Below are 115,343 nucleotides of genomic sequence, written 5' to 3'. Positions count from 1 at the left end.
CCGCCGCACGGAGCGCACCGTGGATGCCGATGCGATGCTGCTCGACCCTACGTTGCCTGAAAAGCAGCGTGCGCGGCGCAGGCTCGTCGGCGCGATCGCACTGGTTGTCGCCGCGGTGGTGGTCCTGCCTATGGTGCTGGATTCGCATCCAAAGCCCGTCACGGACGACATCTCGATCGACATTCCAAGCCGCCCCGCGCCGAAGGTCGCCAAGACCGACGAAGACACGCAGGCCGGCGTAGCACCGGATAACCCAGCGCCTGACGCGGCACTTGCCGCTTCCGGTCTTGCGCCGACAACGGCAGCCACGCAAGGCCAGTCCGGCGCAGCCAAACAGCAGAGCGCGGCTACGGGTGCCGCGCCCGCAGCCAGGCCGGCAGTGAAGCCGCAAGCGCCGGCCGTTGCCGCCAATACGGCGCCTGCAGCGCCAGCCAAACCGGCCAAGCCGACCAACGCGCCCGCCACGCAAAGCGCCGCGAACGTTCCAGCTCCGAGCGAAGACAGCGCGAATACCGCCGCCGCAGGCGCGGACGCCAATTCCGGTACGCCGGCATCGCCGCCGGGCAGCCGTTTTGCCGTCCAGCTAGGCGCGTTTGCGAATGACGCCAACGCACGTAATTGGGCCGCCAAGTTGAAAGCGGCCGGTGTGCCTGCATATACAGAACATCGGAAACAGGCTGACGGCTCGACACTTACCCTACTGCGCGCCGGTCCGTTCGCTGACCGGGCAGCGGCTAGCGCCGCGATTGCGAAGGTTCGTGAGACCGGCTTGACGTCGGGCGCGAACAGCGGCGCTGCACAGTAAGCGAGCGATGTTCACTGCCTTCGACTACGCTGTAATGGCGGTGATCGGTTTGTCGGCCTTGCGCGGCACATGGCGCGGCTTTTTGTCCGAGGTATTCGGGCTGATTGGCTGGATCGCGGCATTTTTCATTGCTTGCCGCTTCGTCGGTTATGTCGTGCCATTTATCCCTGCCACGTGGCCGGGCGGCGCGCTGACCCAGTGGCTTCTGGCGTTCGCGCTGCTGGTGATAGGCGTGGTGCTGGTGGCAAGCGTACTGAACGCGTTGCTGAGCCGCATTGTGCAGGCAACCGGCTTGAGCGGCGTGGACCGCTCGCTCGGTTTGATGTTCGGCCTCGTGCGCGGGGTCATTCTGGTGCTGATTCTGGTCGCCCTTGCAGGCTTGACCGAACTGCCCCAACAGGAATTCTGGCGCAACGCCTTGCTTCGACCCTATGCGGTTGAGGGCGTGCACGTAATGAAACCGCTGCTTCCCGAGACGCTCGCTGCCTACGTCCGCGTGTGACGATCAGGTGAACGGTTAAGGGAGCGCAGCAGGACTCCGGCGCAATCCGGTTGCCTCTATGCACCGTCGCGTACCATCGCGTACCCTCGCGCAGCATCTTTGGCACCGGCCGCCGTTACGAATTTCGTACCTTTGAAGGACATGCCATGTGCGGCATCGTAGGCGTAGTTTCCCATTCTCCGGTCAATCAGGTGATCTATGACAGCCTGCTGCTTCTGCAGCATCGCGGTCAGGACGCCGCCGGCATCGCGACCGCGAACGGCAGCAACTTCCACATGCACAAGGCCAACGGCATGGTGCGCGACGTGTTCCGCACGCGCAACATGCGCAGCCTGCCCGGCACGACCGGTATCGGCCAGGTCCGTTACCCGACCGCTGGTTCTGCATCGAGCGAAGAAGAGGCCCAGCCGTTCTACGTGAATGCGCCGTTCGGCATCATCCTCGCGCATAACGGCAATCTGACCAATTGGCAGCAACTGAAAGATGAGATGTTCCGCATCGATCGCCGCCACATCAATACCAATTCCGACACCGAAGTGATGCTCAACGTGCTCGCGCACGAATTGCAGCTGTCCAGTTCGAGCCTGCAACTCGATCCGGCTGCGCTGTTCAAGGCGGTGTCGGGTGTGCATCGCCGGGTGCGCGGTTCGTACGCGATCGTGTCGCTGATTGCTGGCTACGGTTTGCTCGGCTTTCGCGACCCGTTCGGCATTCGCCCGCTGTGCCTCGGCAAGCAGGAAACGCCGGAAGGCGTCGAGTGGATCCTGGCATCGGAATCCGTCGCGATCGAAGGTATTGGTTTCGAATTTGTGCGTGACATTGCGCCGGGCGAAGCGATTTTCATCGACCTCGAGGGCAATTTGCACTCGCAGCAATGCGCGACGAATCCGAGCCTGAATCCGTGCATTTTCGAACTCGTATATCTCGCGCGTCCGGACTCGGTGCTCGACGGCGTGCCGGTCTACAACGTGCGTCTGCGCATGGGCGATTACCTCGCCGAGAAGATCAGGCGTGAATTACCCGACGTCCCAATCGACGTCGTGATGCCGATTCCCGACTCGTCACGTCCGGCCGCGATGCAGGTCGCGAAGAAGCTGGGCGTTGAGTATCGCGAAGGCTTCTTCAAGAACCGTTACGTAGGCCGCACCTTTATCATGCCGGGCCAGGCGATGCGCAAGAAGTCCGTGCGCCAGAAGCTGAACGCCATGGGCATCGAGTTCAAGGGCAAGAACGTGCTGATCGTCGACGATTCGATCGTGCGCGGCACCACCTCGCACGAAATCGTGCAGATGGCACGCGATGCCGGCGCGAACAAGGTGATCTTCGCTTCGGCGGCGCCGCCGGTGAAGTACCCGAACGTCTACGGTATCGATATGCCCACGCGCGGTGAACTCGTCGCACATGGCCGCACGGACGATGAAGTCGCGCGCATGATCGGCGCGGACTATCTCGTTTATCAGGACGTTGACGCCCTGAAGCAGGCGGTGCGCGATATCAACCCGGCGCTGAAGGAATTCGAAGCTTCGTGCTTCGACGGCAACTACGTGACCGGCGATATCACCACGGAATACCTCGACCGCATCGAAACCGCGCGTCTCGCACCGTCCTCGCAATCGGACCGCGACGCCGCGAGCGACGCGGCCGAGGGCGGCCCGGCACGTTCGCAACTGCATCTGCAATTGTCGGTTGGTTGAAGCAATCCCGCGTGCGGTGTGCCAAGTCATTGGCCCGCTGCACGCCATGCCGCGAGCGTGTTAGCATAATGGCTTGCGTCGATTTGATCTCAGCTTGCGGACGCGGGGCAACCCAAAACAGCTAAAGCGAATGGTGGAAAAGCCGCAGTCATCCGCCTCCGCTCCAGCTTTCCCCCGCACATGAAGCCCGCTTATGCCGACGCAAAAGCGGGCTTTTTTGTTGCTGCCGTTTGGCGTGATGCGCTCCTTTCATGTGAGCCGTAGACGCTGAACCCAGCCATGGAACATTGGAAACCAGAACGAATATGGACGACTCCCTGAACTTCGATACGCTGGCAGTCCGCTCGGGCACAGTGCGCAGCGACTTCAACGAACATTCGGAAGCGATTTTCCTGACGTCGAGCTTCGTCTTCGCGAGTGCCGCGGACGCCGCCGAAAAATTCAAGAATTCCGAAGACAACTACACTTATTCGCGCTTCACGAACCCGACCGTCTCGATGTTCCAGGACCGTCTGGCGGCGCTCGAAGGCGGCGAAGCATGCATGGCCACGGCTTCGGGGATGGCCGCGATCATGTCGGTGGTGATGTCGGTGCTGCAGGCCGGCGACCATCTGGTCAGCTCGCAAGCGCTGTTCGGCTCGACGCTCGGCATGTTCTCGCAGATCTTCAGCAAGTTCGGCATTACGACCGCTTTTGTCGATCCGACCGATCTGGACGCGTGGAAAAACGCCGTGCGCCCGGAGACGAAGATGTTCTTTCTCGAAACGCCTTCGAACCCGCTGACCGAAGTCGCCGATATCGAAGCGATCAGCAAGATCGCGAAGGCGGCCAATGCGATATTCGTGGTCGACAACTGCTTCTGTAGCCCGGCTTTGCAGCAGCCGTTGAAGCTCGGCGCGGACGTGGTGATGCATTCGGCCACCAAGTTCCTCGACGGCCAAGGGCGTGTGCTTGGCGGCGCGCTGGTCGGCTCGAAGAAATTCATCATGGAAAAGGTGTTCCCATTCGTGCGCAGTGCCGGGCCGACCTTGTCCGCGTTCAATGCATGGGTGCTGTTGAAGGGCATGGAAACGCTGTCGCTGCGCGTCGAAAAGCAGTCGGAGAATGCGCTCGAAATCGCGCGCTGGCTTGAAACGCATCCGGCCGTGAACCGCGTGTTCTACCCGGGGCTCGAATCGCATCCGCAGCACGCGTTGGCGATGCGTCAGCAGAAGGCGGGCGGCGCGATCCTGTCGTTCGAGTTGAAGGGCGACACGCCCGAGCAGATGCGCGCGAATGCCTGGCGCGTGATTGACAGCACGAAGATCTGCTCGATCACCGGCAATCTCGGCGATACGCGTACCACCATCACGCATCCGGCTACGACCACACACGGTCGCGTGACGCCTGAGGCGCGAGCGGCGGCAGGTATCAGCGAAGGCCTGATCCGTCTCGCAGTGGGTCTGGAAAACGCCGGCGATATCCGCGGCGATCTGGAGCGCGGGTTGGCGGGTTAATAACGCATGGCAGGTGCAGCTGGAAGAAGGAAACGCGGGCTGCCTTCTCAGGTGGCTCGCGGATTGCACAAACTCAATGGCGCAACGCGCGCCATTGACCGGGCGCTAGCCCGAAACGCCGCGTGAAAGCGTGCGTGTAGGCGCTCTGATCTCCAAAGCCGATTTCCAACGCGATATCGCTGAGCGACAGGCGTGGATCGGACAGCAAGCCAAGCGACGTATCGAGCCGCAGTCGCTGCAAATAGCGATGAGGTGTTTCGCCGAAAGCGTCGATAAAAAGCTGATGAAAGCGCCGCATGCCGAAGCCGCAGTGCGTGGCAAGGTCGGCGATACGCAGTGGCTCCGACAGATGCGCGCGCAGCCAGCAGTCGATGCGTGCGAAGTCGAGGCCGGCGCCATACGCCTGCGCGCCGGCCACTGTGCCGGTATCGGCCACCAACGCCGCGCCTAATCGTGCGGCTGCATCCCATTGAAAACGCCGGGTGTCCAGATCGCCCGCTTGAGCGCCGCCCGTGGCGCGCGCCGCAATTCGATGCACAAGTTGCGTGAGCGAGGGATCCACCGTCACTGCCCGCGCGCGGTCGAATAGACGTTCCGGCACGGCCAGCGAGGCGGCCGGCAGATCCAGCACCAATTGCCGGTTCTCGCCAATGCCCGCGTAGTCGTGCCGCGCCCCGGCCGGGATGAGCCAGGCGGAGCGGGCGTCGATCTGATGCGCGACGCCGTCTACCGCCATCACCATCGCGCCGTCCAGTCCGAGCACGACCTGGTGAAAGTCGTGCACGTCCGACGCTTCGACCGCGCCGTAACGGCGCAGCGAAACGCCAGGTGCGGTGACGGCGGCGTGACCCATTGGCGAAGCCCGATTACAAAACAGCGAAAACTTAGACGTCGAGCAGTTCGACTTCGAACACGAGCGTTGCATTCGGCGGAATCACGCCGCCTGCGCCACGCACGCCGTAGCCGAGTTGCGGCGGAATCGTCAGCTTGCGCGTGCCGCCGACCTTCATGCCTTGCACGCCTTCGTCCCAGCCCTTGATGACCATGCCGCCGCCCAGCACGAACGCGAACGGGTCGTTGCGGTCCTTGCTCGAGTCAAACTTCTGGCCGTCGGTCAGCCAGCCCGTGTAGTGCACGCTGACGGTCTTGCCGGCAACCGCTTCGGCGCCGTTGCCTTCAACGATGTCTTCGTATTTCAGGCCGGATTCGGTAGTCACAGTCGACATGTGTTGCTCCTTAGGTCAAATTGTAAAAACCGACATTGTAGGCGTGTTGGCGTCGTGTCGCCCAGGATTGCCGCGTGGCATGCGGTTTGCGTCCATGTTGGCTGTCCGGCCAGGCTGGTTGCGCCGGGCGGCATGCCTATAATGGGGTTTCTTTTAACATTTCATGCACCGCCTGAGAGGGCTCGATCGTGACAACGTCATCCACCGGGACCACTGGCGCAAAGCCGGTTCTTTCCGGCTTCGCCGTATCCGAACGCACCGCACACCTGCGCGCGGAAACCGCGCTGTTCATGCGCGACCATGTGCTGTCGCTGGTGTCGCACGACCTGCGTGGTCCGCTGAACGCCATCCATAGCTGGGCTTACGTGCTCGAGCGCAAGCTCGATGCGAACGACCCCAATTCGCAGCGGGCCGTCACCGGAATTCGCAACGGCGTGGACCAGCAGGTGAAGTTGCTGGAAACGATCGTCGACGCCGTGCGTGCAGAAACCAAATCGCTGGCGCTCGCCTATGCGCCGTTTCCGCTGCACCCGCTGCTCGATGAAACCGTTGAAGAAGTCCGCTCCGGACTGGCTCGCGCGCGTGGCGTCGAGCTCACGCTCGAGTCGCAACTTGCTACCGAGCAGCTCAACGGCGATCGTGAGCGTCTGGCCGCCGCGCTGTGGGTGATGCTCACGTTTGCCGTCGAAGCGAGCGCGGAGGGCGCCGCAGTCACGCTGGCAACACGCGCGGACGCCACCAGGTGGTACGCCACCGTCACCTTCAATCAGAGCGCCGCTGCATTGGAGGATCCTTTGGTGCCTCATTTGCTCGAAGCCTTTGCCCGCAAACAGGCGCGTGAACCGCGCGAAGCCAAACGGATCGCGTGGGTATTCGCGCTGTGCAAGCGCGTTGCGGAAGCGCACGGCGGCAGTTTCGAGCAAAGCGACGCGGCTGAAAGCGAAACGGCTACGCTCGCGTTGCATGTGCCGCTGAGTGCCACGACAGCAACGTGAGCGGTGGCTGTCGCGCGTTCCTGTACGCGATTAACTTTCACCAGGCTTTCACCCTCTATACTGACAACTTTTGTTGCCGGAGCCCTTCGCTTTGATCCAGGTTGTCGCCCTTATTGGTGCATTGCTTCTCGTTGCCCTCAACGGTTTTTTTGTCGCCGCCGAATTCGGTCTGGTGAAGCTGCGGCAGACGCGCGTGCAGAGCCTCGCGGCCCGGCATGGCATGCGTGGGCGTCTACTGGCTAAGGTGCACGGACGACTCGACGCATATCTGTCGGCCTGTCAGCTCGGTATTACGCTGGCGTCGCTGGGGCTTGGCTGGATCGGCGAGCCGGCGTTCGCGGAACTGCTCACGCCGGTCTTCAGCCTGCTTGGCGTGGAATCGGAAAAGTTGATTCACGGCATCTCGCTGTTCTTCGCGTTCTCGTGTATTTCGTTCCTGCACATCGTGGTGGGCGAGCTGGCGCCAAAGTCGCTGGCGATTCGCGAGGCGGAGAAGGTTTCGCTGTGGGCCGCCACGCCGCTGTATGGCTTCTACTGGGCGATGTATCCGGCGATCTGGGTGCTCAACTCGAGCGCCAACGCGGTATTGAAGCTCGCAGGCCTCGACGCGGACCATGGTCACGATTCGCATTACTCGACCGACGAACTCAAGCTGATCTTGCGTGGCCGCCGCGCCAACGTCGCGACTGAGCTCGGTTCGCCGGACGGCGCATACAGCCAGGACGAATGGAACACGATTGCGCATTCGCTGGATTTTTCGCGCATGACTGTCTCCGATCTGATGCGGCCGTCCTATGAAATGGTTGGCCTGCGGCGCGATTTGCCGTTGCGCGAAAACATGCAGGTCGTGGCGCGTCACCGCTTCAGCCGCTATCCCTTGTTCGAAGACGCGTCGGGTGAGCGCGTGGCCGGCATGATCCACTTGAAGGACTTGTTGCTGGCGCGGCACGCGGGCAGCACGCTCGAGGACCTCTCCAAATATGCGCGGCCCGTGCAGTATGTGAAGCCGGACATGCCCGCGCTCGAACTGTTTCGCCGCTTTCGCAAGGGTGCGCCGCACTTCGCGCTGGTTGGCCACAAGAACTCGAAGCCGATCGGTTTCCTGACGCTGGACAATCTGCTCGGCGCGCTGGTTGGGCAGATTCACGACGAATTCCGCCAGGGCGACGCCGACTGGACGCGTATGGACGACGGCACGTTGATGGGCAAGGGCAGTTTGCCGGTGGTGTCGCTGGAACGCGCGTTGGGAATCGACATCGACGAGGGCAAGGCAGAATCGGTCGGTGGCCTCGTAATCCAGGCCCTCAATGATCTGCCTACCGAAGGGCAGCGTGTTGAATTCGATCGCTTCGACGTGGTGGTCAAGAAGATGAAGGGGCCGCGGATTGTGCTCGTGCGCGTTTATCCGAAGACCTTCGACGATGAAGGCGGTTGAAGGGCTTCTGTGCTGAGCCCGTCCCAAGTCTATTGAAACATTGCTCGAGTAAAATTGTCGTCCATACGACCGGGGGGCGACATGGGATATTTGCTGGTGCTGTGCGTCGGTTTGCTTGCTGGCACGTTGAGCGGCGTGATCGGCACGGGCTCGTCGATGATGCTGATGCCTGTTCTCGTGATGCTGTTTGGTCCGCAGCAGGCGGTGCCGATCATGGCGATCGCCGCGATCATGGGCAACTTCGGAAAGATCATTGCGTGGTGGCGCGAGATCGACTGGCGGGCTTGCGGCGCTTATTGCGTGACTGCGGTTCCGGGCGCCGCGCTGGGCGTGCGAACGCTTCTTGCGTTGCCGCCGCATGCGGTCGAACTCGCGTTGGGGCTGTTTTTTGTCGCGATGGTGCCGACCCGGCGCTGGCTGGCGCGGCGAGCGATCAAGTTTTCTTTGTGGCAGCTTTCGCTGATCGGCGGCGTGGTGGGTTTTCTCACCGGCATCGTCGTTTCTACCGGGCCGATCACAGTGCCCGTGTTTATGTCGTATGGCCTTGTTAAAGGCGCCTTTCTCGCGACCGAAGCGGCTGGCTCACTGGCTGTCTACGGCACCAAAGTCGCGGTTTTCAATCATTTCGGCGCATTGCCATTGCATGTGGTGATCGACGGTTTGATCACGGGCTCGGCACTCATGATCGGCTCCTTTTCCGCGCGGCTGATTGTGGTTCGGATGAGCCCTGCGGTTTTCAAGCTTGTCGTTGACGGGTTGATGTTGTCTTCGGGCGTTTCGTTGCTGTGGGCAGCAGGGCGATAGGGGTTTTTTTGCGAGAGGCATGAAACGTCACTCGACCGACGCCTCAAACACCCGCCCGGCGATCACCCGCAAGAGACGGCCACGCAAAGCGAGCGCCTCTGCCCGTGGCGCGAGCGGCGCGGCCATTTGCACTTCGATCGATGTCAGCTGATTGCGCGGCACGCCCGGTTCGGATACTCGGCCAGTCGATCTGCATCGGCGCTCCAGTCGGGTCTGATTATTTGCGGGTGGATGTTACCCGGCTTTTATCTGGCGTCAGCGCTCCGACCATGCGCTCAACGAGCTTCAACGCTTCGGCTTTCAATGCGGCGGGATCGTCTGCGCCATCGAGCAATTGCGCCGCTTCGCACACCATGCTGCCGATCATGCGCGCGGCGAGGTATGCCTTTGCTTTTTCATTGCCAGTGGCCTGGTTCGTCAGCGCGCCGATAAGCAGACCGTAAACGTGCGCTTCTTCGATCTCGCGGCACCGCGCCGGGCCGAGCACGGCGGGCGCGGTTTCAATGACGAGTTGCCGATAGGCGGGTTCGGTGCAGACCTCCAGAAATTCGCGAATGCCCGCGCTCATCCGCCTGGCTTTCGGAGCGGCCTCGGCTGCGGATTGGACTTGGGATGCGGCCCTCGCCTGCAGAGATTCGATCAAGGCATCGAACAGTTCAGCTTTGTCGGCGAAGTGGTGATAGAAGGCGCCACGCGTCACGCGTGCGCTGCGCGCGATGGCTTCTATCCCGACCTGCTGGTAGCCCTGCGAGGTGAATAGCTCGCCCGCAGCGGTGATGAGCGCCTGACGGGTCGCGTCCGCGTATTCCTCGCGACGGGATTTGGGGGTTGGACCTGCTGTCGGCATCGGGTTCGTTTTTTTAGCCCTTGATTTTTCACATTCTGATTGTAGTATACATACACGGTGTATGTGAAAATCATATTGTATGTTTTGATTGCCATGGGCTTCCATACGGATGAGTAGGCAAACAGCACCGTAGGTAAGCAACCCATTCAGGAGCAAACCCACATGACGTCAGCAGAAAAATACCTCCCGCCTACAGCGGAACAGTTAGCCAATGCCAGGACAGCCGTGCAACGCTTCGCCGCAGAGTGGCAAAACCCTGTCGCCGATAACCTGGAGCCTCTTATGCATGAGGACACTCGAAACCTCATCCCGCCCATGACGGAACCGGCCGACAGGAAAGGCGTGATCGAACACTTCCGTCAGGTCCTGACCCAGCTCCCTGACTTGAAAGTAGACGTCCTTCAATGGGCGCCCACTGGCGACGCCGTCATGATCGAATGGCAGGCATCAGCCACAGTGGCCGGACAGGCGCTCAATTGGCAGGGCGTCGACCGCTTCAACCTGCGTGGTGACCGCATGTACAAAGGGCAGGTGTATTGGGACACACGGCGGGTGGCGGAACAGATGGCCGAAGCGGTCAAACGCGCGCAGCAAGGCGGCTCAGCGGGGTGATCCATCGCCTTGGATGAGCCAATAAAAAGGCGGTTAAAGCACGTGTGCTTTAACCGCCTGCGGCCTTCTAATCTAAAAATCGCAGATCAACTGCGTGGCACGCCGTCCTCCACCAACACTGCAATCGGCATCGCGCCCAACGCATCGCGGAGATATAAAAAGCCGCTTTCATCAACCTTAGGCGCCGCCGGACTCAGCCAGTCGAATAGCGCGCGGTCAGTGAGATCGGCAGGCACCGCAATCGCCGTATCGCCCCATCTGGCCGGATCGATCATCGGTAAATCGCCATTCTCACCGAGCAGTCCGGCAGCGAGCCGGCTGGCGACCACGACAGCCCACGCATTCCCATGCCGCCGTGCAAACGCGATCACATTCGACGCATACGCACCGTGCACCTCAAGCGGCAGATACGTACTCTGACTCAGCAACTCCGGTAAATGCGCGCGCAACGCCAGCACACGTTGCACCACCGCGAGCTTCACGCGCCCATCGCGCCAGTTCGGTAAAAACTCCGATGGCGGTGTTTGTGCCAGCCACGACTCACGTTTGGCAAAATCGACGGGCCGGCGATTGTCTGGATCGACCAGACTGAAGTCCCACAATTCCGTGCCCTGGTAAAGATCGGGAATCCCGGGCGACGCCAGCCGCAACACCGTCTGTTGCAAACTATTGAGCGCACCAGCGCGCCCGATCCGTGCCACGAATGCGGACAACTCGTGCAGGAAGCCATCGCGCCGCTGCGGCGCGAGGATATCGAACAGGAAATCGCGGCAGGCGGCTTCATATGCTTCGTCGGGTGCAAGCCAGTTGGTCTGCAGCTTCGCTTCCCGCAGCGCCTTCAACTGCCATTGCGCGACACGCTCGGCCAGTTCCTTGACACCCGCTTTGTCGTCGGGCTTTAAATCCGGAGGCCAGCAGCCTACCAGGGTTTGATACAGCATCGCCTCGGCGGCGGGACCCGGTGCCCAGTCGTAGCTTGTGTCCTTGCTCACGCTGTTGATCGGCGTGCCATCGAGCGCACGCCGGTGCGGCGCGTTCAATGTTGACCACGCGCGCAACCTGGCGCTCCATTCATCCGCGATTTCGCTCAACACCGCAAGCCGCGCGCGCACGTCTTCGCCACGCTTATGGTCATGCGTCGCCGTGGCCAGCATTGCGTGAGGAAAGCGCAGCGACCGTTCCAGATTTGCGGCATGAAACTGCTCGACCGACAAAGCAAACTCGCCCGGATCCGAGCCGACTTCGTTGCGCGACAGCAAACGTCCATAGCGATAGCACGCCGTATCTTCAACCGCCTTCGCGGCGACCGGCGCCGTCAATTGCGAAAACAGCGTCTGCGCGGTGCGCCGCGAGGAACCGGCATGGCTCGGTGGCGCACCATTCGAACCCTGTTGCTGCGGTGGCGCATTGCCCCGTGCATTCGACACCTCTTCGGCGCTGCCGCCTAGCCAGGCGTTCACGCGATCGAGTACCACGTAGTCGGCGCGCGAAAGCGTCTCTTTTGCACCTGCCAACGCCTGCTCGAAATACACGTTATCGGCGGTGCCGCGCAGCCCGTTCTGTGGATAGATCCGATACACCGGAAAATGCACGATCAGTTCGGTCAGCACGCGCCGCAGCGCGGTGAAAGTGAAATCGCGCGTCGTCAGCGAATCGCGGGCAATGCGATGCAACGCACGCGCCGCTCGGTCCAGTTCGGCCGAGAGATTCTCCGCGAGAATTTTGCGTCGCGCGGCTAATGCTTCGTCGGCGAAGCGCGGGCTGCGGCCGGTGAGGTCGGCCCACGTTTGCGCGAGTGGCTCGGCGCCGGCCGGATCGTGCAGCAGCGCACCCACGTCGTTCATGAAATCGTAGCCGGTCGTGCCGTCCACGGGCCAATCGTCGCGCAACGGCTCGTCGCGGCCGAGAATTTTTTCGACGACCACATATGGCGCCGTGTCGCGCAATTCGGTGAGGCGCTGTCGCAGACGCTGACAGTAGTCACGTGGTTCGGCCAGACCGTCCACGTGGTCGATCCGCAAACCGTCCACCACGCCTTCCTGATACAGACGGAAAACCAGTGCATGCACGGCCTCGAACACTTCGGGCCGTTCCACCCGCATGCCGGCCAGCGTCGAGATGTCGAAGAAACGCCGCCAGTTCACTTCGTCCGAAGCGGTGCGCCACCACGCGAGGCGGAAGTGCTGCCGCTCGATCAGCCGATGCAAACGGTCGCGCGTGACCGGGTCTTCGGGCGAATAGGCTTCCAGCACCAACTCTATCGCCGCGGCGCCGTTTTGCGCGACGAACTCGCGCAGTATCTCGCGTCCTTCGGCGGCGCGCGGTTGATCGGCCGGTTGTGTCGTCAGGCCCTGGAAACGTTCGGCCAGTGCGCTGAGATCGGCGCGCTCGGCGCTTTGCAGAATCGATGCGTAGTCGGTCGGACACACCGGAAACATGTGCGGCCCGTAGCCGATGTAAAAGCGCCCACTGCCGGCCGCAAAATGCAGCGCAATCCGGCCTGCCGCCAGTTCGTCGCCATACGGCGCGCCGAGTGTCGGCGCGAGCACCTTGCCGCGCAAGGCCGGGTCCGGCGAGTGCCAGTCGACATCGAAATGGCGTGCATACGTGCTGTGCCGGCCCCATTCGAGGATATCGAGCCACCACGCGTTGCTCGAACCGCCGACACCCATATGGTTCGGCACCACGTCGATGATCAGCCCCATGCTGTGCGCGCGCAGTTTATCGACGAGGCGTTTCAGGCCCGCCTCGCCGCCGCATTCGGCGTTGACGTGGGTGTAGTCGACGGTATCGTAGCCGTGCATCGAGCCCGGCTCGGCGGTGGTGATGGGCGACGCGTACACGTGGCTGATGCCGAGCGCGGCGAAGTATTCGACATGCTTCGCGGCATCGTCGAAGGTAAAGCCTCGATGGAATTGGAGGCGAAGCGTGGAGCGCAGGACGGTCATGGCGTATCAGGCTCCGAAGAAGCGTTAGCCGGAGAAGCAGGAACGGTCGCGCCGCGGCGCGCGCGGTCGACGGCCAGCAGGCGGTCGCTGAAGGTGTCGTCCCTGAACAGTTCGTCGATCGGCAAGGCGACACGGCGGCGCCAGTTCGGATGCTCGTCGATCGAGCCGGGCAGATTCGGCTGCTCGACTAATGCGAGCAGATCTTCAAGCGGGAAGGTGACGAGCGGCCCGGGCGTTGCGGCGACGAAGGCGAGCGCTTCATCCACCGGCGCCTCGTCGGGCGGTGGCGCGGCCACGTCCGGTGCCGCGACGCCGGCTTGCTGGAACGCGTGCCATAACAGAGCGCGATCGGCGGCGCGTTCTTCCTGCGCGACTTCCTCCGCGTCGCGGCCATCGGTGCGCGCCATCGTCTGGCCGATCCTGTTGCGCCATGTGATGTCGCTGCCGCGCCACCAACCCGCCACGGTCGGCAGATCGTGGGTGGTCGTGGTGCCGACAGCATTGCGGTCCCACGCATGCGGTGGCTTGAAGCCCTTGCCGCCTTCCGCCCCTTCAAACCACAGTACGCGAATGCCGGCAATGCCGTGCTCGTCGAGCCGCTCGCGAAAGCCTGGCGGCACGGTGCCGAGATCTTCGCCAATCACGACCGCGCGGTGCCGCCACGATTCGAGCGCGATCAGCCGCAGCAGATCTTCGAGCGGATAGCGCAAATAGGCGCCATTACGCGCGCTCTCACCTTCGGGCACGAGCCACAGGCGCCGTAAGCCGAGAATGTGATCGATGCGGATGCCGCCCGCATGCGCGAACGCCGCGCGCAGCATGTCGATGAATGCGGAGAAGCCCTGCGTGCGCATCGCGCGTGGCGAGAAGGTGGTAAGACCCCAGGCCTGTCCGGCCTGGTTGAACAGATCGGGCGGCGCGCCCACTGAAACGCCTTGCAGCATGTCGTCGCGGTACGACCATGCATGGCTGCCGGCGCTATCGCATCCAACGGCCAGGTCGGCGATCAGGCCGACGGCCATCCCTGCATCGCTCGCTGCATGCTGTGCGTGCGACAAACCTTTGGCGGCGAGCCATTGCAGAAACAGATGAAAATCGACTTCATGCCGATGCGCTTCGGCAAAGGCCTCAACTTCCGGGCTGCGGGGATCGCGCAAAGCCTCGGGCCAGTTGCGGCAGTGGCCGTTGCCGCCCTCTTGCGCCAACTGCACTGCTTGCAATGCTTCGAAACGCGCGTGATCTTCGAGCGCGCGGCCGGCACGTTCGCAGAAGCCATGAAATTCGAGCGCGTGCGGCGTGTCGTGCGCGCGTTCCTGCGTGCAGAAGTTCTCGTAGAGCGCGCGTAGAACTTTCAGCTTCAGCACGACCGCGTTCGGCCAGTCGATGAGTGACAGGTCTTCGAGTTTCGACCACACATTGGTGGCCTGCGTGGCCTCGAGCGCGGCGCGCGCGGCGTCTGTACCAAACACCGCAGCGGGGTCGATATGCGTAACGTTCAGCCACAAGCGCGACGACGGCGAATACGGACTGAAGCGATTCGGCTCGGCGCTGAACATCGCATGTGTCGGACTGACAGCGAGCGCATGCGCGCCGCGCTTCGCGCTTTCAATGGCCATTTGCGCGAGGGCCGTATAGTCGCCGATGCCGCCATCGCCCGTGCGGCGCAAGCCGTATAACTGTGCGGCAATTCCCCACAGCGGCGGGGTTTGCGCTTTGGCGCCGTCGTGCAGCGTGCGCCATGCATCCGCGACGGTATAGCAGTGTGACGGCGCAACGGCCAATGTCACGCGCTGCTCATTGATGACCAGCGTGTGGTAGCCGGGCTCGTCGATCGGCGCGAGCAATGCTTCTTCGCCTTTGGGCGCCGTGAAGCGGCCGTCGATAATCGAACCGCTTTCGAGCTCAATCCGGTAATGACTGCCGGATTTGATCGCTGCGGCAGGCAGCGCGATGCCGCGTTCGATCTCCGCTGTCATCAGCGGCGGCAGTTTGCGGCCGGACAGTTCCGCTTCGAGTGCAGCGGCGCTGTGACGGATTTGCGTGGCATTACCGCATGGCAAACCCATCCGTTCGAGCAGCACGGCGAGCGTGTTCTCCGGCACATGCTGTGTCGTATGGTGCGCATCCCGCCACTCGACTTCAAAGCCGGCGCGAGTGGCAAGGGTAAGGATCGTATCGTTTGAACGGCGGGTAGCACTCACGCGTGGCGCTCCTGTTGGCCCGCGATGCGAGCATCGTGGCCGATGGCATAGTCGCTGACGTCGCCGGTCACCCATGCGGCAAACGCGTACGACGGCAAAATCCTGGCGTCGATCTGCTCGCGCACGCGTGGCGGCGTTTCGAAAATCATCTTGCCGGCAGGCAGATCCGGGAACGCCACGCTCTCCTTCGAGAGATTCAACGCGATCGACAAGGTTTCGCCGTCGCCGAGTTTCCAGCGGGCGATCAGTGCAGCGGCGTCGCCGCCGTTTTCGGCGCTCAGCACGGTCGAGCCGAGCGCTTTGGCATGTTTCAGGCGCGGCGTGATCAGCTTCGCCCGCACGGCGAGCGCGGATTTGTAAAAGTGCATCCAGTCGAGCCGGTCTTTCGCGTTGTCGTCCGTAGCGGAGCCTTGAACAGGCTCAGGCGGTGACGATGCCGCAAAGGTCTTCACGTCGTTCGGATCGGGGATTTGCGCGCGCCGCTTTTCGTCGCTGAACGACGAAAAGCGTGCGAACTCGCGGCGTCGTCCTTCGCGCACGGCGTCGGCGAGATCGCCGCTGTAGGCGGTGAAAAACAGAAACGGCTGCGTCGAGCCGTATTCCTCGTCCATGAACAGCATGGGGATTTGCGGTGACAACAGCAGTACACCAGTGGCGGCGCGCAAGGCATCGTCCGACGTCAGCTTGCGCAGGCGCTCGCCGAATGCGCGATTGCCGATCTGATCGTGATTCTGCAAGAACATCACAAACGAGGTAGGCGACAGATGCCGGCTCGATTCGCCACGCGGCGCGCCGTCGTGAATCGGCGATGGGTCGCCCTGATACGCGAAACCTTCCGACAGCACACGGGCAAGACGACGGATCGGCTGATCTTCGTACGCGTGGTAATAGCCTTCCGTTTCGCCCGTCAGCAGAACGTGCAGGGTGTTGTGCGCGTCGTCGTTCCACTGCGCGTCGAAATGCGTGTCCAGCAGGCTCGCACTGTTGTGCTCGTTTTCCAGCACCAGATGCACATGCCGCCCGTGCTGCACTTTCGCGCGGATATGGTCGGACAATTCACGCAGCCACACATGATTGTCGATGGCGTGCACCGCGTCGAAACGCAGGCCGTCGATACGATACTCGTTGATCCAGTAGACGGCGTTGTCGATAAAAAAGTCGCTCACTTCACTGCGGTTGAAATCGATCGCGGGGCCCCAAGGCGTATGCGTGCCTTCGCGGAAAAACGAGCGGGCGTATTCGTGCAGGTAATTGCCGTCCGGGCCGAAATGATTGTAGACCACGTCGAGAAACACCATCAGCCCGAGACCGTGCGCGGCGTCGATCAGCGCTTTGAGTTCTTCGGGGCGGCCGTACGTGGAATCGGGTGCATACGGCAGCACGCCGTCGTAGCCCCAATTGCGCTTGCCGGGGAAGTCGTTCAGCGGCATCAATTCGATGGCTGTCACGCCGAGCGCGGCAAGCGCGGGCAAACGTTTCTGCACACCCGCATAGCCGCCCATCGTGCCGACGTGCAACTCGTACAGCACCGTCTCTTCCCACGGGCGGCCATGCCAGTTCGTATGTTCCCAGCGGTACGCGCGCGGGTCGATCACTTCGCTCGGGCCGTGCACGTCTTGTGGCTGGAAGCGCGACGCAGGATCGGGCACCGCATGCTCGCCATCGAGCCGGAAGCGGTACAGCGTGCCCGCGCCGCTGTCGACGGTCGTTTCGAACCAGCCGTTGCCGGCGGCAGTCATGTCGTGCACGCCTGGGGCCGGCCCGTTTTCGATTTCCACCTGTACCGTCTTGCACGAAGGCGCCCAGAAACGGAAACGGGTGCGCGGCTTCGCGCCCGTAGCGCCCAGCAACTGCGCGCTGAACGGCAGGCAATGTGCGTGATGATGCGCGTGAGGGTCAATCGGACTTTCGGACATGATTCATCACCATTCGATTTTGCTTCTCGCCTACGTGGTTGGCGACGTATCGCCGCTCGGCGGATGCGCACCCGGATCGGGGGGCAGAGCAGTCAGCAGCCGCGGCCCGTGTTGCGCGCCGGCTTTCCATCCCGCCTGCCAATCCGCTTCGCCCACGGGTTGCGCCGCCAGCATCACAAGGCTATGTGCGGCCACCTCGACCTCTGAAGCCGCCAACCGGTGCGGCGCGCTTTCCGGCTCAGCAGTGTCCAGCAGCACATGCCATTCCAGGTGCGGCGCGGGTGGTGCAAAACGCAGCGTTTCGTCCGCTGCGTTGAGCATCATCAACAATACTTCCGTTTCGCCGTTCAAGCCTGGACCTGCGCGACGCAACGTGAACGCGCGGCCTTCAGGGTCCTGCCAGGCTTCGATGGTGAGGGGGTCGCCATGTTCATCGAACCAGCCGACATCGAACAAGCCCGGCAGCACTTCGCGGTCGCCGAAAAGGAAGCGTGTTTCACGCAGCAGCGGATGCTGTTTGCGCAGCGCGATCACGCGTGCAACGAACGCGGTCATCTGACGGCCGTCGAATGATTCCGCATGCTCCCAGTCGAGCCATGATAATTCGTTATCCTGGCAGTACGCATTGTTGTTGCCGTTCTGGGTGCGCAGCGATTCGTCGCCTGCCAGCACCATGGGCGTGCCGAGCGCCATCAGCAGCGTAGCGATCAGCGAGCGGGCCACGCGTTTGCGGGTTTCGAGAATGACCGGATCGTCGGTCGGGCCCTCTACGCCCCAATTGCGACTGCAGTTTTCATTGTGGCCGTCGTTGTTGTCTTCGCGATTGGCCTCGTTATGCTTGTGCTCGTATGCGGGGACATCGGCGAGTGTAAAACCGTCATGCGACGTAACAAAGTTGACCGATGCCCACGGTTTCCTGAAGCGCCGGTTGAACAGATCGGCGGAGCCGGTCAGCCGCGCGGCAAGATCGGGGCGCAGGCCCGCGTCGCCGCGCCAGAAGCGGCGCACCGTGTCGCGGAAACGGTCGTTCCATTCGGCGAAGCCCGGCGGATGATTGCCGAGCTGGTAACCGCCAGGACCGATATCCCATGGCTCGGAAATCAGCTTGCGTTGCGACAGGATCGGGTCCTGGCGCAATGCGTCGAAGAAACCGGAGCCGGGATCGAAACCATGCTGCTCGCGACCGAGCGTCACGCCAAGATCGAAACGGAAGCCGTCGATATTGAACTTCGTCGACCAGTAGCGCAGTGAATCCATCACCATCTGCAGTACGCGCGGATGCGGCAGATTCAGGGTATTGCCGCAGCCGGTATCGTTGATATGGTGGCGTTCGTCGCCGGGAATCAGGCGGTAGTAGCTTGCGTTGTCGAGGCCGCGCCATGAGACGGTCGGCCCCATCTCGTTGCCTTCGCAGGTGTGGTTGTAGACCACGTCGAGAATCACTTCGATGCCGGCCGCATGTAACTGACGCACGGCGATGCGCATTTCATCGAGCCGGTGCGTGCTCAGATATGACGGCTCCGGCGCAAAAAACGCTGCGGTGTTGTAACCCCAGTAGTTGCGCAGGCCGCGCGCCACCAGAAAGCGGTCGTTCAGAAGCGCATGCACGGGCAGCAATTCGACGGCGGTCACACCGAGCTTCAGTAAGTGCTCGATGAATTCCGGCGAAGCCAGCGCGGCGAACGTGCCACGTTCGTGCTGGCGCAAATCGGGGCGCAACATCGATACGCCGCGCACATGCGCCTCATAGATGATGGTTTCGCCCCAAGGCACATTCGGACGCTTGTCGTGCGACCAGTCGAAGGCTTCGTCGATCACGACGCACTTCGGCATGGCCGGCGCCGAGTCGCGGCGGTCGATGGACAGGTCGGCGCGATTCGAATGCACGCGATAGCCGAACAGCGCGTCGGACCAGCGAAACTGCCCGACCAGTTTGCGGGCATACGGATCGAGCAGCAGCTTGTGCGGATTGAAGCGATGCCCATGCTGCGGCTGATACGGCCCATGTGCGCGAAAGCCGTACGCGGTGCCGGGGTGCGCATTGGGCAAATAGCCGTGCCAGATTTCGTCGGTGCATTCGGGCAGCGTGAAGCGTCTGATTTCTTTGCGACCGGTGGGATCGAACAGGCAAAGTTCGATTTTCTGCGCATTCGCCGAGAACACCGCAAAGTTGACGCCCAGGCCATCCCAACTGGCACCGAGCGGATAGGGCGAGCCGGGCAGAAGCCGGTCGGGCATTGCATGCGACATGATTCCCCTTCCTTGTTCTGTTTTATGAACGCTATCGTGGGACTTCATGCAACGAGCGCGCGGCCTTCTGGCCGCGCGCTCGCCTTACTGCACATCCATCAATCCGCGCGCAAAACGATCGTCGCCAAAGGCGGCAGCGTCAGCGCAGCGGAATGCGGCCAGCCATGGCTCGAGATGTTGTCGGTATGGATAAGGCCGCCGTTACCCATGTTCGAGCCGCCGTACACGCCAGCATCGGTATTCAGCACTTCTACCCAGCGACCGTCGCGCGGCATACCGATCCGGTAGCCGACCCGCGGCACCGGCGTCATATTGCACACGACGACGAGTTCGCGGCCCTCGCCATCGGTGCGGCGCCAGGCGTACACGCTGTTGCCGTTGTCGTCGCCGACCAGCCATTGGAAGCCGCCCGGCTCGCTGTCGAGCCGATACAGCGCAGGTTCCTCGTTGTACAGATCGTTCAGATCGCGCACGAGCTTCTGCACGCCGTGATGGTTGGGATCGTCGAGCAGATGCCAATGCGGCGAGGTGTCGTGATCGAATTCCGCCATCTGGCCGAATTCGCCGCCCATGAACAGCAGCTTCTTGCCCGGATGCGTCCACATGAAGCCGAAGTACGCGCGCAGGTTGGCGAACTTCTGCCATCTGTCGCCGGGCATCTTGCCGAGCAGCGAGCCTTTGCCGTGCACCACTTCGTCGTGCGAGAGCGGCAGCACGAAGCGCTCGGAATACGCGTACACCATGCCGAACGTCATCATGTGATGATGGTATTGGCGGTAGACCGGATCCTCTTCCATGTAGTGCAGCGTGTCGTGCATCCACCCCATATTCCACTTGAACTGGAAGCCGAGGCCGCCGTCTTCGAGGCGTGCGGTCACACCCGGCCACGCGGTCGATTCTTCGGCGATCGTGATCGCGCCCGGCACGCCTGGCACATAGCCGACTTCGTGATTCAGCCGCTTCAGAAACGCGATCGATTCGAGATTTTCGCGCCCGCCGTAGATGTTTGGCACCCACTCGTCGGCAGCCCGCGAATAGTCGCGATACAGCATTGACGCGACTGCATCCACGCGCAGGCCGTCCACGTGATAGCGCTTCAACCACGCGAGGCCGGATGCCACCAGGAACGCGCTCACCTCGTTGCGGCCGAGGTTGTAGATCATCGTGTTCCAGTCCTGGTGATAGCCTTCGCGCGGATCGGCGTGCTCGTAGAGCGGCGTGCCGTCGAAGTCGATCAGGCCATGCGCGTCGTTCGGAAAGTGCGCCGGCACCCAGTCGAGAATCACGCCGAGGCCGGCCGCGTGTGCCTTGTCGACGAACAGGGCGAACTGCTCGGGTTTGCCGAAGCGCGCGGACGGCGCGAACTGTCCGAGCGGCTGATAGCCCCACGAACCGCCGAACGGATGCTCGGCAATCGGCATGAACTCCACGTGCGTAAAGCCCATGCTTTTCACGTAAGGAATCAGCCGCTCGGCAAGTTCTTCCCAGGTGAGGCCGCGCTGACCTTCCTCGGCGACGCGCAGCCACGATTCGGCATGCACTTCGTAGATCGAGATCGGCGAGCGCGGGGTTTGCCTGGCGGCGCGCGACTGAATCCAGTCCTGATCGGTCCACACAAACTGCTCGATCTCATCGACGTGCGCGACCACGGATGCGGTGCCCGGCGGCTTTTCCGTTTGCATGGCGCACGGATCGGCCTTGAGCGGCAGCGGATGGCCGTCACGAGCGAGCAATTCGTACTTGTAGCGCGTGCCTGGACCGACACGTGGTACGAACAATTCCCACACACCCGCCTGATGGCGCAGCCGCATCGGATGACGGCGGCCGTCCCACGAATTGAAGTCGCCGACCACCGAAACGCGCCGCGCATTCGGCGCCCATACGGCAAAGCGCACGCCCGGTACGCCGTCCACTTCCATCGGGCGTGAGCCGAGGCATTCGAGTACCGCGTACGGGTCACCTCCGGCGAGGCGCCCCAACGGTTCGTCGCCGAGAACGGGGCCGAACGAATACGTGTCCTCGATTTCCTGCACGGTGCCGTGCCAGTCGATGCGTAAGCGATAGGGCACCGCCGACGTGACGCGACCGGCAAACAATCCCGGTCTTAGCTGTTCGAGTTCGCCGAGCGTCGAGCCATTCGCGCGGGAAATGACGGTGACATGCGAGGCGTTTGGCAATAGCGCGCGCACAACCGGACCCGCGTCCGTTTGATGCAGACCGAGCTGGGAAAAAGGATCGGGATGACGCGCTTCAACGAGCGCGTCGATATCGAGCGGTTGGAGGCCTGCGGCCGGGTCATGCTCACTCATAGTCGCCCTCGGCCGGATTAGGCGGTGCGGCGGCGCCTGGCGCCTGGGTTGATGAATCGTGGCTGGACGGTGTGCCGGTGTCACCCAGCAAACGGCTGGTGAGCGCGGCGAGGCCGCGCACCGGCAAACTGAGCCACGTTGGACGGTTGGCCGCTTCGTAACGGATTTCGTACGCCGCTTTCTCGATCAGGAACAGATCGAGCAGGGCCTGTTCTGCCTCGGGGGCAACCAGCGGCGTCGGTGAGTCAGTAACCGCAGCGCGGTACTCGGTCAGGAACGTTTCGGTGGCGTGTGCGCGGAAACGGTCGAACAATGCGCGCTTGCGATCGGCGGTTTGCTGCGGTGCGCTTTCCATCGTGGACTGCGCCGCCGCGCTCGCATACGACAACGAGCGCATCAACCCGGCCACGTCGCGCAACGGACTCGACTTCTGACGGCGTTCTTCGAGCGTACGCGCGGGCTCGCCTTCGAAGTCGATCAGATACGCGTCGCCCTGCGCGACCAGTACCTGGCCCAGATGGAAGTCGCCGTGAATGCGCGTACGCAGGGCGGCCGCATCTCCCGACACCAGCTTGCTGACGGCGTCGACCAGCGCGGCGCGGCGGTCGATCAGGCTTTGCGCCAATGCCTTGGTGTCAGGATCGCTCATCTGTTCGATACGCGGCGCAAGCAGATCGAGCGCACTGGCGAGCATGGACTGCGTGCCGTCGACCCACGCCTTCACCTGTTCGGCGCTGGCGGGTTCTGGCGCGAACGCAGGGTCGTCGGAGGGCGACGCGAGCGCCACGTGCAATTCACCCAGCCGCTTGCCGATGATGCCGGCCAACTCACTGTAGCCTTCCACGAGAATCGCTTCGTTGTCGCGATCAGGCGACGGCGCTTCCGAATCGACGGCGATGGCGAGTTCGTCCACCGAGCGGCGCAGATAGTCGAGGGACCAGTTCCAGGCGTCACCCTGATTGTCGATATAGCCTTGCAAGATAGCGAGTGTATGTGGCACGCCTTCGGGATCGACGCGTACCACTTCACCATACAGCGGAGCGGTGTTCGCGTAGCCGAGCTGGGTCAAATAGCGGCTGATTTCCGCTTCCGGATGAATGCCGCTCACCAGACGCCGCACCAGCTTCAGCACCGCGGCATCGGCGATGATCAGCGAGCTGTTGCTTTGCTCGGCCGCCAGCCAGCGGATCTCGGGCCGCTCGCCGAGATCATCGAGTTCGGCGAAACGTTCGGTTGGAATGAACTTGATCTCGCTCTTCTGCACGGTGGGCACGACAGCGCGCTCGCGCAGTTTGCGCAGCACGCCATGGGCGAAGATCGGCAGTGCGAACGCGTCCGTCAGATGACCGACGTTGCGGCCGCGGCGCACGCGCGCGAGTGCCAGTTGCATGAACAGCGGCGTGGTGGTTTCGCCGCCCCACGTGATCGCGATCGGCACGACGTAGCGTTCGGTATGGTCGCCCACGTCGGCTTCGATTTCAGTGAACGCGAAGCCGCCATTGGGGATCGTGGTCAACGCGGCGAGGCGCACCGCATGCATTTTCTGATCCTTCGAGGCAAACCAGCGGCGCCGGCTCAGCCATGACGGCAGCACTTCGGATTCGAGCAGGCGCACGTTCTCCGGTGTCGGGCCGACCTGGCCTTCGCGGATCACGATCGTGACGAATTCCGGCAGCGGCTCCGAATGAGCCTGTGCCCATGTCGGACGCTGGCCACCGGAGCAGAGCATGAACCATAGGAAACCGTACGGCGGGAAGGTCAGCAGATAGGTCAACTGCCCGATCGCCGGGAACACAGAATCCGCGGTCATTTCGATTGGCACCGAGCCGTTGAATTCCGACAGATCGAGTTCGACCGCTTGCGGTGCGCGCGACAGATTCGCCACGCACAGGATCGGCGGTTCATCCGGCATTTCACGCAGATACGCGAGAATCTTGCGGTTTTCCGGCTTCAGGAAACGGATGGTGCCGCGTCCGAAGGTTTGTTTCGCGCGACGCGTGGAGAGCATGCGCCGGGTCCAGTTCAGCAGCGAATGGGGATCGCGGCTTTGCGCTTCGACGTTGACGGCGTCGAACCCGTACAACGAACCCATCACCGGCGGCAGCACCAGTTGTTCAGGATCGGCACGCGAGAATCCGCCGTTGCGATCCGACGACCACTGCATTGGCGTGCGAACGCCGTCGCGGTCGCCGAGGTGGATGTTGTCGCCCATGCCGAGCTCGTCGCCGTAGTAGATCACGGGCGTGCCGGGCATCGACAGCAGCAGCGAATTGATCAGTTCTATGCGGCGGCGGTCACGCTCCATCAGCGGCGCGAGGCGGCGGCGAATGCCGAGATTCAGCCGCGCGCGGCGATCGCTTGCGTAGGTGTTCCACAGGTAATCGCGCTCGGAATCCGTGACCATTTCGAGCGTTAGCTCATCGTGATTGCGCAGGAAAATCGCCCACTGGTTCGTTTCGGCGAGGTCCGGCGTTTGCCGCATGATGTCGGTGATCGGGAAGCGATCTTCGCTCGCAATCGACATATAGATGCGCGGCATCAGCGGGAAGTGGAACGCCATGTGGCATTCGTCTTCGTCGCCGAAATATTCCTTTACGTCTTCCGGCCACTGGTTTGCTTCGGCGAGCAGCATGCGGTTCGGATACTCGGCGTCGATCGTTGCGCGGATCTTCTTCAGCACCGCGTGTGTTTCCGGCAAGTTCTCGTTGTTGGTGCCTTCGCGTTCGACCAGATACGGCACCGCGTCGAGACGCAGCCCGTCGATACCCATATCGAGCCAGAATCGCATCACCTGCAGCACTTCCTTCAACACGGCCGGATTGTCGAAGTTCAGATCGGGCTGGTGCGAATAGAAACGGTGCCAGTAGTAAGCGCCCGCAACCGGATCATGCGTCCAGTTCGACGGCTCCGAATCGATAAAGATGATCCGCGTTTCCGTGTACTTCTGATCGGTGTCGGACCAAACATAGTAGTTGCGATGGTTCGACCCCGGCTTTGCGCGGCGAGCGCGCTGAAACCACGGATGCTGATCCGATGTGTGATTGATCACCAGTTCGGTAATCACGCGGATGCCGCGTGCGTGCGCTTCCTGAATGAAGCGCCTCACGTCGGAAAGCTGGCCGTAGTCGGGGTGCACGTTGCGGTAATCGGCGATGTCGTAGCCGTCGTCGCGACGCGGCGACGGATAGAACGGCAGCAGCCAGATCGCATTCACACCGAGCTCGGCGATGTAATCGAGCTTCGCGATCAAGCCGGGGAAATCACCCACGCCGTCGTTATTCGCGTCGAAGAACGACTTGATATGCACCTGATAAATGATCGCGTCTTTGTACCAGAGCGGATCGTCGCTCAAGGCTGCGGGCTTGCCGCGGCGATGCGAGCGCGCTTTGACAGCGCTGCCGGTGGCCGCGCTCGTATTGGCCTGCGACGTGCTTTGGGCTGGATCGTCACGCTTCATGTCGCACCTTCCGTAGGGGTTGGGTTGCCAGCGTCGTCTGCGTGATAGTCGCTGTCAGCATCATCCGGGTGGTCAGCGGGTAAACCGCCGAGCGGCGCAATGCGCCAGATCGAAAACGGCTGTCCCGAACTGAGCCGGATGTGCTGCCAGCGGCCGTGCCATTCGAAACGCGCACCGGTCATCTGATCGGTCACTTCCAGCGCGCCATGGTCATGCAAGTTCCATTGCTTGAAAGTGTCCCACGACAATTCGATATCCGCGCCCTGTTCGTTGAACGGGTCGAGATTGATCGCCACCAGGATGACGTTGTCGCGCGCTGCGGTGGCTTTTTCGAAGAACAGGATGTTGTCGTTGTGCGCGGTGAGGAACGTGAGGCCGAGATGCGTTTGCAGGGCCGGGTTCGCGCGGCGAATCCGGTTCAACGCACTGATCTCGCCGACGATGTTGCCGGGCCGGTTCCAGTCCCACGCGCGCAGTTGATACTTTTCTGAGTCGAGATATTCCTCGCTATTCGGCAGCGCAGCGGCCTCGCACAATTCGAAACCGCTATACACGCCCCATAAACCGGCCAGCGTGGAGGCCAACGCGGCCCGAATCAGAAAGCCCGAACGCCCCGACGACTGTAAATGCCGCGGGTTGATGTCCGGCGTATTGACAAAGAAATTCGGCCGGTAGAAATCACGTGCGCTGGTTTGCGTGAGTTCGGTCATGTATTCGATGAAATCGCGCTTCGACTCGCGCCACGTGAAATACGTGTACGACTGCGAGAAGCCGATCTTGCCGAGGCGGTTCATCATGCGTGGCCGGGTGAAGGCTTCGGCGAGGAAGATCGTGTCGGGATAGCGCGAGCGCACATCGTCGATCACCCATTCCCAGAACGGCAGCGGCTTGGTGTGCGGATTGTCCACACGGAAAATGTGCACGCCGGCTTCGATCCAGAACAGGAATACGTCGCGCAGCGCCAGCCACAAATCAGGCTTGGCGTCGTGCGCATAGAAGTCGGGATTGACGATGTCCTGATACTTCTTCGGTGGATTTTCCGCGTAACGCAGCGTGCCGTCCGGGCGCCAGGCGAACCATGTCGGATGTTCCTTCAGCCACGGGTGATCCGGCGAGCACTGGATCGCGAAGTCGAGCGCGATTTCGAGGCCGTGCGCGTGGGCGGCGGCCAGCATCTGCTTGAAGTCGTCGAGCGTGCCGAGTTCGGGATGTACGGCGGTGTGGCCGCCTTCGGCGCCGCCGATCGCGTACGGGCTGCCGACATCCCCCGGTTGCGCATTCAGTGTGTTATTGCGGCCTTTACGGTTCGCGATGCCGATCGGGTGGATCGGCGGGAAGTACAGCACGTCGAAACCCATGTCGCGGATGCGCGGCAGTTTCGTGACGACGTCAGCGAAGGTGCCGTGACGCGATTCGTCGTCGCTCATCGAACGCGGGAAGATTTCGTACCAGCTTGCAAAGCCTGCTGCGGTGCGTTCGGCGTCGATCTTGTAGATGATCGGATCGCGGCTCAGGAACGGGCGGTGGCGTGCGGCGGTCATCGCCTTCGCGGTGGCCGGCGCCAGCAGCAGCGCGAGCTTGGCCTCCGGATCCGCCTTGGTAAAGACCTTGACGATATGTTCGAGCGGCTCGGTTATCACACGCTCCGCGTCTTCTACGGTTTCCACTTCGGCGAGTACCAGGGCGAACAGATGCGCGGCTTCGTCGAGTTCGAGTTCGACGGTTTGACCCGCCTTCAGCTTCTTCTGGATATGCTCGACCAGTGACGCGAAATCGTCGCGCCATGCGATTACTGTGAATTCGTGGCGGCCGAGGCGCTCCAGCGGAATGCGCGCTTTCCAGATATCGAGGCCGGCCGGCTGTGCCGGGTTCATCGGCACCTCGTGCCAGGCGGTTTCGTCAGCGGCGCGCCAGACCACGGCGGCGGCGATCTTGTCGTGACCTTCCGCGAAGATCGCGGCGGTGATTTCGGCACGCTCGCCTACCGTGCGCCTGGCGGGAAAGCGGCCGTTATCGACTGAGGGCGTCACGCTCTCGATCGCCATGCGCGGCGCGCTGATCGCGTCGAACACGGTCTTGCGGCCGCTGCGCTTGCTGTTCGCCTTGTCGATCGGCGGCGCGAGACGGATCGGTTTATCGGCGACCCCACGGAACAAACGGACTGCGCCGGGTGCGAGCGTGAACGGCGTCAAGCCGGCGGGCGTGGCATGCCCGGGCGCGTCGAGCGGGACGAAGCGCGTGAAGTTGCCGGGTACGCCCGTGAGGAAGCGGGCGGGATCGACGCGCACAGGCGCGCCGAGCTCAGGATTGATGGCGATCAGGATGGCTTCGCCGGCGTCGCGCAGATCGGGTGTGTCGGCGCGCAGCAACACGGCTGCGGGTGCGCCGGGCCCGCTTAGCGGGCGCAATTCGCCGTTGGCGTGCAGCGTCTTCGTATTGCGCACCACCTCGTTCGCATGGCGGATCCGTTCCGAGAGATCGAATGACTTCGACTGGCAGGCTAGGGCGAACTGCGTAGCGTCGCCGCGTGTCTGCGACATCGGCTCGGTGATGCCGTATTCGAAGCCCATCGGCATCATCCAGCCAGTGCCGGTCGAGGCCGACGCGAACAGCGCGCGCCGGTAGGCCCGCTCGACGATGGCGGCGTCGTGCGCGTCGCCGAGATCGGCGGCGAGGCGGGTGCCGTAAGGCGCTTCGGGAAAGGCGATGGGTGCGGCGATACGAGCGAGCGCGGCATGCTCTTCGACCATCCAGCTGGCGCGGAAGTCCCACCAGCGCACCGACGAGAACACGCTGTCGAAGCCCGCGCCGCCGAGACCGAGCAGATCGCCCCGGGCGAGCCCTGGCGTCGCGGCGAGGAATCGCACCTCAGGATGCTTCGCGCGAACCGCGTCACCGAGTTGCCGCCAAACGGCGGCCGGCACACGATGCGGTGAATCGAACCGGAAGCCGCCGACCCCCGCGTCGGCCAGCGCCAGCAGTTGTTGCGTCCACCAGTCGACTAGCGCGGCGCTGCTGTTGGCGTCGTTGAAGTTCGCATACGCGACGTTGTCCTCGCGATGCACATGGCGCGGATCGAGCCTGGCTTCGTCAGACTCGAATGCGTGGAACCAGCGGGTATGTTCGGCGTACAGCGCGCCATCGGCGGCCATCCTGTCGATCACCAGATCGACCAGCAAGGTCAGGCCGTTCTGGCGGGCGGCGTGCGCGAGCGTGCGGATCGCCTCCGTGGCCGGTTGCGGAGTCTCGAACACCGGATGCAGTCGGCCGTGGTTGCCGACTAGCTGTCCATGACCCGACCGGCCCGGCTCGAAGATGCCGCCGATCAGCGCGTGATCGAAGCCCAGTCCGGCTGCATGAGCGAACTGCGCAGGCCATGCATCGAGCGGCCCGACGAGAAGTGAATGAAAAAAGTAGATCCGTGGCGCGTACCCGTTTGGAGATTCCATCGGTCCTTTCCAGATTCGTCCTGCTGCGGTGTGGATGCAATTGACATGCGATCACAGCGCTCATTGGGCTTCCAGAGCCGGATACCGCGCGATGCGTGAAGCGAGGGCGCGTACTGGTCAATGTAGTGCAAAGATCGTCACGCCGCTGGCCAGTAGCGGGTGCTTTGACGCCAGGTGTCGATTGCACGGGGTCGGCCAGAACTATTCGCAAGACGCAGCAAACGTTGTGCCAGTGCGTTTTGGATCGAAACGAAGGGGTGGGGAAGCGCGCCCCAGGGGTGGTGCGACGGATGGCCAGAGGGGGCGAGGGGCGTGGTGGTAGACGGCCAGCGTGTAAAACGTGCGGTGGTCGCCCGGGTTTTACACGGCGTGTTGCGAGGCGCGTGCCGGGGCCGCAAAAAGGCGAAGCGGCGGCCGGCGGGGCAAGTGTTGTGAGGGAAAAGAACTTTTATTGAAGGACGGCGGGTCAGGAGCCGACCAGGCCCGCTGCGATGTTTACGCACAAGCCGAGCACGGCGACGTTGAAGTAGAACGACAGAATCGATTGCGCGAGCGCCGCCCGGCGAATCGTGCGGGAGCGCAGCACCACGTCCGAGGTTTGCGAGGCCACGGCAATCGTGAACGAGAAATACATGAAGTCCCAGTAGTTCGGATCGAGCTTGCGGTCGGGAAACAGCAGCGCGGTCTCCGTCGTATCGGGATCGTAGTAAAGCCGTGCGTAGTGCATGGTGAAAATGGTCGGAATCAGGAACCATGCGCCGAACATCGTCAAGCCGGTCAACAGGTAGTGCCAGGCAGTCGAACTGCCGGCCGTGCCCTTCGCCGAGGCCAGTTCAAGCACGATCGCGGCAATGCTGGCGATCGTCGCGACGCAGATCACCAGCAGGACGATGCCCGCATTTTCATCGTCGCGCCGCGCGAATTCCCGGACGCGGTTTTCGTCGGCAGCGGCCATATGCACCCAGATCAGCACGAGGTAGCTCCATACGGCTGCGTCCCAACCGGCCAGCACGCGCACCATTGGACGCGTGTGCTCAGGTACAGTCAGCGCGGCCACGAGGCCGATGGCGAGGCCGATCAGCATGCGGGGTCGATTGCGAAGAACCTGCGGATAATATTTTGTGAGCATGGGATCAGGAGTGGAGGGCTGTCTGTGTCGCGGATTCTACTCGCGCTTCGGACACCATTTGTCGAATGGGTGAATCACAGGCTATAGTCTTTCGCAACGGCCTTGCGCGTCGCTTTCAGTTGAAAGGCGATTGGCAGGCGGCACGTTTTCACCGTGCGCGCCGCGCAGTGAAGCTGTTGCACAAGGCTGTCATCAGCACACCATAATGCGGCTCGCGTCGGCATCGCGCGGCCACACAAGATCGCTTAAGCGGCGCTAGACCAGGTTTTGGGGTAGAGAAATCGACGCAACGCGCGGGCATCACGCCACGGCCGCGTTGCCCGTTGAGCATGACTCACGATCGACTCACCATCTGGAGCCCCCATGACAGATGTTCCTGAGAAAAAAGATGCGCACCACGAAGTGACGCATTCGACCGGGTTTGCGTCGCCAACTTCGTCTTCGCAGTCACCTTCGTTTTCGTTCTCAGCCTCGCGTAGGGTATGGGTGCTGGGCGCATGCGCCACTGCTGTCGCGCTCGCGTTTGCCGGCGCCGGCCGCTCGCTCTCGTGGATCGCCCCGGCGTTCGCGGATACGCCCACAGGCGGCGGACTCGATGCCTTCCTTGCGCTCTCGCAGCGTCTCACCGGCCACACCGGCTTCGACGCCGTACTCGGCAAACGTGTCTATGACGCGCTCGCCAAATCCGACAGCCAGTTCTCCCAGAACGTCGCCGCGCTCAACACATGGCTGCAAGGCCATGGCGGCGTGCCGTCCGATACCGTCACGCAGGCATTGCAGGCCGACCAGCCGGCGCTCGCGAAATCTGTGAGCGCGATCATGCGGGCGTGGTATCTCGGTCTCGTGGGTGACATGCCGCATGTAGACGTGGTCGCTTATGAAAAAGCGCTGATGTTCGAGCCGGTCAAGGACGTGCTGACGATTCCATCCTATTGCCGCGACGTGCCGTTCTACTGGACGCAGAAGCCGGTAGCCGCCTGAGCGACGTGCCTCTCGCGCGTGCCCTGTCGCCGTATCGTCTGATTGAGTCGTTCGACGAAACGCCGGCACGCGAAACCAGCGAGCAACGACAAGCCAGCATAAGAGGGCAACAATGGCAAACTCAAATTCCGCCGACATCGTCGTGGTCGGGTCGGGCGTGGCAGGTGGGCTGGTCGCGCATCAGATGGCACTGGCCGGCGCGTCGGTGATTCTGCTTGAAGCCGGGCCGCGCATTCCTCGCTGGCAGATCGTCGAGAACTTCCGCAATTCACCGGCCAAGTCCGACTTCGCGACGCCCTATCCGTCCACACCTTATGCGCCGCATCCCGAGTACGCACCCGCTAACAATTACCTGATCCAGAAGGGCGACTATCCGTACAACTCACAGTATGTGAGGCTGGTCGGCGGCACGACGTGGCACTGGGCCGCCGCCGCGTGGCGGCTGTTGCCGTCGGACTTCCAGTTGCACAAGCTGTATGGCGTGGGACGTGATTGGCCTTATCCGTATGAAACGCTGGAACCCTGGTATTCAGCGGCTGAAGTGCAGTTGGGCGTTTCCGGTCCGGACAACACGATCGATCTCGGTTCGCCGCGCTCCAGGCCGTACCCGATGAGCGCGTTGCCGCTGTCGTACATGGATCAGCGCTTTAGCGACGTGCTCAACGCACAAGGCTTCAAGGTGGTGCCCGAACCGGTGGCGCGCAACAGTCGTCCGTACGATGCGCGGCCCACCTGTTGCGGCAACAACAACTGCATGCCGATCTGCCCGATTGCCGCGATGTACAACGGCGTGGTGCACGCGGAGAAGGCCGAGCAGGCCGGCGCAAAGCTGATTCCCGAGGCGGTCGTGTACCGCGTCGAAGCGGACAACAAAGGGCTCATCACGGCAGTCCATTACAAGGATCCGAACGGCAACAGCACACGCGTGACCGGCAAGCTGTTCGTGCTCGCCGCGAACGGCATCGAAACGCCGAAGCTGATGCTGATGTCGACCACTGACAAATTCCCGCACGGCATCGGCAACAGCTCCGACCAGGTGGGCCGTAACCTGATGGACCATCCGGGCACGGGCGTCACCTTCCTTGCCAACGAACCACTGTGGCCCGGACGTGGGCCGATGGAAATGACCTCGATCGTCAACTTCCGTGACGGCGCGTTCCGCTCCGATTACGCGGCGAAAAAGCTGCATCTGTCGAATGGTGTGCCGACCATGGGCGTGGCCGCCGACCTGCTGAAAAAAGGCCTCACCGGCGCCGAGCTCGACCGGCAGATCCGCGACCGCGCGTCGCGCACGCTGAACATCAACAGCTTTCACGAGCATCTCGCGGAGCCGCAGAACCGTGTGGTGCCCTCGGCGGATCACAAGGATGCGCTCGGCATTCCGCAGCCCGAGATCTACTACTCGATCAACGACTATGTGAAGAAGAGCGCGGTGAACACGCATGAACTGTATGCGCAGATCGCCTCGCTGTTCGGCGGCGCCGAGGTCTCGTTCGACGATACTTTCGCGCCGAACAATCACATCATGGGTACCACGATCATGGGCAGCGATCCGGGGGATTCGGTCGTCGACGCGGACTGCCGCACGCACGATCACTCGAATCTGTTTATCGCCAGCAGCGGTGTGATGCCGACCGCTGCCTCCGTGAATTGCACGCTGACGATCGCGGCCTTGTCGCTGAAACTGGCCGACAAGCTCAAGCGTGAAATCTGAGCCCTGAACGGAGAGTCACAATGACGAAGAACACCTCTCGCGTGCAGCCGACCGATGCGCTGGTCCAGAGCACGCGTCGCCGCCGTTTCCGGGTGGCGACGCTGGCTGCCGTTTTTTCGCTGTTTGCGCTATATGTCGCCTGGCACGAAGCGCATGGGCCTGGCGCGCGCCACAACGACGAGTTGCCGATCACGCAGGCCCGCGCGGATGACGCCTCGCAACCGGCCGTCGCGGTGGCAACGCCGGCGGTGGTTGCCGGCAGCGATCTCGTGAAGCGCGGTGAATACCTCGCTCGTGCCGGCGACTGTGTCGCCTGTCACACAGCGGACAAAGCACGCCCGTTCGCAGGCGGCCTGCCGATCAACACGCCGTTCGGCACGATCGTGACGCCGAACATCACACCTGACCCGGACACTGGCATCGGCCAATGGAGCGACGCCGATTTTCTGCGCGCGATGCATGAAGGCATCGGCAAGAGCGGCGAGCGGCTCTATCCGGCTTTCCCGTACGCGGAATACACCAAAGTCACCGATCAGGACGTGCTGGCGATTCGCGCGTATCTGAACACGCTCACGCCGATCCACTACGCGCCGCCGAGCAATAGCCTGAAATTTCCGTTCAACCAGCGCTGGCTGATGGTGTTCTGGAATCTGTTCAATTTCGATGAAGGCCGTTTCGTCCCCGACCCGAAACAAAGTGCCGAATGGAATCGCGGCGCGTATCTGGTCCAAGGTCTCGCGCATTGCGAGGAGTGTCATACGCCGCGCAATTTCACACAGGGCCTGAAGACGAGTTCACGCTTCTCTGGCGCGGTACAGGCCGGCTGGCACGCGTACAACATCACGCCGGACAAGAACAGCGGCGTGGGCAACTGGAGCGATGACGAACTGGTGGCGTATCTGTCGACCGGCGCGGCGCCGGGCCGCGCCAATGCGGCGGGCCCAATGGCCGAGGTCGTAGCCGACAGCACGCAATATCTGACGCACGAGGACGTCGGGTCGATCGTCACATATCTGCGCTCGGTGCCGCCGATCAACGGCGGCGAATCGCGTCCGCGCGACCAGTGGGGCAAACCGGCCGTCGACGACGTCACCGCTTTGCGCGGCACCACGATCAACGCGGTGAATGGTGCGCAACTGTTTATCGCCAATTGTGCGACGTGCCATAACTGGACGGGTCAGGGCGTGGGTGCAAGCGCGCCTGGGGCGTATCCGTCGCTGATACACAACTCGGCGGTCGGTGCGAGCGACGCCAATAATCTGGCAATGGTGATTTTGCACGGCGTCAGTCGTACGACGAAACAGGCTGACGTGTTGATGCCCGCGTTCGGCACCCAGCTCACCGACGATCAGGTGGCCGCCATCACCAACTATGTGACCAAACAGTTCGGTAATCCGCAGTCCACCGTGACGGTGGATCAGGTCGCCAAGCTGCGCACGCAGCAATAGTGACTGCGCGGACGGCGCGTTTTTCGGCAAATCCTGCCGGAGACGCGCCGTTTTCGCGTCGTTTCTACGCCATTCGAGCGACACGGGACGGCAGGAAAAGATAGGCAGCGCGCATACGCACTTGTGGATGCCGAACTATCATGAGCGAATGGCTTCCGTACTCGTCAACTCTGTCCAGCATCATTCGGCCAATAGGAGCGGCCGCGACTTTGTCGTCGGCGATTTGCATGGCTGTGTCGATGCATTGCGCTATCTGCTGCGCGAGATCGCGTTCGACCCTGCGCGCGACCGGCTCTTCTCGGTCGGCGATCTGGTGGACCGCGGCGAACATTCCGAACAGGCTTTAACCCTGCTCGACAAGCCGTGGTTTCACGCGGTGCTGGGTAATCACGAAGACACCTTGTGCGCCGTCGCCGATGGGCGCTTGCGACGCCAGTGGTGGTACGGAATCGGCGGGATATGGGCGGCGAATTTGTCTGATGAACGCTTGCAACACCACGCCGGACATCTGCGGACGCTGCCGCTCGTGCGTGTGGTCGGCAGCGGCAAGGAGCGCTTTAATATTCTGCATGCCGAATTCTTCGGGACTGACGCCGAACTCGATGCCGGCAATTTTTCTGCTGAAACGCGTCAACAATTGTTGTGGGGACGCGATCTGGCTTTGGGCAATGGCGATCCGCTGCGGCAGCACGGCCTTTCACTGACCTATTGCGGTCATACGCCGATGCGCGAAATCCAGCAGATCGGCTCGCAGATTTTCATCGACACCGGCGCGTTTGGGCCCGGCGGCAAGTTGACGATCGTGGAGCCTCAGGCGTTGCGGCGCTGGTCGATCTCGGTTGAGGCGGCGCGGGAGAGCGGGGCGGCGGCGTTGGCGCTGCCTTGATGGTTTCGACTGCCGGATTCTTTCGGCTGTCGCGATTGCCATGGCTAATTCAGCTCGACAATCGTTATAGACGCTCAGACGCTCAGACGCTCAGACGCTCAGACGCTCAGACGCTCAGACGCTCAGACGCCTGCTCTGCGTTCTATGCTCTCGCGATTTCCTAGCCGACCTGGTTGAGCTCGAACACCATATCGATGCTCTTCCCATTCCAGTTGTATTCCAGATACGCCGCGTGATGGCAGTCGCGTAGCAGCGTGGTTTTGAACGCCGCGAGGCACTCGCCTTCGTCATCCCGCACCGATGGATACACGATGCCGGGCGCACCGGCCTTGTGCACGGCACGGCCGAGCGATTGCCCCGCGACATAGTCGTCGGGCGACAACACGGCGAGATCGAGCGATACGTCGGCGCGGATATCGACCACGTTGCCTTGTGCCACGACCGTGTAGAGCCGCATCTGTTGCCGCATGGGCGGTTCGGCGGTCGCCTCCAGAAATTTCCCCGTGTGATAACGCGTCTCCGCGATCGCAGTGGCACGAGAGCGGGCGCAATAGAACACGCCATACGTGCCGTCGGAGAAGCGGCTGCCGAGCGGATTCAGGTGCGTCAACGCGGCCATGATCGGCCCAAAGCCCTGACCAAAGCGGCGCTCTTCGCGCGGCACGAGATCAAGTTCGCCGACTTCGGTGCGCAGGCGGTCATTGGTCATCGCTTCGAGCGCGTACAGGGCGTCGAAATCTTCCGGCGATGCAACCCGGTCGAACAGATTGACGGCCGGAAAACGCGTCGGAATCACGCGATACGCGGGCGACCAGTCGAGCGGCGCGCTGCGCCAGCGGTGCTGCCAATGCGGTTCTGTCACGCCCAGCCGCCTCGCATCGCGTCGAGATACTGGCGTACCGCCACGAGGTCGCTGATATTGCCGGCCAGCATGCGGTCCAGTGCGCGGCGGCCGCCGAACGGCGGTGCGCTGTTGGGGCGCTTGATCCAGGTGTCGGCGGCGTTGGGTTGTGGCAGCAGGATCTGCAGCGCCTTATAGATGCCGAGCAGCAGCGACAGGCGTTCCAGCGTGTCGCGCCCCAGACGGGCTGTTGCCGGTGCGGATTTCCATTTGAAATAGGTGGAGCGGCCCGGGGAGCCGAGCAACACGATCTGCTCTTCGGCGCTCAAGTTCCAGTCTCGCGCAATGTTGAAGAACGCGCGCAGGCCTGCCGCTGACATCTCCGTAAGCGAGGGTTCCGGAATCGGCCGACGGATCGGCGGTTCGGGCTGGGTGGCGCGGGCAGCGTGAGCCATGAATGGATAAGTCCTTATGTGTACTTGTTGTTGATATTAGTCTAAAAATGGATTTTTGCAAGGGAATATAATCCCGGCTCCTTACAAAGCCGAAGATCAGGAGAAGCAGGAGATGTGGGTTCGAGCAGTAGCAACAGCAGTTGCAGTGTGGTGTGTGTCCGGTGCGGCAATGGCTGCTGGTTATACGGAAGTGTGGAATCCGCCCGAGTCGGCTGGGCATACGGCGAAGCACGCCAGGAAAACGGCGGGTGCCCCCAAGGTCAAGTCCGCCGCTGGCGCAAAGGCGGGTTCGAAGCACGCGGCGAACGGTCAGCATGGTGCGCAGCGGGTCGCGTCGGCGTCGAAGCGTGGCGTCAAGCCGGCAGCGCATGACAGCGTGAAGAAGGTCACGGCTAAAAACGTTGCCCACCGGGGCGTGGTCACGGGTGCGGGCAAGCCTAAGTCGAAGGCTGCCGTGGTGGTGCAGGGTAAAAAGCCGCACGCACAGGTTGCGCAGGCGAAATCGGGTCAAGGCAGGATCATGCGCGCCAACCTGGTTCAAGGCCATGCAGCGCATGCCCACGTGGTCAAGGTAGCGGCGAAAACCAGCGCGGCCAAGCCCGCCGTGGTCCACACGAACGCGCCCGCCGGCGCGGCCAAGCCTGCTGTAGCCCATACGAACGCGCCTGCCAGAGAGGCAAACGTGACGGCGAGTCCCGCGGGCCCAACCGCAAATCCTGCTACCGCCAGCAGCGGCTCGTTGCCGCCGATCCTCCACTGAGATCCGGTTCAGGCGGTGCGTTCGCGTTTTGCCCTGGCGCTCGACGGACCCGGGGCAGCGCGGCCGAGCACGCGTCAATGCGATGAATCGTCGAACGCCTCAGGCGCTTGCCAGCCCGTTCGTTACCAACCGCAACGTTTCCATTGATCGCTTATCCCTCACCCGTGAATGCAAGGTCACGCGTGATTCCGGCAGCGGCGGCAAACCCAGCCGCGCGCCGACATCGACCAACCCTCGCGGTGCGACTCTGCGCCCCAGCGGCGACACCGCCAGGCCGGCTGCAACCGCGGCGCCCACCGCCGCCACTCCTCCGCCGACGAACACTTCCTGCCATGCAACTCCAACTGCATTCAGCGTTTGCAGCGCGACGTCGCGCACATTGCACGGCGGGCTTAGCAGCGCGAGCGCCAACGGCTCGCCGACGCGCGGCAGCCAGTCCGGTGTAGCAAGCCAGCCAAGCGGTTCGCTGAACAGCACCTGTGCGTCGTCACGCGGCGGCTCATCGGCACCATAGCGAACAATCACAGCGTCGAGGCGTCGTTCGTCGAAATGCGCGAGCAGTGCTGCGGACATGCCCAAATGCAATTCGACCACCAGACCCGGATCGTGCGCGTTGAGCCGCGCAAGCAACTGCGGCAAATTCGCTCCCGCGACATGTTCGCTCAGCCCCAGCGTGAGCCGCCGACGCTCCACCGACAGCGAACCCAGCGCCCGCTCATGTGCGCCCAGCAGATCGCGGGCCGCGCCAAGGAACGCGTTGCCGTCCGCGGAAAGGCGCACGACGCGCGGCGTACGCTCCACTAACTGCTTGCCCAGATGCGCCTCCAGTCGCTTGAGCTTCAGACTGACGGCGGATTGCGTGGTGTCGAGCGCGTCGGCGGCTCGCGTGAAGCTGTGCAGATCGGCAACCAGCACGAAGGCACGTACGGCATCGAGATCGAGGACTTTCATTTCGGATGAATATAGATGAAATAGTCAATGATGTCTGTTCATTATGACCGAGTGTGCCTAAGCTGTGTTTACCCAATCACTGCAACCAAGGAGTTTCACCATGCCGCTCACACGAATCGCATTGCGCGCCGGCAAGCCGGCGGAATACCGGAAGGCGCTGACGGACAGCATTCAGCGTTCGCTGGTCGACACGTTCAATGTGCCGAAAGACGATATCTTCATGCTCATCACCGAGCATGAGGCCGGCAATTTTGTTTACGACAGGCAGTATCTGAACATCGAGCGAAGCGACGATTTCGTGGTGATTCAGATCACGGTGAGCAACACGCGTACGCTCGAGCAAAAGAAGGCGCTGTACAAGCGCATGGCGGATGAACTGGCGGAGTCGCCGGGGCTGCGGCGAGAGGATGTGTTCATCAATCTCGTCGAGGTGCTGAAGGAGAACTGGTCGTTTGGAAATGGGATCGCACAGTACGCGGTTTGAGTGACCGACCTATGCGCTGGGCGGCGGGTAAAGACAGTTGCATCGCTATAATGGTTCGCTGTCCTTTTCTGACCCACCGAGCCCCCTGCCGCCATGACATCCGACCGCATCGATCCGTCCCACGAAGCCCTTGAAATTGGCGGCTCCGTCTGGTTTCAGGCGGGCGCGCAAACGCTTGGCGGCGCGTCGCGGATCGCGCTGCTCGCGGCGATCGGCGAGACCGGTTCGATCACCAGCGCGGCGAAAGCCGTCGGCATGAGCTACAAAGGCGCGTGGGATGCTGTCGATACGATGAACAACCTTGCCGGCGAGCCGCTCGTCGTGCGCCTGACCGGCGGCAAAGGCGGGGGCGGCACGACGCTCACACCGCGCGCGGTGAAGCTGATCGATACGTTTCGGGCGGTCGAGCGCGAGCATCGGCGGTTTCTCGAACGCGCGGGCGCAGCGATCGAAGGCTTTGCGACGGATTGGGATCTGATCGGCCGCATCGGCATGAAAACGAGTGCGCGTAATCAGCTTTATGGAACGGTGTCGGCGATCACGCGCGGAACGGTCAACGACGAAGTGTCGCTGGCGCTGCCAGGCGGCCATACGATCGTCGCGGTGCTCACGCATGAAAGTACCGAGACGCTGGGGCTTGCGAAGGGCGAGGCGGCGTTCGCGTTGATCAAGGCGTCGTGGGTGGTGCTGGTCGTGGAGAACGAAAACGGTGCGCCGTTGAAACTGTCCGCACGCAATCAGTTGCGTGGCATCGTGCAGAGCGTGAAGCGCGGGGCGGTCAACGCGGAGGTGTCGTTGGTGCTGGACGGCGGCGCGGTGATTACCGCGGTCGTCACGAATGAAAGCGTCGATACGCTCGGCCTTGTGGAAGGCGGGACCGCAGTCGCGGTATTCAAGGCGTCGAGCGTGATTCTCGGTGTGAAGGACTAAATGCACTGACGTTCCCCGGGCTCGGACGGCGTGGGGGCCGCCAGGGTTTTGAGGCTCCAGGGCACAGAGCACTTGGGGATTTGCAGACCCTCAGGCTCTGACGGTGCGCGCTTGAGTCAAGACTCGCTGCGCACGTAACCCGCAAACGCCTGATTCTCGCGCACACAACCATCGCTGACCTGCACGACCTGATCGCCGAACGCGGCGACATCGTCGGGATCGTGCGTGATCAACACCATCGGAATATCAAGCCGCGTTTGCAGATCCGACAGCTCGCGTCGCATGCGCTGACGCAGTGCGCTATCGAGCGCGGAAAATGGTTCGTCGAGCAACAGCAACTGGGGTTGCGCAACCAGCGCTCGCGCCAGCGCCACGCGCTGTTTCTGTCCACCCGAAAGCTGCACCGGATGATTCCCCGCCACGCTTTTCAATTCGAGCGCATCGAGCCAGTAGTCGACTTGCGGGTGCGAGATCCGCGCGCGCGGATTGAGCCAACCCTGTTGCAACCCGAAGCCGATGTTCTGCCGTACGTTCAGATGGGGAAACAGCGCGTAGTCCTGAAACAGATACGCAATCTTGCGAGCCTGCGGTTTCTGATCGATGCCGCGCGCGCTGTCGAATAGCGCGTTGCCGTGCAACGTGATCGCGCCTTCGTCGGGACGCAGCAAGCCGGCGATGGCCTGTAGCGTCAAACTCTTTCCCGCGCCGGACGGCCCGAACAGCACGAGACGCTGCGTGGTCGCCTTGAATGAGACGTCGAGCGTGAAACGGCGCTCGGCGCTCTCGAAAGTCTTGCGAATGTCGACGGCGAGCGGCATATCAGCGGGACGTCAAAAGCGTGTGCTGCGGCACCAGACGGCCAGCGAGCAACAGGATCACGACACACGTCACCGAAGTGACGAGCACGAGGAAATTGGCGGTGCTGTCGTCGCCGGCTTGCACGGCTGAATAGACCGCAACCGAAAGCGTCTGCGTGCGTCCCGGCAAGTTGCCCGCGATCATCAGCGTCGCACCGAATTCGCCGAGCGCCCGCGCAAATGCCAACAGACCGCCGGCGAGAATGCCGCGCGCGGCGAGCGGCAGCGTCACGCGAAAGAAGATAGCCGTCTCGCTCACACCGAGCGTGCGAGCGGCCCGCTCGAGCTGCGGATCGACGGCTTCGAAAGCGGCGCGCGCCGACTTCAGCACGAGCGGAAACGCCACCACTGTCGACGCGATCACCGCGCCCTGCCAGGTGAACACCAGCTGGATATCGAAGCGGTCGAGCCAGCCGCCGATCACGCCGCGTCGGCCGAGCAGCACGAGCAGGTAGTAGCCGAGCACGGTGGGCGGCATCACGAGTGGCAACATGAGCAGCGAATCGATCACGTCGCGCGCGCCTGAGCGCCAGCGCGACAAACCGAAACCGGCCGCGACGCCGAACACCAGATTGAGCGCGGTGGCCCAGCCCGCCACTTTCAGCGACAACAAGAGCGGAATCCAGGCCTGTTGCATGAGCGTGCGATACCTAAGTTAATGCACGGGCTTGAAACCGTACTTCGCGAGCACGGCCTGGCCGGCCGGCGAGAGCACGAAGTTCATGAAGGCCTGCGCGTCGGCCGCGTGACGGCTGCCTTCGACTTGCGCGATCGGATAGGTGATCGGCGTTTGCGTCGGCACGTTCATCGCGACCTTGACCTTGTCCGGCATGACCGCGGCGTCGGTGCTGAACACGAAGCCGGCGTCGACTTCGCCCCGCGACACGTAGTCCAGGCTCTGGCGTACGTTTGACGCCAGCACGGCCTTTGCGCTGACCGCGTCCCACACGCCTGCGGCTTGCAGCGCGCCTTGCGCATAGCGGCCGATCGGCACCGAAGCCGGATCACCGTAAGCCACGCGCTTCACATTCGCCGACGCCAGATCGTTCAGCGAGGCAGGCGCGAAATGGCTGTCAGTCGGTACGATCAGCACCAGCGAATTGGCGGCGAAGTCCTTGCGCGTGGCCGGAACGATTACTTTTTCCGCGGCGGCCTTGTCCATCGCTTTCTGATCTGCGGAGGCGAATACGTCGGCTGGCGCGCCTTTGGCGATTTGCTGCATCAACACGTCGGATGCGCCGAAGTTCAGTAGCACTTTGGTGCCGGGATGCTGCTGTTCGAAGGCCTCGCTAACCGCTTTGAAGGCGTTGGTCAGGCTGGCGGCGGCGGAGACCACCAGTTCGTCTGCGCGTGCGTTGCCGCTGACGGCAACGGAGATGGCGCTGGCGATGAACAGCGCATGTTTCACAAGGCGGCGGGACAGAGTCATGAAGGCTTGGATGTCCGGCATGGGCCGGAGCGGCGGGTTAAAACGCTATCGTAATATATGAAAGGTTATAGCGGTACCCATGACGATTATTCAGTTGCGCGCATAAAGCGGAGCGTGAGTCGGCGGACCGGGTTTCGGCTGGACGGGCAATCAGTTGAATGTGCTTCAGACGTCCGACGAAGGCGGTGCGGTCAGCGTGTTGAGCGTCTGCGACAGCGGCGCCGTGGCGGGACGTACGTCACGCACGGCCTTCCACTTGGCGCGGATGAACGGCCGGTCGTGACCGGACACGGTCAGCGCGATATGCGTGACCCAGCGTTGCGTCGGCACGTGTACGCCGTGCATCAGAATCGCGAGCACCATCAGACTTGCGGTGACGGGCAACGCCGACAACCGGCCCGGCTCAAGATTCCACGCCATGCGCACGAAGACCAGCGCAGCCAGCGCGCCGACCAGGCAGCCGGTGACGGCCTCAGAGGGCGAGTGAGCGCTCAGCACGACACGCGATAAGCCGACGGCGATGCCGGCGGCCAGGCCCAGTAAGACGCCAAGCAGACGAATCGCAGGACGTGCCGGCAGCAGCATCAGGAACAGCGCGACCGGATAGACGGCGGTAGACAGCATGGCGTGACCGCTGACGCCGGTGAAATCCAGTTCGCGCACACCGACGCCCCAGCCGAGGAAGGCCAGCTTGGTCACGGTCACAATGCCGATGGCCGCGCCAAGCAGCAGCAACCAGCCGGCAGCCATGCGCCACGTGTAGCCGATCGCGAGCCAAAGCGCGATGGCGATCGCAAGCGGCAGCGTCATGCCGGCGCCGCCGAGGCTGGTGATCGAGTACCACAGATGGACAGGTAAATCGGGCATGGCAAAAGCGCGACCAAGGCCGCGTAGAATCGGGTTGGTAATGGGTTAACGCGCGAACGGCATGAAACGCCGACGCGGTCAGGGCGTGTACTGAAATTATTTACCCGCCAGTATAGACGGGTGCTACGGGCCGGATTCGCCACGCGCCAGGCTTTTTGCGAACAGGCGTGGGCTGGCGAACAAGCTTTGCAATGGTTTGACGTTGGTGCTGCTACAAGGTTCGCCCGGCGGAAAATTCGGCGCCCGGCAGTGGTTCGGGCCTCCAGCATCGCATGAGGATTGGTGTTATTGTGCATTGCACAACAAAGCGTCGTTCTATCGAACGACACCTGTCCCTTTTTGCGAGGTTACCCGCCGATGGCAAAAAGTCTATCGAACATCTGGCTGCGCGGTCTCAAGCGGCTGCTCGCCATTCAAACCGAGCAAGCGCACACAAGCAAGCGCGCCACCACACGGCCGGCACGAGCTGCTACCAGCAAGCCTTCGGCCAAGGTCCGTCCTGTCAAAGCGGCAGCCGCGCTGCGCGCATCCGCGAAACGCGAGGCGCCGCGCGCTGCCCCACGGGAGTCGCGGGTTCGCCCACGTGCTTCGGCATGGGCAAGTGGCTCGTGGACGCGCTCGTTTCACTCGGCACCTGCCTCGCCCGGGCGGCTCGTCAACCACCTTCAGTATGGTTTGTATATCCCGTCCGGCCATGTAGGCGAGTCGATGCCGCTGGTAGTGATGCTGCACGGTTGCACCCAGTCGATTGATGAATTCGCCGAAGGCACGCGGATGAACGTGCTCGCGGACCGGTTCGGCTTTGCCGTGGTTTATCCGGAACAGTCGAAGCACGTGCATTCGCATCGCTGTTGGCATTGGTACGACGCCAGCGACAGTGCGGGCGGTGCTGAGGCGCGTGCGGTCGTCTCGCTGGTGGATTCGCTGGTTGCCCAGCATGGCTTCGACAGCGAGCGTGTGTATGTTGCTGGAATTTCCGCCGGAGCCGGCCTGACGGCGCTTCTGGCTGTCAATTATCCGGAGCATTTTGCCGCGGTCGCGTTGCATTCCGGCCCCGCTTTCGGGGAGGCTCGCTCTGGCATTGCGGCGATGGATGTAATGCGACGCGGCGCGCGACGCGAACCGGCCGAGCTGGTTGACGAACTCGTTAACGTAGCGGAATACCCCGGTATGCCGGCCATCATTCTCCACGGCGACGCCGACCATGTGGTCGCGCCGGTCAATGCGGACCAGTTGGCGGAACAATTTCTCCGCCTGAACCGGATCGCCGACGAGAAAGGCGTGCGCAAATCCGGTGAAGTCAAGGAAGAGCGCAAAGGTGGCGTGGTCATGCGCGACTATCTGCGCGGCGGTCGACGCGTGGTACGGCTATGCCGTGTGCAAGGGCTCGCGCACGCCTGGAGCGGTGGCGACGACGCCGTGCCGTTTCATTCCGCCAAAGGACCAGACGCAAGCGCCATGGTGTGGGAATTCTTCAGGCACCAGCGCCGTGTTGGGGCCGGCAGTACCGCTGAAAGCACTGTCACAGAAGCCTCGGCGGGCGCACGGTGATGTTGGAGCAACACTTCGAAATGAGTGTTGGCGTAAGACTAGGGTTTTCCCTATAATACGGGTTATCCCTTAGGCGTTAGTGCCTAAACTCATTGTCGAGGTTGACCATGTATCTGCTTAGCCGCCTGTTCCTGTTTCTGACCAAATCGCCCGACCAACTCGCGAAAGAACGCGCTGACGCTTTCCTCGCAGAAGCAACCGATCTGTACGATCTGGAATTCCGTATGCGCAAGCTGGATCGCGAGGCGACCACCCGCCAGCCGTCGTGGATGAGCCAGCACTAAGCTGCGCGAGTTTGAAGCATCGGCGCGTAGTGAAGAACGCCGGTGTTTGGGGCGAGGCGCCCACGGCCCCACATGTTGCTGGAAGCGCTTGGACAGCCGGATTCAATTGCCACAGCGCGGGATTCAACACCGCGGCGAACTCCACCCAGGCAACATAGGGCACCCGTAGTCCGCTTGCCCAGCGGTCTCGTCGCCAGTATGCAAATGTCATCGCGACAATGCAGCGACGCCGGCCATCACATCTATCAGTTAGTCTCCTTCAGACGTTCTTGATCGAATCGGTGTGAGCGCACGCTTACTTGCCGAAACGCGCCAGTGTGCGCTGCCGTGCTTCAGCATGGTCGATGATCGGCACCGGATAATCCTTGCCCAATACCACGCCGAATTCCGCGAGCTGTGCCGTGCCCGCGAGCCACGGCGCGTGAATCCATTTGGCCGGTAGTTTTGCAAGCTGGGGCAGGTAGCGCTTGATAAACCGTCCTTCGGCATCGAATTTTTCGGATTGCGTGATCGGGTTGAAAATCCTGAAATACGGTTGCGCGTCACATCCCGTCGATGCCGCCCATTGCCAGCCGCCGTTGTTCGCCGAGAAATCGAAGTCGTTCAATTGTTCGGCGAAGTAGCGCTCGCCGAGCCGCCAGTCGACGCCCAAATCCTTCACCAGAAAACTCGCCGTCACCATCCGCAAGCGGTTGTGCATATAGCCGGTGCGGTTCAGTTGCAGCATCGCGGCGTCGACCAGCGGATAGCCGGTGCGGCCGTCGCACCACGCGGCATACGCCTCGTCCGCTTCCGGGCCTTGCTCCCAGCGCAGCCGGTCGTACTCTTCCTTGAACGACGCGCCGGCCGCCAGCCTCGGATGGTGCGAGAGGATCATGAAGTAAAAATCCCGCCAGATCAGTTCCGAAAGCCACGTGGCCGAACCTTGCCCGTCGGGCTGCAGTGAGATCTCGTGCGCGAGCCGCGCGAGCGTGCGGATCGAGACAGTACCGAAGCGCAGATGCATCGACAGATAGCTCGGGCCTTTGACGGCGGGAAAGTCGCGCCGGTCCTTGTAGCTATCGATGCGGGTCATGAAGTCGTCGAGCAGACGTTGCGCGCCGCTCATGCCGGTGGGCAAGTTGAGCTCCGTCAGATTGCTCGGTGCGAAGCCGAGCTGATCGAGCCTCGGTAACTGGCGGTCCAGCTTGGGCGGCAGTACGGCCAGATGCGTGGCGTAAGTCTCGACCGGATACGGCTTCAGATCGAAGGCCGTCAGTTGCTTGAGCCACGCGTTCTTGTATGGCGTGAACACCGTGAACGGTTTGCTCTGTCCGGTCAGCACCTCTTCGCATTCGAAAATCACCTGGTCTTTAAACGTCCGCCACTGACGTCCGGCTTCGGCAAGAAGCTCACGCACTGTCTCGTCACGCTCAATCGCGATCGGTTCGTAATCTTGATTCGTGAAAACCGCATCCACGCCGAGTTCGTTGGCGAGCTTGGGCACAAGATCGGCTGGATTGCCGTACAGGACGATCAGGCCGCCACCATCCGCGCGGAGCGCCTGATCCAGTTCACCAAGTGTTGCAAGAATGAATTCGATGCGGCGGTCCTGCGGTTGCGCATCCGGATGACGGGTTTGCCAGACCTCGATCAGTGGTTGCAGGATCGTCGTGTCGAATACGAACACGCACCAGACGCGCTCGCAATGCTTGAGCGCGTAGTAGAGCGCGGCGTTGTCCGTGCTGCGCAGATCGCGGCGAAACCAGACCAGACCGGTGTCGAAGGTGTCATTCAGGCGTCGGACGCGTGTCATCGGAATCGCGGGTCAGGGTGAACGGCTGTGCGGCGGAGCATCGACCGTCGCAATGATGAGCTGCCAGGCGACGATATTACTGAACCGAGCGCGTGTTCGAAGGGCTGGTGATGGTAAGTGATCGCACGATTCGGTATCGCACATTGCGTGCCGCGTCCGTAAAACGGCGCAGCGCCCGCCCTGTTTGCAGGGTGCGGGCGCTGTTCAGGGCGGCGCGGTTTTGCCGCGCGGCGTCGACGATTCATCAGCTAGCCGGTGAGGCCGCAGCTTACGCCACTTGCAGGCGCACCGCGACGTTGTTGCGCGTAGCGTTCGAGTACGGGCAGACCTGATGCGCTGCGTCGACCAGTTCCTTGGCTGCATCTGCGGCCAGACCCGGCAACGAAACGCGCAGATCGATGTCGAGCGCGAAACCGCCGTTGTCGTTCGGGCCGATTCCCACTTCTGCCGTGACTTGCGTGTCAGCCGGCAAAGTCTGCTTCTTCTGGCCGGCAACGAACTTCATCGCGCTCAGGAAACATGCCGAGTAGCCGGCTGCGAAAAGTTGTTCCGGGTTCGTGCCCGCTGCGCCGTTGCCGCCCAGTTCACGTGGGGCCGCCAGCTTCACGTCCAACGCATTGTCTGACGATACTGCACGGCCGTCGCGGCCGCCGGTGCTGGTTGCGCTTGCTTTGTAGAGGATGTTCATTTCGCTGCTCCTTCGTTTCGGTTATCAGGATCTGCATGCTTGCCGCACCTTACTTGCCCGCCGTTCTGGCGGAGCGCTATCGAAGCGGCATGTGATAAAGATAGTACACAAATCATTTGTGTGCAAATGATTTTTTGCATCACAGCGATAGCATGCTTTTTGAAACAGGCCGGCTAGTGGTCCATGTAATCGTTCAACGTGGTGCGCAAGCGTGTCAAATCGTCGCGCAGACGGAGCAGGAATTCCGGCGTCTGCTGAGTCGCGCAGAAGATTTCCGCCGGCACTTCGCGTGCCTGACGCTTCAGTGCGGTGCCCGCTTTGGTGAGCCGGATATAGACGAGCCGCTCATCCTCAACGCCGCGTATCCGTTCCAGGTAGCCTTGCGCTTCGAGACGTTTGAGCAGCGGTGTGACCGTTGCCGAGTCGAGATTCAGTCGTGCGGCGAGGTCTTTGACCGTGATGTCGTCGGCTTCCCAGAGCACCAGCATTGCAAGATATTGCGGATAGGTGAGCTCGAGCTTGTCGAGCAGCGGCTTGTACGCTTTCGTCATCGCGAGCGAGGTCGAATAGAGCGCGAAGCAGAGCTGCTCGTCGAGAGTAAAGGGCAAAGCGGGGCGCTGGGTCATGATGCATCTCGTCTAAAAAAGAGCGTGCAAATCGATTGCGCGCAAACCATTGTGCCCCAAATCGAGGGAAGCTGACGAGTGCGGATAGGGGTTTTTCAGGCCGCCGGCGTGGTCGGCAGGTCCGGTGCTTCGGGTGTTTGCACGCCGAAGCAGCCGCGATAGGTCGCGTAGAATGAGCAATACAGCATGGTCGTGACGATCATCGTGGCGGGCATCAGGATCGCGAACGCGAAGTCGCCCGCGCCCAGCGCCTGCATCAGCGCGGACAAACCGAACGAGACCGTGGTCGCCACCGCGAACCACAAGGCGCCGAACACGATGAACGCGCCGCGATTGCGCCAGCAACTGACGATACTGAAGAATATCGCCTTAACGGGCGGCACGTCGTGCCACGCGATGAGAATCGGCGAGAACCAGAAAATCATTGCTACCGGAATGTAGAACGCGAATGCGGCGATCACCGCGAGCGGGATGTTGCTGTTGGCGATCGCGTCCTGATCCATCGTGGCGGCGCCGAGCATGACCTTCAGCAGCATGCCGCCATCGGCGAGCGCCGAGCCGGCCAGCACCAGCGCCATGGCGACGACATACAGCACGCCCAGTACCAGCAGACGTTTGGCGACCACGGGGCCGTACGAGTGAAAGCCGTCTACCAGAATGGTCGGGAACACCGGCTTGCCCGCGATGGTGTTACGGCACGCGGCCATGAAGCCGACCGCGACACCCGGAATGAAGGCCAGCGGCAACACGCCGCCGATTACCGGAATCTGCGACATCAGCGTCATGACCAGCAGATAGGTGAAGAACAGCGTCAGAAACGCGAGCGGGTTCTTGCGGAACAGCCAGATACCCTGCCGGAACCAGACATAGCCGGTCTTCGCGGGGACTTCGATCAGTTGCATGAGGTATGAATGCCTGGAAGTGCAACGCCGGACAGGCGTTCGCGCAGAATACGTTCGAAATGGCCGGGATCGTGCGGTTTGAGTAACTCGGCCGCGCGCGGCAAATGAAAATCATACAGGCGTGAGACCCAGAAGCGGTAAGCGCCCGCACGCAACATGTCGCCCCAATGGCGGTTTTCTTCGACGGTGAACGGGCGCACGGTCTGGTAGGCGCGCAACATGGCCTCGGTGCGTACTTCGTCCAGCTTGCCGGTGGCGAGGTCGACGCACCAGTCGTTGACCGTTACCGCGACGTCGAACAGCCACTTGTCGCAGCCGGCGAAATAGAAGTCGAAGAAGCCGCCCAGGCGCACCTCGTGGCCGGTGTCCGGCGTGGCGTGCGCGAACAGCGCGTTGTCGCGGAACAGGTCGGCGTGGCAGGGGCCCTCGGGTAATTCGGCGTAATCCGCCGACGCGAAGAAAGCTTCCTGATGCGCCAATTCGGACGACAGCAAGTCACGCTGCGCGCCCTCGAGGAACGGCAGGATGGTCGGTACAGTTTCCTTCCACCACGGCAGGCTGCGCAGATTGGGCTGATGGCGCGCGTAATCGCGCCCCGCCAGATGCATGCGCGCGAGCATATGCCCGACCTCAATGCAGTGTTCGACTTGCGGCACTAACTCCGGCGCGCCCTCGAGCTTGGTCACGATAGCGGCGGGCTTGCCGTGCAGCGTGCCGAACAGCGAGCCGTCTTCGCGCGGCATGGGGTCCGGCACGGGTACGCGGTGCGCGGCCAGATGCTGCATCAGATCGAGATAGAACGGCAGTTGCCCGGCCGTCAGCTTTTCGAAAATCGTGAGGACGTATTCGCCGCGCGTCGTCGTCAGAAAGAAGTTGCTGTTCTCAATACCGGACGGGATGCCACGAAACTCGACGACGTCGCCGAGATCGTAATGACGCATCCATTCTGCTAGTTGGGGTTCGGTGACAGCGGTGAAGACAGCCATGCGGGAAACGTCGGATCAGGTTAGTCGGGCTGGCGCGATGCGACCAGTGCGAGGTGTGGCAAATGCGTTTCAGACAGTGCGATCAAGGTCAATCTGGGCAGCGATCCTGGCCACCGGTTCTGGCCATCAGTCCGGCCATCGGTCAGGGCCGCGAAGCGCTGCGGCAATTCAACGCGGTATCGCCGTGCTGCAGGCGGGGCAGAAAAATTGGCAAGCAGGCTGAAAGCCCGGGGTGACAACCACGGGCCGAGCGGATTCGGGGGAGCGGCTCACGCCGTGCCGCCGCCCCGGCATGCATCAATAAGTCAGATTCACGGACGGCAAACGCGTGCTTGCACGGCCGTTGTCGCGCACGGTAGGCGACGTGTCGAGCGGCGCGCTCATCTGATAGCGCGTGCCGAGATTCGAATGCACGTTGATTTCAACGGGCTTGCCTTTGTCGCGATATTCAGTGATTTCGGTGCCGTTAGCGCTGCGCTCGTGGAAGCTCGGCGTGCGCGGGACGTTGATTTCGACCTTCGAGCTGACCTCGGCGGCCGGACGATTGATCTTCTCCAGGTCGGGTAGGCCGGCCCGTTCATTGGCGGATTGGGGGGCGCCGGCGGCCGGAGTGTCATCGACAGGCTGGGCAGCCATCGCGGCGTTGCCAAAGGCGAAGGCCAGTGCAACGGCGACAGGAAGGAGCGGCTTCATGGTGATTCTCCAATATGGTGCCCCGATTCTAGCAAATCCAGCCTTGCCTACGGGCGCGATCGCCTTATTTTGCGCCGCTTTCGCGCGACGTGCGCGCAATCTTGCGACCGCTGTTGCGGCAGTTGTGGTAGGCGCCGCGAGGTCATTTGGTGATCACGGGTTCCGTGGTAATGTCATCTCATGAATAGGGGTGAATGAAGATGAACAACGATACCAATCAACGCGCGGTGCAGACTCCCGCCAACAGCTTCCCAACCGAATCCTTTGACGACGCCACCGAGGCCGTCACGCGTCTGTCGGCGATCTACGAAGCGAATACCTCGTTCCTGCGCGACGCCTTCGCACGCTACCGCCGCAACGAACTGTTCGAAAGCCGGGTGCGCGCCTGCTACCCGTTCGTCAGAGTGCGCACCGAAGTCAACACGCATATCGACTCGCGCCGCTCGTATGGTTTCGTCGCGGGTCCGGGCGTGTTCGAGACCACGGTCACGCGGCCGGATCTGTTCGGCAACTACTATCGTGAGCAGTTGCGTCTGCTGGCCAAAAACCATCACGTGCAGATCGAAGTTGGCGTGTCCGATCAGCCGATACCGATTCACTTTGCGTTCGCTGAAGGTATCCACCTCGAAGGCGATCTGGATCGCGAGCGCCTGTTCCTGATGCGCGACGTGTTCGATACGCCAGACCTCGCGTTGCTCGACGACCGCATCGTCAACGGCACCTATGAACCGCTGCCGGGAGAGCCGCATCCGCTTGCGCTGTTCACGGCGGCGCGGGTGGATTTTTCGCTGCATCGGCTGAAGCACTACACCGCGACTTCGCCCACGCATTGCCAGAACTACGTGCTGTACACGAACTATCAGTTCTATATCGACGAGTTCGTCAAACTCGGCCGCACGATGATGGCCCATACCGACGACGAAGAACTGCGCGCCTATCGCAGCGAGTACACGTCGTTCGTCGAACCGGGTGACCTGATCACGTACAACGAGAATCTCGGCGAGCAGGCGCAGGAAGGCACGGCGCCGCCGCGTTTGCCGCAGATGCCCGCGTATCACCTGAAGCGTGCCGACGGCAGCGGCATCACGATGGTCAACATTGGTGTCGGGCCGTCGAACGCGAAGACGATCACCGATCACATTGCCGTGCTGCGTCCGCATGCGTGGATCATGCTGGGCCACTGCGCGGGACTGCGTAACACGCAGCGTTTGGGAGACTACGTGCTGGCGCACGGCTATGTGCGCGAAGATCACGTACTCGACGACGATTTGCCGCTGTGGGTGCCGATTCCTGCACTGGCCGAAGTGCAGGTGGCGTTGGAACGCGCGGTCGCGCAGGTCACGCAGCTGGATGGGGTCGAATTGAAGCGCGTGATGCGCACGGGCACGGTGGCGAGTGTGGATAACCGCAACTGGGAGTTGCGCGATCATCGTGAGCCGGTACAGCGGCTTTCACAAAGCCGCGCGGTCGCACTCGATATGGAAAGTGCGACGATCGCTGCGAACGGATTCCGTTTCCGCGTGCCTTACGGCACCTTACTTTGCGTGTCGGACAAGCCTTTGCATGGCGAATTGAAGCTGCCCGGCATGGCGGATCAGTTCTATCGCGCGCAGGTCGATCAGCATCTGCAGATCGGCGTGAAGGCAATGGAGCTGTTGCGGATGAACGGGCTGCATCGTCTGCATAGCCGTAAGTTGCGGAGTTTCGCGGAAGTGGCGTTTCAGTGAGCGGTATGCGTTGGTATTCGCGGAATACGACTGTGAACAGTTCTGCCATATGGAGGACGGCGCTAGGGCGATCGCATGAAGCTCACACTTTGATCAGGCTGTGATGCGACATTGATCGTTGGCGCGGGCCTTGAGCCGGCGTATTTTCATTTCTGCGCTTATGTTTGCATCGCACTTGAGCAAATCCAAGGCGATACGGCACAGGATTGCGAAGTCCTGCGCCGTATTCTCGATTCTCACGCAGCACTGGTTTTCGCCAAAGATCGTGTCGAGTACCCAGTGCATGCTGTTTTCGGCGCGCTGAAAGAAATCCCATTGGAGAATCGAACAACTCCGGCATCGCTGTGATCCTGTTGCTTTTGTTTGCCGTGCGCACTTGTCCCAGTGCCACGCCCCACCGACTGCCGTAGGCCGACACCAGCTGGAGCGCACGCTGGTCGCCGCCCACCATCTTGCCGTCGAGGCTTATCGCCTGAATGGTCAACGCCGGGAATGGGCGCGAATTCCAGCTTCGCTTCGGCGCATGTCTGGATCGCTACCCAACTATCGGCGCTCGACAGAATCCCACGCAGCGCCATCAGCAGCATCTCCGTCAGATCATGAGTCGGCGTGAGGCTGCGCGGATCGCGCAAATCTCCAGACGCCTCTTCGATACTGAACGCGCCATCTTGCGTCATTTTTTCTCGGCCAAAGAAGTCTGAGTACACACGCCTTCAACAGAGCTTACAAGGTGCTTCTCACCATCTGTAACGTCTCATTCAATCGTCCTGGCTATCCACCGCGATAACCGTCATTTTCGGAATTGTCTGATGTCAATCACATCGTCGGTGGAGATACATTTTAAATTTAGTGAAAGCTACATTCAAAAACGGCGACATCCACCAAACTAAATAAAACACGATGACTACCAGACGATTATTTTTGCGAACAAGTGCATTGTCTCTTATTGGCATCACATATCAAATCGCAAAGGCGGTCCCACCATCCCCCCAAATTACAGCCACGTTGCTGCGCGGATATGCGCTAACAAACGGCGCGACCGCATTGAGGCGCGACGACGGGTCATGGGTATTCTGGGTGCGCATCATAAATTTTGACAACCCGAATGGCGATATTGCAGCGAGTCTCCAGGTGGTGACAGATAAAGGGTTCTCTCAGATTATTGATGTCCTGCCTGTCATTCTCACAAAGACAAAATCATTCATCGCCCAGCCGGTGTACGTGCCCAAAGTAGGTAATACACAGCTCTATTATCGCTATGTTGTCGGATCGAGTCCGTCTGTCGCGCCGTCCGTCAGTTCCTCAGTAAATTCAATTGCCCCGTGGAACACAGAGTCAAAGGCTGAATAAAATGGCAAAAGCAGAAATGGCGTTTCAGTTCATCGAAAACGGTTCGAACTCGATGACTACTTTTCAGACATTTATGTCCGCAGAAAATAGTCCGAATGACTCGCTGTCGGTTATGCAGAACGGCACCAACGTCGTTGCGACCATAACAAATATCACTCCGATGCTGAAGCCGATACGTATTCAGGCAAACCTAATGAATGCGACGTCTGCATTAATAAAGGTTGTGACGGATTGGAAAAACCCGGACAAAAAGGTCCAAACAGGCGATGTGCTGACCATTATCAGTGCCGCTGGAACAATCGCATTTACTGTGCTTGTTTTGGCTGAAATCGGACCTGGCGCCGCAGCAGTAATCAGCGGACTCGTCCTCGCCGCAGACTTGCAATCCTCCTTTCAGCCATATGTAAACTCTGCCAAAATATGGTTGGGCAATTATATGTCAAACTTGCTGCAAATCTCGCAACCTGTGTCGGTTGCTAGTGCATCGCTGTATTGGTCAAGTCTCCAAACTGGGAGTGGATACATCCTTGCGTCATATGACGAAATATTGACGCAAAAGGGGTTGTTCGTTTGTCTGAGCGATAAGGGTGTTTCAGGTAAAGGCTTGATGCCTATGGCGACCCCCGTTCCAGGTAGTTTCACGCCAGTCAACGAGGATCAATACAAAGAGAACTACTGCCGATATCTAAGTGTTGAGCAGGGTTGGAGCGATATTGTTAGTGGAATGGATTATTGCAAGAACGTAAAATTCTGACAGCTATGAAAGCAATGCCGCGTTGTATTCGGGTTTCACTTATTGGATTCTTTCTCGCCTTCCTGTGCGAGGCTGTGGTGGAAATCGGCTTACTTCAATCTGGCTCCCTGCCTTGGGAGGGGTGTCTGGCTGTGTTCGCAAGTCTCGTGGCGAATCCCCTGGCGCTTGTGTATGGAATAAAGAGACGGAGATGGGCTTACGATCTGCTTAAGTGGATCGGGGCCTTTGGTCTTGCGTGGGCTATATTTGGCCACCCATATTTGCAAGCATTGGGATTGTGGGCTATCGCGCTAATTACCCTTAGTGTGTGGCTCCGACTCGGCGCGCTGTTCATATTGCGGCGCAAGGCGGTGAAAGATTGGATCGAAACGACTGCCACCGGCGACGGTTTGCAGTGGCTTTAATGAATGCCGAATAAGCGGCCTTTCTCTTCTGCCATCACTTACCGCATTGCTCGGGAAGTGATGGCAGACATTTTCGCCACAGTCATCCCGTGACTTTGAGATTACCCAGACATTTAGGGTTTCAGCAACCTGTAGACCTTCACAGACCTCCGCCAGGAGAACAGCGACCAGGTGTTTATCGCTAAGACCGCGACAGTCCAAACTACGACGCGTGCACTAGTGTCGCCGCTGTGAGCTTCGTTTATCCATTTAAGGTAAAGCAGGGTTGACATCAGGATGCCAGCCACAACCCACCAGAATGAAATCTCGGGTGAATCAACTCCGCAAATATCGCCTGTGGAGTGGTTTAACCATCCCACAAGTGTTTGCCAGTTATCCGTATCGCGCAGTACCGCCGTCACGACCATGCCGTTTTCAAGTCGAGGCGCACCGCGCATTTGTACGGCGTACTGACGTTTTCCCGCAACTGTGACGTTAAAGGCTGTTCCGATTGTTCTCCTGCCATATTTATCTTTATCGGCGACTATCCCGCCGATGTTTTCAAGTGTGACAGTGATGGCATGGTAGGTCATATGCAGATGGTGCAGTAACTGAATCTATAAGCATAGCTGTGCTCCGTAATGCCAAGACACTGACCGTACGGTTTTTTGGCACTGCATTGCGTTTGGTCAATGCGTTTCTCGATCTGCTATGTTTACAGGAGTTCTGTGCGCCAGGCACGTCATCACGCCTAGTTGATGACGCGTCGAGTTGAGGGTTGCAGTCCGCGGTTCAGCGAGTTACCTATTCTGCCTCCTGGCGCGGTGGCCTGCTGCCTGTTTCTATGAGCGGCTAGATCACAGGTGATTGGCATCCTTCAGTCTCCGGTGGAATCCGAAAGAGCCTTGCTTACCAGCGTAACGCTGTCGGGTTCCCCTAACAGGCCGGTGAAATACCTCATGTAGCGGTCATCCGTTACGAAGGCGTAAACGTTGAACTTATGTCATCAATGAGAGCGAGATGGAACGGATGCGTGGGCCAGATGGTTTTACCGAGTCAATGTTCACGGTGCTGAAGCTGGACGATTTTGTGCCGAAGGACCATCCGTTGCGTCCGATTCGCACCTGGCTCAATGACGCGCTTAAACGCATGGACGATGTTTTCGCGCGGATGTACGAGGCTGACGCGAAAGGAGGTCGCCCGAGCATTGCACCGGAGAAACTGGTGCGAGCTCTTTTGCTGCAGTTGCTGTACTCGATTCGTAGCGAGCGCATGCTGGTGGAACAGATTTCGTACAACATGCTGTTCCGCTGGTTCGTCGGCCTGCCGATGGACGGGACCGTTTGGGATCACTCGACGTTCAGCAAGAACCGCGACCGGTTGCTCGAACACGATGTGGTGTTGTTGCTCTTCAACGAGGCAGTCGAGACCGCGCGCGAGCGTGGACATCTTTCTGGGGAGCACTTTAGCGTCGACGGTACATTGATTCAGGCATGGGCGGGGCATAAGAGCTTTGTGCCGAAGGCAGGTCCAGACGATGACGACACACCTCCTGACGAACCGCCCGCGCCGAACGACAACTGGCACGGACAGAAGCGCAGTAACGAGACGCACCAATCCACGACGGACGAGCAGGCACGCCTGTTTCGTAAGAGCAAAGGAACCGGTGCGATGCTTTGTTATATGGGCCACGTGCTGACCGACAACCGGCACGGCCTGGTGGTCAACGCACAGGTGACGCTGGCCACGGGCACCGCCGAGCGCGACGCGGCCGCGCAGATGCTTGCTGATGCCGCGAGTGTTGCGCCGCGCGCCATCACGGTCGGAGCGGACAAGAACTACGACACCGCCGGCTTCGTCGGTAGTTGTCGCGCGAATCGTGTCACGCCACATGTGGCGCAAAACGCTGGGCGGCCGGGAGGTTCAGCAATTGACGAGCGAACTACGCGTTGGGCGGGTTATGCGGTCAGCCAGCAAAAACGCAAACGCATTGAGCAGGTATTTGGATGGGGCAAAACAGTTGGACGAATTCGACAGACGATGTATCGAGGACTTGAACGTGTAGACCAGGTCTTCGTGCTGACGCAGGTCGGCTACAACCTGACGCGTATGCGCACACTTGCCGGTTGAGGGGCCGGCCGCAATGGATAACACCGATATGGTGACCCGCGAGCAACGTCGAATGCCCGCAAACGCGTTCCGCGTTTCAAAAGTGCGAACCTAGCATCCGTCGCAATGCATCTGCGCGCATCAACGACGGATATTTCAACGGCCTGCTAGAGGGTTTCAGAACTGCCCGAAGCCCGTCAGCCCGATCAAACTTCCAGCCGCCAGTAGCCACAACGGATGAATGCGTGTCTTCAACGCGAGCACAGCGGTAGAAGTGGCGATTGCCCACGCAATCGCAGTCGGGTTCGACGCTTCGGCGATCAGCGCCGCGCTCGCCGCAACGATGCCCGCCGTCACCGGCACCAAGCCCATTTGCGCGTAACGCCGCCACGGGCGGTCCTTGAACCGATCCCACGCATGCAACGCAAGAATCGTCACGAGCGAAGACGGTCCGAACTTCGCCACTGAAGTCACCAGCATTCCCGCCCAACCCGCCACATGCCAGCCGACCAGCGTGACGATCATCAGATTCGGCCCCGGCGCCGCTTGCGCGAGCGCGAATAGCGCACTGAATTCGCTGGCCGGCATCCAGTGATGCACGTCCACTACCTGACGCTGCATCTCCGGAAGAATCGTGTTGCCGCCACCGAACGCCAGTAGCGAAAGCTGACTGAAAATGATGGCAAGAGAAATGAGCGTGTCGTTCATCGTGCGGCCCTCGACGCGATATAGATACTGAGCGGCGTGAGCACCAGCATCGTAGGCAGAAGCGGCAGGCGCATGATGGCAATCGCGATGAAACCGAGCGCCGCGATGAGCGCGGCCATCGGTTTATCCCGCAACGGCAGCAGGATTTTCACGGCCATGGAGATCAGCAGACCGGACGCGGCGGCGGCGAGACCGGCAAACAGATGTCGAACTTGCGGGTTGTTTTGCGTGTGTTCGTAAAGCACGCCAAGGCCGATCACGATCAGCGAAGGCCCTGCGATCAACCCGAGCAAACCGGCCAGCGCACCCGGCACGCCGCGAAAGCGCATCCCGATCGCCACCGAAAGATTGATGACATTGCCGCCCGGCAGGAATTGGCACAAGCCCAGTAAGTCAGTGAATTCCGCGCCAGTCAGCCAGCGCCGCCGCTCGACCAGGGCGCGCCGCGCCAATGGCAGCGCACCGCCGAACGAGATCAGCCCGAGGCCAAGAAATCCGCCAAAAATTTCCCGCAATGTGGGTGCGGGAGCCAGCGCGGCCTCGGTTGAGGTGAGATCGTGATCCATATCGTTAAGCTTCCAGTTCAAGCTCAGGAGGTTAGCGCTGAACCGGCGGTGAGCAAAACGATTTTTGAGCGTGCCTTTGTGATCTAGAATCACAAGCATGGCTCGTAATCTTCCTCCTTTTCCTGCGCTGCGCGCCTTCGAGGCCGCCGCGCGGCATGAAAGCTTCACCGCCGCAGCGAACGAATTGCATGTGACGCACGGTGCAATCAGCCGGCAAGTCGCGGCTTTTGAAACATGGCTCGGCGTGCAGGTGTTCCATCGCCGCGGCAAGCGCGTACGCCTGACCGACGACGGCCGCCGCTATCTGGGCACCGTCCAGGCTGCGTTCGACAGTATCGCGCTTGCCACGGATCAACTCCGCGACACGGGCGTCGTTCATGTGCTGCGGGTGAATGCGCTACCGACCTTCGCGATGAAATGGCTGCTCCCGCGGCTTCATCAGTTCCAGCGCAAGGCGCCGAATGTGGAACTGCGCTTATCGACATCAAACGCGCCGGTCGAAACATTGGACAGCTTCGACGTCGCGGTGCGGCGCGGGCCGGCGCATTGGCCGAACTGCGTGAGCGGCCACTTCCTTGGCGAGAGCGAGATTCCGGTGTGCAGTCCCGTGCTCCTGCAGCGCTCGCCAGTCAACGCGGCTGACGATCTCGCGAAGCATGTGCTGCTGCATTCGGACACGCGGCCCGACGCGTGGAGCAACTGGTTGTCGGCAGCAGGGGTAACGGCGAAATGCCGGAAGAAGCAGTCATTCGATCACTTCTATCTGGCCTTGCAGGCTGCGGTGGATGGCCTCGGCGTAGCGCTCGGTCCGTTGCCCTTGCTGGCGGATGAGCTGGCATCGGGACGGCTCGTCGTGCCGTTAGCCGGTCCGCGTATCGACGCACGCGGCTATTGGTGGGTGGCGAGGCGGGAGGTCGCGCAGGCGCCGCTCGTGGCGCAGTTCTGCGAATGGCTGCAAGCGCAGGGTGATCAGACCGATGTAGTGGAAGCGAGCGACCTGGGGGGCGCCCGCTAAAGCCTGCGTGCGTTACTCAACGCATATTGAACATCGCACGCTTACTTCGCGCACGGGGCGCGAAGCTTCAGCATCACAGATAGAACATCCGGTCTTCATCCGACTTGGCAGGATGCGGTTCGGCTTCTTCACGGTCTTCGTAGAACTTCAGAACCGCTTCGAGCACCTGATCCGGATCGTCGATCACCTGCATCAAGTCCATATCCGCCGGATTGATCAGGCCCATCGGCGTGAGCGAGTTCTTGAACCACGCAAGCAGGCCTTCCCAGAACTCGCCGCCCACCAGAATGATCGGCACGTGGCGCGACTTCTTGGTTTGAATCAGCGTGAGGACTTCGGCGAGTTCGTCCAGCGTGCCGAAGCCGCCCGGCATCACGATCACCGCATCCGAGTTCTTGACGAACGTGACCTTGCGCGTGAAGAAGTGGCGAAAGCGCAGCGAGATGTCCTGCCACTGATTGCCCGATTGCTCGTGCGGCAGCTCGATGTTCAGGCCGACCGAAGGGGCCTTGCCCGCATGGGCGCCCTTGTTGGCCGCTTCCATGATGCCGGGGCCGCCGCCGGAGATCACCGCGAAGCCGGCGTCCGACAGCTTGCGCGCGATTTGCGTGGCGAGTTTGTAGTAGGGCGAGTTCGGTTTCAGGCGCGCTGAACCATAGATGCTGACAGCCGGGCGAATCTCCGAGAGGTACTCGGTCGCCTCGATAAACTCTGCCATAATCGTGAACATCTGCCACGATGCGCGGGCCTTCTTAGCCGTTGCGCGCTCTTGATCTGCGAGTGATCGCAGACTCGGAATCACTTTTCTCTTAGTCATAATGCCTGAAGAACGAAGCCTTGAAGGTAAGACCCTGCTATTGGTAGACGGTTCGAGTTATCTGTACCGGGCCTACCATGCGATGCCGGATCTGCGCGGACCCGAGGGTGGCCCGACGGGTGCGCTCTACGGAATGATCAACATGCTGCGGCGCATGCGCAAGGAAGTCACAGCAGAGTATAGCGCGTGCGTGTTCGACGCCAAGGGCAAAACGTTCCGCGACGACTGGTATGCCGACTATAAGGCGAACCGTCCGTCCATGCCGGACGATCTCTCGCGCCAGATCGAGCCGATTCACGTCGCCGTGCGCGCGCTCGGCTGGCCGTTGCTGATGATCGAAGGCGTCGAAGCCGACGACGTGATCGGCACGCTCAGCACCGCAGCAGAAAAGCGCGGTATGAAGGTGATCGTGTCGACTGGGGACAAGGATCTGGCGCAGCTCGTGTCGGATCATGTCACCCTCATCAATACGATGACCAACGAAACGCTCGACCGCGCCGGCGTGATCGCCAAATTCGGCGTGCCGCCGGAGCGCATCATCGACTACCTGTCGTTGATCGGCGATACCGTCGACAACGTGCCGGGCGTCGAGAAATGCGGCCCGAAAACGGCGGTCAAATGGCTCGCGCAGTACGAGACGCTGGATGGCATCGTCGCACATGCGGACGAAATCAAAGGTGCGGTAGGAGACAATCTGCGCCGTGCGCTCGATTTTCTGCCCATGGCGAAGAAACTCGTCACCGTCGAGCGCAATTGCGATCTGACCGGCCATATCGTGTCGATCGAAGAAAGTCTGGAGAGCCGGCCGGAATCGCGCGAAGAACTGCGCGACGTGTTCACGCGTAACGGCTTCAAGACATGGCTGCGCGAAGTGGAAATCGCTGACGCGGTGGCAGGTCCCGAGACCGATGTGGCACCGGCGCTCACCGTGGATATCGAACGGCACTACGACACGGTGCAGACGTGGGAACAGTTCGATGCGTGGCTCGAGAAGATCAACGCCGCCGAGTTGACTGCGTTCGATTCGGAAACCACCTCGCTCGATCCGATGACTGCGCAAATCGTGGGCTTGTCGTTCTCGGTTGAACCGGGCTATGCCGCGTATGTCCCGGTCGCGCATCGAGGCCCGGACGCGCCCGTGCAACTGCCGCGCGATGAAGTGCTCGCGAAACTCAAGCCGTGGCTGGAAAGCGCCGATCACAAGAAGGTCGGCCAGCACATGAAGTACGACGAGCAGGTGCTGGCAAACTACGGCATCGAAATGCGCGGTGTCGAACACGACACACTGCTTGAATCGTACGTGCTCGAATCGCATCGCACGCACGACATGGACAGCCTCGCGCTGCGCCATCTCGGCATCAAGACGATCAAGTACGAAGAGGTGGCGGGCAAAGGTGCGTCGCAGATCGGCTTCGATGAAGTCGCGCTGGAAACGGCCGCCGAATACGCGGCAGAAGACGCCGACATCACCTTGCGTCTGCATCAGGCGTTGTATCCGCAAGTGGCCGCCGAGAAGACGCTCGACTATGTGTATCGCGACATCGAAGTGCCGACCTCGCGCGTCTTGCGCAAGATGGAGCGCACCGGGGTGCTGATCGACGCGGACAAGCTGCGCGCGCAAAGCAGCGAAATCGCCACGCGTCTGATTCAACTGGAAAGCGAAGCGTACGTGCTGGCCGGCGGCGAATTCAATCTGGGTTCGCCAAAGCAGATCGGTCAGATTTTCTTTGAGAAGCTTGAATTGCCCGTGGTCAAGAAGACGCCGAGCGGCGCGCCGTCCACCGACGAAGAAGTGCTGCAAAAGCTCGCCGAAGACTATCCGTTGCCGAAGATCCTGCTCGAACACCGCGGTTTGTCGAAGCTGAAATCGACCTACACCGACAAGCTGCCGCGCATGGTCAACGCCCAAACGGGCCGTGTGCATACGAATTATGCGCAGGCCGTGGCGGTTACGGGGCGGCTGGCGTCGAACGATCCGAACTTGCAGAACATTCCGGTTCGCACCGGCGAAGGGCGCCGTATTCGCGAAGCGTTTATCGCACCGCCGGGCCACAAGCTCGTCTCCGCTGACTACTCGCAGATCGAATTGCGCATCATGGCGCACATTTCCGGCGACGAATCCCTCTTGCGTGCGTTCTCGCAAGGCGAAGACATTCACCGCGCCACCGCGGCGGAAATTTTCAGCGTGACGCCGCTCGAAGTGTCGAACGATCAGCGGCGTGTGGCGAAGGTCATCAACTTCGGCCTGATCTACGGCATGAGCGCGTTCGGTCTTGCCGCGAACCTCGGCATTACACGCGATGCAGCCAAGCTGTACATCGACCGCTACTTCGCGCGTTATCCGGGCGTTGCGCGTTATATGGACGAAACGCGTGTGAGCGCGAAGGCCAAGGGCTACGTGGAAACGGCGTTCGGCCGCCGCTTGTGGCTGCCGGAGATCAACGGCGGTAATGGTCCGCGCCGCCAGGCAGCAGAACGCGCGGCCATCAACGCGCCGATGCAGGGCACGGCCGCCGACCTGATCAAGCTGTCGATGATCGCGGTGCAAAAGTGGATCGAAGACTCGAAGGTCGGTACGCGCATGATCATGCAGGTGCACGACGAACTGATTCTCGAAGTACCGGACGCGGAATTGTCCGATGTACGTAAGCGCTTGCCGGAACTCATGTGCGGTGTCGCCGCGCTGAAAGTGCCGCTGGTCGCGGAAGTGGGCGCCGGCCTGAACTGGGAAGAAGCGCATTGACGTGCGTGTGACGGGTGCTGGATAGGCGATAACGTCGTGCGCATGTCACATATGCGTATTGATGGCTTGTGACAACCCGTGCCGCTCGCGGACAATCGCCAGGACAGACGGCGCGCGCTTCATGTGTCATGCGCGCCGTCGCGACGCACAACCCATCGGCAAATACGGAGAGTTCAATGCATCGATTTATCGTCGTTGGCGGGGGCGCGGGGGGACTGGAGCTGGCGACACGCCTGGGCGACCGCTATGCACCCCGCAAGAACAAGGGCGGTGCGCGCGCGCAAGTGACGCTCGTCGACCGTAATCCAACCCATATCTGGAAGCCGCTGCTGCATGAAGTGGCGGCCGGCAGCATGGACCCATTCACCCAGGAACTCGAATATGCGGCGCAAGCGCGCTGGCACGGCTTTGAGTTTCAGCAGGGCGAGTTGACCGGTCTGGACCGTGCGAACAAGCGCCTCACACTCGGCACGGTGCTCGACGACGATGGCGCCGAATTGCTACCCGCACGCGGCCTGGAATATGACACGCTGATTATCGCGATCGGCAGCACCACGGCGTTCTTCGGCGTGAAGGGCGCGCCTGAGTTTTCTCTCGCGCTCGATACGGTCAGCCAGGCGGAGCGCTTCCGCAAACGCCTGATCGCCGCCTGCATGCGCGCGGAGCATCAGGTGCATGAACCTGTCGAATCGGGCTCGGGCACGTCGCCTTCTTCTGAGCCGCGCATCCAGGTGGCGATCGTCGGCGGCGGCGCGACCGGGGTCGAACTCTCGGCTGAATTGCGCAATACGGCCCAGGTGTTGTCGGCGTACGGCTTGCATAAGCTCGATCCGCGGCACGACGTCGGTATCGTTCTGATTGAGGCCGGGCCGCGTATTTTGCCGGCCTTGCAGGAGCGCGTGTCGACGGCTACCGCCGAATTGCTCACCAAACTCGGCGTGAAGCTGATGACCGGCGAGACCGTGGCCGAGGTCGCGCCCGGCATGATCCGCACGGCCAGCGGTAAAACCGTGCGTGCCGACCTGACGGTGTGGGCAGCGGGCATCAAGGCACCGGCTATCCTGAGCCAGCTGGACGGCCTGCCGGTCAACCGTCTGGGACAACTGATCGTGCGCCGCACCCTGCAAACCGAAATCGACGACAACGTCTTCGCGCTCGGCGATTGCGCGGCTTGCCCATGGCCGGGCAACGAGCGCAACGTGCCGCCGCGCGCGCAGGCGGCCCATCAGCAGGCGAGCTTCCTGATGAAGGCGCTTGCGGCACGGCTCGACAACAAGCCACTGCCTGAATTTACCTACCGCGACTTCGGCTCACTGGTGTCGCTCGGGCACTTCAGCGCAGTCGGCAATCTGATGGGCGGTGTGATCGGCGGCAATATGCTGATCGAAGGGCTGTTCGCGCGCTTCATGTACATGTCGCTGTACCGGCTGCATATCGCGGCGCTGCACGGCTACGCGCGGATGGTGCTCGACACCTTCGCGCACTGGTTGCGGCGCACCACGCTGCCACGGGTCAAGCTGCACTGAAGGCTGGCCGCGTTTGAGAAGGTTGCACGTGCAACAGGACGCGGGTGAAGCGTATCCTGTTGCCTCCAACCTTCACCCGAGGAGCGCCGCATGCTGAACCCCGACATCGACAGCCTGGTCCCGCACGTTCCCTTCAATCGGCGTACTTTCATCAAGGCCGCGCTCGGCACCGGTTTCGCCGCAGCCGTTCTGCCGGTGTCGGCGCAAACCATCCATACCGATAGCGATGGTCTCGAAGTCGGCGAGATTGGTGTGCGTTCGGGCGATACGCTCGTGCCGGCGTATCGCGCGCAACCGAAGGGTAAGACGCACCTGCCGGTGATCATCGTCGTACACGAGATTTTCGGTGTGCACGAGCATATCGCCGACGTGTGCCGTCGCTTTGCCAAGCAGGGATATCTCGCGATCGCGCCGAATCTGTACGAACGGCAAGGCGATCCGACTGTGTACACGAGCATGCAGCAACTCAATGAACAACTGGTCAGCAAGGTGCCGGACGACCAGGTCATGGGCGATCTCGACGCAACCGTCGCATGGGCTGGCGAACACGGCGGCGATCTGAACCGGCTGGGCGTGAACGGTTTCTGCTGGGGCGGGCGGATTGCGTGGTTGTATGCCGAGCACAATCCTCGGCTGAAGGCGGGCGTGGCCTGGTATGGGCGCGTAACGGGTCAGAAAACCGCGATGACCCCGGACAATCCGCTCGATGAAGTGGCACAGTTGCATGCGCCGGTGTTGGGCCTATACGGCCGCCAGGACCAAAGCATCCCGCAAGACACGCTCGAACAGATGAAGCAGGCTATCGCGCAGGGTCCGGAGGTGGGACGCGGCTCGCAATTCGTTGTATATGACGATGCAGGCCATGCGTTTTTCGCGGACTATCGGCCGAGCTATAAGAAGGCCGATGCTGAAGATGGCTGGCGCCGGGCGCTGGTGTGGTTCAAGCAGCACGGAGTCGCATGAGGGCGCTTGTTCGCGTGGCCGGGCGCGTTCGATACCGTCGCTAACGCACCGTAAGGGCGCTGATGCGCTCGGCTTAACGAGAGTGAAAAGGCCGTAACCGCTGAGCAGCGGCCACGGCCTTTTTTTGTTAATCGGTCCGCTTGATGGGTCGATTAAGGATTCGGGCCCGTTGCAACCGGCCGCTTCGGGTCAGAACTCCATTCGCTCCACGATCCCGCATACAGCGCCGCGCCATGCATGCCGGCGATCTCCATGGCGAGCGCGTTAACACACGCCGTCACGCCCGAGCCGCATTGCAGCACGACGTGTTCCGGCGGCGTGTCGGCCAGCAGCGCATGGAATTCCTCACGCAGCGTGTGTGCCGGTTTGAAGCGGCCGTCGGCGGTGAGGTTGTCCTTGAAGAACCGATTGAGCGCGCCAGGAATATGGCCGCCGACGCGATCCAGCGTTTCGTTCTCGCCGCGATAACGATCGTTCGCGCGCGCATCGACCACGACGCGTTCTTTCGTGCCGAGATTGCGCTCGACGGTTTGCGCATCGACGGTGACAGAAAGCGGTGCGCCCGCTTTGAAGTCGCCGGTGTTCTGCGCCGGGGCGTCTTGCGTCAGCGGGTGACCGGCGGCCTGCCAGGCCTGCAGTCCACCGTCGAGCAGCGCAACCGCGTCGTGGCCGAGCCAGCGCAGCAGCCACCAGGCGCGTGCGGCGTACATGCCGCCTTGCGTGTCATAAGCGACCACCTGCTGACCCTGCTTGAGCCCGCGGGATTCCAGCGTCTCCACCAGCCGCGCACGATCCGGTAACGGATGGCGGCCATTGTTGCCGTTCTTTGGCCCCGACAGATCGCGATCGAGGTTCAGATAGTGCGCGCCCGGCAAATGCCCGGCCAGATAGGCTTTCTCGCCTGCTCCGGTGTCGGCCAGATCAAAACGGCAATCGACGACGAACACGCTGCCCGGCGCGGAGGCCAGCCGTTCCGCAAGGTTTGTCGCGGAGATGAGTGTGGTGTAGTGAGTGTGGGGCATGACGTCTCCTGAGTCGACACGCTAACTCCGGTCCCATGCAAGATGGTCGCGAAGCGGGCGATTGCGGCGGTTGCCCGGCGGCTTGGCGCGTTAGCAAATGACCGAACCATACTGATAGTCTAAACAAAAAAAGACGGGCCGAAGCCCGTCTTTCCATGCTTTGATGCGGCTTGCGCAAGGATCGGCTCAAATGCCGGTCAATACGGGTCGCGCGCGGATCAGATTGCGCCGAGTTCGCGCCGCAAGAATTCGTGGAAGTGCTGCATGCCGTCTTCCATTGGGCTCTGATACGGGCCGACCTGCGATTCGCCACGCTCCATCAGCGCGCGGCGGCCTGCGTCCATGCGCTCGGCGATCTCGTCGTCTTCGCGGGCCGTTTCCATATAGGCGGCGCGCTCGGCTTCGACAAACTCGCGCTCGAACAGCGCAATTTCCTCAGGATAATAGAACTCCACCACATTGGTGGTTTTCTGCGGACCGCGCGGAATCAGCCATGACACGACCAGCACATGCGGATACCACTCGATCATGATGCCGGGGTAGTACACCATCCAGATCGCGCCAAATTCGGGCGGATTGCCGCCGCGGAAGCGCAGAACCTCGTCGTGCCACTTACGGTACGTCGGGCTGCCCGGCTGCTCCAGATCCTTGTGAACGCCGACCGTCTGCACGCTGTACCACTCGCCGAACTCCCACGTCAGATCGTCGCAATTGACGAAGCTGCCGAGGCCCGGATGGAACGGCGCGACGTGGTAATCCTCCAGATAGACCTCGATAAAGGTCTTCCAGTTGTAATTGCATTCGTGCACTTCGACGTGATCGAACATGAAGCCCGAAAAATCGAAGTGTTGCGTGGTGCCGAGCCGTGCCAGGTCCCGCGCGACGTCGCGCCCCTGCGCTTCGAACAGCAGGCCTTGCCAGTTCTGAAGCGACGTGGCGCCGAGATTCAGGCAGGGGTTATCCGCAAAATGAGGTGCACCGAGGAGCTGGCCGTTCAGGTCGTACGTCCAGCGATGCAGGGGGCAGACGATGTTCTCCGTCTGGCCGCGGCCGTTGAGCATGATGGCTTGCCGGTGGCGGCACACGTTCGACAGCAATTCGACTTGCGACTGCTGGTTACGGACGAGCACACGCCCTTCGCTCTCGCTGGGCAAAGCAAAATAATTTCCCGCTTCGGGCACCATGAGATCGTGGCCGATGTAGCGAGGACCTTTCTTGAAAAGGGTGTCGATTTCGCGCGTTAGAAGCGCTTCGTCAAAGTAAGCCGTGACTGGCAGCTGGCTGTGAACAGACCGCAACTGCAATGCATTGCTCAGATTGGACATTCCCACTCCCGATGAAGACGTGAAAGCAGTGAACAACCCAACCATCGAAGATTCGATTTAGGGAGCCCGCAATTATACCCGTTTCCCCTTTCTTGGGGCGCTTAAGTACCTGATTTGGGTCAAAAATGTCAAGGAAGTTCACGGTTTTCGCCGCAGACCAATCGATTTTTTTCTGCGAGACTGAGGGGCAGGTACGGAGGGCAAAGGCGGGGCGCGGGCTGGCGATGAGATCGGAAATGTCGCTTTTGCCGTAGAATGTCCGACTTGTTTTAATTTTGCGACTATTCATGGCGAAGACCGCGTCGAAAGATACTGCTGCCGCGCCTGCTGAAGGCGTCGATACCACACCGTTGCCCGAGAACTACGAGGCCGCTCAGGCTGAGCTGGAAGGGTTGGTTGCGCGTATGGAAAGCGGCAATCTCAGCCTCGAGGAGTCGCTCGGCGCCTACCGGCGCGGTGCGGCTCTCGTAACGTTTTGCCAGCAGCAGCTCGAGAAGGTCGAGCAGCAGGTACGCGTGCTCGATGGCGAGACGCTCAAGCCGCTGCCTATGAATAGCGCAGGCACAGCCGCTACTGAAAGCGGGGACGACCTATGACATTCGAACAATGGACACGCTCGGTGCTCGAGCGCGTCGAATCGGCACTAGAACATTACCTGCCTACGGAAGCTACCGAGCCGGCCAAACTGCATGAAGCCATGCGCTATGCGGTGCTGGGTGGCGGCAAGCGGGTGCGCCCGCTGCTGTGCCACGCGGCCGGCGAGTTGACCGGCGCGCGCGCCGAATGCCTCGATGCGGCAGCGGCAGCGCTGGAAATGATCCATGTGTACTCGCTCGTGCACGACGACATGCCCTGCATGGACGACGACGCACTGCGTCGCGGCAAACCCACGGTACACGTCAAATATGACGAAGCCACGGCGCTGCTGGTCGGCGACGCGCTGCAAGCGCAGGCGTTCGTCGCGCTGACGTCGGACGTGCTGGCGCCGGCGCAGCAGGCATCGCTCGTGCGTGAACTGGCCTTGGCGAGTGGCTCGATCGGTATGTGCGGCGGCCAGGCCATCGATCTGGCGAGCGTCGGCCACACGCTGACGCGCGCGCAACTCGAAACCATGCACCGGATGAAAACCGGCGCCTTGCTGCGTGCTGCTGTACGCATGGGCGCGCTGGCGGGCGAAACGCCGAATGCGGACGCGATGCGTTCGCTCGACGCGTATGCGGCCGCTGTCGGCCTCGCGTTTCAGGTTGTCGACGACATTCTCGACGTCACGACCGATTCCGCGACGCTTGGCAAGACGGCAGGTAAAGACGCGAAGGACGGCAAGCCGACCTACGTGTCGATTATTGGGCTAGATGCGTCGCGTGCGCTCGCAGCGCAACTGCGCAGCGACGCCCACGCTGCGATTGCGCCGTTCGGTGCGCGCGCGCAGCGTCTGGCCGAATTGGCCGACCTGGTGGTGAACCGGGTTAGCTGAACGCGAAAGCTCGCCGCCGCGCACCTTTGCTATGAGGTGCATGTATGAAGTGCGGGCGCGTAAGTTTTCCTACAATGGAACGACGATGTACGACTTGCTGAAAACCATCGACGACCCGGCGGCCCTGCGCCGCCTCGATCGCCGCCAATTGCAACCGCTTGCAGACGAGTTGCGTGCCTTCGTGCTCGACAGCGTATCGCAGACGGGCGGCCATCTTTCGTCCAATCTCGGCACGGTCGAGTTGACCATTGCTCTGCACTATGTGTTCGACACGCCACGTGACCGGATCGTGTGGGACGTCGGCCATCAAACCTACCCGCACAAGATCCTGACGGGCCGCCGCGACAAGATGCACACGCTGCGTCAACTGGGCGGCATCTCCGGCTTTCCGAAGCGCGACGAATCGGAATACGACACCTTCGGCACTGCGCACTCCAGCACCTCGATCTCGGCCGCGCTCGGCATGGCAGTCGCCAGCAAGCTGAAGGGCGAGAACCGCACGGGAATTGCCGTGATCGGCGACGGTGCGATGACGGCCGGCATGGCTTTCGAGGCGATGAATAACGCAGGCGTCGAAGACGACGTGCCGCTGCTGGTCATCCTCAACGACAACGACATGTCGATTTCGCCGCCGGTCGGCGCGCTGAATCGCCATCTGGCGCGCCTGATGTCGGGCCGTTTCTACGCTGCCGCGCGTGCGGGCGTCGAACGTGTGCTGCGCGTCGCGCCGCCTATGCTCGATCTGGCTCGCAAGCTCGAAGAGCACGCGAAGGGCATGATCGTGCCGGCTACGCTGTTCGAAGAGTTCGGCTTTAACTACATCGGCCCGATCGACGGTCACGACCTCGACTCGCTGATCCCGACGTTGCAGAACATCAAGGAACTGCGCGGTCCGCAATTCCTGCACGTCGTCACGAAGAAGGGCCAAGGCTACAAGCTGGCTGAAGCCGATCCAGTGCTGTACCACGGCCCGGGCAAGTTCAATCCGGCTGAGGGCATCAAGCCCGCCACCACGCCGTCGAAGAAAACCTATACGCAGGTGTTCGGCGAATGGCTGTGCGACGCGGCCGAGCTGGACGCGCGCGTGATCGGTATCACGCCGGCCATGCGTGAAGGTTCGGGCATGGTCGAGTTCGAGAAGCGTTTCCCGGATCGCTACTTCGACGTCGGTATCGCCGAGCAGCACGCGGTGACGTTCGCAGGCGGTCTGGCTGCGGACGGCATGAAGCCGGTGGTCGCGATCTACTCGACCTTCCTGCAACGTGCTTATGACCAGTTGATTCACGACGTCGCGCTGCAAAACCTGCCGGTGGTGTTCGCCATCGACCGCGCGGGTCTGGTCGGTGCGGACGGCGCAACGCACGCGGGTGCTTACGATCTGGCGTTCCTGCGCTGTATCCCGAACATGACGGTGATGGCTGCATCGGACGAAAACGAATGCCGTCAGATGCTGTACACCGCATTGCAGCAGCCGAACCCGACGGCGGTGCGCTATCCGCGCGGCGCCGGCACGGGCGTGGCAACCGTCAAGCAAATGACGGCGCTGCCGCTCGGCAAGGGCGAGGTCCGTCGCGAAACGTCGCAACCGGCCGGCAAGCGGATTGCGATTCTGGCCTTCGGTACGATGGTCGCACCGTCGCTGGCAGCTGCTGAGCAACTGGACGCCACGGTGGCGAACATGCGCTTCGTGAAGCCGCTGGACGCTGAGCTGGTCCGCCAGCTGGCCGAAACGCACGACGCCATCGTCACGGTCGAAGAAGGCTGCGTGATGGGCGGTGCTGGTTCGGCTTGCGTCGAAGCCCTGCTTGAGAGTGGGGTTATGCGGCCCGTACTACAATTGGGCCTCCCGGATCGCTTCATTGATCATGGGGATCCGGCCAAGCTGCTCGCCGCGTGCGGTCTGGACGCTACGGGCATTGCCAAGTCGATTCGCGAACGCTTTCTTTCCAGCGGCGCGGTTGCCGGTCAAACCTCGGTGAAGCGCGTCGCCTAGTTGTGTCGCTGAGCCGCCCTGCCGTACGCCATGTGGCGGCTATGGCAGCCATAGCTATCTCCAGCTTGAATCGATGAACCTTCGGGTCCATCATCCAACGCCGGCAAGGGCCGGCGTTTGCTGTTGTGCGCCCTGATCCGCTCGGCCGCTGAGAACCCCCAAACCTTTCGCTTCGCGATATTCCCTGAGGGGGCAGTCCCCCAATCCCTCAAGGGGGCTTCCTTCGGGGCGGGGACTTCCTGCGGAGCGGAAAACCTGGAGCGGCCCGGCGCTTTCTTGAAAGGACAAGAATATGAACCAGATGAACCCCGCCTTTGTGATGCCCGATGTGCAGAGCACGCCCGATACGCGTCAGATTCCGATTCAACGAGTCGGCGTCAAGGCAGTGCGTCATCCGTTGACGGTGCGCACGCAAGGCGGCGAAGTGCAACCGACGGTCGGCACGTGGAATCTCGACGTGCATCTGCCCGCCGATCAGAAGGGCACGCACATGTCGCGCTTTGTCGCGCTGCTTGAAGAGAACAAGGCGCCGCTCGAGGCTGCCACGTTCCGCACCATGCTTGCCGCGATGCTTGAAAAGCTCGAGGCCGAGGCGGGTCGCATCGAAGTGTCGTTCCCGTACTTCGTGAACAAGACCGCGCCGGTGTCGGGTGTGCAAAGTTTGCTCGACTACGAAGTGACGTTGACGGGCGAGACCCGCAATGGCGCGACGCGTCTGTTCCTTAAGGTGCTGGTGCCGGTCACGAGCCTGTGCCCCTGTTCGAAGAAGATTTCACAGTACGGCGCGCACAATCAGCGCTCGCACGTCACGATCAACGCCGAACTGGCGGGCGATGTGGCGGTGGAAGAGTTGGTGCGTATCGCTGAAGAAGAAGCGTCGTGCGAACTGTGGGGTTTGCTCAAGCGCCCGGACGAAAAGTTCGTCACCGAACGTGCCTACGAGAATCCGAAGTTCGTCGAAGACCTGGTGCGCGATGTCGCACAGCGTCTGAACGCGGACGAGCGTATCGTCGCTTATGTGCTCGAAGCTGAGAATTTCGAATCGATTCACAATCACAGCGCGTATGCCGTGATCGAGCGCGATAAGCGGACGGCGTGATTCGCGCATTTCCTTGCCTGAATAAAAAAGCCGCTCTTCCGAGCGGCTTTTTTACATCGTCACCTCGCTGAAATTCAGCGAGCGAGTGAAGTCAGGTCCCAGCGCGGTTTCACCGTGAACGCATAGTCTTTGCCGGATTGATCGGGCCAACGTTGCAATCGCAATGCGCCGGCCAAGGCAATCATCGCGCCGTTATCCGTACACAGTGACAAGTCCGGGTAGTGCACGAAGAAATTGCGTTTCTTCGCTGCGGTGGAAAGCGCCTCGCGCAGTTGCCGGTTCGCGCCCACACCGCCTGCCACCACCAGTCGATTCAGTTTCGTGCGTTTGAGCGCAGCCAGCGATTTTGCCGTGAGCACGTCTACGGCAGCGTCGACGAAACCGCGCGCCAGATCGGCTTTCGCCTGCTCGCAGATATTCGCGCCGCCGAGCTTCTTGGCGTGCGTGAGGACAGCGGTCTTAAGCCCGCTGAAGCTGAAATCAAGGTCGCCGGAATGCAACATGGGGCGCGGCAGGACCACTGCGCCGGGCGTGCCGAATTCAGCCATTCGCGACACTTCCGGACCGCCCGGATAACCGAGGCCCAGCAGCTTGGCGGTTTTGTCGAAGGCTTCGCCAGCGGCGTCGTCCAGCGTTTCGCCCAGAGTCTCGTAGACGCCCACGTCCGTCACGCGCATCAACTGCGTATGGCCGCCTGACACCAGTAGCGCGACGAACGGAAACGGTGGCGGCTCGTCCACCAGCAGCGGCGATAGCAAGTGCCCTTCGAGATGGTGGATGCCGATGGTCGGCTTGTCCCACGCCATGGCCAGCGAATTGGCGACGCTCGCGCCGACCAGCAGCGCGCCCGCAAGGCCCGGGCCCTGCGTATAGGCGATCGCGTCGATGTCGCTGCGCACCGTGCCGGCGCGCTCCATCACTTCTTCGAGCAGCGGCAGCGCGCGCCGAATATGGTCGCGCGACGCCAACTCCGGTACCACGCCGCCGTACTCCCGATGCATCGCAATTTGCGAATGCAGCGCGTGCGCGAGCAGGCCGCGCTCTGTGTCGTAGAGCGCGAGACCGGTTTCGTCGCAGGAGCTTTCGATGCCGAGAACGAGCATGATGGGTAGGTTCGAACGGGTGCGCGAGTGAAGCCACTCCGGCACCCAAAAGTGAAAAGGCAAGCCTGAAAGTATAGCAGCGCGGGCAAGGGGCCGCAGGCGCGCAGGTACAATGCGCCCCCATGGAATCCTTCGATATCGCAGTGATCGGCGCGGGCGCGGCCGGCATGATGTGCGCGGCCGTGGCCGGGCAAACCGGCCGCCGGGTGGTGCTGATCGATCACTCGCAGCGTCTCGCGGAGAAAATCCGCATTTCCGGCGGCGGCCGGTGCAACTTCACGAATCTATACGCTGGGCCGGCCAATTATCTGTCGGCCAACCCCCACTTTTGCCGCTCGGCGCTCGCGCGCTATACGCCGCGTGACTTCATGGCGTTGCTCAAGCGCCATCACGTGACGTGGCACGAGAAGCACAAGGGGCAGTTGTTCTGCGATCAGTCGAGCGACGCGGTCATCAATGTGCTGAAGAACGAATGCGATACGGGCCGGATTGCGTGGCGCACGCCGCTCGCGGTCGAGCAGGTTCGCAACGATGCCGAAGGACGGTTCACACTGGACACCCACTCGGGCCCGATCACGGCCCGCGCGCTCGTGGTGGCGACCGGCGGCCTGTCGATCCCCAAGATCGGCGCCACCGATTTCGCCTACCGCCTCGCCAAGCAATTCGGCCACAAGCTCATCGAGACCCGTCCCGCACTGGTTCCGCTGACTTTCGCCCCGGCCGACTGGGAGCCGTTCTCGGCGCTCTCCGGCGTGTCGCTCGAGGTGCAACTGGCGACCGGCAACAAAAAGACCGGCGCCGAGTTCAACGAAGACCTGCTGCTCACGCACCGCGGCCTGTCGGGCCCGGGCGTTCTGCAGATTTCAAGCTACTGGCAACCTGGCGAGCCGATTCACGTCAATCTGCTGCCCGGGCAGGACGCCACGACCGCCTTGCTGGAAGCCAAAACCGGCACAAAGCGCCAGATCGCCAATCTGCTCTCGGAATGGGTGCCACAACGGCTTGCCCACGTCTGGCTGGAAACCCACCAGATTCCTGCTGAAGCCCGAGTGGCCGATCTGCCGGACAAGACGCTGCGCCGCGTCGGCGAAGCCTTGTCGCGCTGGACGCTCACCCCGAACGGCACCGAAGGCTATCGCAAGGCCGAAGTCACACGCGGCGGTATCGACACACGCGACCTGTCGTCGGCGACGATGATGAGCGCCCGCACGCCGGGTTTGTACTTCATCGGCGAAGCGGTCGACGTGACTGGCTGGCTCGGCGGCTACAATTTCCAATGGGCGTGGGCCTCCGGCGTGGCGGCCGGCCAGGCGGCCGCGGAGTACGTTCTAGGGGCTTGACGGCGCATTAGCTTTGTGAGAAAGCTCTGCTATACTCCTGAACCTTTACAGAGTTCCGTTATTGAAAAATGACGGCCATTCTCGTAAAAAAACAACGAGCCGTCTGAAGTTGCCATGCGCTGCTTCAGGCGCACGATGGAGAAAAACGGGTTGCCGACGGAACTGCGCGCCCGTGAGTTTTACGGAAAGGTTTTACGAAAAGCCTACGGCTGAGCGCAAGCGCAAGAAGGCGGCTGCGGTTAAGCGTCATTTCAAGCGTCTGCGTAGCCAGATGCTGCCAAAGAAGTTCTACTGATTCTGGCGTTGCCGCGGTTCCCGTCGAACGGAGCGGCGACATCCAACCGGTGAGGGCACAGCAGGTGCCGTCACGGAAAATACGGCCCTTCGGGCCAGCCGGCAGGGTCGCATCCACTACGCACATTGCGCCAACCCGCTTGAGGAAGCAGTCCCAAGTGGGCGTTTGTGTTGGATTCGGCGCATTGATGCAGCGTATTGGTGCGGTTAGCCGGCCGGTTTTTAAATCTTCAACACGTTCAGGTGAGTGATGAGTCTCAAGGACCAGATCAACGACGATATGAAAGCTGCCATGCGGGCGCGTGAGACCGAGCGTCTCGGCACGATCCGCTTGCTGCTCGCCGCGGTCAAGCAACGCGAAGTCGACGAACGCATCACCCTTGACGACACGGCGATCACCGTCGTCATCGACAAGATGATCAAGCAGCGCAAAGACTCGATCAGCCAGTTCGAAGCCGCTGGCCGCACGGATCTAGCCGACAAGGAAAAGGCCGAACTGGCTATCCTGTCCGCCTATATGCCGGCGCAGATGTCCGAGGCGGAGATCGTTGCCGAAGTTCAGGCCGCGGTTGCGCAAACTGGGGCTGCCGGCCCGCAGGACATGGGCAAGGTGATGGGCGTGCTCAAGCCGAAACTGGCCGGCCGCGCCGACATGACCGCTGTCTCGGCGCAAGTCAAAGCCGCGCTCGCGAAGTAATTTCCGTATTTCCGGTCTGCGCGCGCCGTTGTTCGACGGCGCGCGCAGCCTTGAGCTTTTTAGGTAGCGTCATTCACTGTGATTCCACCGTCATTCCTGCAGGACCTGCTCAACCGCGTCGATATCGTCGACGTGGTCGGCCGGTATGTGCAGTTGAAAAAGGGCGGCGCGAACTTCATGGGGCTGTGCCCGTTTCACAACGAGAAAAGCCCTTCGTTTACGGTTAGTCCGACTAAGCAGTTCTATCACTGCTTCGGCTGTGGCGCGCATGGTACGGCTATCGGATTCCTGATGGAGCACGTCGGCTCCACGTTTCCAGAGGCGGTCAACGAACTCGCGCAATCGGTCGGTTTGACCGTGCCGAACGAGCCTTCGCCGGGATATGGCGGCGGTGGTTCCGGCGGGTATTCGCCGGCCGCGTCCAAGGCCGTCACCACGGCGCTATCCGATGTCATGCAGACCGCTTGCGATTTTTACCGAAAACAGCTGCGCGGCGCGCCGGTCGCGATCCAGTATCTGAAGAAACGTGGCCTGACCGGTGAGATCGCCGCCCGCTTCGGCCTTGGCTATGCACCGGACGGTTGGCAGAACCTCGAGCCCGCATTCCCCAACTATCGGGATGACGCGTTGGTCGAATCAGGTCTTGTGATCGTCAGCGAAAAGTCGGATGCGCAAGGTCAGAACCGCCGATACGACCGCTTTCGCGAGCGGATCATGTTCCCGATCCGCAATGTGAAAGGGCAGGTGATCGGCTTCGGTGGCCGTGTGCTGGACGGCGGTGAGCCGAAATATTTGAATTCGCCGGAAACGCCTCTATTTAACAAAGGCAGCGAGCTGTACGGGCTGTTCGAGGCACGTCTGGCGATTCGCGAACAGCATTACGTGCTGGTGGTCGAAGGCTACATGGACGTGGTTGCGCTGGCCCAATTGGGGTTCCAGAACGCAGTGGCCACGCTCGGCACGGCTTGCACGCCGATTCATGTGCAGAAACTGATGCGTCAGACCGATACGGTCATCTTCAGTTTCGACGGCGATTCCGCTGGGCGCCGCGCTGCGCGCCGTGCGCTGGATGCCTGCCTGCCGCACGCGGCGGACAACCGGACCATCCGGTTCCTGTTTTTGCCGTCCGAGCACGATCCGGACAGCTACGTGCGCGAATTCGGCACCGAGGCGTTCGCCGAACAGGTCGAGCGCGCCATGCCGCTGTCGCAGTTCATGTTGAACGAGGTGTTGGCCGGCAAGGAGCTGGATCAGCCGGAAGGCCGGGCCCGCGCGCTGTTCGACGCGAAACCCCTGCTGCAGCAATTGCCGGCCAATGCGCTGCGCGCGCAGATCATGCATATGTTTGCCGATCGGCTCGATGTGCCGTTCGACGAAGTGGCCGCGTTATGCGAAGTCGACGCCCGGATTGCCGCAGCCACCCGTTCGGCACCGGCCCGGAAAGACCGGCGCAGTGTGACCGGGATCGAAGAAAAAACGCTGCGCAATCTGGTGATGTATCCGCGGACGGTGGCGGTGCTCGACGAGGAAGCCGAACAGGCGCTTCTGAGCGTCACGCGGCACGGCGAACTGTTCGAGGAAGTGACGACACATGCGCGCGCGCTGGGCGATTCGGCGGAGTTTCAGTTGCTGTCCGACCTATTGCGAAACGGCGCAAATGCCCCAACTTTCGAGGAAATCTTTCGCAAAATTCTAGACTATGATGAAAACGTCCGGGATTTGCTGCTGAAGGATCCGGAGGATGCGACCGTCATCGAGGAGCGGCGCGAGCAGGAACGGATCGTCGGAGAGGAACTGCAAGCGGCGATTCTGAAGATGCGATACGACGCTTACTGCGATCGTCTCGAGCAGCTTTCGCGGCAATCCCGGCACACGCCGGAGGAGTTTGCGGAGCTGACGGGCCTGAATCAGAAGCGGGCTGAGATGAAGCGCCAGCTCGGGCTGTAAGCAGGATGGCAGAAACCTGAGTGCTATAATTAAAGGTTTCCAGCGGTTTGTTTTTTCAATGGTTTTCCTAGCAAAGGCGAAAAGGCGATTGCGATGGCAAAGACACCAGGCGGAAAAAAAGCAACAGGCACAGGTTCGAACGAGCCGACCAGAAAGGTCACCGAGGCCAAGTTAGCTTCCTCCCCCAGAAAAACGTCTGCCGCAAGCGTCGCACCTGCTGCCGGGAAGAAATCCTCGACCACTTCCGCTGCGCGAGCGGAGCTGGTCAGGGCGGCGAAAGCTGTACCACCACCGGCCACAAAACGGTCGGGTGTCAGAAGCGCAAGGGAAGCGCCTGCCGCGCAGGACGATGCGGTAGAGCGCGAGACTCCAGTATCCACGGTTCAACCGGCTGTTGTCCAACAGCCGCGAGTCGAGACTACAGCCGGTACGACGAACTCCATGACGAAAAAGCTGAACGAAACACCCGTCGATGACGACGCAACCCAAAGCGAAGAAACCCCTGCGGCCGTTCCCGGCAAGGTGGAAAAGGTCAAGGCTCGCGATCGTCGTGCAAAGGAAAAAGCGCTGCTGAAAGACGCGTTCGCGTCATCGCAGCCGGGCACCGTCGAGGAACTCGAAGAGCGCCGCGCCAAACTGCGCGCGCTGATCAAGCTCGGCAAGGAGCGCGGCTTCCTCACGTACGCGGAAATCAACGACCACCTCCCGGACAACTTCACCGAGACCGAGGCGATCGAAGGCATCATCAGCACGTTCAATGACATGGGCGTGGCGGTGTACGAGCAGGCGCCGGATGCTGAAACGCTGCTGTTGAACGACAATGCACCCGCCGCTTCGTCAGACGACGAAGTAGAAGAGGAAGCGGAAGTCGCGCTCTCTACCGTCGACTCCGAATTCGGCCGCACCACCGACCCCGTCCGCATGTACATGCGTGAAATGGGTACGGTCGAGCTGCTCACGCGCGAAGGCGAAATCGAAATCGCAAAGCGGATCGAAGACGGCCTCAAGCACATGGTGATGGCCATCTCGGCGTGCCCGACCACGATCGCCGACATTCTGGCAATGGCCGAGCGCGTCGCGAACGAGGAAATCCGTATCGACGAACTGGTCGACGGCCTGATCGACGCCAACGCGGAAGATGCGGACGGCTTCTCCGCGCAGGAAGCGGAAGCGATCGAGAGCGAAGACGAGGAAGCCGAGGAAGAGGACACGGAAGACGAGGAAGAAGACGACGGCACGGCGCAAGCCACGGCCAACGCAGCGCAGATGGAAGCGCTCAAGCGTGCGTCCCTCGAGAAGTTCGCCATGATCAGCGAATGGTTCGACAAGATGCGTCGCGCGTTCGAGAAGGAAGGCTACAAGTCCAAGTCGTATCTGAAGGCGCAGGAAACGATCCAGAACGAACTGATGACGATCCGCTTTACCGCGCGGACCGTCGAGCGTCTGTGCGACACGTTGCGTGCGCAGGTGGACGAAGTGCGTCAGGTCGAGCGTCAGATCCTGCATACGGTGGTCGACAAGTGCGGCATGCCGCGTGCGGAATTCATCGCGCGTTTCCCGGGCAGCGAAACGGATCTGGAGTGGGCCGACAAGATCGTCGCCGAAGGTCATGGGTATAGCGCAATCCTCACGCGTAATATTCCGGCCATTCAGGAACAGCAGCAGCGCCTGCTCGATTTGCAGGCGCGCGTTGTGCTGCCGCTGAAGGACCTGAAGGAAACCAACCGTCAGATGGCGGCCGGCGAACTGAAGGCGCGTCAGGCAAAGCGCGAAATGACCGAGGCGAACTTGCGCCTCGTGATCTCGATTGCGAAGAAGTACACGAACCGTGGTCTGCAGTTCCTCGACCTGATTCAGGAAGGCAACATCGGCCTGATGAAGGCGGTGGACAAGTTCGAATATCGTCGTGGCTACAAGTTTTCCACGTATGCAACGTGGTGGATTCGTCAGGCCATCACGCGTTCGATTGCCGACCAGGCGCGTACGATCCGGATTCCGGTTCACATGATCGAGACGATCAACAAGATGAACCGCATCTCGCGTCAGATCTTGCAGGAAACCGGTCTCGAGCCGGATCCGGCAACGCTGGCCGAGAAGATGGAAATGCCGGAAGACAAGATCCGCAAGATCATGAAGATCGCGAAGGAGCCGATCTCGATGGAAACGCCGATCGGTGACGACGACGATTCGCATCTGGGCGACTTCATCGAAGATACCAATACGGTTGCGCCGGCCGACGCCGCCTTGCACGCCAGCATGCGCGATGTCGTGAAGGACGTGCTCGACTCGTTGACGCCGCGCGAAGCGAAGGTGCTGCGCATGCGTTTCGGTATCGAGATGAGCACCGATCACACGCTCGAAGAAGTCGGTAAGCAGTTCGACGTGACGCGAGAACGGATCCGTCAGATCGAGGCGAAGGCGCTGCGCAAGCTGCGTCATCCGAGTCGTTCCGACAAGCTGAAGTCGTTCCTCGAAGGGAATTGACCGAAGCTGGCGGTTCGTGGGAAATGATGTAGCGGTTTGAGGGAGCCTCCCGGTTGTTTCGCTTGGGCGTGGCGGTTGCGAAGGCCCCTTTTTCGTGTAGTATGTCGGCCAATCAACGAATTGGCCCGGCCTTCATGACCGGGTCTTTTTCTTGGGCCGGACGCCGTGCTGGTTGCAGGCAGCGGACTCATAATCCGCCTCCGAAAGGACACCGTCGGTTCGACTCCGACCCGGCCCACCATAGTTGCGAAAAAGGGTTCCGAGTTTTCGTGTGCCGTTAAGCATAAAGTGGCCATTTGGACACGTTATGCTTTATTGAACGATCGGCCATGTTTTGCTTTATCGGCGACTAGTGGTAGGACGCAGTACAACCACCAACGCCGACCCGGCGACCCTTTGAATGTTAAGACCGCGCTCATGTGAGCGCGGTTTTTGCATTTCGGCCCGCATTTTTCTGGTATGACCCTTCCTCATCAAGTCGACTCCACTTCGTGTCGCCGGTACTAGCCAAGAAGTAACACATACCCTCCCTTCGAATCTCAGCCCGGCTGACAAAACAAGGGGCCGGCTGGAGAATCTCTATTATTAGGGTTCGAGTCCCAATTATGTACTACATATGGTGCTTTAATTAACTTGTGACACTAAATGTAGATTAGATGTTATCTTCTGAGGCATAACAACTCCCGTTGCGGGGGCCCCATGATTGCTGCAAATAGGCGTGCTGAGATCGAGAAGATTGTCCGTGGCATGCACCATGAGATTATCCAGGGTGCCAAGCTTCGGTATCGTTGCGGGCTTCCGCCGTATCCCCAATTGTTCTCCCCCGATGTCGCAATCGAGAAGTACGGGTACTCATACGAGGTTCGCGAATCCATGCCGGGCGCCCATGCCGGCCGCCAGTTTCAGACTGCAGGAATGATCGACACCGAGCAGGGGATTGTAATGGTTTCGAGTGAGCTGAAATTCGAAACCCAGCGCTTCACCGCTGCGCACGAACTTGGTCATCTCGTGCTGCACGAGTCCCGGCCGGAGATGAGGCGCCACCGCGATCGGCCGGTGACCGGGGAGAATATGGGGCCGCGTGATCTGATTGAGGAAGAAGCCGACTATTTTGCAGCCGTGTGGTTGGCACCGGCGCCAACGGTGAATTACTACTTTCGGGAGCGCTTCGCGAATATTCCGCTCGTGCTCAACGAGGACACTGCCTTTCACGTCGCCGGTTATGGGGGAGTCCCAGACCTGATGGCGTCGAAGCAAGGATCACTTGCGTTTCCTATCGCTGTTGCTCGCGCGACAGCCTTCAACGGTCGGCGTTTCGAATCCCTCGCTCATTTTTTCGGCCTATCACCGACAGCCATGGGAATCCGCTTGAAGGAACTGGAGTTGGTGACCTACTAGTCAACTATTCCGCTGAGGTCCATGCGGACAGCCGCGAGGCGTCATTCGATTTGCCTCGTAGCAGCGCCCCCGCACGCGTTTGCCTAGCGGCGAACTCCGCCACTACGGGATGCGTAGCTGTCGGCCTAGAGCGGGTCACGAAGCGTCCGGCCTTCGCGCGGAATATCAATTTGCAAACGATGAATTCTCAAGGTGCGGCAGCGCTGTTCTGAGAACACAAGTGTTCAATGGAGCGGCGCTTCGTTGACCGGGCATGCTGAGCCGCTAGATACACTAGGCGATGGGAGTACACTTTCACGCAAATTTGCGCGGGCTAAACCCGCCGCGGGGAGCTTCCAGGGATGGAGGCACAAGAGGGGACTTCATAGAACGACCAACTAACCGGAATATGATCGAACGAATTTTCCAAAGCATCCCGGAAGGCAGACTAAGCGAGGCAGACCAGCAGTCGTTCTTGGTTAGTCTGGGCTGGTCACGGGGAGCCACCTGGAACGATCTCCTGCGCTCACGGCGCGTTCTGATCATCTCCGAGGCAGGTGCCGGCAAGACCTTTGAGTGTCGTAGTCAAGCTCGTCTGTTATCGGACGCGGGCGAGCCGGCTTTTTTCGTCGAGCTTGCTGGCCTTGCGACGGGAGAGTTGCGGAGTCTTCTGGATGACGAGGAGGAAGCTCGCCTTGACGCTTGGCTTTCATCCCAATCCGACGTAGCGACCTTTTTTCTGGACTCGATTGACGAACTGCAATTAAGTTTGGGATCGTTCGAGCGCGCGTTGAAGCGTTTCAAGAAAGGCATTGGTAGCCAACTGGGCCGAGCCCGAATCGTCATCACAACGCGGCCGATAGCATTCGATGAAGAGCTTGTTCGCGGTTTGCTGCCCGTTCCTCCAGTGTCATCGACGGAGTCGAATGAAGAAGCGTTCGCGAAGATCGCGATGCGGACTGAAAAGAAACAACAGAATAGCAACAGAGACGAGGAGGTCGCTGATTGGCGCACGGTCGCGCTGATGCCACTATCGGATGCGCAAATCGTTGACTTTGCCCGCGGCCAAGGTGTCGAGAGCCCCGCGGCGTTGTTAAATGACTTGCAGAGGAGGAACGCACAGGAGTTCGCACGACGGCCCCAGGATTTGATCGAGCTATGCGCAGACTGGCGAGAGCATAAGCGCATCCGGACTCATCACGACCAAGTAGCAGCCAATGTGCGCATCAAGTTGCAGCCTCGGGACGATAGGTCGGAGGCTGCCGAGCTTTCCGTGGATAGGGCGCTTGAGGGCGCCAGCCGGCTCGCACTGGCGATGCTCGCACGCGCCGTCTAACTATCCGGCACAGTGCGGCGGCTGACGCGATCCATAGTGACGCCGCGCTTGAGCCAGCAATCATCCTCTCTGATTGGAAGCCTAATGAGCGAAAAGCCTTGCTTGAAAGGCCCTTGTTCGGTTTTGCCTCTTATGGACGTGTGCGTTTTCATCACCGGTCCGTAGCTGATTACCTTGCAGCGCAACGCCTTCGCGCTCTACGCGAACGAGGCATGCCATTTCGGGCGATGCAGCGGCTGCTTTTTGCCGAGACTAAAGGCAAGCTAATTGTCCGCCCCTCGAAACGGCCCGTGGCCGGCTAGCTAGCGATAACGGACAACGCAATATTCGAGATGTTGCGAGACAACGAACCTGCTGTTCTTCTCAATGAAGGCGATCCTGAATCGCTGACCCCTACGCAGCGAAATCAAGCACTTCGAGCATATGTTGAATGCTACGGCAAGGGCGGGTGGCGCGGGCTGAAGGTCCCCCATATCCAGATATCGCTTCGCATCACCGGATGCTTGCGCGTGAAGTTAGCCAGCTCTGGGATAAAGGGGTCGAAAATCCCGATGTTCGATGCACGCTACTCTCTCTGATCGAAACGGGGCGGATGGGCGAATGCGCCGACATTGCTCACGCATCCGTTTGTGATGCAAATGCGGATCCATCAAAACTTGAGTCGCTCCGCGACGGGCTAGTGAGACTTGTTTATGATGGGCTCAGATGGAGCAAGGAATGGCCGCACATCGTTAGCAATCGCCAGCATCTTAGTGGCACTCTCGCCGCAGTTTGCGTGCGCGGGCTTGCAATGAGCAGTAAAGAGGAGTGGCTTCGTGCGAGCGTTCTTGCTCTTCGACTTCACCATCGAGAACACGGTAATGACGACGCACACAAGGCGCTTCGAAAGCGGCTAACTCTTCTTGATGCTGAAGACAATGCTAACCTGTTCTGGACGACGGACGCTTTGATTCAATCCCTTCACGCTATCACTGATGCACGGGAACGCCTCGTAGAAGTCATATTTCATGACAGCCCCATCGAGCTGAATGTCGTTCGAGATTTGCCATGGATTAAGGAAGCTCTCTGTGACACAGCTCGTCCGAAGGCTGACAGGGCCGTACTCCTGCAGGCAGCGCTGCGCCTTTGCCCGCAGCCAGAGCAGTGGCAAGAGCATGCTTTGGAACTGAAGACGCGCGTTACGGGTCAACCGGAACTTCTCGCCGTAATTGATGAATGCATGAAACCGCCAAAGCGGAACAAAGAGCTTGAGCGATTGGAGAAGAAGGCGGCCGAGCAAAAAACGCAACGCGAGCGCCGAGCTGCCAAAGCCCGTGTAAGTTGGATCTTATTCTGGCGCGAGGTTTCCCAACGCCCGGAAAGCGCTTTCTCTTCTGAACGCAGCTGGCATACAGCTTGGAATCTTTGGCGTGCAATGAGCCAGAATGGCGCGGAATCGAAGAGCAGTTCGACAAAGAAACAGCGGACCGATTGCGTCGCATTTTGATGAATCGTGTGATGATAGCCTGACGTGGTTGGGCAGGCAGCAAGCTCCACGGCGGCGGGGGTTACCATCGGGGAGCAATGCTCCTCAGCCTCGTGGATAGAACTTGGTCTCGATGGCGTCGTCGTGCCACGTGACGAACCTCGCCACGGCGTTCAGGGGCGCCTCCAGCTTCGCTTGATCAACGTGTAGGCGAGCGCGCGAGTGACCGAGAGGGTCGCCAGGCTTACCCTTTCTCTGGCGGAAACGATGCTTGAAAATATTCCAACCCAGAAACGCTCGTCTTCGCTTACGGTTGAGTCTCAACGATAAACAAAAAAATGGAGACAATATGAAATTAAAATTTCACCCAGCACTGGGGTTCAACTGCAGTGATGGCATCGGAATTCTTTCCAAGAACTGGCGTGTCATTGGAGCGGCGGCGCTCACTAGCCTATCAATGTCCCTTTACACCGTGCCATCCTTTGCTGCGTCAGCCTCGGCTGTATCCCCGACAAAGGTGATATTAGGCAAGACCCTTGTATCCGGTGTAGATGACGGGACAGTTGTATCGTTCAAGGGTATTCCTTATGCTGCACCACCGGTCGGAGATCTGCGCTGGAAGCCTCCCGCCGCCTTTACCGCCGATCGGGATCAAATTGACGCGTCGTCTTTCGGGCCAGATTGTGCCCAAAATAGTCCCTATCCGGAAAGCCTAGGCAAGGGTAGCAGTGAGGATTGTCTCTACCTGAATATTTGGACGCCCAAAGCTGCACGGAAACCGCTACCGGTGATTGTTTTTATTCATGGTGGTGGATTTGAATACGGGTCCGGTGCCATCCCGATGTATGACGGGACTTCACTCGCTCGACGAGACGTACTTGTCGTCAATTTCAACTACCGGCTCGGCATTTTTGGATTCCTTGCGCATTCAGGACTGAGCAAGGAGTCTCCACGTCATGTATCCGGGAACTACGGTCTGCTTGATCAGATAGCAGCATTGACGTGGGTGAAAAAGAATATTCGCGCTTTTGGTGGCGATCCCTCGAGGGTTACGCTGATGGGTCAGTCGGCAGGCAGCAGGTCAGTGTCTCTTCTCATGACGTCGCCTTTGGCGAATGGGCTTTTTGAGCAAGTTATCTTGCAAAGTGGAGCGGGGCTTCGCCATGTCCCGGATCTACATGATGCGGAGCAGAAGGGCGACAGTCTTGGTTCGCTCAATACACTGCGTGCGAAGTCGACAGACGAATTGTTGGCCCTTTCGAGTGCTATGAAAGCGTCGGAGGGCGGGTTACTTGAGCCATCATGGGGTAAGCCTGTTGTCGATCGCTGGGCTATTCCCCGGGATCAAATCGAAAGCTTCAAGACTGGCGCCTATCGCGCCGTACCAATGATCCTAGGAACGAATGCGAACGAAGGTGGCGCGTTTGTGCGGCGGTCCGACCGGGAAGATCAAGAAACTTTCAACCAAACTTTAGCGAAGAACTTCGGGGCACTCGCACCTCAACTTGCCACGGTTTATCAAACGGAAGATTTCCATGCAGCGCATGAGAAACTTTGGACGGACATGGAGTTCAACTTGCCGGCGGAGCGCCTCGCTGCCCTATCTTCCAAAGTTCAGCCCGCAACATATCGGTATTCCTTCGCAAGGCGCCGAAATGAATCGAACACTCTTCCGGTACACGGCGACGAATTGCAATACGTTTTCGGTACGTTAAACACACCGCACAAAGGTAAGATACAACCATCGGATCTGGGCGATCGCGCGTTATCCGAAGAGATTCAGTCATCTTGGGTGTCATTCGCTAAAACTGGACATCCAGATACGAACCAAAGCGTAAGCTGGCCAAAATATTCCAAAGCCAAGATGTGCTTCGTATTCGATGTACCTGGCCGCGTGGCGGCGTGCCCCGACGTCGCCACGATCGAAAAGATTCTCTCACATCAAACTGCTTACTAAGGGTAGCTGCGAGTTACGCGACATCGTGTCGCACGCGCGCATGCGATCGTCTATGTGTTCCAGGATCAAATAACCCGACTCGGACACGTTCCGGTGATCGCAAAAGTGCACGCCTTTTTAGGGGTTCGGAAGGAACCTAGAATCGGACGTTAAAGGAGCGGACGTGCGCGCCTTAAATACTGCGTGCGGGTTTCGATCCGCTTCTGTTCCTTACGTTTTCTGCGTAATCGCTAACAATCTTCACCACGACAATCAGTCCAGTAAAGGACCCGGATTGCCGTGCATTCGGCGCATGCTTTATCCGCAGCACGGTAATAAGTAGGTCAAGGTCCCCTTGTCCAGAAAACAATAATCAGGAGACGAGTATGAACACTAATATTGATAGAACATGTAGCCGTAAACGGTACTTAGTAACCCTAATGGTTGTCACCGCCATGGCGATTGTAAGCATGTCGAGCGAGGCTGAGGCTCAAAGCAGTGTGACCTTATACGGTATCGTCGACGTCGGAATTGAACATATCAACAACACACCGAGTGGCGGAGCGTTGACTCGCGAGGCGTCAGGAAATCTATCTGGATCTCGGTTCGGCTTGAAAGGAGTAGAGGACCTTGGTGGAGGATTCGCCACCATTTTCAGGCTTGAGGCGGGTTTTAATCCGAATGACGGTACGTCGAGTCAGTCAACAAAAGGACTCGGATCGAACGGTTCGGTAACGTCGCGTTTATGGGGACGGCAAGCCATCGTGGGGATTACCGGAAAAGGCAACCAATTAACCTTTGGCCGCCAAGACTCCTTACTTTACGAGCAGGCTGTCGCTTTTGACCCGATGGCTGTTGCATCGCGCTACTCGTTGTTGTCTTTCGACTACGCAACAGCTGGGCGCGTTGACAGTTCGGCGAAGTATGTCGGCAGCTTCGGACCGATCAAGGCTGCGGCAATGTACAGCACGAGATACGACGCTGGGTACGGAGCCGAGACGCCGGGCGCTGAGCTTACCGGTCGTTTTTGGAGTGGCGCTCTGAATTACTCGACTGGACCGTTTGCCATCAGCGTGTCTTACGAGCAACGTAACAGTAATACCGTCGCGACGAACACGGCGGAAGAGCGTCGCGCAACTACCGGTGCGACATTTACTGTAGGGGACTTCAAGGGATACGCGGGATACAGATTTCTAAGCGTTTCTGATAGGTTCCTGCCAACGAATGCCATCGTTGCCTCTGGGGCTCCCGGGTCGAGCGCCGCTAACCTATATTGGGGCGGCGCACAGTACAGAGTAAACGCCGGGCTAGCCTTAACTGCGGTTGGCTATTATCAAGACATCCATGGAAGTGGCGCTGATCCATGGCTCGCGGTTTTCTCGGCTGACTATACTGTGTCGAAGCGAACGGACTTGTATGCGACGGCAGCCTTCGCGCGTAATAAGGGCAAATCAGCGCTTGGTGTAGGAGGCTATGGGACAGTCGCACCTGGCTACGACCAGACAGGTGTTGTCGTGGGTATGCGCCAACGGTTTTAGCTAGACGAAAACGGTTGGCGGCAAAGCAGACCGCCGCGAGGCGAGCGCCATGGGTACGCATACCTCAGCGCTAGGGATATACGTTTGTTCGCCGGTAGAAGCAACTTGGAGTATTTCGATAAGGAGTGTGAACGAAATCGAGCAGTTCACGCTCCCTTTCAAAGACTACGACGCAGGTAGCGACAGAACCGAGGGATGGCCGGGAATTTTCAATATCTTAACATCAGCTACCTGCGAATTCCGGCCTCCCCTTGAACTGGCTGATAGCTTAAAATCGAAAGCGATAGTTGTGCTTGACAATCACCGCTTGTCGCACGTTCTGATGCCGTCGGGCGAGGTACGCAACGATGAATCGTCGGATGAGCGGCCGCAGTCCAATACGACTTTCCCCGTCCTCGCAAAGGATCTAAGCCATCGACGGATCGGTCACTCCGGCCGCGCCTGTCTCAACGTATCCAGCGAACTGCCTCAGAAAGTGTGCGTCCGTGCCCGATGTGACGCTGATGTCGTACCAGCGCTTGCTGGAAGCGAGATTCCAAATCGTTTGTACCGTTTGCCCTGCCGCAACAGTGACGTTTTGAGGCGACATGCCGTAGCGATTGTCCGCAATAGTGAACGTAGAAGATACGTTTCCCGCGTTTGACAAGTTCAAGGAGAGGTTCCCCTGCGTGATTTCATAGCAGGCGGTTACTTCCTGCGTGGCGGAAACCGCACCTGCTGACGCCATGCGGCGAATAAAACCGTTAGGCCCCAGCACGGTCAGGTCATAGGCTTGCGGCACGGTTGCGCTCTTTTGCCATGCCCATGTGTCGGAAAGTATGGTGTTCGCCGCGACGGTATATTGCTTCACCGACGTTGGTGCCGTCGCTGAATACACCTGAAATACTGCAGCGGCTTGTCCTGTATCCGCACGGCGCAGGGCTGGCTGTATCTGGCGGTCGTACTGGACCTGTACTCACGCAAGGTGGTCGGCTGGTCGATGGCGCCCACCATGCCGGCCGGACTGGTCATGTCGGCACTGGCCATGGCGCTACAGCAGCGCCGGCCCGCGCCCGGACTGGTCCTGTATTCGGACCGGGGCAGCCAGTATGCGAGCGATGAATACCAGGCCTTGCTCCGGCATCATCACGTGGTTTGCAGCATGAGCCGCAAGGGAAATTGTTGGGACAATTCGGTGATGGAGCGGTTCTTCCTGAACCTGAAGATGGAGCGCGTGTGGCAGCGCCGGTACGCCAACCATGATGAGGCACGGCGCGACATCAACCAGTACATCGTCGGTTTCTACAACGCCGTACGTTTGCATTCGACTTTGGGCTATCTGTCGCCCACCGCCTACGAGGCAAAACCGACAGTGAAAGAACCTATCAGCCTGTCCGAAATAACTTGACCACTACAATTCTGATTGCGTCCACATGCCATGGCTATCAGCTGGCAAGGTTGCGACAAGTCCTCAACACTAAGATGCGGCAGAGGAAGCGTCGCGTTAAACTAGTCCGTGCTAGGACCGATATTGAGTTCTCGATTGAAGGTATCCTCGTCGATCGCTTTCTCCCATTTTGCGACGACTATCGTTGCAATACCATTTCCAATAACGTTCACGATAGCACCGCCCTCGGAGATGAAACGGTACACGCCTAAGACGAGAACCAGGCCGGCTACAGGGATGCCAGGGATCGTCCCAAGCGTGGCCGCGAGCACAATAAAAGCACCACCGCTAACGCTCGCTGCGCCCTTTGATGTGAGCAGCAAAACAAACATCAACGTCAATTGACTACCGATTGAAAGATAAGAATCTGTCGCTTGGGCGATAAAGATAGCAAGGACGGTCATGTTGATACAACTTCCGTCGAGATTAAATGAATACCCGGCGGGCACAACAAGTCCGACCACGGACTTATCACAACCCAAGCGTTCAAGCTTAGCCATCAGCCGGGGCAACGCCGATTCAGACGACGAGGTACCTAACACAATCAAAAGCTCGTCCCGGATGTAGCGAAGGAATTTTAGAAGACTGAAGCCTGCGAATTTGCAGACGATCGCGAGGATAATGAATACAAAAAATGCGGCGGTTACATAATAAGTCAGAAGCAGTTGCCCGTACGAGGCGAGCGATACGATTCCGTACTTTCCAATCGTGAATGCAATCGCACCAAACGCACCGATCGGTGAGACATACATCACTATTCTCACCATGTTGAAGAAAGTATTGGCACCTGCATCAATCACGGCGACAAGCGCTTTTCCGCGCTCACCTAGCATCTGCAAGCCAAACGCAAAAATGATGGAAATGAACAGGACTTGCAGAATGTCGCCTTCCGCAAAAGCACCAAATACCGTCGACGGAATAATGTGAGAGAGATAGCCGACGACGGTCTGCTCGTGAGCTGCTTTTGTATAGGCGGCGATCGCGGACGCATCGAGGGTGCGCGGGTCGATGTGCATCCCGCTACCTGGTTTGAAGAGGTTTACAGCTATTAGTCCTACAGCTAACGCAAGCGTCGTCATTACCTCAAAATACAAGAGAGATTTCAAGCCGACGCGCCCCACGGATTTAATGTCGCGCATGCTCGCGATGCCATGGACAACCGTGCAGAATATTAATGGCGCAACCATCAGCTTGATTAGCTTAAGGAAGTTGTCGCCTAACGGCTTCATTGACTCCGCGATAGAAGGCTGGAAGTGACCGAGTAGAATGCCGAGCACAACCGCGATTAAGACTTGTACATATAAGTGTTGAAACCACTTCTTGCGGCTAGCCAAGCGGACAGAGGGTCCTGCTGCCGAGGTGTTCATGTTCATGCTGTCTCCTACTTATATAAGTTATACGTATGGGGGCGTCACTTAACCTTGGCTTACTAAGGGCACTAGATTGACGGGCTTGCCAGCGTGGAAAGCGTTCAAATTCGCCGATATGCCTTCGTTGAGTCGAATTGACCCGCTCGTCGCGGCCCAACTTATGTGTGGCGTAACAATCAAATTGGGATGAGAGCTATTGAGCACCGGGTCATCGCTATCCGGGGGCTCGGCAGGCAAAACGTCCAGCGCGGCACCGGCAAGCTTGCCGCTCGCAAGCGCGTCGATCAAAGCATAGGAGTCGATAAGCGCTCCGCGTGCGCTATTTACCAGAAGAGCCCCCGGTTTGAGCGTCTCCAGCTCCTTCCTGCCGATGAGGTTTCGGGTTTGTTCGGTCAAAGGGCAGTGCAATGACAGAACGTCGGCCGCTCGCAAAACATCATAAAAAGGAACGAAACCATCTCGCGTGCTAACACGATCTCGACGTTCCGCATACAACACGTTCATTCCAAGCGCACCGGCAAGGCGACCGGTAGCTTGGCCGATCGCACCACGTCCGAAAATTCCAAGCGTTGCGCCTGCAATATCCCGTATCGGAGCACCATGTACGCAAAAAGACGGAGATCGCGCCCACGCCTCTCGAGCGAGCACCTGGTAAGCAGGCAAGCTACGTCGCAGCGCAAAAATTGATGCAATCACCCACTCAGAGACGCTTTGGGCTGAATAACCTGGAACATTCGACACAACAATCCCACGCTCTCGACAAGCTTCGATATCCACGCAGTCGTAACCGGTCGCCGCGACACAGATGAATCGTAAGCGAGGTAAATGCTCCAAATCTTCTCGCCGAATCGGTACTTTGTTCGTGATGGCAATCGCGGCATCGCTTAAGGCATCGACCACGTCGTCAGCTCGCGTTGTCGAGCGAGCCGCCCATGCAGAGGCCCATGACGGACGAAGCACCGGGACCGGAAGCGTGTTAGCGTCAAGGATAACGACGTTCATTGGGGTGTTGTCTCAAGAGGGTTGTCGTTTTTTGACGGTATTACGCTCTTTGCCGGGCCGTTTCGCCTCGTATCAATGAGGCGGGTAACGAAGAAAAGAATGACAACGGCGAGCACGCCAACTACCGCAATAAATTGAAGACCACCGTTGAAGCTACCAGTCGCATCCTTGATTCTTCCAACAACGTACGGATTCACAAAGCCGGACAAATTACCTAGCGAATTGATGAGTGCAATACCCGCTGCTGCCGCCGTTGGTCCTAGCAGCCGAGGGGCAACAGTCCAAAACACTGGCAACGCTGAAAAGACGCCAAAGCTTGCGACGCAAAGAAGCGTGAGCTTACCAATCGGCGTTGGAATTAGCGTCGACCCAGCAAGACCAATCGCAGCAAGCGTTAGAGGGAGTAAGAGATGATATCGCCGTTCACCGGTACGGTCTGAATGTCGCCCCCAAAAAATCATGCCTGCCGCGCCGGCTACAAAGGGCAGGGCGCTAACAAAACCGATTTGTTGAATGCTCAGGTCGAACACGCGGACAATCTGCGGTAAGAAAAAACTCAGCCCATAGTTGAATCCAGTCACACCGAAATACGCAAGCGCCGTGAATAATATGACCGGATTGCCGAGCATTTTCATCAAGCTTTGATCAACTACCGCCGGGAGCGCTGCCCGTTCTGTCGCAAGCGTCGCCTCGAGCCATTGACGCTCATCATCCTCGAGCCACTCCGCTTGTTTCGGCGAATCCCGCAAAACGTTCCAGACAATAACTGCAAGGATCAGCGACGGCACTGCTTCCAACAGGAACATGATCTGCCACCCGCTCAGCCCCATCCATCCATGCAGGCTCATCAAGTATCCCGAGATCGGCGATCCAATCACGCTAGCAAGGGGCATTGCAGCCATGAACCCACCGATGACGCGCGCTCTATAGGATGCCGGCACCCAAAGGGAAAGAAAAAACACAACACCGGGAAAGAAGCCTGCCTCCGCCGCGCCGAGCAGCAAGCGGATGGCGTAAAATGACCACTCTCCCTGTACGAAAGCTGTTGCGCCGGAGCATAGTCCCCACGTGAACATGATTCGCGCGATCCAACGGCGAGCCCCGAAGCGCTCGAGCAGCATGTTCGATGGCACTTCGAACACGAAGTAGCTGAGGAAAAATAAGCCCGCGGCAAGACCGAAAGTTGACGCGCTGAGTCCAAGTTCTTTGTTCATCGTCAAGGCGGCAAAGCCGACGTTGACGCGATCAAGAAAGGCGACGACAAAGCAAATTGTCAGGAGGGGGGCGAAGCGGCGCAGTATCTTGCGCATCGTTCGACTTTCGATGCTATTCATGCTTGTCTCCTACTCGTGGTTTTCTCGAAAAGATCACTTAGCTCTGCGGCCGAGTTGATTGAAATAAAACTACCGACCCAGTTTTCTTTTCCGATGAGGCAATACCAAGCCTGATAGGGGAATATCGAACGATCGGATCTGATCATCTAGAAGGCAGCCTAGATACGCGGTTCGCATATCGTCACCGCCAAATGCGATGCTCGATACGTTACCTAGGCGCGATTTTCCAGGCGTTTGCATATCGGAGTGCTTAAGATTTCTCTCGCGAATACCAAGAGCTATGCGAGCTGCGTGGTCGTCGTCAGTATCGGACAGAATCGTCTGCACTTCGCCGTCGGGGCGCACCAACAACACACGATTGCTCGCGATGCACGTCAACCATAGTCCACCGTGGACGTCGAACGCGAGCCCGTCGGGTAGATCGGCGCCGTCAAGCTGGGTGACTGTTTCGCGCGACCCAAGCTCAGGCCTGGCTGACGTGCCTTTAAGCGGGAAACGGCTAACGCGCTGGGCATAGGTCTCATTGGCATACAGCCATCGTCCGTCAGGAGACACTGCGATTTCATTGGTATAGCCAAGACCATCCGCGATAATACGGGGGCCCGTCGCATCGATTACACCGATAAAGCCATCTTTCACGTCATTGTTCCATGCCTCGCTGCGCGGGATCTTCCGCGTGCTGACAGTGAACCAAAGAACGTTATGTTCGTCGATGAAGAGGAAGTTAGAGGGCGGAAGCGGGACGCCATTCACGGAATCCAGCACCGTACTTAGTGTTCCACGCTTGCCAAGGGCGAACAGACCGCCAGCCGCAGCCCCGAGGTCTGCAAATAAAACTTGACCGTCAGGCGCAAGTGCTATGCCATTGGGAACATAAGCTCGTTCTGGCGGGGGCTCTATTAGCCAGTTCGTAACCTGCCCGGTCGCGGACACCACCGAGTAACCGCCGCTCCCATGCGCTGCGATTAGCGTGCCATCGTCAAGCGAAAGCACGCACTCGGGTCGACTAAGGCCTCGAGCGACAGTTTTCAGATCTTCGAAGAAGACTCGAAATTCACGCGACAAAGGATATGCAGGCATGGGCGTTATCCGATCAGCTCTGAAATTTCAATAAGATTCAGATCGGGATCCCTTACATAGACTGACCGGATCTTTTGGGTCGCACCGGTTCGACCGACTGGGCCCTCCTCAATAGGCCAATCACACATTTTCAAATGTGTAATGACGTCATCAAGAGGCACTGACGCGATAAAGCAGAGGTCGAGCGCACCGGGCACCGGCAAATGGGCCTTCGGTTCAAATTCGTGACCGCGCTCGTGCAGATTGATTTTTTGATTGCCAAAGCGCAATGCGTAGCGCCCCTCGCCAAACGTCTGAAGGTCCATCTGCAAGACTTCTGTGTAGAATCGTTTCGTAGCCGCGATATCGATGCATGTCAGCACCAGATGGTCCAGGTGGTCGATGATACTCATGTCAAGATCCCTCGTTAGCGAAAGCACGCTGCTCTGGCACAGCATCCGCCGGCGGCATTGGATGAAGGTCAAGACGACGCCCCGCCTTGAGCAGCTGACTTGGCACGTCATGACCAATCAGCGCTGGCAAACGCGTTGACGCAGAAAGGGCACGTTGCAAATCAACGTGCGTGTCATATCCATTAAGTTCCAACATATGCACCAGCTCTTCCGTGCATACGTTACCTGTAGCTCCGGGCGCATAGGGGCAGCCGCCCAAGCCGCCTAATGAAGAGTCGAAGCGATCTACCCCGGCATCAAGAGCCGCCAGCGTGTTGGCGAGCGCCATACCGCGTGTGTTGTGAAAATGCAGCGTTAGTTCAAGAGCAGGAAACCTCTCGCGCGCGAGCCTGCATAATTCACCGACTTGCGCCGGATAAGCCATGCCCGTGGTGTCGCACAATGTAACTCCGTGTGCACCGAGATCGGCGAAGCGCTGCATCCAATCAAGCACATGCCCAGCCGGAATATCACCTTCCATCGGGCAACCCATCGATGTCGACAGCGACACGTTGATTGCAACAGGAGTCGATTTAACGACGTTGACCACATCGCGCAATTGCGCAAAGGACTGCTCGCGGCTCATGCGCAAATTCGTACGATTATGACTTTCACTAACCGACATGACGAGATTGACCTCGTCCACTCCGCACGAAAGTGCACGCTCAGCTCCGCGCACGTTTGGAACGAGCACCGTGTACACGATGCCCTCTTTACGAACGATGCGGTGCATTACTGCCTCAGCATCGCGTAATGCCGGAATCGCTTTGGGTGACGTGAACGAAGTCACTTCAATTTTCGCGTAGCCGCATTCGCTGAGTTCGTCGATTAGAGAGATTTTGGCGTCGGTATCCACGAATTGCTTTTCGTTTTGGAAACCGTCGCGAGTTGCTACTTCTTGAATGTATAGGCGCTTCTTTTCTGTCATGATTGACCTCAAATAATTCCGCGTTCACGCCAATCGGTACGCGTGGCAGCGTCAATTCCAATGCTTTCGAGAACCTCGTCGGTCTGCTGACCTAGGTTCGGCGCAGGGCGCTCAACTGTGCCCGGTGTTGCGCTCAGTTTTGGCACAATTCCTGGCAGTTGGACGGGAGTGCCGTCGGGCAGCTCGGACTCAAGGATCATGTCTCGTGCTCGATAATGCGGATCCACAGCAATATCAGCGACGTCGTAAATTTTGCCCGAAGGGATTTTGGCCTCATTGAGTGCTGAAAGCACCTCATCAAGGCTCCTGTTAGCTGTCCATTCACCGATTGCAGCGTCGAGTCGTTCGACATTTTTTACGCGACCATCGTTTTGCGCAAGATCGGGATCTGATGCCAGATCCTCACGCTCTATCAGTTGCATCAGTCTTCGAAAAATGCTGTCGCCGTTTCCTGCGATCAGTGCATATTTACCGTCTACACACCTGTAAGCGTTGGTTGGAGCAATGCCTGGAAGGCTGCTGCCTGCTGCTTGCCGAATAGCACCGAATGCGGAATATTCCGGCAGCAAGCTTTCCATCATGTTGAAGACCGACTCGTACAGGGCAACATCGATCATTTGCCCGTCGCCACCGTTCTGGTCCCTGTGTCTGAGCGCAAGCAAAATTCCAATCACGCCATGGAGCGCGGACAGGGAGTCACCAATGGAGACACCTACGCGCACGGGTGTTCGACCTGGTTCGCCGCTCAAATGCCGCAACCCGCCCATTGCTTCTGCGACAACGCCAAAGCCTGGCCGATCGCGATAGGGACCGGTTTGTCCGTATCCCGAAACGCGCAACATGATTAACCGAGGGTTGAGTTTATGTAGTTCCTCCCATCCTAGGCCCCAATTTTCGAGGGTGCCGGGGCGGAAGTTTTCAATGAGAACGTCTGTCTCGCGGACGAGCCGTCGAACGACATCCTGGCCTTCTGGCGACCGAAGATCCAGCGTGACAGAGTTTTTGTTACGGGACTGGGCCGCCCACCAAACGGAAGTTCCGTCGTGAAGAAGTCGCCATTTTCGTAAAGGGTCCCCTACGACAGGCGGCTCAATCTTGATTACATGGGCGCCGAATTCAGCAAGCATTTTGCTTGCAAATGGGCCGGCAATCAGCTGACCCATCTCCAGAACTCGCACACCATCCAAGGGCTTCGCCTTCACTTTGTCTCCATGCTGAACGTTTTGTTCGTTCATCTTGAAACAAAGCTTGTTTGATGAGAATCAATCGTTTTTCAACGACCCTTTCCGAAAGAGAAAGGGGGGGTTAGCCCTTACTGGATTTGGCCTCAGTCGTCATAAACTCAAACAGACGGCGGGCCTCGGGCGAGAGGAGTTCCCGAGATTTTGTTCCGATATATAGCGTCCGATGTGCCCAAGAATCGGAGAGACTGACCGATTTCAATCCCGCGGCTAGGATTTCGGCACGAACGGCACCCAACGGAAGAATGCCGATACCCAAACCTTGCTCGATCATGCGGCAGATCCCGTCAAAGCTGCTGACCTGTATGCGCACATTGAGAATTCGGTCGAACGCAAAAGCCGCATTAAGCAGCCGGGCGAGTAACGAACTCCCCTCATTGAGCCCGACGTAGTCGTAGTCAAGCGTATCGATAAATGCCACCTCGGTCGCACTCGCAAGTGGGTGATCAACCGGCACTAGAAGGACAAGACGATCCTGCCTGTAGACCTCCTTGTCAATTCCCGGGGCAGGGACGTTGTCCGCAAAAACCCCAATGTCGGCCTTCCCATCGTTGACCGACTTAACAATCTCGCCGCTGAGTTTCTCTTCGATAGATATTTTTATTGCTGAGTTCGACCTTAGAAAACTTCGCATGTCCTGCGGGAGGAACTGGATTATCGCTGAGGTATTTGCCCAAACGCGGATATGCCCGCGTACACCGCTGGCAAAGTCACTCATCTCGTGCGCCATCCGGTTCACGCGGTCTACGATTTGCCTTGCGTGGACAATAAAACCGCGACCCGCAGCAGTGAGCTCGATGCCTCTCGGCATGCGGACAAGTAGCTGGCAGTCAATGCGGCGCTCAAGGTCTGAAATACGCTTGCTGACTGCGGAGAGAGTGAGGGACGTCTGGTCTGCGGCCTTCGTCAGACTGCCTGTCTCCGCTACTACAAGAAACAGTCGGATTGAATGCAGGTCGTGGTCAAGTGAGGCAGCCATGTATTTTGGTAGACCCGTAGTGAGATTCGTTGGGCGGCATACAAATCGAAATAAAGCTCAGGCGTCATCTGTGCAGTGACCTCCCGATCGGGTTCAATTGTATGCAAGTATGTGGCAACCAAACCGACAATACCTTCCGGACGGTCGTAAGGTGCCTTCTCGGTATCTCATGCTCGTCGATTCAAATCTATCTATCCGATCAGTCGATTCTTAATCCGTTGGGTGCGTCGAGGGGTCTGGACGGTGGCTGACTAAGTGGCGCGTCGCGAGCCGGCTCGCTCAAAGCGGAAAATGCCATCAAGGCCGATTTTTCACGACACGTTATCCTCTACAACTGCTCGACGGCGTCTCGCCGGAGCGCCGTGAGCGCTTTTTATACCTGATGGCGGTAGCTTTCTGGTGGCCAAGGAAGTCCGGGACCTTTGCGTGTTCTCTCCGCACAGCGTGATAAAAGATCCCCCGTTCTCGCGCATGGATTTGGTGTCGTGCCGCAACCTGCTGATTTACTTTGGCGCCGAGGTGCAGAACCAGGTCATTCCGACGTTTCATTACGCCTTGCGCCCGGGGGGCTATCTATTTTTAGGTACGTCTGAAAACATCGGGCAATTCGACGATCTGTTCACGCCGATCGAAAAGAAGCATCGGATTTTTCAGCGTCGCTCCGACTCGAGCGCGCACTTGCGGCTGCCACTGATGGTGGCTGGAATTCGACCTGGACAAACTGCCGAATTGAGTCCTCGAAGATCGCCGGTTGCAGGTGCCGCCGTACGGCAAATGGTCGACGGGCAGGTGATTGAACGTTTTGCCCCGCCACATGTGCTCGTCAACCGGGATGGCGACGTCGTTTATTTTTCAGCGCGAACAGGCAAATTTCTAGAACCAGCCTCAGGTGTGCTCACACGACAGATCCTCACCATGGCTCGCAAGGGGCTACGTCTGGACCTGCGAACCGTGTTTAGGGAATCGACGGGGACAGGCGCACGAGAAACTCAGAACAATCGAGGACGAGCATTCTGGCGTGCTGTACGACCGATACCGATTCGACGCAGCCAGTGGGCGGATAGACCTGCCTCCGTTTGATCCACCGCCAAGCAGAGAAGGGCATTGGGCGATCTCCGACGGTGTTAGATTCATTCAAACCACGAAAAACTACGTGGTGATCTATCAATGCGGACGATTGGTGGTAACGAAAGGCCGCGAAAATGAGGCGACCTTTGTGAAGCCTGGCCTCTTCGACCTCCACGGTTGGTGGTGGGCTTTGGTATCGAGCAGCGGAAAGCTGAACTGGCTTCCCAAACGATAAGAGCCCATGTTGCGCGGCGGTAGCTTGGCGTCACGCGTTGACAAGCGTATCTGGATTATGTGCAGTGACGGACCTTCCTGGCGATATGGCGGGCAGTGCGTCGGCTCTCGCTCAATGCTTCGTCGGCCCCGCGACGAGCCATAAGGTCAGCGACCAGGAAGTAGGGAAACTCCGTGTAAAAAAGCGCACGGCTGTGCCGTTAAATGAATGCGGAAGGCTATTCGATGTATGCCGTCCGCTTTCAGCACGGGTCTTTGTCACGCGGCGGTTGGCGCCGCAGTTCACCTCCGGGCAACGCCCGTGCTGAAGGCTTCACTTATTCCGCAGCGCGAGTTCTGCGGAACAAGCGCTCTGCCGGCAAAGCAGCAGCCAGGATTCATGAATCGCCTGACGGTGGTTTTTTCTGGGGCCATTCATTCCGGTCGTGTTGCTCGCTATGGTGCGAAGCACGCCGACCGAGAGCACGACGGGGCGGCGGTCAAGGGGATCTCAAGAGAAGGGCCGGCATCGAGCCAAGCCACTGTACCGAACCTTGAATGCCGTGTTCTCTGGATAAAGCCATGCGGCAATTCGTCACTCTCTTTAATTCCAGCTAATCCAGAGATTCGCTATACATAGAGTATTTAGCGCCGCTAAATCGGCGACCGTATTTAATCAATTAAGTTCCAATTTTTCTTAAATAAATTTACGCCGCGTCGAATGGTGTCTATCGCAATTGCCTGATTTTCGGGCAATCAGACATCTCTCATTTTTAAACGTTCCGACCCGATTACGTCATTCATATTAAATGCTGTTGCATACGCACAACTTTAATATTGAGATGTTGCAAATAACTTCTGTCCAGAGCAGGCGTGGCGTAGTCCTGATTTTGCGATAAATGTCTGAAAAACAAAGACTTAATAGCTGTACCGATTTGATTGTTGCGGATTCTGAAAAACCCTGTTGTGTAAATTGCCGACGTCGCTACTAGGGTGTCCCCCTACACTCACGCTTCGTTCAAAGGGTGCCCGGCTGATCCGGAAACGGTTCGGCAAACAGGGCGGCAGCGAGTGATGGTTGCGCTGCTGAGGCAGGTTCCGCTCCCCGCGTAAATTTATCGAACTGGAGTCCCACGCATGAAAAAGAGTCTCATTGTTGTTGCGGTTGCCGCATCGTTCGCTTCCGTCGCTCACGCACAAAGCAGCGTGACCCTGTATGGTCTGCTGGACGCGGGCCTGACGTACACCAGCAATGTCGCCCCCGCCAATGGCGTCGGCCACGGCAACGCAAAGTGGGCAGCAGGTAGCGGCGGCATCAACCAAAGCATGTTCGGTCTGCGCGGTTCGGAAGATCTGGGCGGCGGTCTGAAGGCAATCTTCACGTTGGAAAGCGGCTTCAACATCAACAACGGCAAGTTCGCTAACAACAACGGCATGTTCAACCGTCAAGCGTTTGTCGGTCTGTCGAGCGCGCAATACGGTACGGTTACGCTGGGTCGTCAATACGACGCAGCACAAGACTACCTGGCACCGCTGACCGCAACGGGCAGCTGGGGCGGTACGTACTTCGCGCACCCGTTCAACAACGACAATCTGAGCACGAACGGCGGCTTGTCGGTTAACAACTCGATCAAGTACTCGAGCGCTAACTACGCTGGCTTCACGTTCGGCGGCACGTACGGCTTCTCGAACCAGGCTGGCGCATTCGCAAACAACCGCGAATACAGCGTTGGTGCTGCATACCAGTTCCAAGGTCTGCGTTTGGGTGCTGCTTACGCACAGCAGAACAACCCGGCTGCAAACGCCAGCGGTTCTTCGGACGGCGTCCTGGCGAACACGTCCGGCGTGATGACCGGCAACTTCCGTCAACGTGAGTTCGGCGCAGCTGCTTCGTACTCGTTCGGCCCGGCTACCGTCGGTGCTGCATTCACGCAGTCGCGTATCGACAACCTGGTTGGCGCAGCAGTTGGCCAACGTCAAGGTCGTTCGAACAACTACGAAGTCAACGGTAAGTACAACCTGACGCCGGCTATGTCGCTGGGCGTTGCTTACACGTTCACGGACGCAAAGGGATACGGCGTCAATGCTGACGGCAACGACATGAAGACCCGTTACCATCAGATCGGCCTGCAAGCTGACTACTCGCTGTCGCGTCGTACGGACGTCTACGCTCAAGCCGTGTACCAGCACGCAATGGGTGACGGTGGTGTCGCTTCGATTTACAGCGGCGACAATTCGCAACTGCCGTCGTCGTCGAAGAACCAGACGGCTGCTACGATCGGTCTGCGTCACCGCTTCTAAGCTTCAGCAGAAGCTGGTTGTTGTAGAAAAAGGTGCCGTTCGCGGCACCTTTTTTTATGGGCGCGTGGATAGTAGGCCACCACCTTCATTGCGCACTAATCCATTGGTGCAAAAATTCATGGGCGCAAAAACGTGTTGCGATTTCTGACAATTGCGCACACAGGTCTGACAATAATTGACTTTCGCGAAAGCGAGCTTGGGGTAGTCTGAAACGGTTGAGTTATAGACACTATTTTTCGCGGCGACGCTAGCACGTGTGCTGCAGGTGCGCGTTCCTACTGCATGAATACTCCCGCTTCAAACCCACTGGCTCGCTCGCCAGCCATTCAGGATCTCACCGACGAGCAATGGCATCGCATCGTGCCGCTCCTGCCCGAAATGAAAGACCATGGGCCTCGGCGCGGCCGTCCCAGCATCGACATCCGTTGCGTGGTGAATAGCGTGCTCTGGGTACTACACACGGGCAAACCGTGGCACGCGATGCCCGACCGGTATGCGCCTTATCAGACCGCGCATCGCTACTATCTGCGCTGGAAGAATTCAGGTGTGCTGGCCAACGTCGCTTTTGCGCTGTTCGACACTGATGCAATGCTGGCGCGGCCTGTCACTCGCAGGAGCGATCCGCGCACTGCGTAGCAGGCTCAGGACTGTTTCGACATGGCAAGAAAAGGACCGTCACTGGTAACCAGATGTGAACTGCGCTCCAAAGGCGTGGATCGATGTCCAACTTTTGGAGTGCAGTTCAATGTCGACCTTTTTTAACCTGTTGAGCTATCGGCAGTGCAGGCGCGCTGCTCAATCACGCATGTTGTTCGACCTTGAACACTGCAATCGCATTTCGCAGACGTTCAGTCTGCTCATCGAGTGAACCTGCCGCGGCCGCTGCCTGCTCGACTAGCGCGGCATTGCGCTGTGTCACGTCGTCCATCTGGCGGATCGCGAGATTGACTTCGCCGATGCCCGAGCTCTGCTCTTTCGAGGCCGCCGAGATCTCGTTCATGATCGCGGTCACGCGGCGCACGGCGTCGACTACCTCGCCGATCGTGCTGCCGGCCTTGCCCGCCAGCGCCGAGCCTTCGCCGACCTGCGCGACGGACTGATTGATCAGCACCTTGATCTCTTTGGCCGCCGTCGCGCTACGCTGCGCAAGATTGCGTACCTCGCCCGCGACGACCGCGAAGCCGCGGCCTTCTTCACCGGCGCGCGCCGCTTCCACCGCTGCGTTCAGCGCCAGGATATTGGTCTGAAACGCGATGCCTTCGATCACGCTGATGATCTCGCCGATCTTGTGTGAACTATCAGTGATGCCGGCCATTTTCTCGACGACGTCGTTGACGACCTGGCCGCCGCGCGCAGCGATATTCGATGCATCCGCCGCGAGGTCCGACGCGGTCGCCGCGTTGTCGGCGTTCTGCGTGACGGTCTTGGTGAGCTCGTCCATGCTGGCGGCGGTTTGCTCCAACGAAGCCGCCTGTTCTTCGGTGCGGCTCGACAGATCCAGGTTGCCCGCGGCAATCTCTTTCGAGGCGACTGTGATCGTCTCGGCGGAGGTCTTGATCCGCGCGACGGTCGCAGCGAGTTGGTTGCGCATCTCGCGCAGCGAGAACAGCAGGCTTGAGCTGTCGTCGCGATGCAGGTCAATGCGAGTGGCGAGATCGCCGCGAGCGATCTGCATTGCAATCGCCGCCGCCGTGGAGGGCTCTCCGCCGATCGAGCGCGATACGTTGCGTACCACGCGCGAGGCCACGAACGACACCAGCACGACCAATAGCACCAGCATGCCGGCCGAGCGTTCGAGGGTTGCGTAGAACTGCGCCTGGATGTCGTCCATATAGGCCCCGGCGATAAAGTCCCAGTTCCACGGGCCGAAGCGTTTCACATAGCCGATCTTTTCGCTCGGCGCCGTTTCACCGGGTTTGGGCCACCAGTAGCGCAGATAGCCTGCGCCGCCCGCCGAGCCGCCTGCCTGCGCGATGTCGTGATACAGCGCGTTGCCTTTGGCGTCGCGAAAGCCGCTCATGTCCTTGCCATTCAGCTTTGGGCTGATTGGATGAGCAACCATCACCGAATCGCTGCGCACGATCGTCACATAGCCCGATGCGCCGTAGCGTTGCGCGTTGACGCGGGCGATGGCCTGCTGCTTGGCCTCGTTGACCGAGAGCTTGCCCGTGTCGGCCTGTTTCGCATAGTCCGCGACGATCGATACGGCCATGTCGGTGACGTCGGCCAGATCCGCGCGCCGTGCGTCCATTTGAGCGTTTCTCGCATCGAACGCGTTCACAACGGTAACGATCAGGAGCGCCGCCCAGCAAAGCAGTATCGGCACCCACAATTTCTGTTTCAGTGTCAGACGGTTCATTATCGGTTTCGACAATACGTTGAACTCGGAATAGGGAGGATCTGCAATCTGCGTTGCATAGTCGGCATAACGGCCGCTGCCGCGGATTCTTTATTCGGGCGTCCGAAATCCCTGCCTGGAACGCGAACGTCTGGCCTGAGGCGGCCGATGAAAAGCGGGAAACGTGGAGGAAAATCGGGGAAAGTGGGGCCAAACCCGCAGAAAATAACAGGAAACCGCGGACAGGCTGCGATAGGCCGCCGGGTGCACGCGTTTGCGCTAGATCTGCTCCTGACCAAACGCGAGGGTGTTTCTGCGGGGACGGTGAACGGAGCGTCATCCATAAGCGGCTGGTGGGGCGTATGCGGGTGTGAAGTCGGTTGAGAAGAGTCTGGGCGCGTCACTCTGTCATTTGAATGACAGACAGTTCACCATGACAGTTGCTACGCTAGCTCATCAATCAGAAAACGCGACGGCGCGGGCAGCGCCCCAGGAGACAAGGCAATGAAGCACATGTTCGAAGAAGGCCTTCAGCGGCGCGAGGCCAATTATGTCCCGCTGACACCCATCGATTTCATCGTACGCGCAGCGCAAGTCTACGGTGAGCGGCTGGCGGTCGTCCATGGTGAGATTCGCCGCAACTGGCGCGAAACCTACGAGCGCGCGCGGCGTCTGGCCAGCGCGTTGCGGCAGGCCGGTATTGAGCGTGGCGACACGGTTGCCGCGCTGCTGCCGAATATTCCTCCTATGATAGAAGCGCATTTCGGCGTACCGATGGCCGGGGCCGTGCTCAATACGCTGAATACGCGGCTCGACGTGTCGTCGCTGCTCTTCATGTTGCGTCATGGCGAGGCGAAGGCGTTAATCGTCGATACGGAATACAGCGAATTGGCGCACCGCGCGGCGCTGGAATTCCCGGAGTTACGCGTGATCAGCGTGGCGGATGCGATGCCCGCCGACGCTGACAAGTTTATCCGCGCGACCGACTACGAAGCGTTCCTGCAAACCGGCGACCCCGAATTCGCCTGGACCCTGCCTGGCGACGAGTGGGACGCTATCGCGCTCAACTACACCTCGGGCACGACCGGCGACCCGAAGGGCGTGGTCTACCACCATCGCGGCGCTTATCTGAATGCGCTCAGCAATATCCTCGAATGGGATATGCCCAAGCATGCGGTCTACCTATGGACCTTGCCGCTGTTTCACTGCAACGGCTGGTGTTTCCCCTGGACCGTTGCCGCGCGTGCTGGCGTCAACGTCTGTTTGCGCAAATTCGACGCGAAGACGGTGTTCGAACTGATTTGCCGCGAAGGCATCACGCATTATTGTGGCGCGCCGATCGTGCAGAGCGCACTCGCGAATGCGCCCGCCGAGTGGCGTGAGGGTATCAGGCATCGTGTGTCGACGATGGTGGCCGGCGCAGCGCCCGCGCCGGCGGTAATTGCCAAGATGAAGGAGATCGGTTTCGATCTGACTCACGTATATGGACTGACCGAGACCTACGGGCCGGCTGCCGTCTGCGCAAAACAGGAGGAATGGGAAACGCTCGACGACAACGCACGCGCAGAAATGAACGCGCGGCAAGGTGTGCGTTACCACCTGCAGGCAGCGATAGCAGTGCTCGACCCGGACACGCTCGCGCCAGTACCTGAGGACGGCGAAACGCTCGGCGAGATCATGTTCCGCGGCAACATCTGCATGAAAGGGTATTTGAAGAACGAACGCGCTACGGAAGCGACCTTTCGCGGCGGCTGGTTCCATACCGGAGATCTCGGCGTGCGGATGCCCGATGGCTATATCCGCATCCGCGATCGCAGCAAGGACATCATCATATCGGGCGGCGAAAACATCTCGAGCATCGAGGTCGAAGACACGTTGTACCGTCACCCCGCAGTGTCGGTTGCCGCTGTGGTGGCGATGGCCGACCCGAAGTGGGGTGAGGTACCGTGCGCCTTCGTCGAGCTCAAGGAAGGCGCTCAGGTGAGCGCAGAAGAGATCATCGCGCACTGCCGGCTGTTTCTTGCGGGATACAAGTTGCCAAAAGCGGTGCGATTCGGCGAATTGCCGAAGACGTCGACGGGAAAAATTCAGAAGTTCGAACTGCGCGCGCGGATCAAGGCGGAAGAAACCGAATAGACCGCGCGCGAGGGTGATGGTCTAACGCGCCTCATGGCGCGCTATGGGGTGCTGAGCGATGCCGGCGCGGGGTTTCCGCGCGCATCAGGTTCGACTCGCGTTTAGCCGCGTGTGTCGACCCAGTGGCGTGCCCAGCGTGCCGAGTGCTGCAGTGCCTGTTCTTCGTTCGTGAAATAGTCGAGCGAATAGAACTGGTAGCGCCCTTCGGTACGCGCGCTGTCAGCGCGTTCGAGCAACAGGTTGGATGAAAAGCTACCGTCGGGCAAGCGATGCGCCGAGGGTTTGACGGCATAGCCGTTGTAATGATGAATATGTTTGTTTTGCATTTTATATTTTAATAATGTTCGAGTGCGCGCCTGCCGTGCGAGCCGTTGTGCGGGTCACGGACGAGCTGATTCAAGCCATTGGAGCCGAATCCAAACGCAGTCGGAAAGCTAAAAAGGGCGTTAAAGCCGGAGGGGAGAATGAGGTGCAACGAGGCGTTTGGCGCTTGGGCTAGCTGCTGAACAACACATGCAGCTAAAAGCGATCGCGCCAACTGTGGGAGACAAAGCTCCGCGAGGATGTCGCTGCAGCCCGATGTCCGTTGCCGGACACCGAGCCCTTCAAACTTACATCGGCTTGATGTTAGCCGCTTGCAGACCCTTCGGGCCTTGCTTCGTTTCGAAGCTCACCTTCTGATTTTCAGCCAGCGTCTTGAAGCCGTCGCCGCTGATTTCGGAGAAGTGCGCGAACAGGTCGTCGCCGCCCTTGTCCGGGGTGATGAAGCCAAAGCCTTTGCTGTCGTTGAACCACTTAACGGTACCGGTATCCATAAAGAATCCTTGAGGAAAAAATAGAAAAATTTGCTCTGTTGAGGAGCGCGTGAAGGGTCAAGGAGGGAGAGGACAACGAATACCGCTGAGGAGCGAGACATTGATGAACAGCAATCGAACTTCTTGAACTTCGGACGTCACAGTAACTGCCGGAGCATGTAAGCGTCAACACTTATCTTGTAACTGTTTTGTCAAGCCCGAATGGCTCAGCCTGGGGGGCTTGACGATGTGGCCCTCGTTGCTGGCTTGTCGCGTCGCGCGGCACGACAAGCCGTTCAAGCGGGATTTCAGCCTCAGATACCCACTTTATGTGCCGTCAGGATCAGGCGCAATCCAAGCGCGGCAACGGCGCTTGCGGCGACGCGATCGATCCAGCCCTTCCACTGCAGATAGATTTCGCGCGGCCGTTTGCTCGAAAAGCACAACGCGACCACGGTGTACCAGCCGGCTTCAATGGCGAAAATCGCAGGGGGCAATGCAAAGTAGCACCACAGCGGCGGATGTTGCGGAAGCAAGGCCGCGAAGATACTGCCGTAGTAGACCGCTGTCTTCGGATTGCTGAGTTGTGTGCTCAAACCGACCCAGAAAGATTTGCGCACATTGGCGGTGGCGGCTTGTGTTGCATCGAACGCCAGTGGTTTGGCCGCACCGCGCCAGATCTTCGACGCAAGGTAGATCAGATAAAGGCCACCTGCCACTTTCAAGCCGACGTACAGCCACTCTACCGTCGCCAGCAAGGTGTACAGACCGAGCAGGGCGATGCCGCTGAAGAACACGCCGCCTATTCCCATGCCGACGGCTGTCGCAAGGCCGTCGCTACGGGAGAGTCCGATCGCATTGCGGGCGACAATGACGAAGCTTGGTCCAGGGCTCATGGCACCGAGCAGCAGTGCGGCCAGGATTGTGACGATGGCTGTCGAGGCGGGCATTTTTGTATGTCTCCTAAGGCGGCGATGCGGGTCAGTGAAACATAGCATGAGAGGGCGAGATTTTGTTTTTCGATCAGCGCTAGTGGAACCAATAAGAACCAGTAGGAACCGAATGGGCCGGAGCCGAACGCAATCGGAATGACCAGGAAAGCTGATCGTCGCAGGCAAACAATCAGTTGCTACAAGCAGCGGAAATTGGATGCTAGAATCACTTTTCATACGCTGAAGCAGCCTTGGAACACCGAGGCCAATCACGGGCGCGATCCGAACCGTTTGCCGTCGAATTCCCCTCAATCCAGGATTTATTGGACATGAATTCCAGATGCGAGTTGTCATGCATCGGGAGAGGCATCGTGAGTTCGATTTGCACTCAAGCCATCTGATTCACGCATAGGCTTCGCGTTGTTTAGCGAAGCCTTTGTTTTTCGAACGCGAGCATTATCAGCCGCGAACCGGTACGTTATGAAAGAGCGAGAAGAACAACGGCTGTTCGACCTCGACGGGAATGCGCGTGAGCGCCTGATCGTGTGGATCCGCCGACGCATGGACGAATACGGGATTACGATGGAAGCGCTCGCGGAAGCGATCGAAGCCGACAAGGCCGCGACCCGGGCCGTGATGTATCGCGACGCCTACGGTAATACGTGGGACGGTTACGGCGATAAACCGGATTGGCTCGCGCGCGCAATCTACGCTGGACAGAACATCGACCATTTCCGTTGTTAAGTGTGACTTCAGTTTCTTCTGCTAATCGTTTTCCTGCGTGGCTCCGCTACATCGTGTTGTTCGGTTTGGTGTGGCTGAATATCGGCTGGTCGTTCGGTGCGGCCCATGAGCCTGCGCGCCATCTGTCCGCTCGCGCGAGCCGGCACGTTACGCCGTCCACCGGGCCCACGTCCAAAGCGAAAACGAAAACCCCCGGCAAAGCGAAAAAACAAACCGTCGGCAAGACACGGCGCCGCATCGCGCACAAGCGAAAGCAGGTGACGACTGCAGAGCGGCCAATGCATGTCAGCAAGCTCAGTACGAAGCATCGCCGGCAGGCTGCGCGCAATGCACGAGACCCGCGCGGCGAGAGGCGTCCCACTGCGTCGGCAGCGGCGCGTCGTGCGCAGCATACAGCGGCATCCCGCTCATCTTTGCATTCATCGCTTCGTTTATTGGCGCGCTGCGGTTATACGCCTAAATCGCGCGCGTTGCTCCGCGCCAGAGCCGTCTATGTCGTCGACGAGCGAACGCACACCGTGCTCACTGAAAAGCAGGCTGACCGAGTCATGCCGATTGCTTCGATATCCAAACTGATGACCGCAGTGGTGTCGCTCGATGCAAAGCATGCCCTGAATGCGCCACTTAACGTCACCGTTCAGGATCAGGATTTCGACAAGCTCACCGGCTCCCGGTTGAGTGTCGGGTCGAGATTGTCGCGTCATGACATGTTGCACATTGCGCTGATGTCATCTGAGAATCGCGCTGCGGCGGCACTCAGCCGCGATTACGCTGGCGGGCGGCCAGGTTTTGTTGCGGCGATGAATGCGAAAGCACGCGCGCTCGGCATGCGGCATACGTCGTTCGTGAATGGCACGGGGTTGTCGCCGCGGAACGTTTCGACGGCGCGGGATTTGTCGTTGCTGGTTGCGGCGGCCAGCCGATATCCGTTGATCAAGGCTTATTCGACTGACTCTGCGCAGGTTGTCGCGCCGGGCGGCGGGCGGGCGCGGCTGAGTTATCACAATTCGAATGCGTTGGTGAGAGGTGGCGATCGGTCGATCGTGCTTCAGAAGACGGGCTTTATTAACGAAGCCGGGCATTGCGTTGTCGTGCGCATGCGGGTGCATCGCAGGCCGGTCGATATCGTCGTATTGGGCGCGCCAGGCGCTCGGGATCATATCGCCGACGTCGTGAGGATTAGCCGCTGGCTGCAGTGTTCCCTGAAGTGAACTGCCTTGCCGCGCAGACGCAAAAACCAAAAAAAAGCCCGCGCGGGGCGGGCTTAACTACTCGGAGTTTCGCGATCCAGTCGCTTGACGGATCATCTCCAGTGTATGTGAAAGCTATGTGAAAGTATAGAAAATCCGCGTCACAGGTCGAAAAACACGGTTTCCTTGTCACCCTGCATATAGATATCGAACCGGTACACATTGGCCGTATTCGGCTCGCGACGCGCGATCAGCGTGCCACGCCGGTCCGCCGGAACCGCTGCCAGCACGGCGTCCCGTGCGTTAGCCTCGGCTTCGTCTTCGAAATAGACGCGTGTGAAGGTGTGCAGCAGCATGCCGCGCATTGTCACGATCACATTCAGATGCGGCGCTTCGTCCGGGCTTGTGCGGCCGGGTTTCACCGTTTCAACGACAAAGCGCTTCTGCGGATCCGTCCCAGTACCGACACGGGCGAAGCCACGGAAACCCGTCTTCAGGATTTCCTCGCGTGACTCCGGATAGCGGCCCTGCGCGTCCACTTGCGACACTTCCAGCATGGCATCGCCGATCACGTTGCCGTCGCCGTCGAACAACTGGCCGACGATCGTGATGTGTTCGCCGGCCGCTTCGCGGTCGGCTAGAACCGGCGTGAACAGGCTTTTGAATTCGAAGTCGTATTGCTGCGGGCACAGACCGTAGGCGAAGTACGGTCCAACCGTTTGCGAAGGCGTTTGCTTGAGGGTTGTCATGGCTTAGCGCTCCATCGGGGTTTCGTTGCGGCCGCGCAGCACGATGTCGAAGTCGTAGCCGAGCGCATAGGCCTCTTCTGTCGTATCGAGCGAGAAGCCTGCAATCAGGCGGTCGCGTGCGTGCTCGGGTGTGCCCTGGAAAATCGGGTCGAAGGCCAGCAGCGGGTCGCCGGGGAAGTACATCTGCGTGACGAGGCGCGAACCGAAATGGTCGCCGAACAGCGAAAAATGAATATGGTTCGGACGCCATGCGTTCGGGTGATTACCCCACGGGTAAGCGCCCGGTTTGATCGTCAGAAAGCGGTAACGACCTTCGTTGTCGGTGATACAGCGGCCCGCACCTAGGAAGTTCGGGTCGAGTGGCGCGTCGTGCTGATCGTTCTTGTGCACATAGCGGCCGGCTGCATTGGCTTGCCAGATCTCAACCAGCGTATTGCGCACCGGACGGCCACCTTCATCGAGCACACGGCCCGTCACGATGATGCGCTCGCCAAGCGGCTCGCCGTTGCGCACTGCATTGCGCGTCAGATCGTGATCGAGGGCGCCGAGGTCTTCGGTGCCGTAGACCGGCACGCGCTGATCGCGCAGCTTTTCTTTCAGCGGAATCAGCGGGCGTGTCGGGCCACGTTTGACCGAGGACCCGTAACCGGGATAGATGTAAGCGGGATGGGACGCGAAGTCGCGTGCGGTGAGAAAGGACTCGTCCATCAGTGTCTCCTTCGAGAATTGTGGGATATAGCTTTATGAAGCGACTTTATCTAACCTGAGAGGTTATGCAAAATGACGTTTTCGCTCATTTCGTATAACCTGTCGTTATGCAACGCAGCCTCGCGGACACCCGCGTCAAATTCCGCCATCTCCAGTGTTTTCTGGCTGTCGCCCAGTTCGGCGGCGTGCAGCGGGCCGCCGAAAGCCTGTCCATCACGCAGCCCGCGGTCTCCAAGACGGTCGCTGAACTGGAAGCGATTCTCGGTGTGAAGCTATTCGAGCGCGGCCGCCATGGCGCTGTGCCGACACGCGAGGGGCAACTCTTCATGCCGCACGCAAGCGCCTGCGTCAGTGCGTTGCGACAGGGCGTCGATTTGCTGGCGCACGCGGAAGGCGCGGCGGCGGCCACGCTGGAAATCGGTATTCTGCCGACCGTCGCGGCCGCGCTGGTGCCGCCGGTGCTGAAACTGTTCGCCCCGCTTTGGCCGCGCGTGATCGTGCGCCTTGCCACCGGTGCCAACCCCGAATTGCTCGAACGCCTGAAGGCCGGCACGATCGAGTTCGCGATCGGGCGCCTGGCGGACCCGGAACGGATGATCGGGCTAAGCTTCGAGCAGCTTTTCAGCGAGCCGTTGATTGCCGTGGTGCGTGCCGGGCATCCGCTGGCGCTGGGGGCGGGCCTGCCGGCCACGTCGCTGGAGAATTTTCCGGTGGTGCTGCCGCCATTCGGTACGCTGATCCGGCAATCGGCTGAGAGTCTGTTGAGCGCGTGGGGCGTGCCGCCGCTGTCAGGGTTTGTCGAAGTGCTGTCGGTGTCGACGGGGCGCGCGTTGACGCTCGAGAACGACGCGGTATGGTTCGTGCCGCTGAGTGCAGTCGAATATGAGTTGGCGCACGGCATGCTGGTGCGTCTGCCTTTGCCGTTCGCGGGCACCGGCGAGCCCGTGGGGTTGATCCGGCGTTCGGACACGCAGCCGTCGCCGGTGGGGCGGGCGTTTATCGATGCCGTACGCGAGGTCGCGCAGCAGCGCATGGCGGCGGCCACTGGCAAGCCGGCGGCCAAACGTGCATCGAAACGCAGTCGCGGCAATACGCCCAAAATCTGACGCATGCCGTGCAGCGGTGCAGGAATCGCAGGAGATGGGAGAGCCGCGAGATATGCAGGAGACGCATGCCGCGACCTGATTCGCCGCGCGTGAACCATCCAGTACAAAATGAAGGTTGCGAACGCCCTGCTACCCGGTGTACAAACACGGTGCAAAAGCTGTCGCGGGCCGCCTTGCTGCGGCACGTCACGCATGCGGTGTCACACTGCGGAAGATTGACGGCTTGCACCGAACAGCAGAAACATCACGAACATTCGCAACAGCGTACGAACGACTGTACAAGGAGATTGCCATGCCCAGCGACTTGCCCACTCCAGACGCCGCGCTGCGCGCCGTGTCGGCGCCTGAGCACAATCCGCTCGGCACCGCCGGCCTCGAATTCGTGGAGTTCGCCTCGCGCGAGCCGAAGGCGCTCGGTGAGACCTTCACGAAACTCGGCTTCAAGGCGATTGCGCGCCATATCAGCAAAGACGTCACGCTGTATCGCCAGGGCGAGATGCATTTCCTGATCAATGCCGAGCCGGATTCGTTCGCCGAGCGCTACGCGGAGGAATACGGCGCGGGTATCTGCGCAATCGGCATTCGCGTGGCCAACGCGCAGCGCGCCTTCGACCGCGCAATCGAACTCGGCGCGTGGGCGTTCGAAGGAGAGCGGCTTGGCGCGGGCGAACTGCTGATTCCGGCGATCCAGGGCATTGGCGACTCGCACATCTATTTCGTCGACCGTTGGCGCGGCCGTGGTGGCCAGCGCGGCGGCCTTGGCGACATCTCGATCTTCGACATCGACTTCCGTCCGATCGAGATCGATACCGCGCAAGCCGATCTGAATCACGTGGGCACTGGCCTCATCGCGGTCGATCATCTGACGCAAACGGTCGGCGAGGGCAGGATGCAGGAATGGCTCGACTTCTATCGCGATCTGCTCAACTTCCGTGAGATTCACGAGCTGCACGCGAACTGGCATGTGTCGGCGGAATCGCGCGTGATGGTGTCGCCGTGCGGCGCGATCCGCGTGCCCCTGTATGAAGAAGGCACGCGCCGCACGAATCTGATGCACGAGTATCTGCCGGATCATCCGGGCGAAGGTGTGCAGCACATTGCGCTGGCCACCGACGACATCTTTGCGTGCGTCGAGCAACTCCTCGCGAACGGCGTCGAATTCGTCGAGCCACCGCCGCGCTACTACGCGCAACTCGATACGCGCTTGCCGGGTCATGGGCTCGATGTCGAGCGGCTCAAGCGTACGCATGTTCTGGTGGATGGCGAGATCGGCGCCGACGGCGTGCCACTGCTGTTCTTTCAGACCTTTGTGCGACGTGGCGCCGGCGAGATCTTCTTTGAGATCGTGCAGCGACAGGGGCATCACGGCTTTGGCGAAGGTAATTTGAGCGCGTTGGCGCAGGCACGATAAGCGGCATATATGACCGGAAATCTGCCGTGGAATTCGTAACTATTACTTGTTATTCAGTTAACTGATTATCGTTTGCAAGTACGAGCCTATTCGTGTGAGCAATAAAGAATATCGATTATTTCAATTGAAATATGTCCCGATATCCGGGATCAAATCATGTTGCGATGAAAGATGAATTCCTTTCTGGTGGCGGTCAACAGCGCTTTCACCGCTACTTTCCAATCAGCTGGATTTTCCATTAATTTCGCAGAAAAACGACAAGAAAGGACAAAGTAATATCTGCTGTTTACTCTCCCGTTCGTAATATCTGGTAGGCAATCGTGTTGAAACAATTTGCGTTCCGACGACCAGGAGAGAGAAGTGCGATCAGAAGACGACTTCAGCGCAATGCGATGCCTATGGATAGTGCGGCACGCCGAACCTCCTTCTGATCACGTCAACACATGGCCCGCTAATGCGGTTGCCGTCAGTTTGCGCCGGCGCCGCGGATTGCCGCTCCCTGCGACGACGATGGCGGTTTCCGCCGTCATCGCCTGCTTGCCGCTTTCGGCGCTTGCGAACTGCACCAGCGCCGGCAATACCACCACCTGCGACACCACCGCGCCGTCCCCGTGGACGACGACCATCGGCACCGGTCCGGCGAACCCATCCGGCGCGACCGTCACGATTGGGCCGAATGCCCAGGTGGTGGTCGGCGACGCAACGGCGATTGCCGTGTCCGACAACGCCAATATCACCGTATCGAGCGGCGCGTTGGTCAAGAACACCGCAAAGACGAACAACGGCTTGTACAGCACAGGCGCTAACACGATCGACTTCCGCAACAACAGCACGCTGACGGTGCAGCAGGGCGCGACGGTCATTTCGTCGGGCACCCAGGGGCAAGCCGAAGCGGTCAATCCGGAAGGCAGCGGCAATACGATCGTCAACAACGGCACGATCCGTGGGGTCAATTCGGCGGCGATCTGGTTTCAGAACACGTCAGGTTTGAACACCGTCATCAATAACGCGACGGGCATCATTCAGGCGCCAAACAATGTGATTGGCGCAAGCGGGAATGGCTCGGTCGATTTCACAAACCGCGGCCAGGTGATCGGCAATCTGGTTTTCGCCGGTGGCAGCGATTCGTTGCATCTCTACACCGGCTCCGTCATCACCGGCAATTTCGACGGCGGTGGCGGCAACAATGTGATTACGCTTAACGGCACCGGAACGGCATCGTTGCCGGGCAGCATCAAGAATTTTCAGAGCCTCTATAAGCAGGACAGCGGCATCTGGACGCTCACCGGCTCGATCGTCGGCGTGACGGTCGCCGAGGTGCAACAAGGCACGCTTGTGTTGAACGGCAACAACTCGCAGTACACCGGCAAGGTAATCGTCGATCCGGCTGGTGTGCTTCAGGCCCCCGCACAGAGCTTGCCACCGACCGTCACCGATAACGGTCTTGTGCAATTCACGCAGACCGTCGACGGCATCTACGCGGGTCTCATCACGGGTACCGGCTCGGTGGAAAAGGACGGGGCCGGCACGTTGACGCTCGCGCCGACGGCAGCTGGCGGGAATACCTATTCGGGCGGTACGGTGCTCACGCAAGGTGTGCTGTCGGCATCGGCGGATAACGTGCTCGGCGCGACGACGGGCGGCGTAACGTTCAACGGCGGCACGCTTCAACTCGGCACGAGCTTCAATCTGGCAGGCACGCGACCGATCGCGATCGCAGCGGGCGGCGGCACGATCGACACTCAGGGCTTCCAGTCAACCATTACGCAGAACATCACCGGTACGGGCGCGTTGACCAAGGCCGGCGCGGGCACATTACTGCTTGACGGCGCGAACACCTACAGCGGTGGCACGACGGTCGGCGCGGGCACGCTTGCGGTGGGCGACGCATCGAGCCCGAACGCGGCGCTCGGCGGTGGTGGGACCGTCAGCGTCGCTGCCGGCGCGACGCTCGGTGGCTATGGCAGCGTCACCGGCGACGTCAATAACGCAGGCACGCTTAGCGTTGCTAATGCGATGGCTGCTTTTGCCAGCGGACCAAACGGCAACTTCACGGTGAACGGCAACGTGGTCAACGCGGGACTCGCGCAGATTGCGGGCAGTGGCGTGGGCAATACGCTGACTGTCGCGGGGAACTACACCGGGCAGAATGCGACGGCTGCGCTCAACACGCAATTGGGTGCGGACAATTCGCCGTCCGACAAGATTGTGATCAGCGGCGGCCGGGCTAGCGGAACGACAACGCTTGGGATTACCAATGTCGGCGGGACGGGTGGCCTTACTGTCGGCAACGGGATTCAGGTGGTGCAGGCGACCAACGGCGGCACGACCGCGGGCGGCGCTTTCGCGCAGGGTAATAACATCAGCGCCGGCGCTTATACCTACGCGCTGTATCAAGGCGGGGTGACGGCAGGCACGCAAAGTAATTGGTATTTGCGTTCGAGCTTGCCGCCTGCGCCGACGCCCGCACCGGTCCCGGCTCCGGCGCCTACACCGGCCCCGACGCCCGCACCAGCACCCACGCCGGCCCCAGCACCAGCACCCACGCCGGCCCCAGCACCGACACCG

The 115,343-nt window shown here is 60.1% G+C and carries 97 protein-coding genes, 1 tRNA gene and 3 pseudogenes (1 of these 101 running past the window's edge); 51 read left to right on the top strand and 50 right to left on the bottom strand.

Translation table 11 applies throughout. The features are described from left to right. From PQR40_RS23875 to PQR40_RS23860, 4 genes are all read left to right on the top strand, one after another. Positions 1-805 carry the 3' portion of an SPOR domain-containing protein gene (locus PQR40_RS23875; RefSeq protein ID WP_408231102.1) on the top strand. The gene continues 104 nt to the left of window position 1, outside the view, so 805 of the gene's 909 nt are visible here — the last part of the coding sequence; its start codon lies beyond the left edge, outside the window; the stop codon is at positions 803-805. Between the two features lie 7 nt (positions 806-812). After that, positions 813-1,307 carry a CvpA family protein gene (locus tag PQR40_RS23870; protein WP_408340118.1) on the top strand — a complete coding sequence of 165 codons (495 nt, stop codon included), beginning with the start codon at positions 813-815 and terminating at the stop codon, positions 1,305-1,307. Between the two features lie 146 nt (positions 1,308-1,453). Next, positions 1,454-3,001, top strand: coding sequence for an amidophosphoribosyltransferase (purF, locus tag PQR40_RS23865; RefSeq protein WP_408231096.1), 1,548 nt, complete (start codon positions 1,454-1,456; stop codon positions 2,999-3,001). A gap of 305 nt (positions 3,002-3,306) precedes the next feature. Further along, on the top strand, positions 3,307-4,497 hold the full coding sequence (locus PQR40_RS23860; RefSeq protein ID WP_408509978.1) for an O-succinylhomoserine sulfhydrylase: 1,191 nt from the start codon (positions 3,307-3,309) through the stop codon (positions 4,495-4,497). A gap of 73 nt (positions 4,498-4,570) precedes the next feature. On the opposite strand, the gene PQR40_RS23855 is transcribed toward PQR40_RS23860, so the two are convergent. Together PQR40_RS23855 and PQR40_RS23850 are read right to left on the bottom strand one after the other, a co-directional pair. Then, a complete protein-coding gene (locus tag PQR40_RS23855) occupies positions 4,571-5,350 on the bottom strand; it encodes an AraC family transcriptional regulator (RefSeq protein WP_408509977.1) in 780 nt (259 codons plus the stop codon). Between the two features lie 31 nt (positions 5,351-5,381). Further along, positions 5,382-5,723 (bottom strand): FKBP-type peptidyl-prolyl cis-trans isomerase, encoded by a 342-nt coding sequence (locus PQR40_RS23850; RefSeq protein WP_408208184.1) that lies wholly within the window; start codon positions 5,721-5,723, stop codon positions 5,382-5,384. Between the two features lie 188 nt (positions 5,724-5,911). On the opposite strand from PQR40_RS23850, the gene PQR40_RS23845 reads away from it, so the two are divergent. The 3 genes from PQR40_RS23845 to PQR40_RS23835 all read left to right on the top strand — a co-directional run bounded on the left by PQR40_RS23845 (position 5,912) and on the right by PQR40_RS23835 (position 8,957). After that, positions 5,912-6,718, top strand: coding sequence for a sensor histidine kinase (locus PQR40_RS23845; RefSeq protein ID WP_408509976.1), 807 nt, complete (start codon positions 5,912-5,914; stop codon positions 6,716-6,718). Positions 6,719-6,809: 91 nt separating this feature from the next. Beyond that, the gene (locus PQR40_RS23840; protein ID WP_408231086.1) at positions 6,810-8,153 is read left to right on the top strand and encodes a hemolysin family protein; all 1,344 of its coding nucleotides are present in this window, start codon (positions 6,810-6,812) and stop codon (positions 8,151-8,153) included. A gap of 81 nt (positions 8,154-8,234) precedes the next feature. Continuing rightward, on the top strand, positions 8,235-8,957 hold the full coding sequence (locus PQR40_RS23835; protein WP_408231083.1) for a sulfite exporter TauE/SafE family protein: 723 nt from the start codon (positions 8,235-8,237) through the stop codon (positions 8,955-8,957). Positions 8,958-8,984: 27 nt separating this feature from the next. Here PQR40_RS23835 and PQR40_RS23830 read toward each other — a convergent pair whose 3' ends face one another. Next, positions 8,985-9,119: a hypothetical protein gene (locus PQR40_RS23830; protein WP_408231080.1), complete on the bottom strand. Its 135-nt coding sequence runs from the start codon at positions 9,117-9,119 to the stop codon at positions 8,985-8,987. Positions 9,120-9,174: 55 nt separating this feature from the next. Beyond that, positions 9,175-9,909: a TetR/AcrR family transcriptional regulator gene (locus tag PQR40_RS23825; protein ID WP_408231077.1), complete on the bottom strand. Its 735-nt coding sequence runs from the start codon at positions 9,907-9,909 to the stop codon at positions 9,175-9,177. Positions 9,910-9,966: 57 nt separating this feature from the next. On the opposite strand from PQR40_RS23825, the gene PQR40_RS23820 reads away from it, so the two are divergent. Continuing rightward, positions 9,967-10,416 (top strand): nuclear transport factor 2 family protein, encoded by a 450-nt coding sequence (locus PQR40_RS23820; protein ID WP_408208166.1) that lies wholly within the window; start codon positions 9,967-9,969, stop codon positions 10,414-10,416. Positions 10,417-10,502: 86 nt separating this feature from the next. Here PQR40_RS23820 and treY read toward each other — a convergent pair whose 3' ends face one another. The 8 genes from treY to PQR40_RS23780 all read right to left on the bottom strand — a co-directional run bounded on the left by treY (position 10,503) and on the right by PQR40_RS23780 (position 30,075). Beyond that, entirely contained in the window at positions 10,503-13,364 is a 2,862-nt protein-coding gene (gene treY / locus PQR40_RS23815; protein ID WP_408391982.1) for a malto-oligosyltrehalose synthase, read from the bottom strand. Next, complete coding sequence (malQ, locus tag PQR40_RS23810; protein ID WP_408509975.1) at positions 13,361-15,565, bottom strand: 4-alpha-glucanotransferase; 2,205 nt, start codon at positions 15,563-15,565, stop codon at positions 13,361-13,363. The genes treY and malQ overlap by 4 nt, the downstream gene beginning before the upstream one ends. Continuing rightward, a complete protein-coding gene (treZ, locus tag PQR40_RS23805) occupies positions 15,562-17,481 on the bottom strand; it encodes a malto-oligosyltrehalose trehalohydrolase (RefSeq protein ID WP_408509974.1) in 1,920 nt (639 codons plus the stop codon). The genes malQ and treZ overlap by 4 nt, the downstream gene beginning before the upstream one ends. Positions 17,482-17,511: 30 nt before the next feature. Next, complete coding sequence (gene glgX / locus PQR40_RS23800; RefSeq protein WP_408231066.1) at positions 17,512-19,731, bottom strand: glycogen debranching protein GlgX; 2,220 nt, start codon at positions 19,729-19,731, stop codon at positions 17,512-17,514. Positions 19,732-19,829: 98 nt separating this feature from the next. Next, the gene (gene glgB, locus PQR40_RS23795) at positions 19,830-22,040 is read right to left on the bottom strand and encodes a 1,4-alpha-glucan branching protein GlgB (protein ID WP_408509973.1); all 2,211 of its coding nucleotides are present in this window, start codon (positions 22,038-22,040) and stop codon (positions 19,830-19,832) included. After that, positions 22,033-25,497, bottom strand: coding sequence for a maltose alpha-D-glucosyltransferase (gene treS / locus PQR40_RS23790; RefSeq protein ID WP_408231060.1), 3,465 nt, complete (start codon positions 25,495-25,497; stop codon positions 22,033-22,035). The genes glgB and treS overlap by 8 nt, the downstream gene beginning before the upstream one ends. Beyond that, complete coding sequence (locus PQR40_RS23785) at positions 25,494-28,946, bottom strand: maltotransferase domain-containing protein (RefSeq protein WP_408509972.1); 3,453 nt, start codon at positions 28,944-28,946, stop codon at positions 25,494-25,496. The genes treS and PQR40_RS23785 overlap by 4 nt, the downstream gene beginning before the upstream one ends. Positions 28,947-29,412: 466 nt before the next feature. Next, the gene (locus PQR40_RS23780; protein ID WP_408340133.1) at positions 29,413-30,075 is read right to left on the bottom strand and encodes a DUF1345 domain-containing protein; all 663 of its coding nucleotides are present in this window, start codon (positions 30,073-30,075) and stop codon (positions 29,413-29,415) included. 363 nt (positions 30,076-30,438) lie between these two features. On the opposite strand from PQR40_RS23780, the gene PQR40_RS23775 reads away from it, so the two are divergent. The 4 genes from PQR40_RS23775 (at position 30,439) to PQR40_RS23760 (ending at position 35,104) form a co-directional block, all read left to right on the top strand. Continuing rightward, a complete protein-coding gene (locus PQR40_RS23775; protein ID WP_408509971.1) occupies positions 30,439-31,056 on the top strand; it encodes a sugar dehydrogenase complex small subunit in 618 nt (205 codons plus the stop codon). A 112-nt stretch (positions 31,057-31,168) separates the two neighbouring features. Further along, a complete protein-coding gene (locus PQR40_RS23770; protein ID WP_408509970.1) occupies positions 31,169-32,770 on the top strand; it encodes a GMC family oxidoreductase in 1,602 nt (533 codons plus the stop codon). A gap of 20 nt (positions 32,771-32,790) precedes the next feature. Next, positions 32,791-34,218: a c-type cytochrome gene (locus tag PQR40_RS23765; protein WP_408340137.1), complete on the top strand. Its 1,428-nt coding sequence runs from the start codon at positions 32,791-32,793 to the stop codon at positions 34,216-34,218. Positions 34,219-34,366: 148 nt separating this feature from the next. Beyond that, the gene (locus PQR40_RS23760) at positions 34,367-35,104 is read left to right on the top strand and encodes a metallophosphoesterase (protein ID WP_408231042.1); all 738 of its coding nucleotides are present in this window, start codon (positions 34,367-34,369) and stop codon (positions 35,102-35,104) included. A 160-nt stretch (positions 35,105-35,264) separates the two neighbouring features. Here PQR40_RS23760 and PQR40_RS23755 read toward each other — a convergent pair whose 3' ends face one another. Beyond that, the gene (locus PQR40_RS23755; RefSeq protein WP_408339971.1) at positions 35,265-35,966 is read right to left on the bottom strand and encodes an RES family NAD+ phosphorylase; all 702 of its coding nucleotides are present in this window, start codon (positions 35,964-35,966) and stop codon (positions 35,265-35,267) included. Next, positions 35,963-36,400 (bottom strand): MbcA/ParS/Xre antitoxin family protein, encoded by a 438-nt coding sequence (locus tag PQR40_RS23750; protein WP_408509969.1) that lies wholly within the window; start codon positions 36,398-36,400, stop codon positions 35,963-35,965. Before PQR40_RS23750 ends, PQR40_RS23755 begins: the two co-directional genes overlap by 4 nt. A gap of 112 nt (positions 36,401-36,512) precedes the next feature. Here PQR40_RS23750 and PQR40_RS23745 point away from each other — a divergent pair, with 112 nt between their 5' ends. After that, positions 36,513-37,160 (top strand): hypothetical protein, encoded by a 648-nt coding sequence (locus PQR40_RS23745; RefSeq protein ID WP_408339970.1) that lies wholly within the window; start codon positions 36,513-36,515, stop codon positions 37,158-37,160. A 99-nt stretch (positions 37,161-37,259) separates the two neighbouring features. On the opposite strand, the gene PQR40_RS23740 is transcribed toward PQR40_RS23745, so the two are convergent. Next, the gene (locus PQR40_RS23740; protein WP_408509968.1) at positions 37,260-38,111 is read right to left on the bottom strand and encodes a LysR family transcriptional regulator; all 852 of its coding nucleotides are present in this window, start codon (positions 38,109-38,111) and stop codon (positions 37,260-37,262) included. Positions 38,112-38,211: 100 nt separating this feature from the next. On the opposite strand from PQR40_RS23740, the gene PQR40_RS23735 reads away from it, so the two are divergent. Together PQR40_RS23735 and modE are read left to right on the top strand one after the other, a co-directional pair. After that, entirely contained in the window at positions 38,212-38,595 is a 384-nt protein-coding gene (locus PQR40_RS23735; RefSeq protein ID WP_408231027.1) for a tautomerase family protein, read from the top strand. A 93-nt stretch (positions 38,596-38,688) separates the two neighbouring features. Then, positions 38,689-39,525 carry a molybdenum-dependent transcriptional regulator ModE gene (modE, locus tag PQR40_RS23730; protein WP_408231024.1) on the top strand — a complete coding sequence of 279 codons (837 nt, stop codon included), beginning with the start codon at positions 38,689-38,691 and terminating at the stop codon, positions 39,523-39,525. 116 nt (positions 39,526-39,641) lie between these two features. On the opposite strand, the gene PQR40_RS23725 is transcribed toward modE, so the two are convergent. The 4 genes from PQR40_RS23725 to PQR40_RS23710 all read right to left on the bottom strand — a co-directional run bounded on the left by PQR40_RS23725 (position 39,642) and on the right by PQR40_RS23710 (position 42,678). Further along, complete coding sequence (locus PQR40_RS23725) at positions 39,642-40,343, bottom strand: sulfate/molybdate ABC transporter ATP-binding protein (RefSeq protein WP_408339968.1); 702 nt, start codon at positions 40,341-40,343, stop codon at positions 39,642-39,644. Position 40,344: 1 nt separating this feature from the next. Then, positions 40,345-41,019, bottom strand: coding sequence for a molybdate ABC transporter permease subunit (modB, locus tag PQR40_RS23720; RefSeq protein ID WP_408231018.1), 675 nt, complete (start codon positions 41,017-41,019; stop codon positions 40,345-40,347). 18 nt (positions 41,020-41,037) lie between these two features. Beyond that, positions 41,038-41,811 carry a molybdate ABC transporter substrate-binding protein gene (modA, locus tag PQR40_RS23715; RefSeq protein WP_408509967.1) on the bottom strand — a complete coding sequence of 258 codons (774 nt, stop codon included), beginning with the start codon at positions 41,809-41,811 and terminating at the stop codon, positions 41,038-41,040. Between the two features lie 165 nt (positions 41,812-41,976). Continuing rightward, positions 41,977-42,678, bottom strand: coding sequence for a phosphatase PAP2 family protein (locus tag PQR40_RS23710; RefSeq protein WP_408509966.1), 702 nt, complete (start codon positions 42,676-42,678; stop codon positions 41,977-41,979). Between the two features lie 357 nt (positions 42,679-43,035). On the opposite strand from PQR40_RS23710, the gene PQR40_RS23705 reads away from it, so the two are divergent. Both PQR40_RS23705 and PQR40_RS23700 read left to right on the top strand, forming a co-directional pair. Beyond that, a complete protein-coding gene (locus PQR40_RS23705; RefSeq protein WP_408231009.1) occupies positions 43,036-44,229 on the top strand; it encodes an extracellular catalytic domain type 1 short-chain-length polyhydroxyalkanoate depolymerase in 1,194 nt (397 codons plus the stop codon). 107 nt (positions 44,230-44,336) lie between these two features. Then, positions 44,337-44,513 (top strand): DUF3563 family protein, encoded by a 177-nt coding sequence (locus tag PQR40_RS23700; RefSeq protein ID WP_120306126.1) that lies wholly within the window; start codon positions 44,337-44,339, stop codon positions 44,511-44,513. A 121-nt stretch (positions 44,514-44,634) separates the two neighbouring features. Here PQR40_RS23700 and PQR40_RS23695 read toward each other — a convergent pair. From PQR40_RS23695 to PQR40_RS23665, 7 genes and pseudogenes are all read right to left on the bottom strand, one after another. Then, positions 44,635-44,724, bottom strand: a pseudogene (locus PQR40_RS23695) (tryptophan-rich sensory protein); the annotation flags it as partial. A gap of 84 nt (positions 44,725-44,808) precedes the next feature. Further along, positions 44,809-46,308 carry a cryptochrome/photolyase family protein gene (locus PQR40_RS23690; RefSeq protein WP_408509965.1) on the bottom strand — a complete coding sequence of 500 codons (1,500 nt, stop codon included), beginning with the start codon at positions 46,306-46,308 and terminating at the stop codon, positions 44,809-44,811. A gap of 268 nt (positions 46,309-46,576) precedes the next feature. Next, positions 46,577-46,996 carry an organic hydroperoxide resistance protein gene (locus PQR40_RS23685; protein WP_201077894.1) on the bottom strand — a complete coding sequence of 140 codons (420 nt, stop codon included), beginning with the start codon at positions 46,994-46,996 and terminating at the stop codon, positions 46,577-46,579. A 173-nt stretch (positions 46,997-47,169) separates the two neighbouring features. Then, positions 47,170-47,622, bottom strand: a complete 453-nt coding sequence (locus PQR40_RS23680; RefSeq protein WP_408339964.1) for a MarR family winged helix-turn-helix transcriptional regulator — start codon at positions 47,620-47,622, stop codon at positions 47,170-47,172. Between the two features lie 95 nt (positions 47,623-47,717). After that, on the bottom strand, positions 47,718-48,524 hold the full coding sequence (locus PQR40_RS23675; RefSeq protein WP_408509964.1) for a BPSS1780 family membrane protein: 807 nt from the start codon (positions 48,522-48,524) through the stop codon (positions 47,718-47,720). Further along, positions 48,515-49,510: a homoserine kinase gene (locus tag PQR40_RS23670; protein WP_408509963.1), complete on the bottom strand. Its 996-nt coding sequence runs from the start codon at positions 49,508-49,510 to the stop codon at positions 48,515-48,517. Before PQR40_RS23670 ends, PQR40_RS23675 begins: the two co-directional genes overlap by 10 nt. A 297-nt stretch (positions 49,511-49,807) precedes the next feature. After that, entirely contained in the window at positions 49,808-50,203 is a 396-nt protein-coding gene (locus tag PQR40_RS23665) for a hypothetical protein (RefSeq protein ID WP_408230994.1), read from the bottom strand. A 200-nt stretch (positions 50,204-50,403) separates the two neighbouring features. Here PQR40_RS23665 and PQR40_RS23660 point away from each other — a divergent pair, with 200 nt between their 5' ends. Next, positions 50,404-51,930 (top strand): AMP nucleosidase, encoded by a 1,527-nt coding sequence (locus tag PQR40_RS23660; protein WP_408230991.1) that lies wholly within the window; start codon positions 50,404-50,406, stop codon positions 51,928-51,930. An 82-nt stretch (positions 51,931-52,012) separates the two neighbouring features. Here PQR40_RS23660 and PQR40_RS23655 read toward each other — a convergent pair whose 3' ends face one another. After that, positions 52,013-52,414, bottom strand: coding sequence for a hypothetical protein (locus tag PQR40_RS23655; protein WP_408509962.1), 402 nt, complete (start codon positions 52,412-52,414; stop codon positions 52,013-52,015). A 416-nt stretch (positions 52,415-52,830) separates the two neighbouring features. On the opposite strand from PQR40_RS23655, the gene PQR40_RS23650 reads away from it, so the two are divergent. From PQR40_RS23650 to PQR40_RS23640, 3 genes are read left to right on the top strand one after another with little or no spacing between them, the layout of a single operon-like run. After that, complete coding sequence (locus PQR40_RS23650; RefSeq protein WP_408509961.1) at positions 52,831-53,280, top strand: hypothetical protein; 450 nt, start codon at positions 52,831-52,833, stop codon at positions 53,278-53,280. Between the two features lies 1 nt (position 53,281). Beyond that, positions 53,282-54,034 (top strand): hypothetical protein, encoded by a 753-nt coding sequence (locus PQR40_RS23645; protein ID WP_408509960.1) that lies wholly within the window; start codon positions 53,282-53,284, stop codon positions 54,032-54,034. Further along, entirely contained in the window at positions 54,013-54,438 is a 426-nt protein-coding gene (locus tag PQR40_RS23640; protein ID WP_408509959.1) for a hypothetical protein, read from the top strand. Before PQR40_RS23645 ends, PQR40_RS23640 begins: the two co-directional genes overlap by 22 nt. A gap of 113 nt (positions 54,439-54,551) precedes the next feature. Here PQR40_RS23640 and PQR40_RS23635 read toward each other — a convergent pair whose 3' ends face one another. Then, positions 54,552-55,010, bottom strand: coding sequence for a hypothetical protein (locus PQR40_RS23635; protein ID WP_408509958.1), 459 nt, complete (start codon positions 55,008-55,010; stop codon positions 54,552-54,554). Between the two features lie 436 nt (positions 55,011-55,446). Between PQR40_RS23635 and PQR40_RS23630 the strand changes: the two genes are divergently transcribed. Then, positions 55,447-56,547, top strand: a complete 1,101-nt coding sequence (locus PQR40_RS23630) for an IS5 family transposase (protein ID WP_408509982.1) — start codon at positions 55,447-55,449, stop codon at positions 56,545-56,547. 156 nt (positions 56,548-56,703) lie between these two features. Here PQR40_RS23630 and PQR40_RS23625 read toward each other — a convergent pair whose 3' ends face one another. Further along, positions 56,704-57,234: a chromate transporter gene (locus PQR40_RS23625; RefSeq protein ID WP_408509957.1), complete on the bottom strand. Its 531-nt coding sequence runs from the start codon at positions 57,232-57,234 to the stop codon at positions 56,704-56,706. After that, positions 57,231-57,800, bottom strand: coding sequence for a chromate transporter (locus PQR40_RS23620; RefSeq protein WP_408509956.1), 570 nt, complete (start codon positions 57,798-57,800; stop codon positions 57,231-57,233). Before PQR40_RS23620 ends, PQR40_RS23625 begins: the two co-directional genes overlap by 4 nt. 97 nt (positions 57,801-57,897) lie before the next feature. On the opposite strand from PQR40_RS23620, the gene gcvA reads away from it, so the two are divergent. Next, positions 57,898-58,815 (top strand): transcriptional regulator GcvA, encoded by a 918-nt coding sequence (gene gcvA / locus PQR40_RS23615; RefSeq protein ID WP_408230973.1) that lies wholly within the window; start codon positions 57,898-57,900, stop codon positions 58,813-58,815. Positions 58,816-58,888: 73 nt separating this feature from the next. Here gcvA and PQR40_RS23610 read toward each other — a convergent pair whose 3' ends face one another. Further along, complete coding sequence (locus PQR40_RS23610; protein ID WP_028196168.1) at positions 58,889-59,632, bottom strand: LOG family protein; 744 nt, start codon at positions 59,630-59,632, stop codon at positions 58,889-58,891. 1 nt (position 59,633) lies between these two features. On the opposite strand from PQR40_RS23610, the gene polA reads away from it, so the two are divergent. From polA to PQR40_RS23595, 3 genes are all read left to right on the top strand, one after another. After that, positions 59,634-62,375: a DNA polymerase I gene (polA, locus tag PQR40_RS23605; RefSeq protein WP_408230970.1), complete on the top strand. Its 2,742-nt coding sequence runs from the start codon at positions 59,634-59,636 to the stop codon at positions 62,373-62,375. A 176-nt stretch (positions 62,376-62,551) separates the two neighbouring features. After that, positions 62,552-63,901: an NAD(P)/FAD-dependent oxidoreductase gene (locus tag PQR40_RS23600; RefSeq protein ID WP_408484931.1), complete on the top strand. Its 1,350-nt coding sequence runs from the start codon at positions 62,552-62,554 to the stop codon at positions 63,899-63,901. Positions 63,902-63,991: 90 nt separating this feature from the next. Beyond that, the gene (locus tag PQR40_RS23595) at positions 63,992-64,864 is read left to right on the top strand and encodes a dienelactone hydrolase family protein (RefSeq protein ID WP_408230964.1); all 873 of its coding nucleotides are present in this window, start codon (positions 63,992-63,994) and stop codon (positions 64,862-64,864) included. A gap of 152 nt (positions 64,865-65,016) precedes the next feature. Here PQR40_RS23595 and PQR40_RS23590 read toward each other — a convergent pair whose 3' ends face one another. Then, positions 65,017-65,886: a sulfurtransferase gene (locus PQR40_RS23590; protein WP_408230961.1), complete on the bottom strand. Its 870-nt coding sequence runs from the start codon at positions 65,884-65,886 to the stop codon at positions 65,017-65,019. A 218-nt stretch (positions 65,887-66,104) separates the two neighbouring features. After that, entirely contained in the window at positions 66,105-67,211 is a 1,107-nt protein-coding gene (put2H, locus tag PQR40_RS23585) for a putrescine 2-hydroxylase Put2H (RefSeq protein ID WP_408230958.1), read from the bottom strand. A gap of 287 nt (positions 67,212-67,498) precedes the next feature. Between put2H and PQR40_RS23580 the strand changes: the two genes are divergently transcribed. The 4 genes from PQR40_RS23580 (at position 67,499) to folE2 (ending at position 71,777) form a co-directional block, all read left to right on the top strand. After that, positions 67,499-67,807 carry an exodeoxyribonuclease VII small subunit gene (locus PQR40_RS23580; protein ID WP_408230955.1) on the top strand — a complete coding sequence of 103 codons (309 nt, stop codon included), beginning with the start codon at positions 67,499-67,501 and terminating at the stop codon, positions 67,805-67,807. Continuing rightward, positions 67,804-68,685: a polyprenyl synthetase family protein gene (locus PQR40_RS23575; protein WP_169487189.1), complete on the top strand. Its 882-nt coding sequence runs from the start codon at positions 67,804-67,806 to the stop codon at positions 68,683-68,685. The genes PQR40_RS23580 and PQR40_RS23575 overlap by 4 nt, the downstream gene beginning before the upstream one ends. A gap of 85 nt (positions 68,686-68,770) precedes the next feature. Then, on the top strand, positions 68,771-70,678 hold the full coding sequence (gene dxs / locus PQR40_RS23570) for a 1-deoxy-D-xylulose-5-phosphate synthase (protein WP_408230951.1): 1,908 nt from the start codon (positions 68,771-68,773) through the stop codon (positions 70,676-70,678). A 292-nt stretch (positions 70,679-70,970) separates the two neighbouring features. After that, positions 70,971-71,777 (top strand): GTP cyclohydrolase FolE2, encoded by an 807-nt coding sequence (folE2, locus tag PQR40_RS23565; protein ID WP_408230948.1) that lies wholly within the window; start codon positions 70,971-70,973, stop codon positions 71,775-71,777. Positions 71,778-71,851: 74 nt separating this feature from the next. Here the strand turns inward: folE2 and tsaD are convergent, their stop codons facing one another. Then, entirely contained in the window at positions 71,852-72,880 is a 1,029-nt protein-coding gene (tsaD, locus tag PQR40_RS23560) for a tRNA (adenosine(37)-N6)-threonylcarbamoyltransferase complex transferase subunit TsaD (RefSeq protein WP_408230945.1), read from the bottom strand. Between the two features lie 122 nt (positions 72,881-73,002). Here tsaD and PQR40_RS23555 point away from each other — a divergent pair, with 122 nt between their 5' ends. The 11 genes and pseudogenes from PQR40_RS23555 to PQR40_RS23505 all read left to right on the top strand — a co-directional run bounded on the left by PQR40_RS23555 (position 73,003) and on the right by PQR40_RS23505 (position 87,294). After that, complete coding sequence (locus PQR40_RS23555; RefSeq protein WP_408392029.1) at positions 73,003-74,220, top strand: BaiN/RdsA family NAD(P)/FAD-dependent oxidoreductase; 1,218 nt, start codon at positions 73,003-73,005, stop codon at positions 74,218-74,220. 114 nt (positions 74,221-74,334) lie between these two features. After that, positions 74,335-74,515 (top strand): annotated as a pseudogene (gene rpsU / locus PQR40_RS23550) (30S ribosomal protein S21). 249 nt (positions 74,516-74,764) lie between these two features. Beyond that, positions 74,765-75,211, top strand: coding sequence for a GatB/YqeY domain-containing protein (locus tag PQR40_RS23545; protein ID WP_408230939.1), 447 nt, complete (start codon positions 74,765-74,767; stop codon positions 75,209-75,211). 78 nt (positions 75,212-75,289) lie between these two features. Next, positions 75,290-77,158 carry a DNA primase gene (gene dnaG, locus PQR40_RS23540; protein ID WP_408230936.1) on the top strand — a complete coding sequence of 623 codons (1,869 nt, stop codon included), beginning with the start codon at positions 75,290-75,292 and terminating at the stop codon, positions 77,156-77,158. 93 nt (positions 77,159-77,251) lie between these two features. Next, on the top strand, positions 77,252-79,642 hold the full coding sequence (gene rpoD / locus PQR40_RS23535) for an RNA polymerase sigma factor RpoD (RefSeq protein WP_408230933.1): 2,391 nt from the start codon (positions 77,252-77,254) through the stop codon (positions 79,640-79,642). A gap of 153 nt (positions 79,643-79,795) precedes the next feature. Continuing rightward, positions 79,796-79,883, top strand: a tRNA-Ile gene (locus tag PQR40_RS23530). A 458-nt stretch (positions 79,884-80,341) separates the two neighbouring features. After that, positions 80,342-81,040, top strand: coding sequence for an ImmA/IrrE family metallo-endopeptidase (locus PQR40_RS23525; RefSeq protein ID WP_408230930.1), 699 nt, complete (start codon positions 80,342-80,344; stop codon positions 81,038-81,040). Positions 81,041-81,428: 388 nt separating this feature from the next. Next, positions 81,429-82,355, top strand: coding sequence for an NACHT domain-containing protein (locus PQR40_RS23520; RefSeq protein WP_408392033.1), 927 nt, complete (start codon positions 81,429-81,431; stop codon positions 82,353-82,355). Positions 82,356-82,854: 499 nt separating this feature from the next. Further along, a complete protein-coding gene (locus PQR40_RS23515; protein ID WP_408230924.1) occupies positions 82,855-83,841 on the top strand; it encodes a hypothetical protein in 987 nt (328 codons plus the stop codon). 328 nt (positions 83,842-84,169) lie between these two features. Next, the gene (locus PQR40_RS23510) at positions 84,170-85,777 is read left to right on the top strand and encodes a carboxylesterase/lipase family protein (protein WP_408339953.1); all 1,608 of its coding nucleotides are present in this window, start codon (positions 84,170-84,172) and stop codon (positions 85,775-85,777) included. A gap of 419 nt (positions 85,778-86,196) precedes the next feature. Then, positions 86,197-87,294 carry a porin gene (locus PQR40_RS23505; RefSeq protein WP_408339972.1) on the top strand — a complete coding sequence of 366 codons (1,098 nt, stop codon included), beginning with the start codon at positions 86,197-86,199 and terminating at the stop codon, positions 87,292-87,294. Positions 87,295-87,700: 406 nt separating this feature from the next. Here PQR40_RS23505 and PQR40_RS23500 read toward each other — a convergent pair whose 3' ends face one another. After that, positions 87,701-88,171: a phospholipase domain-containing protein gene (locus tag PQR40_RS23500; RefSeq protein WP_408230918.1), complete on the bottom strand. Its 471-nt coding sequence runs from the start codon at positions 88,169-88,171 to the stop codon at positions 87,701-87,703. A gap of 27 nt (positions 88,172-88,198) precedes the next feature. Here PQR40_RS23500 and PQR40_RS23495 point away from each other — a divergent pair. Further along, positions 88,199-88,681 (top strand): annotated as a pseudogene (locus PQR40_RS23495) (IS3 family transposase); the annotation flags it as partial. 101 nt (positions 88,682-88,782) lie between these two features. Here the strand turns inward: PQR40_RS23495 and PQR40_RS23490 are convergent. The 8 genes from PQR40_RS23490 to PQR40_RS23455 all read right to left on the bottom strand — a co-directional run bounded on the left by PQR40_RS23490 (position 88,783) and on the right by PQR40_RS23455 (position 97,085). Further along, positions 88,783-90,093, bottom strand: coding sequence for a dicarboxylate/amino acid:cation symporter (locus PQR40_RS23490; protein WP_408509955.1), 1,311 nt, complete (start codon positions 90,091-90,093; stop codon positions 88,783-88,785). A 42-nt stretch (positions 90,094-90,135) separates the two neighbouring features. Further along, the gene (locus PQR40_RS23485; RefSeq protein WP_408392037.1) at positions 90,136-91,092 is read right to left on the bottom strand and encodes a D-2-hydroxyacid dehydrogenase; all 957 of its coding nucleotides are present in this window, start codon (positions 91,090-91,092) and stop codon (positions 90,136-90,138) included. After that, positions 91,089-92,426, bottom strand: a complete 1,338-nt coding sequence (locus PQR40_RS23480; RefSeq protein ID WP_408230909.1) for an MFS transporter — start codon at positions 92,424-92,426, stop codon at positions 91,089-91,091. The genes PQR40_RS23485 and PQR40_RS23480 overlap by 4 nt, the downstream gene beginning before the upstream one ends. Before the next feature lie 69 nt (positions 92,427-92,495). Beyond that, positions 92,496-93,506, bottom strand: a complete 1,011-nt coding sequence (locus tag PQR40_RS23475; RefSeq protein WP_408509954.1) for an SMP-30/gluconolactonase/LRE family protein — start codon at positions 93,504-93,506, stop codon at positions 92,496-92,498. 5 nt (positions 93,507-93,511) lie between these two features. Further along, positions 93,512-93,898: a VOC family protein gene (locus PQR40_RS23470; protein ID WP_408230903.1), complete on the bottom strand. Its 387-nt coding sequence runs from the start codon at positions 93,896-93,898 to the stop codon at positions 93,512-93,514. A gap of 1 nt (position 93,899) precedes the next feature. Continuing rightward, positions 93,900-94,865: a hydroxymethylglutaryl-CoA lyase gene (locus PQR40_RS23465; protein WP_408509953.1), complete on the bottom strand. Its 966-nt coding sequence runs from the start codon at positions 94,863-94,865 to the stop codon at positions 93,900-93,902. A gap of 8 nt (positions 94,866-94,873) precedes the next feature. Then, positions 94,874-96,100: a CaiB/BaiF CoA transferase family protein gene (locus PQR40_RS23460; RefSeq protein WP_408509952.1), complete on the bottom strand. Its 1,227-nt coding sequence runs from the start codon at positions 96,098-96,100 to the stop codon at positions 94,874-94,876. A gap of 70 nt (positions 96,101-96,170) precedes the next feature. After that, a complete protein-coding gene (locus PQR40_RS23455; RefSeq protein ID WP_408230894.1) occupies positions 96,171-97,085 on the bottom strand; it encodes a LysR family transcriptional regulator in 915 nt (304 codons plus the stop codon). A 426-nt stretch (positions 97,086-97,511) separates the two neighbouring features. Here PQR40_RS23455 and PQR40_RS23450 point away from each other — a divergent pair, with 426 nt between their 5' ends. The 3 genes from PQR40_RS23450 (at position 97,512) to PQR40_RS23440 (ending at position 101,303) form a co-directional block, all read left to right on the top strand. Then, a complete protein-coding gene (locus PQR40_RS23450; protein WP_408509951.1) occupies positions 97,512-98,165 on the top strand; it encodes a CheR family methyltransferase in 654 nt (217 codons plus the stop codon). Between the two features lie 1,338 nt (positions 98,166-99,503). Then, positions 99,504-100,667: a porin gene (locus PQR40_RS23445; protein WP_408230890.1), complete on the top strand. Its 1,164-nt coding sequence runs from the start codon at positions 99,504-99,506 to the stop codon at positions 100,665-100,667. 282 nt (positions 100,668-100,949) lie between these two features. After that, complete coding sequence (locus PQR40_RS23440; RefSeq protein WP_408230887.1) at positions 100,950-101,303, top strand: transposase; 354 nt, start codon at positions 100,950-100,952, stop codon at positions 101,301-101,303. A gap of 163 nt (positions 101,304-101,466) precedes the next feature. Here the strand turns inward: PQR40_RS23440 and PQR40_RS23435 are convergent, their stop codons facing one another. Further along, positions 101,467-103,026 carry a methyl-accepting chemotaxis protein gene (locus PQR40_RS23435; RefSeq protein ID WP_408339950.1) on the bottom strand — a complete coding sequence of 520 codons (1,560 nt, stop codon included), beginning with the start codon at positions 103,024-103,026 and terminating at the stop codon, positions 101,467-101,469. A 483-nt stretch (positions 103,027-103,509) separates the two neighbouring features. Between PQR40_RS23435 and PQR40_RS23430 the strand changes: the two genes are divergently transcribed. After that, on the top strand, positions 103,510-105,141 hold the full coding sequence (locus PQR40_RS23430) for an acyl-CoA synthetase (RefSeq protein ID WP_408339949.1): 1,632 nt from the start codon (positions 103,510-103,512) through the stop codon (positions 105,139-105,141). Positions 105,142-105,242: 101 nt separating this feature from the next. Here the strand turns inward: PQR40_RS23430 and PQR40_RS23425 are convergent, their stop codons facing one another. The 3 genes from PQR40_RS23425 to PQR40_RS23415 form a co-directional block, all read right to left on the bottom strand. After that, complete coding sequence (locus tag PQR40_RS23425) at positions 105,243-105,467, bottom strand: hypothetical protein (protein ID WP_179739291.1); 225 nt, start codon at positions 105,465-105,467, stop codon at positions 105,243-105,245. A 285-nt stretch (positions 105,468-105,752) separates the two neighbouring features. Next, positions 105,753-105,956: a cold-shock protein gene (locus tag PQR40_RS23420; RefSeq protein ID WP_007178877.1), complete on the bottom strand. Its 204-nt coding sequence runs from the start codon at positions 105,954-105,956 to the stop codon at positions 105,753-105,755. Positions 105,957-106,249: 293 nt separating this feature from the next. After that, a complete protein-coding gene (locus PQR40_RS23415; protein ID WP_408339948.1) occupies positions 106,250-106,885 on the bottom strand; it encodes a LysE family translocator in 636 nt (211 codons plus the stop codon). 462 nt (positions 106,886-107,347) lie between these two features. Between PQR40_RS23415 and PQR40_RS23410 the strand changes: the two genes are divergently transcribed. Beyond that, on the top strand, positions 107,348-107,611 hold the full coding sequence (locus PQR40_RS23410) for an H-NS family nucleoid-associated regulatory protein (protein WP_408230875.1): 264 nt from the start codon (positions 107,348-107,350) through the stop codon (positions 107,609-107,611). Further along, a complete protein-coding gene (locus PQR40_RS23405; RefSeq protein ID WP_408339947.1) occupies positions 107,605-108,822 on the top strand; it encodes a serine hydrolase in 1,218 nt (405 codons plus the stop codon). Before PQR40_RS23410 ends, PQR40_RS23405 begins: the two co-directional genes overlap by 7 nt. A gap of 140 nt (positions 108,823-108,962) precedes the next feature. Here the strand turns inward: PQR40_RS23405 and pcaG are convergent, their stop codons facing one another. Together pcaG and pcaH are read right to left on the bottom strand one after the other, a co-directional pair. Continuing rightward, on the bottom strand, positions 108,963-109,550 hold the full coding sequence (gene pcaG, locus PQR40_RS23400; RefSeq protein WP_408230869.1) for a protocatechuate 3,4-dioxygenase subunit alpha: 588 nt from the start codon (positions 109,548-109,550) through the stop codon (positions 108,963-108,965). A 3-nt stretch (positions 109,551-109,553) separates the two neighbouring features. After that, complete coding sequence (gene pcaH / locus PQR40_RS23395) at positions 109,554-110,258, bottom strand: protocatechuate 3,4-dioxygenase subunit beta (protein ID WP_408339946.1); 705 nt, start codon at positions 110,256-110,258, stop codon at positions 109,554-109,556. 107 nt (positions 110,259-110,365) lie between these two features. Between pcaH and pcaQ the strand changes: the two genes are divergently transcribed. Both pcaQ and PQR40_RS23385 read left to right on the top strand, forming a co-directional pair. Further along, entirely contained in the window at positions 110,366-111,364 is a 999-nt protein-coding gene (gene pcaQ, locus PQR40_RS23390; protein WP_408509950.1) for a pca operon transcription factor PcaQ, read from the top strand. Between the two features lie 292 nt (positions 111,365-111,656). Next, complete coding sequence (locus PQR40_RS23385; RefSeq protein ID WP_408339944.1) at positions 111,657-112,775, top strand: 4-hydroxyphenylpyruvate dioxygenase family protein; 1,119 nt, start codon at positions 111,657-111,659, stop codon at positions 112,773-112,775. A 431-nt stretch (positions 112,776-113,206) separates the two neighbouring features. On the opposite strand, the gene PQR40_RS23380 is transcribed toward PQR40_RS23385, so the two are convergent. Further along, positions 113,207-113,584, bottom strand: coding sequence for a hypothetical protein (locus tag PQR40_RS23380; RefSeq protein ID WP_408339943.1), 378 nt, complete (start codon positions 113,582-113,584; stop codon positions 113,207-113,209). Between PQR40_RS23380 and PQR40_RS23375 the strand changes: the two genes are divergently transcribed. Next, the coding region (locus tag PQR40_RS23375; RefSeq protein ID WP_408509949.1) for an autotransporter-associated beta strand repeat-containing protein at positions 113,562-115,343 on the top strand (1,782 nt) is incomplete at its 3' end. The genes PQR40_RS23380 and PQR40_RS23375 overlap by 23 nt on opposite strands.

The sequence above is a fragment of the Paraburkholderia sediminicola genome (genome assembly GCF_046026855.1).
Lineage (GTDB): Bacteria > Pseudomonadota > Gammaproteobacteria > Burkholderiales > Burkholderiaceae > Paraburkholderia > Paraburkholderia sediminicola_A.
The sequence above is the reverse complement of the archived record's forward strand: the minus strand, read 5'-3'. Positions and strand labels throughout refer to the sequence as shown.

Bases quoted from the DNA above. Each gene is read 5' to 3' on its own strand.
- PQR40_RS23740 (WP_408509968.1), bottom strand. From the start codon at position 38,111: ATGAAAGTCCTCGATCTCGATGCCGTACGTGCCTTCGTGCTGGTTGCC.
- PQR40_RS23595 (WP_408230964.1), top strand. From the start codon at position 63,992: ATGCTGAACCCCGACATCGACAGCCTGGTCCCGCACGTTCCCTTCAAT.
- PQR40_RS23770 (WP_408509970.1), top strand. From the start codon at position 31,169: ATGGCAAACTCAAATTCCGCCGACATCGTCGTGGTCGGGTCGGGCGTG.
- PQR40_RS23855 (WP_408509977.1), bottom strand. From the start codon at position 5,350: ATGGGTCACGCCGCCGTCACCGCACCTGGCGTTTCGCTGCGCCGTTAC.
- glgX (WP_408231066.1), bottom strand. From the start codon at position 19,731: ATGTCGCATGCAATGCCCGACCGGCTTCTGCCCGGCTCGCCCTATCCG.
- PQR40_RS23660 (WP_408230991.1), top strand. From the start codon at position 50,404: ATGAACAACGATACCAATCAACGCGCGGTGCAGACTCCCGCCAACAGC.
- PQR40_RS23455 (WP_408230894.1), bottom strand. From the start codon at position 97,085: ATGGCTGCCTCACTTGACCACGACCTGCATTCAATCCGACTGTTTCTT.
- PQR40_RS23700 (WP_120306126.1), top strand. From the start codon at position 44,337: ATGTATCTGCTTAGCCGCCTGTTCCTGTTTCTGACCAAATCGCCCGAC.
- PQR40_RS23545 (WP_408230939.1), top strand. From the start codon at position 74,765: ATGAGTCTCAAGGACCAGATCAACGACGATATGAAAGCTGCCATGCGG.
- PQR40_RS23775 (WP_408509971.1), top strand. From the start codon at position 30,439: ATGACAGATGTTCCTGAGAAAAAAGATGCGCACCACGAAGTGACGCAT.
- gcvA (WP_408230973.1), top strand. From the start codon at position 57,898: ATGGCTCGTAATCTTCCTCCTTTTCCTGCGCTGCGCGCCTTCGAGGCC.
- PQR40_RS23505 (WP_408339972.1), top strand. From the start codon at position 86,197: ATGGTTGTCACCGCCATGGCGATTGTAAGCATGTCGAGCGAGGCTGAG.
- treY (WP_408391982.1), bottom strand. From the start codon at position 13,364: ATGACCGTCCTGCGCTCCACGCTTCGCCTCCAATTCCATCGAGGCTTT.
- rpoD (WP_408230933.1), top strand. From the start codon at position 77,252: ATGGCAAAGACACCAGGCGGAAAAAAAGCAACAGGCACAGGTTCGAAC.
- PQR40_RS23415 (WP_408339948.1), bottom strand. From the start codon at position 106,885: ATGCCCGCCTCGACAGCCATCGTCACAATCCTGGCCGCACTGCTGCTC.
- PQR40_RS23725 (WP_408339968.1), bottom strand. From the start codon at position 40,343: ATGCCGCTCGCCGTCGACATTCGCAAGACTTTCGAGAGCGCCGAGCGC.
- PQR40_RS23745 (WP_408339970.1), top strand. From the start codon at position 36,513: ATGTGGGTTCGAGCAGTAGCAACAGCAGTTGCAGTGTGGTGTGTGTCC.
- modE (WP_408231024.1), top strand. From the start codon at position 38,689: ATGACATCCGACCGCATCGATCCGTCCCACGAAGCCCTTGAAATTGGC.
- PQR40_RS23760 (WP_408231042.1), top strand. From the start codon at position 34,367: ATGGCTTCCGTACTCGTCAACTCTGTCCAGCATCATTCGGCCAATAGG.
- PQR40_RS23420 (WP_007178877.1), bottom strand. From the start codon at position 105,956: ATGGATACCGGTACCGTTAAGTGGTTCAACGACAGCAAAGGCTTTGGC.
- PQR40_RS23710 (WP_408509966.1), bottom strand. From the start codon at position 42,678: ATGCCCGATTTACCTGTCCATCTGTGGTACTCGATCACCAGCCTCGGC.
- PQR40_RS23635 (WP_408509958.1), bottom strand. From the start codon at position 55,010: ATGACCTACCATGCCATCACTGTCACACTTGAAAACATCGGCGGGATA.
- PQR40_RS23645 (WP_408509960.1), top strand. From the start codon at position 53,282: ATGGCAAAAGCAGAAATGGCGTTTCAGTTCATCGAAAACGGTTCGAAC.
- pcaG (WP_408230869.1), bottom strand. From the start codon at position 109,550: ATGACAACCCTCAAGCAAACGCCTTCGCAAACGGTTGGACCGTACTTC.
- PQR40_RS23610 (WP_028196168.1), bottom strand. From the start codon at position 59,632: ATGACTAAGAGAAAAGTGATTCCGAGTCTGCGATCACTCGCAGATCAA.
- PQR40_RS23385 (WP_408339944.1), top strand. From the start codon at position 111,657: ATGCCCAGCGACTTGCCCACTCCAGACGCCGCGCTGCGCGCCGTGTCG.
- PQR40_RS23555 (WP_408392029.1), top strand. From the start codon at position 73,003: ATGGAATCCTTCGATATCGCAGTGATCGGCGCGGGCGCGGCCGGCATG.
- PQR40_RS23485 (WP_408392037.1), bottom strand. From the start codon at position 91,092: ATGAACGTCGTTATCCTTGACGCTAACACGCTTCCGGTCCCGGTGCTT.
- PQR40_RS23665 (WP_408230994.1), bottom strand. From the start codon at position 50,203: ATGAAGCCGCTCCTTCCTGTCGCCGTTGCACTGGCCTTCGCCTTTGGC.
- pcaH (WP_408339946.1), bottom strand. From the start codon at position 110,258: ATGGACGAGTCCTTTCTCACCGCACGCGACTTCGCGTCCCATCCCGCT.
- modA (WP_408509967.1), bottom strand. From the start codon at position 41,811: ATGACTCTGTCCCGCCGCCTTGTGAAACATGCGCTGTTCATCGCCAGC.
- folE2 (WP_408230948.1), top strand. From the start codon at position 70,971: ATGAACCAGATGAACCCCGCCTTTGTGATGCCCGATGTGCAGAGCACG.
- treZ (WP_408509974.1), bottom strand. From the start codon at position 17,481: ATGTCCGAAAGTCCGATTGACCCTCACGCGCATCATCACGCACATTGC.
- PQR40_RS23575 (WP_169487189.1), top strand. From the start codon at position 67,804: ATGACATTCGAACAATGGACACGCTCGGTGCTCGAGCGCGTCGAATCG.
- PQR40_RS23620 (WP_408509956.1), bottom strand. From the start codon at position 57,800: ATGGATCACGATCTCACCTCAACCGAGGCCGCGCTGGCTCCCGCACCC.
- PQR40_RS23520 (WP_408392033.1), top strand. From the start codon at position 81,429: ATGATCGAACGAATTTTCCAAAGCATCCCGGAAGGCAGACTAAGCGAG.
- PQR40_RS23480 (WP_408230909.1), bottom strand. From the start codon at position 92,426: ATGAATAGCATCGAAAGTCGAACGATGCGCAAGATACTGCGCCGCTTC.
- PQR40_RS23680 (WP_408339964.1), bottom strand. From the start codon at position 47,622: ATGACCCAGCGCCCCGCTTTGCCCTTTACTCTCGACGAGCAGCTCTGC.
- modB (WP_408231018.1), bottom strand. From the start codon at position 41,019: ATGCAACAGGCCTGGATTCCGCTCTTGTTGTCGCTGAAAGTGGCGGGC.
- PQR40_RS23705 (WP_408231009.1), top strand. From the start codon at position 43,036: ATGGCAAAAAGTCTATCGAACATCTGGCTGCGCGGTCTCAAGCGGCTG.
- PQR40_RS23780 (WP_408340133.1), bottom strand. From the start codon at position 30,075: ATGCTCACAAAATATTATCCGCAGGTTCTTCGCAATCGACCCCGCATG.
- PQR40_RS23580 (WP_408230955.1), top strand. From the start codon at position 67,499: ATGGCGAAGACCGCGTCGAAAGATACTGCTGCCGCGCCTGCTGAAGGC.
- PQR40_RS23675 (WP_408509964.1), bottom strand. From the start codon at position 48,524: ATGCAACTGATCGAAGTCCCCGCGAAGACCGGCTATGTCTGGTTCCGG.
- PQR40_RS23510 (WP_408339953.1), top strand. From the start codon at position 84,170: ATGAAATTAAAATTTCACCCAGCACTGGGGTTCAACTGCAGTGATGGC.
- PQR40_RS23425 (WP_179739291.1), bottom strand. From the start codon at position 105,467: ATGCAAAACAAACATATTCATCATTACAACGGCTATGCCGTCAAACCC.
- PQR40_RS23515 (WP_408230924.1), top strand. From the start codon at position 82,855: ATGCTTGCGCGTGAAGTTAGCCAGCTCTGGGATAAAGGGGTCGAAAAT.
- PQR40_RS23490 (WP_408509955.1), bottom strand. From the start codon at position 90,093: ATGAACATGAACACCTCGGCAGCAGGACCCTCTGTCCGCTTGGCTAGC.
- PQR40_RS23590 (WP_408230961.1), bottom strand. From the start codon at position 65,886: ATGCCCCACACTCACTACACCACACTCATCTCCGCGACAAACCTTGCG.
- PQR40_RS23870 (WP_408340118.1), top strand. From the start codon at position 813: ATGTTCACTGCCTTCGACTACGCTGTAATGGCGGTGATCGGTTTGTCG.
- PQR40_RS23475 (WP_408509954.1), bottom strand. From the start codon at position 93,506: ATGCCTGCATATCCTTTGTCGCGTGAATTTCGAGTCTTCTTCGAAGAT.
- PQR40_RS23465 (WP_408509953.1), bottom strand. From the start codon at position 94,865: ATGACAGAAAAGAAGCGCCTATACATTCAAGAAGTAGCAACTCGCGAC.
- PQR40_RS23765 (WP_408340137.1), top strand. From the start codon at position 32,791: ATGACGAAGAACACCTCTCGCGTGCAGCCGACCGATGCGCTGGTCCAG.
- PQR40_RS23735 (WP_408231027.1), top strand. From the start codon at position 38,212: ATGCCGCTCACACGAATCGCATTGCGCGCCGGCAAGCCGGCGGAATAC.
- PQR40_RS23750 (WP_408509969.1), bottom strand. From the start codon at position 36,400: ATGGCTCACGCTGCCCGCGCCACCCAGCCCGAACCGCCGATCCGTCGG.
- PQR40_RS23850 (WP_408208184.1), bottom strand. From the start codon at position 5,723: ATGTCGACTGTGACTACCGAATCCGGCCTGAAATACGAAGACATCGTT.
- PQR40_RS23785 (WP_408509972.1), bottom strand. From the start codon at position 28,946: ATGGAATCTCCAAACGGGTACGCGCCACGGATCTACTTTTTTCATTCA.
- PQR40_RS23525 (WP_408230930.1), top strand. From the start codon at position 80,342: ATGATTGCTGCAAATAGGCGTGCTGAGATCGAGAAGATTGTCCGTGGC.
- purF (WP_408231096.1), top strand. From the start codon at position 1,454: ATGTGCGGCATCGTAGGCGTAGTTTCCCATTCTCCGGTCAATCAGGTG.
- PQR40_RS23625 (WP_408509957.1), bottom strand. From the start codon at position 57,234: ATGAACGACACGCTCATTTCTCTTGCCATCATTTTCAGTCAGCTTTCG.
- PQR40_RS23435 (WP_408339950.1), bottom strand. From the start codon at position 103,026: ATGAACCGTCTGACACTGAAACAGAAATTGTGGGTGCCGATACTGCTT.
- PQR40_RS23835 (WP_408231083.1), top strand. From the start codon at position 8,235: ATGGGATATTTGCTGGTGCTGTGCGTCGGTTTGCTTGCTGGCACGTTG.
- PQR40_RS23825 (WP_408231077.1), bottom strand. From the start codon at position 9,909: ATGGAAGCCCATGGCAATCAAAACATACAATATGATTTTCACATACAC.
- PQR40_RS23820 (WP_408208166.1), top strand. From the start codon at position 9,967: ATGACGTCAGCAGAAAAATACCTCCCGCCTACAGCGGAACAGTTAGCC.
- PQR40_RS23470 (WP_408230903.1), bottom strand. From the start codon at position 93,898: ATGAGTATCATCGACCACCTGGACCATCTGGTGCTGACATGCATCGAT.
- dxs (WP_408230951.1), top strand. From the start codon at position 68,771: ATGTACGACTTGCTGAAAACCATCGACGACCCGGCGGCCCTGCGCCGC.
- PQR40_RS23445 (WP_408230890.1), top strand. From the start codon at position 99,504: ATGAAAAAGAGTCTCATTGTTGTTGCGGTTGCCGCATCGTTCGCTTCC.
- put2H (WP_408230958.1), bottom strand. From the start codon at position 67,211: ATGTCCAATCTGAGCAATGCATTGCAGTTGCGGTCTGTTCACAGCCAG.
- PQR40_RS23430 (WP_408339949.1), top strand. From the start codon at position 103,510: ATGAAGCACATGTTCGAAGAAGGCCTTCAGCGGCGCGAGGCCAATTAT.
- PQR40_RS23690 (WP_408509965.1), bottom strand. From the start codon at position 46,308: ATGACACGCGTCCGACGCCTGAATGACACCTTCGACACCGGTCTGGTC.
- PQR40_RS23440 (WP_408230887.1), top strand. From the start codon at position 100,950: ATGAATACTCCCGCTTCAAACCCACTGGCTCGCTCGCCAGCCATTCAG.
- pcaQ (WP_408509950.1), top strand. From the start codon at position 110,366: ATGCAACGCAGCCTCGCGGACACCCGCGTCAAATTCCGCCATCTCCAG.
- PQR40_RS23410 (WP_408230875.1), top strand. From the start codon at position 107,348: ATGAAAGAGCGAGAAGAACAACGGCTGTTCGACCTCGACGGGAATGCG.
- PQR40_RS23460 (WP_408509952.1), bottom strand. From the start codon at position 96,100: ATGAACGAACAAAACGTTCAGCATGGAGACAAAGTGAAGGCGAAGCCC.
- PQR40_RS23685 (WP_201077894.1), bottom strand. From the start codon at position 46,996: ATGAACATCCTCTACAAAGCAAGCGCAACCAGCACCGGCGGCCGCGAC.
- tsaD (WP_408230945.1), bottom strand. From the start codon at position 72,880: ATGCTCGTTCTCGGCATCGAAAGCTCCTGCGACGAAACCGGTCTCGCG.
- treS (WP_408231060.1), bottom strand. From the start codon at position 25,497: ATGAAGCGTGACGATCCAGCCCAAAGCACGTCGCAGGCCAATACGAGC.
- PQR40_RS23860 (WP_408509978.1), top strand. From the start codon at position 3,307: ATGGACGACTCCCTGAACTTCGATACGCTGGCAGTCCGCTCGGGCACA.
- polA (WP_408230970.1), top strand. From the start codon at position 59,634: ATGCCTGAAGAACGAAGCCTTGAAGGTAAGACCCTGCTATTGGTAGAC.
- PQR40_RS23670 (WP_408509963.1), bottom strand. From the start codon at position 49,510: ATGGCTGTCTTCACCGCTGTCACCGAACCCCAACTAGCAGAATGGATG.
- PQR40_RS23650 (WP_408509961.1), top strand. From the start codon at position 52,831: ATGACTACCAGACGATTATTTTTGCGAACAAGTGCATTGTCTCTTATT.
- glgB (WP_408509973.1), bottom strand. From the start codon at position 22,040: ATGAGTGAGCATGACCCGGCCGCAGGCCTCCAACCGCTCGATATCGAC.
- PQR40_RS23630 (WP_408509982.1), top strand. From the start codon at position 55,447: ATGCGTGGGCCAGATGGTTTTACCGAGTCAATGTTCACGGTGCTGAAG.
- PQR40_RS23600 (WP_408484931.1), top strand. From the start codon at position 62,552: ATGCATCGATTTATCGTCGTTGGCGGGGGCGCGGGGGGACTGGAGCTG.